This window comes from Acuticoccus yangtzensis (assembly GCF_001927245.1).
GTDB classification, from domain to species: Bacteria; Pseudomonadota; Alphaproteobacteria; order Rhizobiales; family Amorphaceae; genus Acuticoccus; species Acuticoccus yangtzensis.
The window spans coordinates 1-113,663 of sequence record NZ_MJUX01000011.1; the positions used below are offsets into that span (position 1 = coordinate 1).

A 113,663-nucleotide genomic window follows, 5' to 3' on the forward strand; every position below is an offset into this window, starting at 1 on the left:
ACATCACCGCCGACGCCGACCTCGGTCTGGAGGACGGCGCCCCCCTCGCCGTGTCCGCCGATGCCGACCTCGACCTCATCGACGGCCTCACCGGCGATGCGCCCATCTCCGCCGACGTGACCCTCGGTACGGTCGACGGCCTCGTCGACGCCACGCTCGATGCCGGCGACATCGGCACCGTCGACACCGGCACCGTGGACGCCGTGCTCGACGCGGCCGACCTCGGCATCGTCGACACCGGCACCGTGGATGCGGTCCTCGACGCGGCCGATCTCGACACTGCCGACCTCGGCATCGCGGACGCGGTGCTGAGCGCCGTCGATCTCGGTGGTGATGCACCGGCCGAGGGCGATGCCGACCTTGCCGTCGATCTCGGCGTGGACCTGCCGGGCGAGGATCTCATCGCCGACGCGGACGTCGTTCTCGATCCGGTCGAGGCCATCGTCGGTGACATCGACATCACCGCAGACGCCGACCTCGGTCTGGAGGACGGTGCCCCCCTCGCCGTGTCCGCTGACGCCGACCTCGACCTCATCGACGGCCTCACCGGCGACGCGCCGATCTCCGCCGACGTAACCCTCGGCACGGAGGACGGCCTCGTCGACGCCACCCTCGACGCCGGCGACCTCGGCACCGTGGATAGCGGCACCGTGGACGCGGTCCTCGACACGGCCGACCTCGGCACGATCGATGCCGGTACCGTGGACGCGGTCCTCGACGCGGCCGACACCGGCACCATCAATACCGGCACCGTGGATGCTGTTCTCGACACTGCCGACCTCGGCACCGTGGACGAGGTGCTGGGCGCCATCGATCTCGGCGGAGATGCACCGGCCGAGGGCGATGCCGACCTTGCCGTCGATCTCGGCGTGGACCTGCCGGGCGAGGATCTCATCGCCGATGCGGACGTCGTTCTCGATCCGGTCGAGGCCATCGTCGGCGACATCGACATCGCCGCCGACGCCAACCTCGGTCTGGAGGACGGTGCCCCCCTCGCCGTGTCCGCCGACGCCGACCTCGACCTCATCGACGGCCTCACCGGCGATGCGCCGATATCCGCCGAGGTGACCCTCGGCACGGAGGACGGTCTTGCTGACGCCACGCTCGACGCCGGTGACCTCGGCACCGTGGATAGCGGCACGGTGGACGCGGTCCTCGACGCCGCTGACCTCGGCACCGTCGATGCCGGGACCGTGGATGATGTGCTGGGCGCCGTCGAGCTCGGCGGTGATGCTCCGGCCGAAGGCGACAGCGACCTTGCCGTCGACCTCGGCGTGGATCTGCCGGGCGAGGACCTCGTCGCCGATGCGGACGTCGTTCTCGATCCGGTCGAGGCCATCGTGGGTGACATCGACATCGCCGCCGACGCCGACCTCGGTCTGGAGGACGGCGCCCCCCTCGCCGTGTCCGCCGATGCCGACCTCGACCTCATCGACGGCCTCACCGGCGATGAGCCCATCTCCGCCGACGTGACCCTCGGCACGGAGGACGGCCTCGCCGACGCCACGCTCGACGCCGGAGACCTCGGCACCGTGGATAGCGGCACGGTGGACGCGGTCCTCGACACGGCCGACCTCGGCATCGTCGACCCCGGCACCGTGGACGAGGTGTTGGGCGCCGTCGATCTCGGCGGTGATGCACCGGCCGAGGGCGATGCCGACCTCGCTGTCGATCTCGGCGTGGATCTGCCGGGCGAGGACCTCGTCGCCGACGCGGACGTCGTCCTCGACCCGGTCGAGGCCATCGTCGGTGACATCGACATCACCGCCGACGCCGACCTCGGCCTGGAGGACGGCGCCCCCCTCGCCGTGTCCGCCGATGCCGACCTCGACCTTCTCGACGGCCTCACCGGCGATGCGCCCATCTCCGCCGACGTGACCCTCGGCACGGTCGACGGTCTCGCCGACGCCACCGTCGACGCCGGAGACCTCGGCACCATCGACGGCGGCGCGGCGGATGCTGTTCTCGACACGGCCGACCTCGGCACCATCGACGCCGGGACCGTGGACGAGGTGTTGGGCGCCGTCGATCTCGGCGTGGACCTGCCGGGCGAGGACCTCGTCGCCGACGCGGACGTCGTTCTCGATCCGGTCGAGGCCATCGTCGGCGACATCGACATCACCGCCGACGCCGACCTCGGTCTGGAGGACGGCGCCCCCCTCGCCGTGTCCGCCGATGCCGACCTCGACCTCATCGACGGCCTCACCGGCGATGCGCCCATCTCCGCCGACGTGACCCTCGGCACGGTGGACGGCCTCGTCGACGCCACGCTCGACGCCGGAGACCTCGGCACCGTGGATAGCGGCACCGTGGACACGGTTCTCGACGCGGCTGACCTCGGCACCGTCGATGCCGGCACCGTGGACGCTGCCCTCGACGCGGCCGATCTTGCCACTGTCGATGCCGGCACCGTGGACGCCGTTCTCGACGCGGCCGACCTCGGCACCGTCGACACCGGCACCCTGGACGCGCTCCTCGATGCCGGTGACCTGGGCACCGTCGATGCCGGTACCGTGGACGAGGTGCTGGGCGCCGTCGATCTCGGTGGTGATGCACCGGCCGAGGGCGATGCCGACCTCGCCGTCGATCTCGGCGTGGATCTTCCGGGCGAGGATCTCATCGCCGACGCGGACGTCGTTCTCGATCCGGTCGAGGCGATCGTCGGCGACATCGACATCGCCGCCGACGTCGACCTCGGTCTGGAGGACGGTGCCCCCCTGGCCGTGTCCGCCGACGCCGACCTCGACCTCATCGACGGCCTCACCGGCGATGCGCCCATCTCCGCCGACGTGACCCTCGGCACAGAGGAGCCGGTCGCGGCGGACGACACCCTCGCCCTGTTCGACGCGCTCGACGCCGAACTGGAAACGGCAGTCAAGCCGGATACCGACCTCGGCGGTGACAGCACGATCGACCTCAGCCTCGGCACGGAGTCCATCGACGAAGCCATGTCGACACTGGACCTCCTGTCCGGCTCCCTCGACGACGCCGCCACGACCGCCGACTTCGACCTCTTCGACGCCGGGTTCGGCGATCTGGCGGTCGTCGCCAACGATCCGACCGCGTTCGACGGCAAGCTCGGAGGAGGGTTGGAGCTGTAATCGCTGAGAGATGAGCACCGCACTGCGTCGCCTCGTCCATCACATCGCGCGAGTTCGCCCTTTGGGCGAACTCGTCGCGTTGACGATGGCCCTCAACGTCCTCGGCCTGTGCGTGCCCATCGTGGCCTCACAGGTCTTCGGCCGCGTGCTGCCCAATCCGGGATCGGCGACGCTGTCGGTCCTGGCGCTCATCCTGGTCGCCTGCGGGGTCGCGGAGGCACTGCTGCGATACGCGCGCGCCGCCATCATGGCCCGCGCCGGCGCCAACTTCGCCGGCGCCACCACCCACCGCGTCCTCACGATGGTCCTCCTCGGCGAGCCGCCGCGCGGCGGAACCACCCCGGCCCAGAGCCTCGATTATCTGGCCGCGATCAGCCAATTGAAGGACCGCTATAACGGCCAGATCCTCGTCAGCATCGTCGAGCTTCTCTTCCTGCCGATGATGATCGCCGTCATCCTCACCATCTCCGTCACCGCGGGGGTGATGGTCAGCACCGCCTTGGTGATCTTCGCCGCGGTGACGCTGAGAGAAGCCCTCCAGATGAAGGGCGCCGCCCATGCGGCCAAGGCCATGAGCGAGGCGCGCTACGGCACCTTGTTCAGCCTGCTTTCGGCGATCCAGGCGATCAAGGCGCTCGGCATCGAGGACACCATGCTGCGCCGCTACGAGACGGTGCAGGGTGCGGTCACCGCCGCCAATCACAAGCTCGCCCTCGCGAGCGGACGGCTCATCACCTCCGGCCCCATCGCCAGCCAGGTGCTCGTGGCCCTCGTCCTCGCGTTCGGCGCGCTCTCGGTCGCCAACGGATCCATGACGATGGGCGGCGTGACGGCCATCGTCATCATCGCCAGCCGGCTGATGGCCCCGGTTCAGCGCGCCGTCTTCGTCTACGTGCAGATGCGCGATGTGGAAGCGGCGCGCGTCGCGGTGCAATCGGTGCTCGACCGACCGCTCATCGCCAATCCGGTCGAAGGGCGCTCAGCCCCCAACGAGGGCCGCGCCCAGGTCGACGACGTCACCGTGTCCCACAACGGGGTGGTGATGTTCGAGGGCGCCAACCTCACCATCTCGCCCGGCGAGGTGATCGCCTTGTCGGGCGCCGATCCCAAAGCCAACGCCGCGCTGATGCATGTGATTGCCGGCATCATCGCGCCGACGCGCGGCAGTGTCCGGCTCAACGGCCTCGCCCCGACCGAAGTGCCGCAGAGCGATCTCAACAGGTTCGTCGGCTATGTACCGCCCCACGGCAGCATGTTCCGCGGCACCATCCGCGACAACATCACCCGCTTCGGTGAAGTGACGTCAGACGCGGCGATGGAGGTCGCCGAGATCCTCGAGATCGACGACATTCTGAAGACGTTGCCCAACGGGCTCGACACGGAACTGATGGGCGGCGCCAACGAGACCATCGCCCCCGGCCTGGTGCAGCAGCTCGCCTTGGTGCGGGCGCTCGCCACGCGGCCCCGGCTCATCCTCTTCAACAATGCCGACCGCGGGCTCGACCAGGAGGGCTACGCCAAGCTCCACCGCTTCGTCGGCAAGATCCATGGGCAAGCCTCCTTTGTCATCCTGTCCGACGACGTGAACCTCCTCGGCTATGCCAACCGGAGATTTACGTTGACGCGGTCGGGACTGGTACGGACCGAGGGCTTCGAGATGCGCGAGCGCACCGCCTACAGAGACGTCAAACTGTGAGCGCGGCAGAGCGGCGGCCAGGTTCGCCGAGCCCTGCGACGGGCCCCCGTGGCGAGGCGACCGAACGCACCGCCTCCACCCGCACCGGCGCGCGCGCCCTTGCGCTTCGCGACGTCGCGGCGGAGCGCCAGTTGACGCTCCCATCCGCCGCTGCTGCGCAGCGTGTCGCATCTCCCGGCGCGGCGGTGGGTGCGACGAGCGCGACCTCATCCGGCGCGCCGAGACCGGCGGCGCCGCCGTCCGCACCGGCGCCATCACGCGCGGCAAGAACCGTGGCAAAACCTGTGGCGCACGCCGTGTCGCGGCGGGCCACCGGCGTATCCCAGAAGGCTCCGGCCGTCCTCAAGACGGAGCTCGCACGGCTCGAGGTGGCGATTGTCCGCCTGACCGGGGCGATCGACCATGCACGCGGCCAGGCCCGACCGGACGATGCCGCGCCCCACTCCGGCACGGGGTGCACCCGCCTCTACGCGGCGCTGTCGCTCGTCACCGGCATCGACCAGTCGGTGCGCAACCTCCTGTCCGCATTGCCGCCTACCGGGGACAACGCGCCTCTGACCGCGCAGAATGCCGCCCGCGCGATGGCTTATCTCGGCCTTGCCGTGCGGCGCGAGCCCAGCCGCGCCGCAGCGACCGCGCTCACCCGCGACGGCGAGTGGACGGGCGGGCCCAGTCTCTTCATCCCCGACGCATTGGGCGGCGAGCCCGTGGTCGTGTTCGCATGTCCGGACACCGGTCAGGGCCGGGTCATCGGCTTGTCGGGCCCCAGCCGTCTCCTCGTGCCGGGATCATCGCTGGGGCCAGGCACCCTGTGGTCCTTTCACCCCGCCGACGAGCATCGCCTCGACGCGAGCCAGCGCGCCCACACGGGCGCGTCCTGGTTCCGCGCGCTCCTGTCCGGGTTCGAGCAGGCCGGCCTCGCCCTTCTCCTGTGCTCGCTCGGCGTCGCGCTGGTGGCGCTGCTCATCCCGTTCTTCACCATCCAGACCTATGCGCAGGTGATCAGCCTCGGCTCGCCAGTGCCCATGCCGGGCTTCATCATCGGCATGCTGCTCGCAATCGCCATCGAGGCGGCGCTCCTGACACAGCGCAAGTCCATCGTCGCCTTTATCGCGGCGCGGGTGGACTACCTCATCGGCACCATGTCCTTCGAGCGACTGCTGAAGCTGCGCGCCTCCCTGTCGGAACGCTCAGCCGCCACCGACCAGGCGTCCCGTCTGCGCACAGTCGAGAACATCCGCGACTTCGCCACCGGCCCCGGCTTCGCGGCCATCATGGAAGCGCCGGCGAGCCTGTGCGCCGTCGCCGCCATCGCGGTGCTGGCGAGCTGGGTCGCCCTCGTCCCGGTCATTGCGATCCTGGCTCACATCAGCGTCTTCGCCCTGATGCGGCGGCAAGCGCGGATCCGCACCAGCATCGCCGCGGACGAATCCACGGAGATGCAGCGCATCACCATCGAGACCTTCGAGAAGCGCGATGTCATCCGCGAAGCCGGCCTGTCACACCAATGGTCCGAGCGCATGGTGAGCTGCGCGCGGCGGCAGCAGACCGCGCAAATGGGACTCCGCCTGATCGGCGCCAGAGCCGAAAGCCTCTCGACGCTGGTGCTGATCAGCGCCACCGCGCTGCTTCTCATCGGCGGAACGCGGGCGAGCTGGGCCGGATTGATCGGGCCCGGCGGCCTCCTCGCCATCATCATCCTCGGCCTGCGCGCGTTGACGCCGTTCCATACGCTTTGCCTCTCGGTCCTGCGGTTCGAGCAGCTCTCCAACGCGGTGAAGCAGCTCAACACGCTGATGGACCTTCCGACCGAGCGCGACCCGACGCGGATCTATACGGACCTGCGCGCCCCCAGCGGTGCGGTGACCTTCCTCAATGTCGGCTTCCGCGGCGGCGATACACGCCCCGTCTTCGTCGGCCTCGACCTCGACATCGCGCCGGGGGACAAGGTCGCCATCACCGGCGCGAACGGCACCGGCAAGACCACGATCCTGAAACTCGTCCTCGGCCTTTCCGACCTCGCCCTCGGCGCGCTGCGGATCGACGGCGTGGACCTGCGCCAGCTCGCGGCGAACGACCTGCGGCGCAAGATCGCCTACATCCCGCAGTCGCCGAAGCTGTTCCCCGGCACGGTGCGCGAGAACCTCCTCTTCGCGAGCCCCCTCGCCAGCGTCGAGCATCTCGCCCGCGTCGTTCAGGATTGCGAGATCGAAGAGCACCTCAGCACCATCTCGGGCGGGCTCGACGCGCCGTTGTCTGCGGTGGAGATCGAGGCGCTGCCGGCCGAGCTCGTCACCAAGATCGCCATCGGCCGCGCCCTGCTCGTCAATGCGCGCGTCATCCTGATCGACGAGGTGCCGAACGGGCTGCTGGACGGGCCGGTCGGCAACCTGGTGCGCAAGCTCATCGTCAATGGCGGCCGGATCTCGCCGGACGAAGCCGGGCCGATCGCCGCAGGTGAGCCGGCGCGCGGACGCGCCACCATCGTCTTCGTCTCCCACCGGTCCGACTTCTTGTCGCTCGCCCAGCGCGTCGTCGCGCTGCGCTACGGCAAGGTTCCCACCATCTCAACGCCCAAATCGCTGCTGGAGAGCAGAGCTTTATGACCGCCTCGGCCATCGATACCGTTCCCGTGGCCGGTCTCGACGAGACCGGCGGATCATCCCGCGCCGTCTCCACGGTCGACCTCGCCGCAGGCCGCAGCGGCACCGCCTTCGCGCTGACCCATCCCGTGCTGGTGGAGGAAACGGAGGCCGCGCGCTCGCTGCGCCACGTGGCGCTGTTCGTGGCCGCCTCCCTCGGCGCGCTCATCACCTGGGCGGCGATGGCGGAAATCCACGAGGTGTCGACCGCCAGCGGCATGATCGTGCCGTCCGGGTTCGAGCGCGTGGTGCAGCACTACGAAGGCGGCATCATCCGCGAGATCCTGGTTCGCGCAGGGGACCGCATTCAGGAAGGTCAGCCCCTCTTCCAGCTCGAAGACGGCGCCACGGGGGAAGACCTCGACGTCGCCGTGCGCCAGAAGGCCGACATCGACGCCCAGATCGAAGGGTTGACGGCGCTCACCACCAACCGCGATCCCGACTTCTCCGCGTTCGACGCCGAAACGGCGACACGCGCCGCCGACTATTATGGCAGCCGCAAGGACGCGAACACGAAGGAGCGCGGCCTGATCCAAAGCCAGATCGAGCAGGCTCGCGCCATCCTCTCCAGTTACGACGCGCAGCTCGGCGCACTGGCCGACGACAAGGCCTTCGCCGAAGAGAACTTCGCCCGGATCGAGGGTCTCGTCCAAAAGGGTTATGCCACCCGCTCGGTGCTCGCCGAACGCCGCAAAGCGGTGATCGACGCTGAAAACGCCATCCGCATCGCCATCGAGAAGAAAGCGGCCGCCGCCGAGCACCTGAAGGAGACCGAGCAGAACCTCGTCTCCTTCGACGCCCGCTTCCGCGCCGATCTGTCGACGCAGATCGTGGACTTGCGCTCGCAGCTCACCGCCATGACGGGCGATGTCAGCAAAAAGACGCGCCGCCAGCGCCGCCTCACGGTCACCTCACCCGTCAACGGCCTCGTCAAATCGCTCAACGTGACCACCATCGGCGGTGTCATTTCCCGCGGCGAACCGCTCGCCACGATCGTCCCGCTCGACGAGAAGCTGACCGCCGAGGCCGATGTTCCGGTGAGTGAAATCGGCTACTTGCGCGTCGGCCTGCCCGCCCATGTGAAGGTGTCGGCCTTCGACTTCACGCAGTTCGGCTGGATCGAGGGGACGGTGAGCGAAATCTCGCCCTCCTCCTTCGCCGACCAGGGCCGCGAGCCCTACTACAAGCTGCGCATCGACCTCGAAACGGATCACCTGCCCGGAACACCGTCGGCCCGCATCTCGCCCGGCATGGTGGTGGCCGCCGATATCATCACCGGCGAGCGGTCGGTCCTGTCCTACATCCTCAGCCCGGTCTCGCGCGCGATGAAGACCGCCTTCGCGGAGCGTTGATCCATGGATATGGCTGGAACGGCGGCAACTGCGAAGGCGAAAGTCCTACTGGTAGACGACGACCGCACCGCGCTCATGATGATGGAGGGCGTGCTCGATTCGCTCGGCTATGCGGTCACCACCGCGGGCAACGGCGCGGAAGCCTTTGCCCTCCTGCGCGAAACGCCAGGCGCAGCCGACATCGTCGTCACCGACCGGATGATGCCGGTGATGGACGGGCTCGGCCTGACCCGGCGGCTGAAGCGCGAGGCGTCGACGAAGGATATCCCCATCATCATCCTCACCGGCGCCAAGGACCCGGAGGACGTCAGCGCCGGGCTCGAGGCTGGGGCCTTCTACTACGTCACCAAGCCGCCCGCGGAAGCCTTGGTCGCTTCCGTGATGGCCTCGGCGCTGAAAGAGATCGGCCGGCAGCGCAAGGTGCGGTCGGACCTTTCGGGTCATCAGTCCGCCTTCCGCAACATGGAGGTCGTGCGGTTCCGCCTGAGCAAGCCCGACGAGGTGGAAGGCGTCGTCTCGATGATCGCCAGCATGCAGGAGGCCTCCGACAAAGCGATCCAAGGCATTTACGAGCTGATCCAGAACGGCATCGAGCACGGAGTCTTGCGGTTCGGCCTCGCCGCGAAGTCCAAGCATCTGGCCGACGGGACATGGGAACGGGCACTGGCCGAGCGGGCGCGCGATCCGGCCTACGCGAACGGTTTCGTCGAGGCGACGGGGATGCGCCGCGAGGATGGACTCTACATCAGCGTTCAGGACAACGGACCGGGGTTCAACTGGCGGCCCTTCCTGTCGACCGACCCGAGCCGGTCCAACGCCAACTGCGGCCGCGGCATCGCCCGCGCCGCCAACTTCGCCTTCGACCGTCTGTCCTACGATGCGACGGGAAACAAGGCGGTCGCGATCCTCCTCAACACGCCGAAAATCGTCTGGTAGCCGGGCAAGCACCCTTCGGATTGGAACGGCTGTATGCCGGCGAAACCTGGCGTCGCCGTTGCGCATCATGGGCGCCGACGTCGGCAGCAGCCGACTTCACGGGAGAGCTACGGTTCTGCGGTAGACGGTCATGCAGGTTCGAGGAACGATAAGAGAGGGGCAGCGTTTTCCGCTCCTCGTTGTCCGCCTTTCACCGCTGCAGGTCGGGGCCCCGAGTCCCGAAGCGCGAAATCGTTCCCGGCATCATGGACATGGCAGGGTTGCGCCTGGTTTTCAGGCAGCACCCTTTACGTGCACAACAAGCGCCATTAACGTAGTTTACAAGAGCCTTCACAAGGCTCTGCGATCAGCCTGATCGCCCTTTGTAGATCGCACGGGCCGGACAACGCGCCGCCACGGCCGCGCTGTCGAGCGCCATCCCGTCTGTGCCTGCCGCGTGGCACCTTTGCGCGGCGGATCACACCAGGAGCCGATGACCGGACCGCTTGCCTCCCTCCCCGTCATGCCGATCCCGCGCGGGACGTGCGGCGTTCGGGAGGGGTGCGGCTTCGGCGTTCATCATGCTCGCGCAGGCGGCCGCTCGGCCGCCGTTTGGCGCACGGTCCTGATCGCAGAGCCCGCAGACCGGGCTCATCCTCTGTAACCTGCTGCATGGCCGGCCTCGTCCGATGCGCGCACCGCGCAGCGGAGGGGGACGGCTGTGTCTCGACATGTCCAACTGCCGGAGACACTTGATGACACGTTCTTTGACCCGCCGCCTGAATGCGGGCCTCCTCGCCGCCACGGCCCTCGCCGCGGCCCCGATGACGGCCGCCCCGGCTTTCGCTCAGGAGACGGTCAAGGTCGGCTTCGTCTACTTCCTGTCGGGCGCGGGCGCGGCCTATGGCGACGGCGCGCGCAAGGCCGCCGAACTCCTCGTCGACGCGCTGAACGAAGGCGCGGTCCCGGCCCCCTACGACAAGGTCGGCATCAACGGCGTGCCGCTCGAGGCGATCTACGTCGACGAGGCGGGAAGTGTGCGCAACCAGATCGCCGAATATCGCCGCCTCGTCGAAGCCGAGGGCGTCGACATGGTACTGGGCTACACCTCCTCGTCCAACTGCAACGCGCTCGCCCCCATCGTGGAAGAGCTGCAGACGCTGACCAACTTCTTCCACTGCGGCAATCCGGGCCTGTTCGAGGAAGTCGATACCGAGCCCTTCTACGCCATCCGCTCCGCACCGATGGGGACGATGGATCAGGTCGGACTCGCCCGCTACATCGCCGAAACCCGGCCGGACGCGACCACCTTCTCCGGCGTGAACCAGGACTATTCGTGGGGGCAGGACAACTGGGCCGAATTCCAGGCGGCCATGTCCGCGCTGAAGCCTGACGCCGAATTCAAGAACGCGCTCTTCCCGCAGCTCGGCGCCGGTGACTACGGCTCGGAACTTTCCGCCCTCGCCTCGGACCCGGCCGACATCACCTACGTCTCGTTCTGGGGCGGCGATGCGGACGCGCTGATGCTGCAGGCCAACTCGCGTGGCCTCGGCATGTCCACCGACTTCGCCTTCACGCTCGGCACCGGCGTCATCAACGGGCTCGGCCAGAACACCATTGCCGGAACGATCGTCTCGGGGCGCGGGCCGAACTCCTATCTCGCCAAGGAGACCGAGCTCTCCACCTGGTTCGCCGACGTCTACCAGGAAGCCTATGGCGCCTACCCGCCGCTGTCGGCTCACGTCGCCGCGCAGGGTCTCATCGGCGTCAAGGCCGCCGCGGAGGCGACCGGCACAGAGGAGGGCACCTATCCCGAGACGGACGCCATCGTGAACGCGATGAAGGGCAGCACCTTCGAGACCTTCAACGGCTACCCGATCTCGATGAACCTGCACGACGGCAACCAGGGGACCTCGGCCATCGCCTACGGCACCTACACCGGCTGGGACTCCGAGACCGACATGCCGGTCATCGAGGACGTGCGCGTCTACGAGGCGGAATGCGTCAACCCGCCCGAGGGCGTGAAGGCGCTGGATTGGATCGAAGGGGGTTTTGACGGCGCCACCTGCTGAGGCCGGCGCACGCGGCGGCCGCCGTGCCGCCGCACCCGCCCGCCCCCCCGCATGACTGAGTGGCGCGGGCAATGAGACGGCGACCGGCGTAGCGCCGTGAGCGACTGCGCCGGAGACCCGCAACAACGACCGCAGAGACCGCGGGGACCCGCCGCGAAGGCAGGGCGCGACGGCCCGCCGCAAAGGCCCTGCGCGGATTGTCGTTCCGGGCCGCGCGCGGCCGAACCGCTCGCGGCCGGTGTTCGCACCGGCCACCGCGCCCCGCGATCTGCGGCCTCCTCCGTTGACCTGACGCTCGTCGCCGGTCGCATCCGGCCCGCTCGTTCCGCGTCCGCTCTCGCTCGCCGCCCCTCTCGCCCGGCCTCGACCCGCACCGTCCAGAGAACCGATGAACCAACTTCAGATCATTCTGATCGACGGCATCCAATATGCCGGCTGGCTCTTCCTCGTCAGCATCGGCCTCACCCTCGTCTTCGGGGTGCTGCGCCTTCTCAACATCGCCCACGGCGCCTTCTATGCGCTGGGCGCCTATGTGGCGGCCTACGCCATCGGCCTCGCCGCCCAGAACGGCTTCGGGACCGGGGTGCAGCTCCTCGCCGCCTTCCTCGGCGCCATCGCCGTCGGCGGGCTCATCGGCGTTCTGGTCGAGCGCACCATCCTGCGCCGGCTCTATGACCATCCCGAGGTCATCACCCTCTTCGCCACCTACGCGCTGTTCCTCATGATGGAGGACATCACCAAGCTCGTCTTCGGCGGACAGCCGCTCTACGCCTTCCAGCCGCGCAACGCCTTCGGCATGGCCCAGGTCGGCCCCCTCGCCTATCCGGTCTACGACCTCCTCACCGTGGTCGCGGCGGTTCTGGTCGCCGTCGCGGTCTGGGTGGTGCTCAACCGCACGCGCACCGGGCGCTGCGTCATCGCCGTCGTCAACGACCGCGAGATGGCCGCCTCCATGGGCGTCAACGTCACCGCCATCATGGTTGCCACCTTCGTCGCAGGCACCGCGCTCGGCGCCTTCGCAGGGGCCGTCACCGCGCCCAAGATCGCCGTGGCGCCGGGCATCGCCGTCGAGGTCGTGGTGCTCGCCTTCGCGGTCATCGTCATCGGCGGGCTCGGCTCCATCGGCGGGGCCGTGGTCGGCGCGCTGGTGGTCGGCATCGCCCGCGCGGCGGCGACCCACCTCGCGCCGGACTTCGCGGTCTTCGCCGTCTACGCGGTGATGGCGCTGGTGCTCGCCGTTCGCCCCTACGGGCTCTTCGCCCGCCCGCTCGCACGCAAGATCTGAGGACCGATATGCGACGTCTCGTCGATCCCACGATCATCGCCATCCTCGCCGGGGCGCTGGCGCTGACCTTCGCCCACGGCCTGATGCCGGGCTGGGTGATCTACATGCTCCAGCTCGCCCTCGCCGCGGCGCTCCCCGCGCTCGGATGCATGATCCTCCTGCGCTCCGGCCTCCTCACCTTCGGTCAGGGCCTCTTCTATTTCATCGGCGCCTATGGTGTGGCGCTGACGCAAAGGCACCTCGGCCTGACCGACGCCTTTGCCGGCCTCCTCCTCGGCGCCCTCGCCTCGGCGCTGGTGGCCACCATCGTCGGCACCTTCCTGGCGCGCTATCGCGGCATCTTCTTCGCGATGCTGACCCTCGCCTTGTCGATGGTGGTCTACGGCATCGCCATCAAGATGGACCTCTTCGGCCGCTCCGACGGGCTGAACGTCTCCCGCCTCACCTATCTCGGCGTGGTGCCCGGCCGCGAATGGGCGACGCCCGCCCTCTTCGTCTTCTGCATCTGGGTCTTCGCCGTCGCGGCGGTGATGACCCACCTCTACCTCACCTCCCGCTTCGGGCGGATGCTGTCGGCGATCCACGACAACGAGACGCGGGTGGAATATCTCGGCTGGTCCGTCGCCAAGGCGGTGCACGTGAGCTTCATCGTCGCCGCGGTGCTGGCGAGCCTGGGTGGAACGCTGGCCGCCGCAGCCGCGCGCTACGCCGACCCGAGCCTCGCCTTCTGGACCACCTCGGGCGAGTTCGTCTTCATCGTGCTCATCTCGGGCATCGGCAACGTGCTCTCGCCGCTCTTCGGCTCGGTCTTCTTGGAGGCGCTGCGGGCCTACGCCTCCACCCATTTCCCCGACGAGTGGCAGCTCGTCCTCGGCGCGGTGATGCTCGTCATCATCCTGTTCCTCCCCAAGGGGCTCGGCCACCTCTTCGTGCTCGCCAAGCGCGCCGTGGTGAGGCCCGTCGCGGGCAAAAGCCTGCCCGCCAACGCAAAGGAGCGGTCATGACGGTTCCCATCCTTGAGTGCCGCGGCATCGCCAAGTCCTTCGGCGGGTTCGCGGCGGCGAGCGGCATCGACCTTGCCGTCGAGGAAGGCGCCATGGTCGGCGTGATCGGCTCCAACGGCGCCGGCAAGACGACGCTGCTCAACATCGTCTCCGGCCACCTGAAGCCGAGCAAGGGCAAGGTCTTCTTCCGCGGCGAGGACGTGACGGGGATGCCATCCCGCCGCCTCGCCCGGCGGGGCATCGCGCGCTCCTTCCAGGTGCCGCAGCTTTTCGCCTCCGCCACCGCGCTGGACAACATGATGATGGCGCTCAGCCTCCTCGCCCGCCCGCGCGGCGAGATCCTGTCGCGCTTCGGCGACCGGGCGCTGGAGGCCGAGGCCCACGCCGCACTGGTGGAATACGGGATCGACGACACCGCGACGAGCCTCGTCTCCGAGCTGCCCCAGGGAACGCGCAAGCTTCTCGACATCGCCATGGCGACGGCCGCGGAGCCGAGCCTGGTGCTGCTCGACGAGCCGACCAGCGGCGTGTCCAACGAGGAGAAGAACGAGGTGATGGAGCGTCTGGCGGCCCGCTTCCGGGCGCACGGCACCACCGTAGTGTTCATCGAGCACGACATGGACATCGTCGAGCGCTACGCCACGCGCGTGGTCGCGCTGACCGACGGCACGGTGATCGCCGACGGCACACCGCAGGAGGTGTTCGCCCACGATCAGGTCGCGCGGGTGATCATCGGCGCCCCGGTGCCCGGCCGTGTGACCGAGGGCGCGTCAGGGGGCGCGTCAGGGGGCGCGATGACGGCATCCGGGGGCGCGGCCGGCTCCCCGCCCTCGCCGGGCAGCGCGGCGAATGAACCATCACCAACGCGCGCGGCCGGTGCGCCCGCCGCACAGCCTGTGTCCGGGGGCGGCGACGCTCTGACGCCGTCGCCAGGGCGCGCGGTGAACGCAAACGCGTCCGGGGGGGCTTCCTGATGCTGGTGCTGGACAACGTGTCAGTCTCCATCGCCGGGGCGGACATTCTGCGCGGTGTATCGCTGGAGGTTCCGGCGAACGCCTTCGTGGGCCTCGTCGGCCGCAACGGGGCGGGCAAGACGACGCTGATGCGCGCGGCGATGAACCTCGTCCCGGCCAGCGGCGGGCGCATCACCGTCGCCGGTGAGGACACGACGCGGGCGGCGCCGCACATCCACGCGCGCCAGGGCGTCGGCTACATGCCCGAGGACCGGCGCCTGGTGGCGGACTGGACGGTGGACGACAATGTGCGCCTCCCCGCCTGGGCCGCGCGCACGGCGGACGCCGAGGCACGTGTGGCGCGGATCTACGATCTTGTGCCGGAGGTGGCGCGGGTGCGCGGCCAACGAGCGATGCAGCTTTCCGGCGGTCAACAGAAGCTTGTGGCGCTGGCCCGGGCCTTCGTTGCGGGGACGCGGCTGATGATCCTCGACGAGCCGTTTGAGGGTGTCGCCCCGGCGTTGGTGCAGCGGCTCGTCGAGATCCTGTCGACGCTACGAGAGGAAAGCGACCACAGCGTTCTGATCTCGGAATCCGACGCGCTCTACAGCCCGCCGCTGGTGGACCGAACGTATACGATCGAACGCGGCCGGGTGTCGGCGGCGTGACGGGCGGGGCGGGCGCCGGGGGTGCCCGCCTGTCCGCGGCGGAACGGCGGCACTATCCGTCGCGTCTGTGGGCCGCTCAATGCTTCTCGAAGCTGTACGCGGATGCAAGCTGGTTCTCTGCGGAGCTGGCAACCCAGCGATTGCGCAATGTCTCCAAATTTTTGACGCGCTCGCTCAGACCCAGCAGTTTCGCGTCGACCTCGATCATCAACTCATCGATGAGTTGCTCGATCTGGCGGCGTGCAGCGATCATGCGCTCTGCCTGCTCGCCAGGCTGGGGGATCCTTCGTCCCAAAGCGCGCGCCTCATCCAGCCATTCCACGATCGCCATGCGAAGGTCGGTGACGGCCTCCGCCTCGGTCGCCCCGTCGCCGCGGCATCCGACCAAGTCGGGCGCTATCGCAGTGAAGCCCCCTCCGTCCTCATCGTTCAAGGGAAGGATGACAATCGGATAGGATTGGTTCGTCACGGCTATTCCTTTCCCATCGCGTAGTTGATATGCGCGCGGCATAGTCCGCAGAAGTCACGGATATAGGGCGGTTTGATCGGCTTCCTGGCTGGAACGACCAGAAGCCCGTCAACATGCTCGCTCGACACCTTGTAATGACTCCCTGATGTAGGGGGAGAGAACCTAAGCCCCAAACCGCGTGCAACCCGGCCGATATCATCAATCGTCCAGTCTGCCCGGGGATTGCTTTCCATCGCCTCAAGTGCCTTGAGGGCTCTTTTTCTCAACGGCGGCAATGGTTCTTCATCGCTCGGCTCGCCAAGATCGGTCGCGGGCACATCGCCTCCATCAGCCGTCGAAGTCCGACGACAGCACCCTTACGGAGATGTAAGCAAGGAGCAAGCGGTATGGACACGCGCACGTTTAAGGAACCTGCGTCGCCGTCTCATCACGGTCAAAATTGTGCGAATTATAGTGAGGCTGGGTGCCGCTAATGCATTGAGCCCTAACACCACCACTTCACTTTGGGAAAACGGTGGTAGCGGAGGAGGGACTCGAACCCCCGACACGCGGATTATGATTCCGCTGCTCTAACCAACTGAGCTACTCCGCCGACGCCCGGGCTAAATCGCCTCAGACGGGCCGAAAGTCAAGCGCCCGGGCGGGGAAAATTACGCCGTCCGGCGGAAGTTCAACAGCGTGATCAGACCCACCGGCGGCAGCTCCTCGCGGCTCTCCAGAACGAGGCCGGGCGTCTCCATCACACCGTCGATCGGCATCGACGGGTTCCAGCCCAGACGCTTCGCAAACGGCGTCAGAACGCGGTCCGTCACCTGCCAGGGGCCTTTATCTGCCTCGAAGTGGCTGGCGATCATCACGATGCCGCCCGGCTTCACCACACGCGCGAACTCGCGCATCACCTGCGCCGCATCCGGCACGGCGGTGATGGTGAACATGCACACCACGCCATCGAACGAGGCGTCGGCGAAGGCGAGATTCATGAGGTCCATCTCCAGGATGGCCTCGACGTTCTTCAGCCCCGCGTCCACACGGCCTCGGGCGATCTTCAGCATGTCGTGCGACAGGTCCACGCCGACGAGATCGACGTTGTCGCCGTAGAGCGGCAGCGCGGAGCCGGAGCCGACCCCCGCCTCGAGGAAGCGGCCGCCGATCGCATTCACGCGCTTGGCGGCGATCTTGCGCGCCGGCACGGTTGGCGTGGCGATGAATTCGTAGATCGGCGCCCAGCGCGCATACGCCGTCTTGACGTCGCGGCCCTCGACGGAGCGGTTGGTGGAGGTCGTCATCCGTGTCCTGATCGTCTTGTGTCCGCCCCGTCACGGGCCCGCGGACACGGGGGTCTGATTTCGGCCGCCGCAGACGACGGCCCCGTTTCACGCGCCCGCCGGCACATCTTCTCCGCGGCGGCCGGCGCCTCTCGAAGGCCGCCAGCCAGCGCCTGCATATGCGCCCGCCAGCGCCTTCCTATGCGCCCGCGAGCGCCCTCGCGTCACGCACCCGCAGGCACCGTCTGTCCTGCCTCGGCAGGCGCGGCGCCCGCCTCGGCCCGTGTGCGGCAGATGAAGCCGCCGCCGAGGATTTCGGCCCGCGGCGCATCGGAGGCGTAGAGCACGCACGCCTGGCCCGGCGCCACACCCTCTTCACCATCGGCGAGTTCCACAACGAGCCCCTCCACCGTCCGGCGCACCAGCCCCGGACGGGGCGGACGCGTCGAGCGTACGCGGGCGTAGATGGGCACCTCGTCGCCGAGGTCCATGGGGTCGCCCAACCAATTGGTGTCACGCAGAGTGATGGCGCGGGTCTTCAGCGCCTCGCGCGGGCCGACGATGATCTCGTTCGCCTCGGCGTCGATCCGCACCACGAAGAGCGGTTCGCCCACGGCGATGTTGAGGCCGCGCCGCTGGCCCACCGTGTAGCCGATCACGCCGGCGTGGGTGCCCAGCACGCGGCCGTCGATATGGCGGATCGCGCCCTCTGAGGTCGCGTCCGGCCGCATCGCCGCGACGATGCGCGAATAGGACCCGTTGGGGACGAAGCAGATGTCCTGGCTGTCCGGCTTGTCGGCGACGACGAGGCCCATCTCGGACGCAAGCTCGCGCACACGGTCCTTCGGCATGTCGCCGAGGGGGAAGCGCACATAGTCGAGCTGCTCGGCCGTGGTGGCGAAGAGGAAGTAGCTCTGGTCGCGCTGGGCGTCGAACGGGCGGAACAGGCGGCGCCGGCCGCGCTCCACCCGGCTCGCCACATAATGCCCGGTCGCCAGCGCCGAGGCGCCCAGCGTCTGCGCCGCGGCCAGAAGGTCGGTGAACTTGACCGTCTGATTGCAGGCGATGCAGGGGACCGGCGTCTCGCCGCGCGCATAGGCGTCGGCGAAGGCGGCGATCACGCCCTCCTGAAACCGGCTCTCATAGTCGAGCACATAATGGGCGATGCCGATGCGCTCGGCGACGACGCGCGCATCGTGAATGTCGGACCCCGCGCAGCACGCCCCCTTCTTCTGGGTGGCGGCGCCATGGTCGTAGAGTTGGAGCGTCATCCCGACGACGTCGAATCCTTCACGCGCGAGAAGTCCCGCGACAACGGACGAATCGACTCCGCCCGACATCGCGACGACCACGCGGTGGTCCTCGGGTCGGCCGGGAAGGCCCAGTGAATTGGTCGATACGGACGAATGCATCACGACCGTTAGCTAATAACAAACCGCTCTGAGGGCAACGTGTCTGCAACGCGGCAGGCCGCGCCGCCACATTAGCTTCGCGTTAATCTGAGTCGCGGCTTATCGTGAGAACAAGAAGTTGGGCGTATGTCGAGGCGTCATGTCTGAGTATCCACAGCCGCGTTACCGTTATGTCATCGGCCCCGATGGCACCCCCCTCACCTTGGCGGACCTTCCCCCCAAGGACACCAAGCGCTGGGTGATCCGCCGCAAGGCCGAGGTCGTCGCGGCGGTCCGCGGCGGCCTGTTGTCCATGGACGAGGCGTGCGAGCGCTACACCCTGACGGTCGAGGAATTCCTGTCATGGAATGCGCTGATCGACCGTCACGGTCTGGCCGGCTTGCGGGCCACCAAGGTGCAGCAATACCGCGCCTGAGCGCGTGACACATGGGCCGGACCTCACGGGCTGGCCGAACAAAGGAGGGCCGGATCGCGGCCCTTTTTTGTGCCTGCCTCTATGCGCCGGAAACGGACGCGCCCGTCAGGCGGAAATCTCCACCGTCTCAAGGGCGCGCACGGTCGTCCCGTCCCGGCCGATACCGCGGCGCGTCAGGTGAACGCTGCGCTGGTCGGTGTCGATGTCGATCATCGCCCACGCCCCCGGCGGATGGTGCGATCCGTCCGACGACGCGGACGGCACACCCACCACGGCGGCCCGGCCGCGTGGCGTCTCGATATGGGTCAGAGACGGCTTGTGGGTGTGGCCGTGAAGCACCAGGTCGGCACATCCCGCAGCCAGCACCTCGCGCACCGCCTTCACGTCCGTGAGGCCGCGTCGTCCGGACGCCAGATCGCTGTCCGGCGGATGATGGATCATCACCACCTTGAAGGCGTCGTCGTGCCGGTCGAGCAGCGCGGCGAGACTGCCGAGCTGCGCCTCCCCCACCCGCCCGCAGGCCATCAAAGGCGGCGTTGCCACGGCGGTCGAGACGCCGATGAGCGCCACCGCCCCAAGCCGCCGCGCGAACGGAAACTGGCCGCCCGGAATGTAGGGCCCGTAAGCCTGCACCGCCCGCCCCGCCGCGCCCGGCACATAGGCGTCGTGATTGCCCAGAATGACGCTGACCCGCTGCGGCGGCCCCAGCCGGTCCAGCCACGCCCGCGCCGCCTGCACCTCCGCATCGGTCGCGACGTTCACGAGATCGCCGGTCACGCAATAATGGCTGGGATTTTGGGCGCGCATGTCGGCAAGCAGCCGCTCGAGCACGTCTTGGCCGAGCGCGGCCTTGCGGTTTTTTACCCAGTTCGCGTACCCGAAGGCCCGCTTGGACAGGAGCTCCCCCACACTCGGCTTCGGAAAGGGGCTGAGGTGCGGATCGGACAGGTGAGCCAGTCTTATGCGCATGATCGTCCTTGCACGGCGCCTCGCGACGCCGCACCCATGCCGTGATCGACGCGGCCCCACCGCGACCCCGTCCGTTTGGTGAACTTTCTGCCCCGGGGGGTGACTTGGGCGGATCGGCTTATAAATTCATTCTTATTCATTGATCGATTCGGATATTTTTTGCTGGGAACTGGGGGACAATTTGGGTCTTTCTCGTGCGCTGCGGTGGCGTGTCGCCGCCCTGATCAAACCGCCTGTGAGCCTTGGTGTTCGACTTATCGTTCGCGATCCGGCTGACAATATCCTGCTGGTCCGGCACACTTATACAGGCGGCTGGCACATTCCGGGCGGCGGAGTCGACGTGGGCGAAACCGCCGCCGAAGCCGCCGTGCGCGAATGCCGTGAGGAAACAGGATACCAGGTCGACGCCCCGCTATCCCTCGTCGGCGTTCACTTCAATCGCAGCTACTCGAACCGCGACCACGTGGTGACCTTCACCGCTCACGTGAGCGATCACCTGAGCGAGGCGGCGCTGCGCCCCCAGGCCATCGAGATCGCCGAGGTGATCACGGCGCCGATCAACGACCTGCCGGAGGGGACGACCGAGCCCACCCGCCGCCGTCTCGCCGAGGCCTACGAGGGGGTTCCGTCGCGCACCGACTGGTAGGCACGCGCGGTATGGCTGATCAGCCACCGGCTGGACACACCCGCGATACGACATCAAGCCAGGGAAGATCGGAAGAGGTGGAGGCGACGGCCGGAATCGAACCGGCGTACACGGATTTGCAGTCCGCTGCGTAACCACTCCGCCACGTCGCCTCAGGACGGCAGCACACCGGCTGCCGCTGAGGGGTCGCATACGCCAAAGCCGCGCGAACCACAAGCCTGACGTCGATTTGAATTAGCCCATGCACCCTTGGTCCACAAGCTGCCGCAAACGAGGAGCAGCGTCGATGCAGGACCTCTGACAGGGCTTTGAGTTCACCTTTAAAGTGCTTTTCCCCACACGTGGCGCGCGCTACCTCTCGGCGAGCCGGGTTCTAGCGGCACGCGGCCACAATTCTCGACGAGGGTCACAACCATGACCGATCTGGTCTCCGCCGAGGCCCGCCTCAGCCCGACGATCCGCGAAGATTGGCAGACCGGCTCGGTGATCGACGTGACGGTCTCCGTCACCCGCCCCATCAACGGCTGGCAGGTGGACGTGGACGCCGGGGGAACGATCGTGAATATCTGGAATGCCGTCGTCGTCTCGCGCGAGGGGACGCATTACCGCCTGGCCGCGGCGGACTACAACGAGCAGATCCGCGCCGGCACCAGCATCGAGTTCGGCATGCAGATCGACGGGAGCGGCGATTTCCGCCTGCTCGGCGCCGAGATGAACCTCGCCGCGGACGTCGCAGAGGCCACCGCGACGGATACGCAAGGCCCGGTGACGGCGGACGGCATTCCCCTCCCCCCCGTGTCCGACGGGCCGATCCCGACGCCGGGCGCCGTGCCCCCGCGCGCCGACCAGGCCAGCCCCGCACAGCCCGCCGGATCGCCGACGCCGCAGCCCGCCCCCGCTGCCCCCGCGCAGGACGGCGGCGGCGGCCCCGCCTTCACCCTTTCGGTGTCGTCCCCCACCGTGGTCGAGCCGCAGGGACCGGCCATCGACCTCGAGGCCTTCCCGCCCGGCCCGTTCTCCGCCGACGGTGCCCACATCGTCGATTCCACCGGCGCACGGGCCGAGATCAACGGCATCAACTGGTTCGGCTTCGAGACCGAGATCGCCGTGGCGCACGGCCTGTGGGCGCGCAACTGGCGCGACATGATGGACGACATGAAGTCGCTCGGCTTCAACACCATCCGCATCCCCTTCTCGGGCGATTTCGTGGCGACAGGCGGCGCCAACGTGTCCGGCGTCGACCTCGGCTTCAACCCCGACCTCGCCGGCCTGACGGGGATGGAGATCCTCGACCGCATCGTCGACTACGCCGACACCATCGGGCTGAAGATCCTGCTCGACTATCACCGAGGCAAACCGGGCGGCGGGCCGAACGACAACGGCCTATGGTACGGCGACGGACGCACCGAGGCCGACGTCATCCGCGAGTGGCAGACGATGGCGGCCCGCTACGGCGACAAGCCCGCGGTGATCGGCGCGGACCTGATGAACGAGCCGCACATGGCCACCTGGGGCGACGGCTCGGCGACCGACTGGGGCGCCGCCGCAGGCCGCATCGGTAACGCCGTGCTTCAGGCCGCGCCGGACTGGCTGATCGTCGTCGAAGGCGTCTCCGTCTACGAGGGCGACCCCTATTGGTGGGGCGGCAACCTGCAGGGCGTGGCCGATCACCCGGTGCGCCTCGCCGACCCGTCCAAGCTCGTCTACTCGATCCACGACTATCCGCCGTCGGTCTTCAACCAGCCCTGGTTCAGCGACGGGCGCAGCCTTCCCGAGGTCTGGGACAAGAACTGGGGCTACATCGTCAAAGAGGGGATCGCGCCGGTTCTCGTCGGCGAGTGGGGCAGCTTCCTCGCCACCGCAGCCGACCGCGCCTGGGCCGGTGAGCTCGCGGACTATATGCGCGACCTCGGGACGCCCTGGTTCTGGTGGTCGCTCAACCCCAACTCCGGCGACACCGGCGGCCTCTTCGCCGATGATTGGACCACCGTGCGCCCGGAGGTGCTCACCGTCCTCGATCCCTTTCTGGACGAGACGCGGCCCGCCATCGCCCTCGACGCCTCCGCCTCGTCCACCGACGCGACCTTCGTGGTCTCGCTGGATGCGCCGGCGCAAAGCGACATCCTGATCAAATATGCCACGACCGACGGGACCGCCGAGGCGGGCAAGGACTATGTCCCCGTCGCCGGCAGCGTCATCTTCACCGCCGGTACAATGGACGCCACCATCAACGTGCCGATCCTGCCCGACGTCGATCCCGAGGGCGACGAGTTCTTCTACCTGGTTCTCGGCGCAGGCAGTGGCTCGCAGGCGTCCGGCACCGCCGTGATCACCGAGGACGGCGCCGCCGGTGACCGCACCGCCAGTCGCAGGCCGGCTCTTCCGACGCTGGATGTCGCAGGCACCGTCTTCGCCGAGGGCGCCGACCATGCCCAGTTCCGCATCGTCCTCTCCGCCCCGACCGACCGCGACATCGACTTCGACTTCCGCATTCGGGCCGAGGACGGGTCCTATGCGCCGGGTTCGGCCGTGATCCCGGCCGGCAGCCGCGAGGCGATCCTGGAGGTGCCGGTGGACGCAGAGACGGGCCGCCGCTTCACCCTGGAGCTGACCGCCGCCGACGGCGCCGCCATCCGCGACGGGCAGGCGACCGCGCGCATGGCCGATCCGGGGCCGGTCGCCACCGCCTCAGGCGCATCGCCCACGGCCGAGACGCAGCTCACCATCGACCTGATCCTCGAGAAGGACTGGGGCAGCGGCGCGCTCTTCAACGTCATCCTGAAGAACATCTCCGACCAGCCCGTCAGCGCCTGGTCGCTCGCCATGGATCTGCCCTTCGACATCGCCGAAATCTGGGACGCGGGCGTGGTCTCGGACGTCGGTGACCGCGTGACGCTGCAGAACGAGGCGTGGAACGGCACCATCGCGCCCGGCGAGGCGATCCATTTCGGGTTCATCTCCACGGCCGGCGAAATCCTGCTGAACCAGATCATTTCCGGAGCCGACTTCGCGCTGGTTGTTCAATAATCGCGCAATATCTGATGAACGGATAGGCGCACCATGCGTTGTGTGGGGACGGCGGGCAGCGGCCCGCCGAAGACCATCCCATGACCACAGGCCGGGACCCCGAACCGGGACCCGCCGGCCGCTGGTCCGAACGCTTGGAGCGCTCGATGAACACGACCAATACGATCATCACCATCATCATCGTGGCCTTGATCGCGGCCGGAGGCGCCTACACCCTCGGCTACTTCGACGAGACGCCGATGGAGCAGTCCGGCGAGGCGATCGACAACGCCGCCGACAATGCGGCGGATGCTGCGGACGATGCCGCCGACGCGGCCGGTGACGCCGCCGATGCGGCCGCCGACGCCGTCCAGCCGGCCAACTGAGGCCGCACGGTAGCGCGCAGGTGCACCCCTTTGAGGCGCCGAACGATTTCGTCGCGCGGCGCCGATCTCCGTGGTAGCTTTGGCGCCATGAACGGAATGAAAAGCGTCTGTGTCTATTGCGGGTCTGCCACGGGGCACGACCCGCGCTTCGCCGCCGCGGCGGACGAGCTCGGGACCGCCCTCGCGCGCGCCTCGATCACCCTCGTCTATGGCGGTGGTTCACTCGGCCTGATGGGACGGATCGCCCATAAGGTGCTTCAGGAAGGCGGCCATGTGGTCGGCATCATCCCGCGCTTCCTGCACGACCGGGAAGTGATGCTGACCGAGGTGAGCGAGCTCATCATCACCGAGGACATGCACGAGCGCAAACGCCTCATGTTCGAGCGCGCGGACGGGTTCGTCGCTCTTCCCGGCGGCATCGGCACGCTGGAAGAGGTCGTCGAGATGATGACCTGGTCGCAGCTCGGGCGGCACGAAAAGCCCATCGTTCTCGCCAATGTGGCGGACTTTTGGGCTCCGCTCAACGCGCTCATCACCCACATGCTGGATGCCGGCTTCATCCGCCCCGGCTGGGACGTCTCCTACGACGTGGCGGACGAGATCGCCGACGTGGTGCCCATCCTCATCGAGCGGCAGAGGGCGCTGGCGGCGGAGCGCACCCCCCAGGAGGCGATGCTCCGCCGGCTCTGAAGCGCCCGAGAAACGGTCGGCGAGCAGCGGACGACCCGGCCGTGTCAGCCGAACGATCCTGATCGGCCGGCAGGCCGTGTCAGCCGAACGACCATGTGGTCGTCGGCGCGCCGTCCGGCCCTTTGCCGTCCTTCAGGACGATGCCTTCGGCGGCGAGCTGATCGCGGATGGCGTCAGCGCGGGTGAAATCCTTCGCGGCGCGCGCGGCGAGGCGTTCGGCCAGCAGCGCATCGACGTCGAGGGACAGGCCCGCCGCCTTCTGCGCCTCGTCGCGCTCCTCCCGCGCCCGCACACGCCCAAGGTCGATGCCCATGAGCGCCGCACTGGCGGCAAGGCCGGGCGCAGAGGTGCGCGCCATTTCGCCCAGCCGCGCGATGGCGAGAGGCGTGTTCAGATCGTCCGCCAGAGCCGCCACCACCGCGGCATCCGGCTCGCCCTCGGCGCTCTGCGCACCGGTCCATGCACGCAGCATCGCCCGCGCCTCGTCCAGCCGCCGCGCGGTCCAGTCGATCGGCTGGCGGTACTGCGTCATCAGCATCGCGAGGCGCAGCGTGTCACCGTCCGCACCGCTCAAAGCCTCGCGGATGGTGATGAAGTTGCCCTCGGATTTCGCCATCTTGCGCCCCTCCACCTGGAGGAAGCCGTTGTGCATCCACACCGTCGCCATCTCGTCGTGGCCGAAGGCACAGCACGTTTGCGCGCGCTCGTTCTCGTGGTGCGGAAAGGCGAGGTCGATGCCGCCGCCGTGGATGTCGAACGCCTCGCCGAGATAGCGATGCGCCATCGCCGAACACTCGATGTGCCATCCCGGACGCCCCGGCACGGCGATCCCGGCGGGGCTCTCCCACCCCGGCTCGCCCTCCGCCGAGGGCTTCCACAACACGAAGTCCATCGCGTCGCGCTTATAGGGCGCGATGTCGACCCGCGCGCCCGCCAGCATCTCGTCCAGCGACCGCTTGGAAAGCTGGCCGTACCCCGCGAAGGAGCCGACCGAGAAGAGGACGTGCCCGTCCGCCACATAGGCGTGGCCGCGCTTTACCAGCGCCTCGATCAGCCTCTTCATCTCGCCGATATTGTCGGTCGCGCGCGGCTCCACGGTGGGCGGCAGGCACCCCACCGCCTCGATGTCGGCGTGGAAGTCGGCCAGCGTCGCTTCCGTCAGGTCGCGGATGGAGATGCCCCGCTCCGCCGCACGGGCGTTGATCTTGTCGTCCACGTCGGTCACGTTGCGCACATAGGTGACCGCGTCCTCGCCGTAAGCGGACCGCAACAGCCTGAACAGCACGTCGAACACCAGGATCGGCCGCAGATTTCCGATATGGGCGAAGTCGTAAACGGTGGGCCCGCAGACGTAGAGCCGCACGTTGTCAGCCTCCCGCGGGACGAAGGGGGCTTTGCGGCGCGAACGTGTGTCGTAGAGGGCAATCTCGATCATGCCGCCGGGTATCCCGCCGGCGGACCTTTCGCAAGCACCGGGATTAACGGAGCCGCTAAAATCCGACGCCAAATCCGTGCGCATGCCTATATTGAAGGTGTTGGGATTGCAGCACCCGCCATTCGCGCGTACACCCGAATCAACGCTCTACACGCTCTGCATGCACGAGTGAGATTGAGTAATTCTAAGTTGAAGGGGTGAGGCCGATGGGGAAGACGGTCGGCGCCATGGCGGCGCTCTTCGTTCTGACTGTGATGATCGTGGGCCCGGTGTTTCTGGCCGTCAGCAACGCGCAGTCCCATCTATCGACCAGCCGCTGCGTGGTCGGCGATATCGGATGCGATGTCGTCGAGCACGACGCCTTTCCGGGCTGATGAAGCGTAAGCCCCGTGTCTCGGGGCCGTGGATCGGCCCCGAACGCGACACCGGGCAGACAGCTTAGCGCCGGGCGATGATCCACACCGCGTGGATGATGCCGGGGATATAGCCAAGCAACGTCAGAAGAATGTTGAGCCAAAATTGAAGGCCCAGGCCGACCTGGAGAAAAACACCCAGGGGCGGCAGCAAAATCGAAAGAAGTACGCGGACGACGTCCATGATTGCTCTCCTGTCAGTCTCTGGCAGAAGAACGATCCAGTCGCGAAAAAGTTCGATGCGAACGCGCTCCTTGCGCATATCTGGTGCAATCGAAATGCATTGCACCATGAACGGCGAGCCGGATTACCGGCCATGACACGTGCCGCGGGGCGCTGCGCGGGCGGCAGGCGCTAGGCGCATGGCGGGGCGCTAGGCGGGAGGCGGGGCGCTCCGCGTGGTTCACGCGCAGCAGCTCAGTGAGCCGCCGAGCCTCCCGGGGGGCCGCGTCCGCGTTGACGCATCCCCCGCCGCAGCCACCTGGCCGAGCGGGCTCGATGCCCTGCCCTTCAGCCGAACCCCAATAGCGCGACCCCGCCCAGACGGGGCCGCCCGCCTCAGCGGACGGGGCGGATCATCCGGACGTCCAAGTCGCGGATCTTCTTGCGCAGCGTGTTGCGGTTGACGCCCAGAAGCTCCGCCGCCTTGATCTGATTGCCGCGCGTAGCCGCCAGGGCCGCCGACACCAGCGGATATTCCACATCGCGCATGATGCGGTGATAGAGCCCCGGCGGCGGCAGCGATGCACCGAACTCGGCGAAATAATCGTTCAGGTGCCGCTCCACCGACTCCTGCAGCGTTTCCGCCTGGGCCGGACCGCCCGCCCCCGCCGGCTGCGGCGCCGCCGACTGGTCGTCCAGCTCATGCTCGATGTGGGCGCGCGTGATCACGTCTTCCGGATAGAGCGCCGCGAGGCGGCGGACGAGATTTTCCAACTCGCGCACGTTGCCCGACCAGCGGTGCGCCTGAAGCGCGGCCACCGCGTCATGGTCCAGCCGTTTCGCCGGCAGCCCCTCCGCCTCGCACTGGGTGAAGAAGTGGCGCGTCAGATCGGCGATGTCCTCCTTGCGCTCGCGCAAAGGCGGCAGGCGCAGCGGAACCACGTTGAGACGGAAATAAAGGTCCTCGCGGAACAGGCCCTGGCTGATCCACTGGCGCAGGTCGCGGTTGGTGGCCGCCACAATGCGCACGTTGGTGCGGATCGGCGCCCGCCCGCCGACGGTGGTATATTCCCCCTCCTGCAGCACGCGCAGGAGACGGGTCTGCGCCTCCATCGGCATGTCGCCGATCTCGTCGAGGAAGAGCGTTCCGCCCTCGGCTTGCTCGAACCGGCCGGCGTGGCGGCTGGTGGCGCCGGTGAAGGCGCCCTTCTCGTAACCGAACAGCTCCGCCTCGATCAGCTCTTTGGGGATCGCGGCCATGTTGATCGCCACGAACGGCCCCTTACGGCGCTTGCCGTAGTCGTGAAGCGCGCGGGCGACAAGCTCCTTGCCGGTGCCGGATTCGCCGTGGATGAGAACCGTGAGGTCGGTCTGCATCAGCCTTGCGAGGACGCGGTAGATGTCCTGCATCGCGGCGGAGCGGCCGACCAGCGGCATCGGCTCGCCGTCGGACTGGTGCACCCGCTCGGCCGGGCGTCCGCGCGGCTCGTTGAGGGCGCGGCCGACGACGTTGATCAGCTCCTTCAGGTCGAAGGGCTTCGGCAGATATTCGTAAGCGCCGCGCTCGGACGCGCGGATCGCCGTCATGAAGGTGTTCTGGGCCGAGATCACCACCACCGGAAGATCGGGCCGCCGCTTCTTCACGCGCGGCAGAAGCTCGAAGGCGTTCTCGTCCGGCATGATGACGTCGGTGATGACGAGATCGCCATCGCCCTGGTCGATCCAGTTCCACAAGGTGGCAGCGTTCGACGTGCAACGGACATCATACCCGGCTCGTGACAGAGCTTGGTTGAGAACGGTGCGGATCGCCCCGTCGTCATCGGCGACCAGGATCGTACCACTCATCAGTCTTGTCTCTCACTTCCTTCAAAGGCGGGCATCAGGATGCGCACCGTTGTCCCGGCATTGGAGTCGATTTCGATCACGCCGCCATGGTCGCCGACGATCTTGGCGACGAGCGCAAGGCCAAGGCCCGTGCCGTTCGTCTTGGTGGTCACGAACGGCTCGAAGAGATGCGGGACGAGGTCTTCCGGCACGCCCGGCCCGTTGTCCTTCACGCAAAATTCCAGCGGCAACGAGACCTTGTGCGGCGAGCCTGGCGCGGCGACGCGCATGCCCGGCCGGAAGGCGGTCGTCAGCGTGATGATACCGCCGTCCTGATCGGACAGCGCCTCGGCCGCATTCTTCACGAGGTTGAGGAAGACCTGGATGAGCTGGTCGTGGTTGGCGTGGACCGGCGGCAGCGACGGGTCGTACGCCTTGCGGATCTCCAGCCGGCTCGCGAAGCCGGACGAGGCGAGGCGCTCCACATGGTCGAGCACGGTGTGAATGTTGACCGGCTCGCGCTTCACCGGGCGCGCGTCGCCGAACACTTCCATGCGGTCGACGAGCTTCACCACCCGGTCCGTCTCGGACATGATGAGCCGGGCCAGCGCCCGGTCGTCCTCGGCCAGCGACGGCTCGATGAGCTGCGCCGCACCGCGGATGCCGGAGAGCGGGTTGCGGATCTCGTGCGCCAGCATCGCGGCGAGGCCGGTGACGGAGCGGGCGGCGGCGCGCGAGGTCAGCGCCCGGTCGATCTTGTCGGCCATGGACGGGCGGTCGAGGGTCAGCACCACCATCTGCGGGTCTTCCGGCAGCGGCAGGGCGTGGATGTCCACCACCTGCCCCTGGCCGAGGCGCGGCGAGGAGAGGTCGACGCGATATTCCACCAGCCCCGCCCCCGCCTGCCGCACCTTGGCCGGCAACGACAGAAGCGGGCTGCCGAACGGCACGAACCGGTCCAGCGGCTTCTTCTGCAGGTGCGCCAGCGAGGCGCCGAAGAAGGCCTCGGCGGCGTCGTTGGCGGAAACGATCTCGTCGTCCGGCCCCAGCACCACGATGGCGTGGGGCAGCGCATTCAGGATGGCCGCGGGGGTGATGCGGCGGGCGGCGGCGGTCATGCCGCGGCCTTCAGGTCGGCAGCGTCGCCCGCGAGGCCGTCCGCCGCGGCGAAGAGGTGGTCGATGGCGAGGAGCGCCATGGCTGGATCCTCCGCGGTGAGTGCGGCTCTGCGCAATGTGGTCGGGGCGATGACGTGGTCCGCATAGGCCGCGGTGTGCTTGCGCATCAGGCGCAGGCCGATCTCGGCCCCGGCGTGGGAGAGGAGCATCTCTGCATGCTCGCGGGCGAGTGCGCCGATGGCGGCCGGGGTGGCGGGCACCGCGGGACGGGGCCGCCCGGCAAGGTCGGCGGCGACGACACCGGCGAGCCACGGTGCGCCGAGCGCGGCGCGGCCGATCATCACCGCGTCGGCCCCGCTCGCCGCCAGCGCGGCGCGGGCGGTGCCGGTGTCGACGATGTCGCCGTTGGCCGTCAGCGGCACGGTGACGGCATCGCGCGTGGCGCGGATCGCCGCCCAGTCCGCGGTGCCGCTATAGCGCTGGCAGCGGGTGCGCCCGTGGACGGTGATCGCGGCGGCGCCAGCGTCCACCGCGCGTCGGGCGAGTTCGGGCGCATTGAGGGTGGCGCGGTCGAAGCCGAGACGCATCTTCACGGTGACGGGCACCCTCACCGCGGCCACGGTGGCTGCGACGAGGCCGGCCGCGTGCACAGGGTCGCGCATCAGCGCCGAGCCCGCCCAGCCGCCGACGACCCGCTTGGCGGGACAGCCCATGTTGATGTCGATGATGTCGGCGCCCGCGGCCTCGGCGATCTTCGCGGCCTCGGCGAGGTCACCCGGACGGCATCCGGCGAGCTGGACGCAGTGGACCGCGAGGCCGGCCCCTTCGAGCTTCAGCCGCGTCTCCGCTTCGGCGGCGACGAGGCGGTCGCTCGCCACCATTTCGCTGACGACGAGTCCCGCGCCAAAGCGCGCGGCCAATTGGCGGAACGGCCAATCGCTGACGCCCGACATCGGCGCCAGGATCGCACGTCCGGAAAGTTCGACATTGCCTACGGCAATCTCATGCATGTTCAGCGGGGCACCTCTAAGGCCTATTGGTGCTCATCTTTTGACCATGACACCAAAGTTGGCAAGAGCGTGTTGAGCCCTTGAGGGGAAAACCTGTTTCGTGGGCAGTGCGCAAAGGACCGGCAGACCATGCGAAAAGCGGGCACGATAGGTTGCGGCTCCTATGCCCGCAAAGGCGGCGGAGCGCCAGAGCCGCACCCGCATATCCCTGTCCCGCGCGCAATCCGTGCGCCTTGCCGCTGTGCGTCCGACCGGGCGAACGTGGTGCGGCGGAGCACGGCGGCGAACGCCGTGGCGCCTGCCCGCCCGGCGGGCTAAGACGGCCGCATGATCGCCTTTTCGCACCCACCCGAGCCTGACCGATGACCTTGATCGACGCCATCATCGTCGCCGCCGGACGCGGCACCCGGCTCGGCGGACCGCTGCCGAAGCAGTTTCTCCGCCTCGGCCCGCGAACCGTCCTCGCCCGCTCCGCCGACGCCTTCCTGGCCCACCCGGCGATCCGCAACGTCGTCATCGTCATCGCCGAAGGGGATGAGGAGCGCGTGGCGGACGCGCTCGCCGACAGGCCGCGCACCGTCACCCTCGTCACCGGCGGCGACACGCGCCAGGCCTCGGTTGCGGCCGGCCTCGGAGCCCTCGCCGGGGATGACGCGCCGCACGCCGTTATGGTCCACGACGCGGCGCGCCCCTTCGTCTCCGCCGCGCTGATAGGCCGCGTGGCTGACGCTCTTGAGACCGCCGACGCTGTGATCCCCGCCATCCCCGTCGCCGACACGCTGAAGCGGGTCGACGGCACCCGCGTCACGGCGACGGTGGACCGCACCGGCCTCGTCCAGGCGCAGACGCCGCAGGGCTTCCGCCTCGCCCCCCTCGCCGCGGCCCACTCCGCCGGGGTCAGCGGCTCCGGGGTCAGCGGCGCCACCGACGATGCCAGCCTGATCGAAGCCATGGGAGGCCATGTGACCACCGTCGACGGCGAACGCGCCAACGCCAAGATCACCACCGCGGACGACCTCGCCGAGGCGCGCGCGGCCCTTCCCCGCGTTCCCGCCGTCGGCCAGGGCTTCGACGTCCACCGCCTGGTGCCGGGCGGGCCGATCATCATCGGCGGCCTCACCATCGACTTTCCCGAGCGGCTGGACGGTCATTCGGACGCCGACGTCGCCCTCCACGCCATCACCGATGCGTTGTTCGGTGCGCTGGCGGACGGCGACATCGGCAGCCACTTCCCGCCCAGCGACCCGCAATGGAAGGGCGCGGCGTCCGACCGGTTCCTCGCCTTCGCTGCCGACCGGGCGCGCGCCGCCGGGGCCGAGATCGCCCACATCGACCTCACCATCATGTGCGAGCGCCCCAAGATCGGCCCGCACCGCGAGGCGATGCGCGAGAGGATCGCCGCCATCGTCGGCATTCCCGTCGCCCGCGTGGCGGTGAAGGCCACCACCACCGAAAGGCTCGGCTTCACCGGGCGCGGCGAGGGCATCGCGGCCTCCGCCACCGCCACCATATTGAGGAGCATGGCATGATCGACGACGACGTGAGAGCCCGCGCCGAGGCGACCCTCACCGCGGCGCGCGAGGCCGGGGTGATGATCGTCACCTGCGAATCCTGCACCGGCGGCATGATCGGCGGCGCACTCACCGCCATCGCCGGCTCGTCGGACGTGGTGGACGGCGGCTACATCACCTACAGCAACGCGGCCAAGGTCCGCCTCGGCGTCCCCGCCGCGCTGATCGAGGCCCATGGCGCCGTCAGCGAGGAGGTGGCGCGGGCGATGGCGGAGGCGGCGCGTCAGGCCGCGGGCGCCGCGCCCGGCCTCGTCTCCGTCGCCGTCACGGGCGTCGCGGGGCCGGGCGGGGGCACGGCCGCCAAACCTGTCGGCCTCGTCCACTTCGCCGCAGCCGCCGCGGGCGCGACCGTCCACCGCGAAGCCCGCTTCGGCGACATCGGCCGCGACGAGGTGCGCAAGGCGACGATCCTCGAAGCCCTCTCATTGCTCGACGGTCTGCTCGAGCCCGAATGAGGCCGTTGCCGGGGCCGCCGCACCCCTCCTGGCGACGGTAACGCGCCGATGACAATTCGTTGATCGCAGCAGGCCGACCCTTCGCCTGGAGCGGGGATCCAACCGCCCCGCATGGCGTTGGAATGCCAAATGGAGTTCGCCGTGAACTGGCCCCTTTTCGCCGTCTTCGTTCTCGTCACCCTGGCCGCGGCCGCAACAGGTGCAATCTTCCGCCCCGGCTCGTGGTACGCGGCCCTGCGCAAACCGCGCTGGACCCCGCCCAACCTGCTCTTTCCCATCGCCTGGTGCGTGCTTTACGCCACCATCGCGGTATCGGCCTACCTCTTCACGGTCGCCGCCGCGCCAGGCGAACGCGCGTTGCCGCTCGCCGCGTGGGGTCTCCAACTCGCCCTCAACGCGCTCTGGTCGCCGCTCTTCTTCAAGCTGCACCGGATGGACTGGGCGCTCGCCGACATCGCCCTTCTGGTCCTCGCCATCCTCGCCACGATCGTTCTCTTCGCCCCGGTTTCCGCCGTTGCTGCTGCACTCCTCGTGCCCTACCTCGTGTGGGTCAGCTTTGCTTCGGCCCTGAACTACACTATCTTAATACTCAACAGAGGGCGCCCCGTCCCGGATCGGACTGGAGGCGCCTCGGCCCCACGGCCAACGGTGGAGTGATCCATGAACATGAATGCAATTGTTTTCTTCGAGATCTTGCTCATTGCCGGCAGCCTTCTCACCTTTGCCGCGTGCGAATGGCGCGACATGCGCAAAGCCCCCGCGCGGATGCCGGAGGATCGCGCGCAAAAGGGCCCTGATCACTTGAGCGGCAGCGGCAATTGGCTCGATTGACAGCCGACTTAGATTTGATCCATTCCAGATCGCCATGAGCGCGACTGGCAGTTCCCTTTCCCACCGCGTCGACGCGGCCATCAGGCGGCATCTCGATGGAAGGTGCAGCCCTCCGCGGCTCGGCACTGCCCTGACGTCCGCCCTCTTCCCCGGCGGGGCGCGGGTGCGCCCTCGCTTCGCACTCGGCATCGCGATGGCGTGCGGGGACGACCGCCCTCGGGTGTCCGATGCCGCCGCCGCCGCGGTGGAATTCCTTCACACCGCCTCCCTGGTGCACGACGATCTGCCGTGCTTCGACGATGCCCCGTTGAGGCGCGGTGCTCCGGCCATCCACGTCGCCCACGGGGAAGCGCTCGCGGTGTTGACGGGGGATGCGCTCATCGTCCTCTCCTTCCAGGCCTTGTCGGACGTTGCGGACGCGGCGGGCGAGCGTCTGCCCTTTTTGTTGGCGACGCTCGCCGCGGCGGCGGGAACGCCCTCCGGCCTCGTCGCCGGTCAGGCACTGGAAAGCGAGCCGCTCTGCGATGTCGCCGCCTACCACGCGGCGAAGACGGGCGCGCTGTTCGAGGCCGCCGCGGTCATGGGGGCGACCGCCGCGGGTGCCGATGCCGCGCCCTGGCGTCCCGTCGGCGCGCGGCTCGGCGCGGCCTATCAGGTGGCCGACGACCTGCACGACGCGCTGCGCCTCGGCGGCGGCGGCAAACCGACCGGGCAGGACGACGCCCACGACCGCCCCTCGGCGGTGAAGCGCCACGGCATCGACGGCGCGGTCCGCGTGCTCAAGGACCACATTTCCGGTGCCACCGACGCTATACCGTGCGGGCCGATGGCCGACGCGCTGCGCACCCTCGTGCGCGAGCAGACGGCCCGCTTCCTTCCCGAAAGCCTCGCCACCCGCTTCGGAATCGACGCCACCGCCTGAGCCGCCTGGCCACTCCCGGCCGCATCCGTCGCGCGGCGCACCGCACCGCCGGTTGCGGCAGCCGCCCGGCGCCGGACACCGCTCCCGCCTGTGGAAAGATGGTGTTAACCGAACCGGACCGACCGTGCCGTGGCGGCCACAATCGCCGCGAATCACCTCTCGATCCGGCCCCTTAGGCGAAGGGCGACACCCCAAGGATCAATTTCCACGGTAAAATGGTCGCAAGCTCGTTCGGCCTCACCGAATGCTTTGTGAAGGACCCGCGTCGGCATGTCTTGTTTCCGTCACTCTGAGCGCCCTCAGGCGGTGTCCGAAGGGTCCGCGCCTCCCTCTCCCGCAGCGCCGGTGCGGCCCCGTGTCTCCACTGCGGGCGTCAGTCGCCGCGCCTTCCTCGCCGGGTCCGCTGCCCTCACGGTTGCCGGCTGCCAGACCGGCCCCGTTGTCCAGACCGCGACCGTGGTCTCCGGCCCCGCGCCGATCGATCCCTCCTACCGCGCCCTCTACGGCCCTTTGACCAACGAGCGCTACGCCCTCCCCGCCGTCGACATCACGCAGTTCGACCCGGTCTATCTGCGGCGCGAGGTGCGCAATCCCACCGGCGAGGCACCCGGCACCATCGTCGTCGATACCACCAACAAGTTCCTCTATTTCACGCTGCCGGAGGGTCAGGCGATGCGCTACGGCGTCGGGCTCGGCCGCTCAGGCTTCGGCTGGGACGGCGAGGCCATCATCCGCCTGAAGCGCGAATGGCCGACCTGGACCCCGCCGGCCGAGATGATCGAGCGCGATCCGAAGCTCGAGGAATATCGCGAAGGGATGCCCCCCGGCCCCGCCAATCCGCTGGGCGCCCGCGCGCTCTACCTCTTCCAGGGCGGACAGGACACGCTCTACCGCCTGCACGGTACCGCCGAGGCCTATTCCATCGGCCGCAACGTGTCGTCGGGCTGCGTGCGCCTCCTCAATCACGACATCATCGACCTCTACAGCCGCACGCCGCTGAAGACCCGCGTGATCGTCCGCCCGGCCGCGATCTACTAACCGCCCTCGCCGCACGCCGCCGGGCGGGGGGCGCAGGCGCCATGGAAGTTCACCGCCGTCTGTCTTATGGGACACGATCAATAAGAACGGCGGGAGGCTCCATGACCACTCACTACCGGCTCGCTCACACTCGGGTCACTCACACCGACGCGCACCGCACCCCGGCCGGGGTGACCCGATGAGCGTCGTCGTCGTCGACCCCGCGGCGCTGGACCGCTTCGTCCGCGCTGCCCTCGATGCCGCGGGTGCGGACGCCGCCACCACCGACGCCGTCGCCCGCGCGCTGATGCACGCCTCGCGCATCGGCGTCGACAGCCACGGCGTGCGGCTGCTGGAACACTACATCAGCGTCATGGAGGGCGGGCGCGTCAACAAGGCGCCGAACCTGACCTTCGTGGCCGAACTCGGCGCCATCGCCACGCTGGACGCCGACAACGCCCACGGGGCCCGCGCCACCTACGCCGCCATGGACAAGGCCGTCGCCATGGCCGAAACGTCCGGCATCGGCGCCGTGTCGATCCGCAATTCGTCGCATTTCGGGGCCGCGGGCGCATTCGCCATCGCCGCCGCCGAAAAGGGGATGATCGGCTTCGCCACCTGCAATTCGGACGCGTTCGTGCGCCTTCACGACGGCGCCTTCCGCTTCCACGGCACCAACCCGCTCGCCTTCGCCGCGCCGGCGGACGACCGTCCGTGGCTGTTCGACATGGCGACCAGCGCGATCCCCTTCAACCGCGTCCAGCTCTACCGCAGTCTCGGCGTCGAGGTGCCGGAGGGAACCGGCTCCGACGCCGCCGGGATCGACACGCGCGACGCCAACCTCGTCGAGATGCTGGCCCCTCTGGGCGCGGCCTTCGGCTTCAAGGGCGCCGGCCTCGCGGGGGTCGCCGAGATCTTCAGCGCCGTCCTCTCCGGCATGGGGCTGAGCTTCGAGCTGGCACCGATGGGCGGGCCGGACAAAGCCACCCCGCGCGGCCTCGGCGCCTTCGTGCTCGCGTTGCGCCCCGATGCATTCGTCGCGCGCGAGGTGTTCGCGGACGGCATGCGGCGTTATCTCACCGCCCTGCGCGGCTCCGCCCCGCGCGAGGGCGGCAAGGTGATGGCCCCCGGCGACCGCGAATGGGCCGTGGCCGCCGAGCGTGCCGACGGCATCCCCCTCGACCCCGTCACCGTGGAAGGTTTCGGCCGCCTCGCCGAACGCTACGGCCTCCCCTCTCTGGACGGCCTCTAAGACAAGGGCGCCGCTGGGCGGGTGATACGGATGCGGCCAAAGCGCCGCGGATCCTGAACACCGCTGTAAAGAAACAGTGCGCTGAGTTTGACGGCGCGCTGCCAACTGTGCCACCGGATCGGGCTTGCCGCGGCGATTTGCACCCGCTGCGGCAGCGCAGAGGCGGGCAGCCAGACCGGCGACCGCCTCTACGAATGATTGAAAGTCGCCGGCCGGCCCCTAATGTCGGTTTGGAATGATGTGTATGAGGGCCCCGGTGCGTCCGCTACTTCAGACGGTGAACCTGCCGAAAGACCTGCGCGCCCTTCCCGAACGGGACCTGCGCCAGCTTGCCGACGAACTGCGCGACGAACTGATCGAAACCGTCTCGCAGACCGGCGGCCATCTCGGCTCCGCCCTCGGCGTCGTCGAGCTGACGGTGGCGCTGCACTACGTGTTCGACACCCCGCGAGACACGCTGATCTGGGACGTCGGCCACCAGTGCTACCCGCACAAGATGCTGACGGGCCGGCGCGACCGGATGCCGACCTTGCGCCAGGCGGGCGGCCTCTCCGGCTTCACCAAGCGCGACGAGAGCATCTACGACCCCTTCGGCGCGGCCCACTCCTCCACCTCCATCTCCGCCGGCCTCGGCTTCGCGACGGCGGCCGAGATTTTGGGACAGGATCGCGAGACCATCGCGGTGATCGGCGACGGGTCGATGTCCGCCGGCATGGCCTATGAGGCGATGAACAATGCCGGTGCGCAGGACGCGCGGCTGATCGTCGTCCTCAACGACAACGACATGTCGATCGCCCCGCCGGTCGGCGCCATGAGCGCCTATCTCGCCCGCCTCGCCAGCGGCGAACCTTATGTGACGATGCGTGAGGCGCTGAAGGGTCTCGTCAAGCGCCTGCCCCGCTTCGTCGAGCGCGGCGCCGCGCGGGCGGAGGAGTTCGCCAAGGGCCTCGCCATGGGCGGCACCCTGTTCGAGGAACTCGGCTTCTACTATGTCGGCCCGATCGACGGTCACAATCTCGACCATCTCCTGCCCGTCCTCGCCAACGTGCGCGATGCGGACAACAAGCCCGTCCTCGTCCACGTCGTCACGCAGAAGGGCAAGGGCTATCCGCCGGCCGAGAACAGCGCCGACAAGTATCACGGCGTCGGCAAGTTCGATGTCGTCACAGGCAAGCAGGACAAGGCCAAGCCCAACGCCCCCGCCTACACCAAGGTGTTCGGCAACGCTCTGATTGCCGAGGCGCAGGCGGACGAGCGCATCGTCGGCATCACCGCCGCGATGCCGTCCGGCACCGGGATCGACCTCTTCGAGCGCGTCTTCCCCGAACGCACCTTCGATGTCGGGATCGCCGAGCAGCACGCAGTCACCTTCGCGGCGGGGCTGGCGGCGGGCGGGTGCAAGCCCTTCGCCGCCATCTACTCCACCTTCCTGCAGCGCGGCTACGATCAGGTGGTGCACGACGTCGCCATCCAGAAGCTGCCGGTGCGATTCGCCATCGACCGCGCGGGCTTCGTTGGTGCGGACGGGTCCACCCACGCAGGCGCCTTCGACATCGCCTACCTCTCGTGCCTTCCCGGCATGGTGGTGATGGCCGCCGGCGACGAGGCCGAGCTCGTCCACATGGTCGCCACCGCCGCCGCCTATGACGACGGGCCGATCGCCTTCCGCTATCCGCGCGGCGAAGGCGTAGGGATCGAGCTTCCCGAACGCGGCACCCCGCTCGAAATCGGCAAGGGCCGCGTCGTACGCGAAGGAAGCACCATCGCCATCCTGTCGCTGGGTGGACGTCTCGCCCCGTCGCTGCTGGCGGCCGAGGAGCTGTCCGCCAAGGGCCTCTCCACCACCGTCGCCGACGCGCGCTTCGCCAAGCCGCTCGACCGCGATCTGATCCTGCGCCTGGCGCGCGAGCACGAGGTGTTGATCACCGTGGAGGAAGGCGCGGTCGGCGGCTTCGGCAGCCACGTTCTCACCCTGCTCGCCCGCGAAGGCGCACTCGACACCGGCTGCAAGGTGCGCCCGCTGACGATGCCCGACGCGTTCATCGACCAGGACAAGCCGGACGCGATGTACGCCGCCGCCGGGCTCGACGCGGCCGGCATCGTACGCACGGCGCTTCAGGCGCTCGGCGCCGGCAGCCTCGCGAACCGCGCATGACCGCCCCGTCGATCTCCCTCGTCCACGACGCGAAGGCCGAAGTCGGCGAAGGCGCCGTGTGGGACGCCGAAGCCGGGCACCTCGTCTGGGTCGACATCGACGGCGGACGCATCCACCGCTTCGACCCCGCGAGCGGCCCGCTGGAGCCGGTGGAGATCGGCGAGCGCCTCGGCTGCCTCGCCTTGTGCAGCGGCAGCAACATCCTGCTCGCCGCTCAGTCCGGCCTTTATGATCTCGACCTCAGCACCGGTGCGCGCACCCTCTTCGCCGAGCCGGAAGCGCACCTTCCCGACAACCGCTTCAACGACGGCACCACCGACCGGCAGGGCCGCTGGTGGGTCGGCTCGATGTCGCTGCTGCCCGCGCCGCCCCCCGCCGACGGGACCTTCTACCGCGTCGACGCCGACAGGAAGGTCACCCCGGTGATCGACGGCATCATCTGCACCAACGGCCTCGCCTTCTCGCCGGACGGGCGGACGATGTATTTCTCCGACTCCAACCCCGCCGTGCGCACCATCTGGGCCGCCGACTACGATGTCGACGAAGGTGTGCCCACCAACCGCCGCCTCTTCTTCGACACCCGCAGCGTGCCCGGCCGTCCCGACGGCGCCACCGTGGACGCCGACGGCTGCTACTGGATGGCCGGTGTCGGCGGCTGGCAGCTCCTGCGCCTCACTCCGGCGGGCGAGATCGACATGGTGATCGACATGCCGATCGAGCGGCCCAGCAAGCCGGAGTTCGGCGGCCCCGGCCTCACCGACCTCTACGTCACCTCGATCGGCATCAACCAGTCGCCCGGCACGGTGCAGCCCCACGCAGGCGGCCTCTTCGTGGTGACGGGCCTTCCCGCCCCCGGCCTCATCCCCGCCCGCTTCCCCGGCTGAGGCCGGCCGAAGCGCCGTGCCAACTGGCCGAGCGTCGCACAAATTGGCCGAGCGTCGCGCAAACCGGTTGAGCGTCGCGCCCACCGGCCAAGCGTCGCGCCACCGCGGACCGTCCAGCCGACCGGCGCCCAGCGCCACCCTCAGAGTTGAATGCGCGGTTCCGGCGCGGGCTTCACCATGAGCGGGATCCCGGCGACCATCTTGATCACAGTCGTCGCCGCGCGGGCCATCGCCTGGTTCAGCATTCCCTGCTCGTCGCGGAAGGCACGGCCGAGCGGGGTTGCGGGAACGATCCCCTCGCCCACTTCGTTCGCCACCGCGATCACCGGCCGCTCACGCACCTCCAGCGCCTCCAGGAGCCGCGCGCGGCCAGCGGCGATATCATGCTCGCCCAGCATCAGATTGGTCAGCCACAACGTCAGACAGTCGATGAGGAGGATGCCCTCCCCCGGCACGGCGGCGGCAAGGTCAAGCGGCACCTCCAGCGTCCGCCAATGGTCAGGCCGACGGGATTGGTGGAGGGTGATGCGCGCTTCCATCTCCGCATCGCGTGGCGCACCGGCCGTTGCGGCATAGGTGACGGGCTTGCCCGCCCGCTCTGCGATCTCCTCGGCATAGCGCGATTTCCCCGATCGGGCCCCGCCGATGACGAGTATGAATTCAGGCTTGTGGATGACGCGTCCCCCTGTTGCATCCCCGAACGGGCGTTGCTATACCCCCGTCACGCGAGCGCGTCATTCCCCGGTAGCTCAGCGGTAGAGCAACCGGCTGTTAACCGGTTGGTCGCTGGTTCGAATCCGGCCCGGGGAGCCACTCGCATGGCTGCTGTTTTGATGCAGCACCTGTGGTCTTCGCGCAAAACCTCACCCATTCAGTTCTGACCAAGACGTGGGTCTCTCTGACCGCGCCGTGTCGTGCGGTGCCAAATCGGCGCGACGGTCATGCATGTGCCCGTCGCATTCGGGCGTTTGCGCCAGCGCGTTTCGCGAACTGTTGCCGTCGGCGTGTCAGCGCCGCGCTCGGATGAGCTGTCCCTCTCTTCGTCGCAAAGCACGATCCACGCCCCATGTCCCGCTGCGGACCGCCAGCCCGGTCCTGGACCCCGGTGCACGCATAACAGCGCGAGCCATCCCGCGACGGGATCGAGGCACTCCGGGCAGCGCCGCCAGGTCGAACGAAGCCCAAACCTGCGGGGCGGCATCGATTCGCGGGCCGCACCGGCGCTACCGCGCACAGCACTGGCGGCGATGTTGTCGGTCCGCGCCGCCAGCCGTGCACGAAGGTGGCCGGTTCAGGCGGGCGCGGAGCGGCGCGATGCCGCCGTCAGGATCACCGGAACCATGTCGTCCAGATCGGCGCAGGGCACCGCTCCCGCCGCGCGGATCTCGTCGGTCAGATCCACCGGCAGGCTTGAGTTCGACGCGTCGGGGATGCCGTTCAGCTTGCCGCCGATCATCACCGGGCAGTCCATGCCGCGCGCTGCCAGCGCCGCCATCACTTCGCGAACATAGGAAAGGCCGACGCCGTTGTAGGTGCTGATCGCGACGATGTCGGCCGCCGCCGCACGGGCCGCTTCCACCAGCGCCTCGGGATCCACCGCCACGCCGCCGTCCACCGTGCCGATCCCCGCCTGCTCCAGCGCGCGGCGGACCAGATAGGCGCCATGTTCATGCACGTCGGTCGTCCCGACGATGACGGTGACAGCGCGCCCCGCGACGGCGTCCGGCGCCACCCCCGCGCTGGCCTCCGGCGCCACCCCCGCAGCGAGCGCAGGGGCCTGGCGGACCGCCCAGTCGCGCGCCATGCGGTCGAGTTCTTCGGCCCACTCTGCGGGAACCAGCGGGCGCGCCGCATCGCCTGCCGCCGCGGCGCCGAACCAGGCTTCCATGCGCTTCGGCCCGGCGCGGCGGATCGCTAACATCAGCGCCGCCGGATCGGCCGTGTCCACCCCCCGCTCGGCCAGCCCCGCCAATGCGCGCGCGGCGAACGCCTTCCCGCCCGCCACCAGCGTGTCCGCCAAAGCCTCGATCGCCGCCGCGTCCACCGCTGCGACGTGGTCGGCCGCATGCGCCACCAGCCGGTCGGCGAAAAGCTGCGCGTCCAGAATTTCGTCGACATCCGGGATGCGCACGTTCTCGGTCACCGGCACAGGGTTGATGGCATGGCCGGAGGGGCGGCGCATCAGCGCCACGATGTCGGCGAGGAGATAACTCGCGAGGCTGGCATAATTGGCCGCCGGCTCGGCGCGGTAGGCGACCGTGTTGCCGAAGATCATCGTCCCCGGCGTGTCTGTCAGCCGCGCCACCGCGGCCTGAAAGGCGGCACGGCTGAGCGGGTGCGAGAAGTGATGGCCGAAGCAGAAGGAGGCCTTCGCGCCGATCAGATCCTCGACGATATGTTTCTCGACGATCACCATGCCGACGGCGGACGCCATGTCCATGAAGAGGCCGGCGAACCCGTCGTCGAGGTTGGAGTGGACCAGGATTTCGGCGTCCTGCGCGGCGATCAGCCCGAGAGCGATCACCGTCGCTTCGGTGGTGGCGACGTCGTCGTCCCAATGCGGCAGGCGGAAGGTGAAATATTGACCCAGATTGCCGATGGCGGTGGCGCCCGCGGCAATCGCGGCGCGCACGTTCTCGACCGCGCCCGGCAGGCCCAGCATGAAGTCGCCGAAATGGGGCGCCGCGGGCGCCGCGTTGGTGATGCGGGCGAAATCCTCCGGCCCGGCGAGGACGATGCCGGTGCCTCTGGTCGCCGCCGCACGGCGCTCCTGCGGATAGCCCATCGTCCAGTCCAGCGTGACGCCGAAACGGTCGATCCGTGCGCCGCGGCGGGCGACCTTGTCGGCAAGGTCCGCCATCGCCCCCACCGTGCGCTCCACGCTGCGAAAGCCGATGTGGGCGTGGCGCATGATCCGCCCCTCCCGCGCCGTCCGCCGCTTGTAGGCGGCCTCGGAGGGAACGCCCTCCGCGTCCAGAAAGAGACAGCGGCCCAACCGCCAGTCCCGCGCCATCGCCCGCCCCTCGGCGAGGAGGTCCGCTCCGGGACGCAGCGCCGGAGCGGTGAGCGTCGGCACGGCGGGCGAGGCGGCGCCAAGGGACATGCGACGAGGCACCAGGCCGCGGCCGGTCAGAGCGCGCCGGGGTCGCGCTGATCGTCCGGCTGTGCGCCGAACACCGTCGCCCGCTCGATCTCCAGCACGTTGTCCGGCCGGGGGAAGTTGCTCGGCACCCGGTCACCCTGCGAGCGCGGCCGGCCGATCAGGCGGAAAAAATCCTCCAGCCCGTTCGGCAGGATCAACCACATCCACCTGAGGTCGGTCGATCCGTCATTGATGAACATGTGCCTCACGCCCATCGGCAGGAAGATCGTAGTGCCGGGCTCCATCGGATGCGCCGCACCGTCGATCACCGCGCGGCCGGTCCCTTCGATGACGAAGATCGCCTCCTCGTTCTCCTCGTGCGTATGTTCGCGCACATAGCCGCCCGGCGCGACGTTCTGCGTGCCCATCGCGAACGGGGACTTCATGCCGACGATGTGCGGTGCCAGCGCCACGTCGATGTAGCCGTTGGCCGGCACGGGCTGCCAGTAGCTCTCACGCTCCCGCGGGCCCGAGACGTGGACCCCGATCTCGGCGGCCTTACGTTTGACGTCCATGATCGATCTCCGGCCCGACTGGTCGCAAAGTGCAGGTTTGGAGGGTGGACAGCGCCGGCGCTCCGGTCAACGCCCGGCGGCAGCGTCGCCGCCTTTGCCAACCGATCCGCTCGCCCCCGCCGGCGCACCGCTCATCCATTCCTTCTGCGGCTTCAGGCGGATGTCCATGAGGAGGTTGCGCAATGAGTGTCGCGTGCGTTCACTGCGGAGCGTCGGCCGTGAGGGCGCCGGCTGGCCTCGGCCACGGTGACGTCGGTCACCGCTCCCATAGCTCCGGCGGGGGAAGGCCAGGCGGCGTTGCTGCCCTTCACCGCCGCCCGATCGAACGAGTGCAGACACGTGAATACCGACGAACCGAGCCTCCGATTTGCCCAACCTCGCCCAGCACCCGAGCGTTACGGCGTGCGCCATGGCGCCTGCTGCGCCCGCCACGGCGCTTCATCGCGTCGGCGGCGCGCCTCCCGTCGTGCGTGCCCTGCCCGTCCGGATTGTCGCCCATGATGCTGGGTGTGATCGGCGTCGGCCATCTCGCGACCGCCGTCCTGCGCGGCCTCATGCGCTCGGGCGTGGAGCCGGAAAGCGTCATCCTCTCGCCCCGCGGGCACGGGAAGGCGCTCGCCGCGGCCCACGGCTTCAGCCTCGCCGCCGACAATGCGGAGGTCGTCCGGCGGGCCGGCACGATCCTCCTCGCCGTGCGTCCGGCTGACGCTGCCACGGTGACCGCGTCGCTCGAGCTCGGTGCGCACCACACCCTCGTGTCGGCCTGCGCGGGGGTCACGGTCGCCACGCTCGCAGGTGCGGCCCCTGCGGCCCGTATCGTGCGCATCATGCCGGTTACGGCGGCGGCTTACGGCGCCAGTCCGACGCTTCTTTACCCACACGATGGCGCGGTGGCGGACTGGCTCGCCCAGCTCGGCCCCGTCATTCCCATCGGCTCGGAAGAGGAGTTCGAGGTCGCCACCGTCAGCGCGGCGGTCTACGGCTGGGCGCAGGCGCTGATCGGTGCGGGCGCGGACTGGTCGGCCCGCCACGGCCTTCCCGCCGAGGTCGCACGCCAGCTCGCCGCGGCCACGTTCACCGCCGCGGGCCGCATGCTGGCCGAGGATCCGGCCCCGGCGGACGAGCTCATCCGCTCACTCGCCACACCCGGCGGCATCACCGAGGCGGGGCTCGATCATCTCACCGCGAACGGTGCCTTCACCGCCTGGGACGGCGCCTGCGACGTGGTGTTGAAGAGGCTGCGCGGCTGATCCGCCGGGCGTCTCACGCGCAACCGCCGAGCTGGCGCATCCACGTCCGGCGCCCTGTGCCCCTTCACGGGCGATAGAGGACTTCGGTGCCGCCATGCGCCGATCAGACGGTTTCGCCGCGGGGCGGTGCAGCGCCCGGCCCGTCCGTCACCCAGCGCGCCGTGGCGGGCGGGATCATTGCAGCGGCGAAAAATCCGTCGGCAGCAGGATGCGCGAGTGTTGCTCGGCGAGGAGGCCGTCGACGCGCTTCAGATAGGCCTGCCAGTCGGGGTCGGCCATCATCCTGCGGCGGCGCGCCATGCGGTCGTCAAGGCCCTCGTAGCCCCACAGGGCGACGACGTGGTTCAGCGTACCGATCTCGGACGTGAAGTAGCACACGAACGTGCCGAGGTGCTTCTTCTGGATCGCGAGGCCGTGGTTCTTGTAGGCGTCGACGAACTCGGCCAGCTTGCCCGGCTTGATGTGATAGTCGCGTTCTTCGTAGATCATCGGTCGGCTCCGGGTGGGGGCGCGGCGGGGCGCCGGGCCATCTAACGACCCGGCGCGATGCGTGTCCATTTGTGCCGAGCGATCGCCCCGGCTCAGCCGATGAAGCGCGGCATCACGAGCCGCGGCAGCGCCAGGATCGCATCCGGGAACAGGATGATGAAGAGAAGCACCGCGATCATCGCCGACAGGATGATGGCGACGTCCTTCAGAGCCTGCACCATGCGGATCTCGCCGATGGCGGCGGCAATCAAGAGGCACAGCCCGTAAGGCGGGGTGACGAGCCCGAACGCCAGCGACACCACGCCGATGATGGCGAAGTGGATCGGATGCATGCCGACCTCCTGCGCCACTGGAAAAAGCACGGTGCCGAGGATGATGATGGCCGGAATCGCGTCGATGAACATGCCGACGATGAGGAAGGCGAGCGCGATGAGGATGCCGGTCTCGGTCAGGCCGGCGCCCCAGCTCGCCATCTCGGTGACGAGGGCTTGGGGGATCTTGAAGTAGGCGAGGATCCACCCGAAGGCCGAGGCGGTGCCGATGCAAAAGAGCGAGATGGCGGCAAATCTGGCCGAATCGTAGAGCACCACCGGCAGGCGGCGCGGGGTGATCGTGCGGTAGACGAGCATGCCCAGCACCAGCGAATAAAGGACCGCGATCACCGACGCCTCGGTGGGCGTGAAGAGCCCGCCGACGATGCCGCCGATGATGATGGCCGGTGTCGCGAGCGGCAGCAGCGCGGCGCCGAGCGCGCGGACGAACTCCCCGCCTGTGGCGCGCGGATAGACCGGGTAGCCGCGGCGTATGGCGTAGATGTAGACGATGCCCATCATCGACGCGGCGATGAGGAGGCCCGGCAGGATGCCGGCCAGGAACAGCCCGCCGATCGACACCGACATCAGCCCGCCCCACACCACCATGAGGATCGACGGCGGGATGACCACGCCCATCACCGACGAGCAGGCGGTGACGGCGACGGCGAAGCTGGAATCGTAGCCCTCCTTCTTCATCTGCGGGATGAGGAGCGAGCCGATGCCCGCCGCGTCCGCCGTCGACGAGCCGGAGATGCCCGCGAACAGCATGGAGACGAGCACGTTGATGTGGCCGAGCCCGCCCGGCAGATGGCCGACGGTGACGCGCGACAGGTCAACCAGGCGCTGGGTGATGCCGGCCGAGTTCATGAGGTTGGCGGCGAGCAGGAAGAACGGCACCGCGAGGAGCACGAACGAGTTGTAGGACCGGAACATCTGGTCGAACAGCAGGCTCGGCGTCAGCCGGTCGGAGATGAAGAAGACTGGAACGCACGCGAGCCCCAGCGCGAAGGCCACCGGTACGCGCACGATGACGAGCGCGATGAAGGTGCCGAAGAGGATGAGGGCGACTTCAGCGGGGGACATCGGGTCGCTCCAGGGTCGTGCGCTGCGCGGCGGCAGGATCAGGGTCGGTGGGGTCGGCGGGGGCCGGGTCGGTGCTGAGAGGATCGGGCGCGTCGTGCAGGGGGACGTGCTCGACGGCGCCGAGGTCGCCGGAGCGGCGCAGCGGATCGTAGGGCGGCAGCGGCACCGGCCCCAGGCGCACATAGTGGACGTCGCGGGCGATCTTCTCGGCCAGGAAGACGAACCAGAGCGCCCCTGCGAGCGGCCAAGCGATGTAGATCGTCACCATCGGCAGCTCGGCGATTTCGGAGGTCTGCATCAGGCCCTGGTTCACGAAGGGGCGGCCGTACCAGAGGAAGGCGAGGGCCAGCACCATCATGGCGAGGTGGCGCACCAGCTTGGAGAGGCCGAGAGCGCGGGCCGTCTGCGGCACGGGAAGAAGGTCGACGTCGAAATGCGTGTCGTCGCGCACGGCGATCATGGAGCCGACCATGATAAGCCAGACGAAGCAGAAACGCGCCAGCTCCTCGGTCCAGATGTAACGCGGGACGAGGCCTGTATAGCGGGACAGAACCTGCATCGTGACCGGCACGATGAGGGCGGCGATCAGGAGCGTGATGAGGATCCTGAGCGCCCAGTAGAGGATGTCGAGAAGTCTGGTCATGGCTGGGCGAGGCAAGCTGAGGCGGCGTAAGACGCGAGCGCGCGAAGACGGGCGGCCGGGTCAGGGCCGCCCGCTCCCCGTCAGCGCGGCCTCACTGGATGGCGTTGATCTTCTCGAGCGTCTCGGTCGCGCCGAGTTCTTCGGCGTAGGCGCGCTTCACCGGCTCGGCGAGTTCCAGGAGCTTCTCGCGCTCGGTGAACTCGTACGTGGTGAGGAGGCCTTTTTCCTCCATGGCGGCGAGCTTCTCGGAATCCTGCGTGGATTCGATCTCGCGGCCATATTTGCCGGCCTCGGCGCCCGCCTCGCGCACGCAGGCCTGAAGGTCCTCGGGCAAGCGGCGCATGGTCTTGGCCGAGAAGGCGATCGGCCGCACGGTGATGGCGTGCTGCGTCTTGGAGATGTGCGGGCCAACCTCGTAGAACTTCATCTGCTCGATGCCGGCAGCCTCGTTCTCGGCCGCGTCGATCACGCCGGTCTGGATGGCGTTGTAGACCTCGTCATAGGCGATGACGGAGGGAGCGGCGTTCACCGCGTCGAAGATGCGGGTCTGGATCGGCGCGCCCATGACGCGCATGGGAAGGCCCTTGAGGTCTTCCATCGTGCGAACCGGACGGTTGACGATGAGATTGCGCGTGCCACCGCCCGCGTAGCCGATCAGCTCCACGTCGGCGCGCTGCAGGACGTCCTCGGCGATGGGGTCGAGGCCGCCTTGCTCCAACACGTGGTTCCAGTGGGCGATGTCCCGGAACAAGAAGGGCATGTCCATCAACGGCGCCTTCTTGGAGTAGGTGGACATGTGGCTGGGCGAGACGATGGCGTAGTCCACCGAAACGCCTTGGGACATGAAGTTGAAGTAGTCCTTTTCCAGGCCCAGCTCGGAATTCTTGTGCAGGACGAAACTCACGTCGCCGCTGTAGCAAGCGTCGACGAGCTCTTCGAATTTCACCAGCGCTTTGGTGAAGGCGTGCTCGTCGCCGAACTGGGACGCGCCGTGCAGCTCGATCGCATCCTGTGCCTGGGCGGCACCGGCGGGGGCCATGATCAGGCCGAGCGCCATCGCAGCGATAAATCGCTTCATACTATTCCCTCCCTAGGTCCCGATCTTTGCCGGGGTTTATCCGCCCTTGTTGAGCGTGTGCCGCATACTATGCGTTGCATTCGGGCACGGGGGAAGGGACATTTGGGTGAAATGACTTGATCGCGGACGGCCTCTTGCCCTAACCGCCCACGAATACAACGAGATTTACTTTATTGTTTCGTACGGGCGGCGCCGGTTCGTGCCGCCGTCCGATCCGGGCACGTACGCGGCACCCTCCCCGCTGCGACACCGCCACGAATCATGCGCCCTTCCCGTCGCCCGGCTGCTGGCCGTATCCCGTGAAGGCGGCGAGCGCGTCGGCCATCTCGCCATCCGTCAGAAGCGGCGGCTCGCGCCCGGTGGAGAGGCAGAGGACGTAAAGCCGCGCCATCTCCTCGACAGTCGCGGCAAGGGCCACCGCCTCGGCCAAGGTCGCATGTCCGGCGATCACGCCGTGATGGGCGAGAAGACACGCGCGCGACACCGCCATTGCCTTGGTCACATGGTCCGCCAGGGCGCGGCTGCCGAAAGTGGCGTAGGGCGCGCACGGGATGTGCGACACGCCCGCCGCCGCCACCATATAGTGCAGCGGCGGGATGTCCTTCTCCATCACCGCGATGGCGGTGGCGTGACTGGAATGGGTGTGGACCACGGCGTTGATGTCCGGCCGGTGGGACAGAACGTTATGGTGGAATTGCCATTCGCTGGACGGCCTGATGGACCCGTCGTAGCGGCCGTCCAACCCCATCAGGACGATCTCCTCGGGCGCGAGGCGGTCGTAAGGGATGCCGGTCGGCGTGATCAGGTAGCCCTCGCCGACCCGCATGCTGACATTGCCCGACGTACCGCGGATGAGGTCGGCCGCGACCATCGCGCGGCACTGGCGGATGATGTCGTAGCGCTCGGTCAGATAGTCCATCGTCACTGTTTCCGCAGTCAGTCCGTTCGTCAGGTCGAGGGGCGGGACGGCCGGAGATCGCCCTCTCCCGGCGGCAGCCCGAGCGCCGCGGGCCAGCGTCGGCCACCCGTCGCCCCCCGCACCCGTGCGGCGGCATCGGGGTCGATACCGCCGTCAGCTCATCATAACCCTAAAACGACCATGGCTGTCGCGCGCCGGCCGGTCGAGACGCGCGCGCCGCGGGCGATCAGCCGAGGCGGGTGATGCGCTCGGCGAGAAGCGAGAGGACGGCCGGGGCCTCCACCTCGTCCACGAGGTTGACGAGCGGCCGCGTCGACGCCGGGTCCATGTCCACGATGGACTGCGCATCCGTGGGGCCGGGCCGATAGTCGACCGCGATGCGCCGCGCCGTGCGGCCGAAGAGGCCGGGGGCCAGAAGATCGGCGATGACGCAGGGGTCGTGGATCGCAAGGTCCCTCTGCGCATAGGCCCGAAGCATGGCGGCCGCCGCAAGCGCCACGTGTCCGCCACCCGCCTCCAGCGCGGCCAGAAGCTCATCCGTCACCACCACACGGCGGGTGAGGTTGAGGTCGAAAAGGTCGATGGCGGCCCCGCTGGAGAGGACGATCTCCGCCGCCACGGCGTCGTGCATGAAGTTGAACTCGGCGACGGGCGTGATGTTGCCCGGCACCCCCACCGCGCCGCCCATGATGGCGAGCCGCTTCAACCGCCCCGCGAGAGCTGGCACTTTGGCGAAGGCCAGCGCCACGTTGGTCAGCGGACCGATGGCCGCGAGCGTCACCGTGCCGGGCGGCTCTGCCATCACGATGTCCGCGATCGCGTCGGCCGCATGCGCCTCGCCCGCGCTCGCGGCGAAGGGCAGAACCTCATAGCCGCCGAGCCCGTCGTCCCCATGGGCGAACGAGAAGCGGACGTTGCGCGGCAGAAGGCCCCGAGCGGCGCCGCGAAACACCGGCACGTCGGCCCGACCGGCGAGGGCGAGCAGGCCGAGGGCATTGTGCGTGACGCTGTCCAGCGAGCGGTTGCCGGCGACCGTGGTCACGGCTCTGACGTCCAACTCCGGCGATCCGAGGGCGAGAAGGATCGCGATGGCGTCGTCGACACCGGGGTCACAGTCGATGATGAGGGGCGCGCCGGCCATGGGGATCTCGTTCGTATTCGCTCAACGGTGAGGGCGGGGCCCTTCCCGGTCTCAGGCCAGCGCCTCTCGCACCGCTTCCAGTGCGGCGCGCCGTGCCGTCGCAGGGCCGGGCCCCCGCATATAGTGCCGCTCCGGGCGATAAGGATGGCGCACGTGGGCCAGAAGTGCCCGCGCTCGTACGCGCAGATGCTCGGCATAACGGCCGGCGAACGGTGTGGTGGTCAGGAAGGCGGACATCTAAGCAGCCATTTCTGGATTGCGTGAACTTTCCCGAAAGATGGTCGGCCCCGCGCACCGCGCCGTGTCGGCCATCACAGGCCGCGCGTTTGCTCGCCTGCCGATGGTGAACGTCACCCTCCGGCCGCCGATCCAGACCCCGACCGTATGGCCGCCTTGCGTTTATCACCCGCACGCACCGCCGCGAGGCGCCTCGGCCTCCGGGTGCGGCAACCTCACCAATGACGAGGGCGCGCAGTCGCCGGAACCGGCGTTGAGGCAAGTGCGGAACAACGCAGTTCCCGCTAGGGGCACCGGACCCACTTGGGCCGCGTAGGCGGACGAGCCGCCGGAGATGTGCGGCGAAATTGGGACTGGAAAAAATGACGTTTCCATGCATTCTCTCCCGAAACGCGGGAAGAACGCAGCGACAGTTGAACCCATGGACCTCGGACACGCCATCATCGGAGCCTTCGGACTCGTCCTGTCCGGCGACCCCGACTTGACCGAGATCATCGGCCTGTCCCTCAGCGTCACCCTCTCGGCGGTCATCGCCGCATGCGTCATCGGACTGCCTCTCGGGGCCGCCGTCGGCGCCTTCCGCTTCCCCGGACGGACGGTCTGCGCCGTCATCCTCAACGCGTTCATGGGGCTGCCGCCGGTCGTCGTCGGCCTCGTCGTCTATCTGATGCTGTCCGCATCCGGCCCGCTCGGCGTCCTCGGCCTCCTCTATACGCCCACCGCCATGGTGATCGCGCAGACGATCCTCGTCACCCCCATCGTCGCCGCCCTAACCCGCCAGGTGGTGGAGGACCTGAACGCTGAATATGCCGAGCAGTTCGCCTCCCTCGGCGTCTCCCCCCTCGCCCGCGCCGGCGCGCTTTTGTGGGACGGGCGCTACAGCCTGCTCACCGTGGCGCTCGCCGGGTTCGGCCGCGCCATCGCCGAGGTGGGCGCCGTCATCATCGTCGGCGGCAACATCAACCACGTCACCCGCGTGATGACGACGACGATCGCGCTCGAAACCTCCAAGGGCAACCTCGAGCTGGCTTTGGCGCTCGGCGTCGTGCTCCTCACCATCGCCCTCATCGTCAACGCCATGGTGATGGCGGTGCGCGCCCTCGCCGCGCGGGCGGCCTACGCATGAGCGCGCCCGGTCCCGCACCGCGCCGCGCCACCGCGCCGGGCGGCAGCGTCATCCCGCTGGCGGCGCCGCTGATGGAAGCGTCCGGCCTCACCTACAGCGTGCGCGGCCGCCGCCTGGTGGACGATGCGCGCCTCGTCATCCGCGAGGGGCGGCGCACCGTCATCCTCGGCCCCAACGGCGCCGGCAAGAGCCTCGTCCTCAGGCTGATGCACGGCCTGATCACGCCCACCGCCGGGCGGGTCGACTGGCGCGGCGCCCCGCTGGACAAGGCCGCCCGCCGCGCCCAGGCGATGGTGTTTCAGCGCCCCGTCCTCCTGCGCCGCTCGGTGCGGGCGAACCTCGCCTTCGCGCTTGCCGTGCGCGGCGTGGCGCGGGCCGCCCGCCGCCCCGCCATCGCCACCGCGCTTGAGCGCGCGCGCCTGACCCATCTTCAGAGCCAGCCTGCCCGCGTCCTCTCCGGCGGCGAGCAGCAGCGCCTCGCCCTCGCCCGCGCGCTGATGACCGGCCCCGAACTCCTCTTCCTCGACGAGCCGACCGCGAGCCTCGACCCCGCCTCGACCCTCGCCATCGAAACGCTGATCGAAGAGGCGTCGGCGGCTGGCGTCACCGTCGTCCTCGTCACCCACGACCGCGGCCAGGCCGAGCGGCTGGCCGACGACGTCGTCTTCCTGCAGTCCGGCCGCGTGGCCGAGCACGGCCCGGCGAGCCGCCTTCTGTCGGCGCCCGCGTCGGAGCCGCTGCGTGCCTGGCTCTCCGGCCGCCTCTACGTCGAGGCGGAAAAATCATCACGAATCGACATTTAAGGGAGGGTCTCATGATCCGTCGTCACTTCATGGCGCTCGCTGCCGCGGGTGCCCTCGCCCTCGGCTTGGCCGGAACCGCCGTCACCGCGCAGGCCGAAGACTTCATCGTCGTCCAGTCCACCACGTCGACGCAGAATTCAGGCCTCTTCGACCATATCCTGCCGATCTTCACCGAGAAGACCGGCATCGAGGTGCGGGTCGTCGCCGTCGGAACGGGCCAGGCGATCAAGAACGCCGCGAACGGCGACGGTGACGTCCTCTTCGTCCACGCCAAGCCGGCGGAAGAGAAATTCGTGGCCGACGGCGACGGCGTGGAGCGCTTCGACGTGATGTACAACGATTTCGTCATCGTCGGCCCGCCCGCCGACCCGGCCGGGGTCGCGGGGTCCAGCGACGTGGTGGACGCGCTCGGCAAGATCGCCGAGGCCGAAGCGCCTTTCGCCTCGCGCGGCGACGATTCGGGCACCCACAAGGCCGAGCTGGCGCTCTGGAAAGAGGCCGGGGTGGACGTCTCCAGCGCGTCCGGCGGCTGGTACCGCGAGACCGGCTCCGGCATGGGCGCCACGCTGAACACAGGCACGGCGATGGGCGCCTACATCATGACCGACCGCGCCACCTGGATCTCGTTCGGCAACAAGGGCGACTATCAGATCGCCGTCGAAGGCGACCCGAAAATGTTCAACCAGTACGGCATCATGCTGGTGAACCCGGAGAAGCACCCGAACGTGAAGGCGGACCTCGGCCAGACCTTCGTCGACTGGGTGATCTCGCCGGAGGGCCAGGAGGCGATCGCCGCCTACAAGGTGGACGGCCAGGCGCTCTTCTTCCCCAACGCTCAGGCGGACTGAGCCTTCAGGGGGCGCGGCGCGTCACGGCGACAGCCAGCGGACCGCGGTGATGGTCGAGACGTCATAGCCCCCCATCGCCGCGGCCTTGGCGGCGAAGTCGGGCGTGCGCAGGAAGTTCAACAGCGCCTGCACCGGCGGGGTGAAGAAGGCCCGCCGGTCGATGAGGAGGTCGCACTCCTCCTCCACCAGCGGCACGAACCCGAGCCGGAATTGCCGCGCCACCGCCTCAAGCCCCAGTGCCGCATCCGCGTCCCCGGCATAGACGGCGGCGGCCGCGTCGGTCTCGGTCCGCGCCAGCGTCGAGAGGGCGGCGATCGTGCCGGCGACACCTGCATCCGCGGCGAGACGGTCGAACAGGGCGCGGGCGCCGGACCCAGGCTGACGCAGCACCACGCGGCGCCCGGCGAGGTCGGCGATCGACGTGATCCCCTCGCCCGGCTTCGGGGCCTCCGCCGACACGATCAGCCCCTGGGTGCGCCGCGCGAAGGCGATCAGCACCGCCCCCACAGGTGCGCGGGCGGTCACCGTGGCGACGTTGAAGCCGCCCTCATTTTCCGGGATGTGAAGCACCGACAGCGCCGCCTCGCCGCGCATGAACCGGTCCAGCCCGTCGCCGCTGCCGTCCAGCAGCGCGGCGAGGCCGGAGCGCGATTCACGCATCGCCCATTCCAGCAGAGGATCGTGAGACCCGGCGACGACGGCCGGACGCGGTGCGGCGGCGCTGGCGGGCGCGACGGGCGCCGCGCCGCTGATCCACGCTGTGAGCTCGTCCTTGGGGAACAGCAGCTTGCCGGTCAGGCGGCGGTGCGGGATCTCCCCGGCCGCGGCGAGGTCATAGACCTTGCGTTCCTTCACCCGCAGGAGGTCGGCCACCTCCTTCGTCGTCAGAAAGGCGGGTTCACCGGCAGGATCCACGCGTCATCTCACTCCACAGCCCCGCGCGGGGGCAAGTGAGGCGGAGCTTAAAAGCAGCGAGGCGCCGGGGCCAGCCCCCGGCGCACACGCGGGGCTCGTTCAGCCGGGCGGCGCGTCAGTCAAGGCGGACGGAGGATGCGGATGTGCGGTCCGCGGTCGTCCACGGGACGACCTCGCTGTGCAGCGTATAGTAGGCACCGACGGCAATGGCGGCGATGGTGACGAACGACAGAAGCATGGCACGCATGTGGCTCACTCCGTATGGGTGCGCAGGAATTCGATGAGGTCGGTGCGGTCGCCATCACTGACGATCCGCTGCATGGGCATGTTGGACCCCGGCACATAGTGCTCGGGGCCGAGGTCGAAGAGCGCGCTCAGCGTTTCGCCGGTCCAGACGATGTCGCTGCCCGCCAGCATATCCGAATAGGGGTAGCCAGGCACCGTTCCCGCCCGCCGGCCGAACAGCCCGGCGAAGGTGGGACCCGCCTTGCGGCCGCCGTCGCCGGTCAAGGTGTGGCAGACGCTGCATTTGCGCTGAAACTGCCGCTCGCCATTGTCCATCATCGCCGGGTCGCGGTGGAAGGTGCGCTCGGCGGTGCCGATGGCGGGGGCGGCAAGGCCGGTGCGCGGGATGATCGTGGCGCTGTCGTCGATCCCGCCCGCGATCAGCGTCTCGTTGCCGGCGAAGGCGAGCGCCCAGATGGGGCCGCGCTCGGCGACCTTCATGTCCGCCTCGGTCGTCCAGTCGGCGGTGGAGACGGTCATCACGTGCCCCTCCCCGTCGCCGATGGCGAGGTGGGCGCGGTCCGGCGAGAGGGCGAGAGCGAGGATCGGCCGCCGCCCCGCCGTGAGGTCGGCGATGACAGCGCCGTCGCCGAGCGACACGATGCGGGTGCCGCCGTCGACAGCGCCATAGGCAGCCCACCCCGCAGCGGGGTCGACGGCGATCTGGTTGATGGCGAAGCCGTGGCGGGCGAGGACGCGTGTCTCGGCCGCGGCGGCGACGGACCAGACGCGCAAGGTGCCGTCGGCCGAGGCGCTGAGGAGCGTGTCGTCGTCCGCGAAGACGAGCGCGTTGACCGCGCCGCCGTGGCCTTCCAGCCAACCCGCGCGGGTGCCGTCCGGCCGCCAGAGGCCGATGGCGCCGTCCCACCCCGCCGAAGCGACCAGGGTGGCGGACGGGGACACCGCGACGTCGGCAACGGCGCCTTTGTGGCCCTCCAGCCGGTGGAGCGGAGTACCGGCGGTAAGATCCCAGATGATCAACGCGAAGTCGTCACCCGCCGAAACGGCACGGCCCCGGCCGAGCGGCGTCACCGACTTGACCGCCGCCTTGTGGCCGACGAGCCAGCGCGGCGTACCGGGGACGAGAGGCCCTACGCCGGCGTTTTCAGCGGCGACGTTACCGAGAGTCCAGAGGCCGACGGAATTGTCGAATGAGGCGCTGAGCGCTACCGGGCCGATGCCGGGCACATCGCCCACGGCGAGGTCCATGACTGGCCCGCCGTGACCGGTCAACCGGCCGGATTCTGCCGGAGTGACGGCGGCAGGCTGCACCGAGGTCGGCGCCCCGGCGATGACCGGCTGGGACAACGCCGGGGAGAGAGCGCCGGCCAGCATGGCCGCTGCGCCCAATGCCGCGATAGCGCGGTGTCGCATCGTGAACGCCTTGTGAGCGCGGCCGCTCAATCCGCCGGGGCGATGGCTCACTCCGCCGGGGCGACGGCGCCGCCGCCAGCCCCGCCGCGCTTGGCCGCCTTTGCGGCAGCCTTCTTCTCGCGCCGGGCCACCCACAGGTCGTGGTGCTCCTTGGCCCAATTGTAATCGACCTTGCCGTCGCCCATCGCGTCGAAAGCGCCTTCCATGCCGATGGAGCCGATGTAGATGTGCGCCAGGATCATCGCCATCATCAGGAACGCTACGATGAGGTGCCAGATTTGCGCAAACTGCATCTCCTCCTGCGGGGCGAGCTCCACCGGCAGAGAGAACCCGAAGAGGCCCGGAAGGCCGGTCGATTCGATGATGGAGAACGTCTTCGCGAACAGCGGCAGCTCGAACGGGAAGAGCAGCGACAGGCCGGAGAGCGAGACCGAGAAGCCGAGCAGGATGGTGCCCCAGAAGATCACCTTCTGCCCCGCGTTGAACTTCTCCGAATGGGGATGGCCCTTGCCGACGATGCCGCCGCCCATCTTGAACCACTGCCAGTCCCGCGGGCTGGGGATGTTGTGCCAGACCCAGAAGAAGAACACCAAGACGAGCGCCACCATGAAGGCCCACGACACGTTGTCGTGCACCCATTTGGTTGCGACCGCACCGGCCGAGTAGGCATCGTGCCCCATGACGTCGATGAGATAATTGCGGCCGAAGAGCAGGAAGAGGCCCGTCAGCGCCAAGAGAACGAATGACCCGGCGAGCAGCCAGTGGGCGAACCGCTCGATGAAGGTGAACCGCAGGATGGTGCGGCCCGACTTGCCGGCGGCGATGCGGATGCGGCCGCGGATGAGGAAGAAAACCGCCAGAAGAGCGATTACGCCGAGGAGGAAGTAGCCGCCATAGGTGCGGATCGGACCCTCGCGCCAGTTCAGCCAGTCCATGCCGCCGGTCTGGATCAGAACGCGGCTGACGGGATTGGGCGCGCTGGTCTTCACGTCCTCGGTGCCGAGGCGGATGGCGCGGTAGGTCTCGCGATTGTTGACACCGTCCGCGATCTGGCCGGCGATCACACCGGCAGAGTTTCCGTCGACCGTGGGGGTCGCCGTCGTGGAGGTGGAGACGTTGGGGTCCGTCGCTTCGCCACGCTGGCGGGCGAGGATCTTTTGCAGCGCCGCATCGGCCGGGGCGCTGGAGGTTCCGAGGCCGCCTGCACCCGGGCTGAGGCTGGCGCCGGATTCCAGACCCGGCTGGGCGGCATCCTGGGCGACCGCCGGGTGAACGGCAACGAGCGCAATCAGTGCCAGAACGGCTGCGAGCCAGCGCATGGGCGTTTCCCTCGTCCTAAAATTTATCCGTCACCGCGCTCCTCCAGCAGGGGGGCGCGGCGTCGTCGATGGGGCGGGAATGTCCCCGCCCGCACCATTGATCGGCGGACGGATCACCGTCCGCCGAACCGCCGTCAGTTCGCCTGCGTGTCGCCGTAGGCGGTGCCCCAGCCCCAGGCGCCGGAGCCGAAGCCGCGGGCCACCACGCGCTCGCGGTAGATGTCGGCGACATCGTCACCGTCGCCGGCCAGCAGCGCCTTGGTGGAGCACATCTCCGCGCACAGCGGCAGCTTGCCCTCGGCGATGCGGTTGCGGCCATATTTCGCGAACTCGGCGACGGAGTTGTTCTCCTCCGGCCCGCCCGAGCAGAAGGTGCACTTGTCCATCTTTCCGCGGGAGCCGAAGTTGCCGGCCTGCGGATACTGCGGCGCGCCGAACGGGCAGGCATAGAAGCAGTAGCCGCAGCCGATGCACAGGTCCTTGGAGTGCAGCACGATGCCATCGGCGGTCTGGTAGAAGCAGTCCGTCGGGCAGACCGCCATGCAGGGCGCGTCCGAGCAGTGCATGCAGGCGACCGAGATCGACCGCTCGCCCGCCACGCCGTCGTTGATCGTCACGACGCGGCGGCGGTTGATGCCCCACGGCACCTCGTGCTCGTTCTTACAGGCGGTGACGCAGGCGTTGCACTCGATGCAGCGTTCGGAGTCACACAGGAATTTAGCGCGTGCCATCTCGGTTTCCCCTTACGCCGCCCAGATCTTGCAGAGCGTTGCTTTGGTTTCTTGCATCATCGTGACGCTGTCGTAGCCGTAGGTCTGTGCCGTGTTGGTGGATTCACCCAGCACATAGGGGTCGGCCCCCGCAGGATACTTCGAGCGCAGGTCCTCGCCCTGGTAGTAGCCGCCGAAGTGGAAGGGCATGAAGGCAACGCCCTCGCCCACCCGCTCGGTGACCATCGCCTTGACGCGGATCTTGCCGCCTTCCGGCCCTTCGACCCAGACCATCCCGCCGTCGCGCACGCCGGCATTGTTCGCCTCGCGCGGGTTCAGCTCGATGAACATCTCCTGCTGCAGCTCGGCCAGCCACGGGTTGGAGCGGGTCTCGTCGCCGCCGCCCTCGTATTCGACCAGGCGGCCGGAGGTGAGGATGATCGGATAGTCGGACGAGAAGTCCTTCTCCTGGATCGAGGCGTAGAGCGTCGGAACGCGCCAGAACTTCTTGTCGGCGTAGGTCGGATAATCGGCAACGAGGTCGCGGCGGGAGGAGTAGAGCGGCTCGCGGTGCAGCGGAACCGGGTCCGGGAAGGTCCACACCACGGCGCGCGCCTTGGCGTTGCCGTAGGGGGCGCAGCCGTGGGCGATCGCCACGCGCTGAATGCCGCCCGAGAGGTCGGTCTTCCAATTCACGCCGCCGACCTTCTCGTTGTAGTCGGACGGGCGGTCGCCCTGGAATTCCACCTCGCCCACCTCGTGGACGTTGGTTTCCGGCCGCGCCTCGGCATAGCCGGACACGTACTCGATCATGCCGCGCTCGTAGGCGTTGAGGTCCTTGTCCCAGCCGAGCTCGATGAGCATCGCCATAGTGAACTCGGGATAGCCGTCCGTCAGCTCGGAATCCTTGGTGTAGGACCCCTCGGCGAGGAGGTTCTCGCCGTTGCGCTCCACGCCGTAGCGCGCACGGAAGGGCAGACCGCCCTCGGCCACGCTGAGCGAGGTGTCGTAGAGGTTGGCCGAACCCGGATGCTTCATCTCGGGCGTTCCCCAGCACGGCCAGGGCATGCCGTAAAAGTCACCATCGCACGGGCCGCCGACTGCGCGCAGCGTGGTGCGGTCGAAGGTCTGCTGGTTCTCCATGTGGAGCTTCATGCGCTCGGGCGACTGGCCGGTATAGCCGATCGTCCACATGCCGCGGTTGAACTCGCGGGTGAGGTCTTCAATCAGAGGCTCGTCGCCGTTCACCTCGATGTTGCGGAACATGCGGTCGGAGAAGCCGAACTTGTCCGCGAAGAGCTTCATGATCGTGTGGTCGGGAAGGCTCTCGAACAGCGGCTCCACCACCTTCTCGCGCCACTGGAGCGAGCGGTTGGACGCGGTCACCGAGCCGTAGGTCTCGAACTGCGTCGCGGCCGGGAGCAGATAGACCCCGTCGGTGCGGTCGTGCAGGATCGCCGACACGGTCGGATAGGGGTCGATGACGACGAGAAGGTCGAGCTTCTCCATCGCCTCTTTGATGTCCGGCATGCGGGTCTGCGAGTTGGAGGCGTGCCCCCAGAAGACCATGGCGCGGGTATTGTCCGGCTGGTCGATGTTCTCTTTGGCTTCCAGGACGCCATCGAACCAGCGGCTGACGGTGATGCCGGTTTCGTTGATCATCATGCGATCGGCACCGTCCTTGCCGGCGCCGGGCATGACCGCGAAGCGGCTGCGCAGCCAATCGAGGTCTTCTTCCCAAACGCGCGCCCAGTGGGCCCAGGATCCGTCGGTCAGGCCGTAGTAGCCGGGCAGCGTGTCGGCGAGGACGCCGAGATCGGTCGCGCCCTGCACGTTGTCGTGGCCGCGGAAGATGTTAGTGCCGCCGCCGGTCACGCCCATGTTGCCAAGCGCGAGCTGGAGGACGCAGTAGGCGCGGGTGTTGTTGTTGCCGTTGGTGTGCTGCGTGCCGCCCATGCACCAGATGAGCGTGCCGGGCTTGTGGGTCGCCAGCGTCTCGGCGACGCGCTTCAGCTGCGTGCCGGGCACCCCGGTGACCCGCTCGGTCTCTTCGGGCGTCCACTTGGCGACTTCGTCACGGATCTGGTCCATGCCCCAGACGCGCTGGCGGATGAACTCCTTGTCTTCCCACTCGTTGTCGAAGATGTGCCACAGGATGCCCCAGACGAGGGCGACATCCGACCCCGGACGGAAGCGCACATATTCGTCGGCATGGGCGGCGGTGCGGGTGAAGCGCGGGTCGCAGACGATGAGCGGTGCGCCGTTCTCCTTGCCCTTCAGGACGTGCATCATCGACACGGGGTGCGCCTCGGCAGGGTTACCGCCGATGATGAAGATCGCCTTCGACTTGTGAATGTCGTTGTAGGAGTTCGTCATCGCGCCATAGCCCCACGTATTCGCGACGCCCGCGACGGTGGTGGAGTGGCAGATGCGCGCCTGATGATCGATGTTGTTCGTGCCCCAATAGGCGGCGAACTTGCGCATCAGGTAGGCTTGCTCGTTGGAATGCTTGGCCGAGCCGAGCCAGTAGACCGAGTCCGGCCCCGACTCTTCACGGATCTTCAGCATCTGGTCGCCGATCTCGTTGATCGCGTCGCCCCAGGAGATCCGCTGCCAGGTGCCGCCGACCATCTTCATCGGGTACTTCAGGCGGCGTTCGCCGTGGGCGTGCTCGCGGACCGAGGCGCCCTTGGCGCAGTGGGAGCCGAGGTTGAACGGCGAATCCCAACCCGGCTCCTGGCCGGTCCACACGCCTTCCTGCACCTCGGCGATGACCGTGCAGCCGACCGAGCAGTGGGTGCAGACGGACTTCTTGATGGTGGTCGGTGCGGCGGGGTCGATGATCGTTTCGGCGGCCTTCGCCGTCCGCCCCGGCTTCAACGCACTGAAAGCGGCGAGCCCACCGACGGCGAGCCCGGACCCGCGCAAGAAGGTGCGGCGGTCGACCGTGTGACGTGCAGCGGCCGAAAAGATCGCACCGCCGCGGGGGGCGCGCGGCGCCCCGTTGGATGTCTTCCTCAGCATCTCAATCCCCCTCGCGCCGCTGGCGCCCGCTTCTTTCTGCCAGACCTGTCATGCGGCGTCCGGCGGGCCGCTCAATTGATGGACGGCCGGTCAGAACCGGGCCGAATCCAGGTATTTCTTGACGTGGTCGGTCTTGCGCAGACCGGTCGTCTCAGGCGCCTCGGCCGCCTCGGCGGGGGCAACGGCACCGACCGCGGTCGCGGCCGCCGCCATCGGCGCGCCGAGCCCGACGAGCTTCAGAGCGTCGCGCCGGGTAGCACCGCTGCCGGCCGCGCGGGCCTTGTTCGTGACGGTGGTCATTGCGTGGTCCTCCCCGCTGTCATTGTTCCGGACGAAGCCGACGCCATGCGGAAGGCTTCGATTTCGATGTCCATGAAGGCGCGCCCCAGCGTCCCGATGGGAGCGTAGAGGCGCGAGCCCGCGGCCCCCTCGAGGTCGGCGAAGAAGTGGCCGGCCCAGGTGGCGATGTGGGTGTTGAAGAAGGCGTCCTGGTCGGCGACCGACAGGGCGGACGCATAATCGCCGCGGATCAACCCGGCCATCATCTCGCACAGGCTCGCGATGTGGTCCTCGGGGTCCTTGGTCTCCGCCGCGCGGGCGATGCCGAGCTGGCGCATGTGGCCACGCAGCACGGCGAGCGGCTTCTCGTTCAGGAATCCGGTCAGATAATAGCTGGCGAACGGGACCAATTCACCGCGCCCGAGGCCAATGAAGAGGGCATCATATTCGCGGGAAGCCTCGCCCGGCGTGGTCTCCGCCGCGACCCGCGCAAGGGCGGTCACCGCCTTGCCGATCGCCGAATCGTCACCGCTCAAGCCTTTCAGACCGGCGAGGGTATCGCGATCCGGCGCGCGGGACAGGAGAGTCGCGAGAAGGGTGTAAACATCGGCCCGCACGAGATCCTCAGCGGGGACGGCGGTGCGTCCCTGCGGCTGCGCCTGTCGGCGCGCAATGTCGGAAACGTGCTCCTCAACCATTTTTGAGAATTCTTTTACTTAGGCACCTGACTTGGAATAAGTCCTAGTCGCGATCCAAGGCCGTGGCAAGATCGTGGCACGGGGCCGCCGCCCTGCCCCACAGAGGAGACCGCGCGGCAGAGTGCGGATCAGCCACCCGTGGAAAATCGCATCCGCCGGGGCCGCGCGACGGGACCGGCGGGCGCCTCGTCGCTCTCCGCCACGGGGTCGGCGGACGATGATACCGCGCTCTTCAGTGAAAAATCGGCCTCTTTTTCAGTGCGTTGACTTCCAATTTGGTCGATCAAGCCGGGTTTAGGGAGCGATGGAGCAACGGGCGCATCCGGCCCGGTAGCAAGCGCCGCGGCAGCGTGGTCCGGCTGGCCGGCCGGGCGGCATTCCATCCGACCATCGTCGCATTCCTGCGACACCGCGCCACTCTGCGGGCCCGCGGCCGTGACGGTGTCCGACGCCCCCGCCGCGCCTTGCATTGCGGCCGTCTCCTCGCTGGGCCGCGCGTCCGGCTCGCCGCCTGCACCATGTTGCGCGTCGCCCTCCGCCTCCCCCGTCAGCTTGCGGAATCCGCGGCCGATCGCATAGGCGGTCTTCACCGCGGCCCCCTCCACGGCGGCGACGCTATAGTCGTCATCGTAGTCGTTCAGCCCGTCCAGGTTGGCGAAGACGGGGTTGCTGCGCCAGAGCGCGCGCATGGCCCGGCGGCGCAGGAATTTGGGCACCGCAGGATCCATGAAGCGCTTCAGGTCGCCGCCGGGGCCGACGGTGTCGGGATCCGGCAGATCGAGCCGCTCCAGCAGCTCCGTCTCGGTCTCCTCACCCTCCGCGGTCTCAGCCTCCCCCCTCTCGATCGCCGAGGGCGCGGCCTCAATCTCGACCGGCGCGCCTGCAACCGGCGTCTGGGCTGTGGCAGGCCCGGGCGCCGTGTCCGCCTCCAGGCCGCGCTTGCGCCGCGACCAGCGTTCCAGAACGCTGCTCATTCACCCTCTCCGGGCTCTCGCTCGCCATCCCGCACGGGCAGCGCCCTGTCGCCCTGGCGCCGCGTCTTCTGCTCGGCCGGGGCGCGGTAGACGTCGGCCATCTGGCGGATCCTGCTGTCGCCGATGCCGTCCTCGACCCGGTCGACCCGCACCTTGTCGCGCCGGCGCTTCACGAACGGCTCCTCGACGAAATGCGTGGTCACGAACCCTTCCACGAAGGCATGAAGGCCGTCAGGCATGGCCACCGGCTCCACCTCGTCTTCGCCGCTGTCGGCAAAATCCTGCGCCTCGTAGGCGGAGGCGGTGACGCGGAAAAGGGTAGGCCTGTCGCCCGGCTGCGGCCCCCTTCGGGCGATCACGAAGACGGCCGGCGGCGTCATCGCCAGCGACACGGCATAGCCTTCCGCGTCGGCGCGGTGGAGCTCCAGCGTAGCGGTCGCTGCATGAAATTCGGCTGTGCCGTCGGCCTCTTCGCGCAGAGGGCGCCAATCGGCAGCAGCAGCGCCGGGAATGAGAGCGACCGCGCGGTAGGACCACTTGGCCCAGCGCGTGGCGCCCGGCGCACGGCGCACCACGATGCCGACCGGAAGGCTCACCCGGCGCGGTGCCGACGCCTCGTCCTGAACGGCACCGTCACCCGCCCGCTCCGCACCTGCCGCCTCCTCACTCACGCCTCTGGCCTCCAGACCTACATTGTTCCAAGCTAGAAATAGACATTAGAGGATGCCAAAGAAACCAGTCCGTCCGCTCGCCCGTGCGGACCTCATCATTGTCGGTCCGCGCGGCTGCCCGGTGCGGACCACCCTCTCAGTTCGTCCGCGGCCCGCGGATCCTGGCGTTTGGAGTCGAAGATGCCCGTCGATCAGCTGCTTTTGTGTACCTGTGCGGCGAGCCAATCGGTCGACGCGGCGAGCGCCGGTGCGGCCGCAGGCGCGGGTGCGACCACCGTCTGCTCGCGCCTGTGTACCGCCGAAATCGGCGTGGCCGAGGCCGCGCTGGGCGCTGGAACGACCTTGATTGCATGCGGCCAACAGGCGCAGCAGTTCGCCGATCTCGCCGAAAGCCTGGGCGCGGCGGACCGGCTGACCACGACCGACATCCGCGACCGCGCGGGATGGACCGGCGGCAGCGTCACCCCCGGCGAGGCGCATGCCAAACAGGCCGCGCTGCTGGCCGCTGCGATGCGCCCCGCACCCGCCGCCCCGGCCGTCACCGTGCAGTCGGAGGGCGTGTGCCTCGTCATCGGCGGCGCGGCGGCGCTGGACGCCGCGGCCCAACTCGCGGACACCCTCGCCGTCACCGCGATCCTCACCGAGCGGCCCGATGGTCTCACCCCCGCCGAAACCTTCGACATCGCCGCCGGGCGCGTCGCCCGCCTGTCCGGCACCCTCGGCCGGTTCGAGGTGGTGGTGGATGGCTACGCCCCCGCCGACCCGGCCGGACGCGGCGAACTCGCCTTCGCCGCCCCCGTGAACGGCGCACGGTCCGCGTGCGACATCGTCGTCGACCTCACCGGCGGCCCCGCCTTCGTCACCGCGCCGCACAAGCGCGACGGCTACGTGAAGGCGGACCCCAAATCGCCCGCCGACGTCGCCCGCGCGGTGCGCGAGGCCGCGGACCTGATCGGCACCTTCGAGAAGCCGCTCTACGTGCGCTTCGACGCCAGCCTGTGCGCCCACTCGCGCGCCGGACAGCCCGGCTGCTCGCGCTGCCTCGACCTTTGCCCCACCGGCGCCATCACCCCCGCCGGAGACACTGTGGCGATCGACCCGATGATCTGCGCCGGCTGCGGCGCCTGCTCGGCCGTCTGCCCGACCGGCGCCGCGTCCTACGACGCACCGCCCCCGACCGCGCTGTTCGCCGAACTCTCCACGCTGGCCTCCGCCTACCGCAAGGCCGGTGGCACCGCCCCGCGCGTCCTCTTCCACGACGAGACCTTCGGCGCGGAGATGATCGCCCTCTCCGCCCGCTTCGGACGCGGCCTTCCCGCCGACGTCATCCCCGTCGCGGTGGCCAACGTGGAGCTCGTCGGCCACGCCGAGATCATGGCCGCGCTCGGCACAGGTTTCGCGGCGGCGTTCATCCTGGAAGGGCCGCGGACCGACGGCGAGAGCGTCGCGCGCGAGGTCGCCTTCGCCGCGGCGATCCTGGCCGGAACCGGCGCGGCCGATGCCGTCACCCGCATCACCGCCATCGCCCCGGCCGAGCCGGACGCTTTGGAAGAGGCGCTGTGGCGGGACGCACCCGCCCCCTTCGCCGCCTCGCCGATCCTGCCGCTGGGCGGCCGGCGTGAGGTCACCCGCCTCGCCGCAACGGCGCTGTCGGGCGGAGCCGTCCCCGCGCCGATCCCGCTGCCGGAGCGCGCCCCCTACGGCGCCGTCGTGCTGGACACCGACGCGTGCACCCTGTGCCTCGCTTGCGTGTCGCTCTGCCCGTCCGGCGCGCTGGCGGACAACCCGGACCGGCCGCAGGTGCGCTTCCAGGAGGCGGCGTGCGTGCAGTGCGGCATCTGCGAGGCAGCCTGCCCGGAGGACGCCATCACCCTCGCCCCGCAGCTCGACCTTGCCCCCGCCGCCCTCTCCCACCGCGTCCTCAACGAGGAGGAGCCGTTCGAGTGCATCTCCTGCGGCAAGCCCTTCGGCGTGCGCTCCACCATCGAGCGGATCGTGGAGAAGCTGGCGGGCAAGCACTGGATGTACACCCAGTCCGACAATGTGCGGCTGATCCAGATGTGCGATGACTGCCGCATCAATGCGCAGTATCACGCGCAGACGTCGCCGCTCAGGATGGGCGAGAGGCCGCGCGTGCGCACTACGGCCGACGACATCGCCGACAAGAGCAAGCTGAACTGACACGACCCGCAACGGGAGAGACCGATGACCGACACCACCCCCGACGCCTTCAACATGAGCCTGCGCAAGTTCCTCAAGACCGTCGGCGTGACGTCGCAGCGGGAGATCGAAGAGGCGGTGCGGGCGGCGCGCGAGAATGGCACCCTGCCCGCCGGCCCGGTGACCGCCAAGGTGACGCTGACCGTGGAGGGGCTCGGCCTCGACCACACGGTGAGCGGAACCATCGACGTGCCGACCGCCGACTGAACCGGCCTCTTGACCCACGGAAACGTCCGACATGATTGACGAGGCCGCCGTCCGCGAGGCCCTCTCCACCGTGATCGATCCCGGCAGCGGGGTCGACATCATCACCGCCGACCAGGTGAAGGCGCTGACCATCCGCGGCAGCACGGTCAGCTTCATTCTGGAAGTCGACGCCGCGCGGGGCGCCGCGATGGAGCCGCTGCGCGCCGCCGCCGAGCGTGCCGCCGCCGCCCTCCCCGGCGTCACCGGTGTCAGCGCGATCATGACGGCCCACGTCGTCGAAGGCGCGCCGCGCACGATGCCGCGCGCCGATCGCCCGGCCCCGCCCGCGCCTCACGCTCACGGGCACAGTCACAGTCACAGTCACGGCCACGCGCACCCGCCTGCGAAACCCGCCGCGCCCGCGAAACCGAAGAACCCGGCCGGGGTGAAGCGCGTCATCGCCGTCGCGTCCGGCAAGGGCGGGGTGGGCAAATCCACCGTGGCCGCCAACCTCGCCGTGGCGCTGGCGGCACGCGGCCAGAAGGTCGGCCTGCTCGACGCCGACGTCTACGGCCCCAGCCAACCGCGCATGCTGGGCGTCTCCGGCCGCCCCTCCAGCCCGGACGGGCGCATCATCCTGCCCCACCGCAACCATGGCGTGACGCTGATGTCGCTCGGCCTGATGGTGGGCGAGGACGAGGCCATCGTCTGGCGCGGCCCGATGCTGATGGGCGCCCTGCAGCAGATGCTGGGCCAAGTCCAATGGGGCCGGCTGGACGTCCTCATCGTCGACCTGCCGCCCGGCACCGGCGACGTGCAGATGACGCTGTGCCAGAACGCCGACGTCGCAGGCGCGGTGGTGGTCTCCACCCCGCAGGACATCGCCCTGATCGACGCGCGCAAGGGCATCGACATGTTCAACCGCATGGGGACGCCCATCCTCGGCATCGTCGAGAACATGTCGGCCTTCGTGTGCGACGGGTGCGGCAAGGTGCACCATCCGTTCGGCCACGGCGGGGCGCGGGCGGAGGCCGAGAAGCTCGGCGTTCCCTTCCTGGGCGAGATCCCGCTGGACCTTGCCATCCGCGTCGCCGGCGACGGTGGCGCGCCGATCGTCGTCCTGAAGCCGGAGAGCCCGGAGGCCGCCGCCTTTTTCGCCATCGCCGACGCGCTGATCGCCGCCGACGTCCCGGCATGAGGGCCGCGGCCTTGATGAGAATCGCGGCCTCGATCACACCGCCCGGCAGCGCGGCGTCCCCTCGCGGCATCGTCCCCCGCCGCGCGGCCGCCCGCGCTGTTGTCCGCCGCGCGGGTGCGCGCCCGTTGGTCCTGGGCCGCCGGGTTCTGGCCGACTCGGCCCCCGGCCCTATCCCGCCGCGGCCGACGAGGCGGGCGTGATGGACGCCGCCGCCCCCCTCTTCCCGCCGCTCATCACTGGCGCCCAGGTCGACATCGACCCGTTCGCCGCCGCCGTCGACCTTGCCCGCGAGGGAACGCCCGGCGGCACGCTCACCTTCCGCGACAAGGACGGCACATTGTCAGCGGCGATCGTGCTGACCCCGGAACTCCCGCTACGCCAAGCGATGGGCGTCGTTCTGGCGCTGCAGGTCGCGGTGGTGGACGCGCTGGGCGCCTCCGGTCCGCCGGAACTGGCGGTCGAGGTCCACTGGCCGGATCGCATGACACTGAACGGAGCGGGCGGCCCTGTGTGGCGCTTCGCCGCCAGCACGACCGATCCCGACGATGAACCGCTCTGGCTGATCGGCGCGGTGGACCTCCCGTGCGCCCCCGTCAGCGACAACCCCGGCGACACGCCCGGCCGCACCACCCTGGCCGACGAGGGCTATTGGCCGATCGACACCACGGCGCTCCTGGAAAGCCTGTCGCGGCACATGCTGGTGTGGATCAACCGCTTCGTGGACGAGGGCCTTGCCCCCGTCGCCGCCACATGGTGCGCCAAGTGCCCGGACATCGGCGGCCCCATCACCGCGCCTGTCGCTGGCCGCATGCTGGGCCTCGACGAGACCGGCGGCCTCCTCGTCAGCCGTGACGGACGCACCGAGGCGCTGCCGCTCACCCGTGCTCTCACCCCGCCCGACGCGCTTCGATGAGGCCCCGATGAAATACCTCGCCCGTATCATCCGCCTGGACGAGAGCGACCTCAACGTGTTCGAGCACCCGGCCGAACCCGGCGAATGGGCGATCTCCGGCGCCTTCGCCTTCTCCAACTGGAGCGAGGCCGACCTCACCGGCAAACGCCGCCAGGCCTTCGCCCACGGCTGGCTGAGCCTCGAGAGTTTCGGCCGCGCCTCCGTCGTCGCGGTGGCCCCGGTGACCGACCTCGAATGGGAGACGCTGGCCGCCGCACTCGCCGACCACTTCGTCGCTCACTACGGCGCGCCCGGCCGCGCGGCGGCGATGCCCGTGGCGCTGGAGGAACTCGGCCACGCCGAGGCGCTGTGCAGCGACTACGAGCCGAACACGCTGCTTCTTGTCGAGCGCACCTTGGAGGAGGTCGGCGTGCGCGAGCGGTTCCGCGCGGTCAAACCCGTGGCGGCGCCGCTCGAGAGCTTCGCCGTCCACGGCGAGTAGGCGCGCCCGCGTCGGGCCCCGCTTCCCTCGCGGCGCAGGGAGGCGTACCACCTGCGGCCGAACGGCAAGACGGAAGGACGCGGCGTGAACGAAGGGACGATCCTGATCGTCGGCGCGGGACAGGGCGGCTACCAGGCCGCGGCCAGCCTGCGCCAGGAGGGCTTTGACGGCGCCATCACCCTCGTCGGCGACGAGCCGGGCCTGCCCTATCAGCGCCCGCCCCTCTCCAAAGCCTACATGAAGAGCGGCGACGCTGAAGAGCTGGAGCTGCGCCCCCGCGCATTCTACGACGAGAACCGCATCACGCTGCGGGCCTCGACCCGCGTCGCCGCCATCGACCGCGTGGCACGGCAAGTGACGACCGAGGCGGGCGAGGCGATCGCCTACGACCACCTCATCCTGGCGACGGGGACGCGCAATCTGCGCCCGCCCATCGGCGGCCTGGAACACACGGTGGACTTGCGCACGCTCGCCCACGCGGCGGAGCTGCGGCAGAGGCTGGCCCGGCCGCGGCGCATCGCGGTGATCGGCGGCGGCTTCATCGGCCTGGAGTTCGCCGCCGTGGCGCGCGCGGCGGGGCACGAGGTGACGGTGGCCGAGGCCGCGCCGCGCCTGATGAGCCGCGTCCTGTCGCCGGACATGTCGCACCGCTTTCGGGAGATGCACGAGGCGATGGGAACGGGGATCAGCCTCGGCACCGCGGTGCGGCAGGTGATGCCGGAGGGGATCATCCTGGCGAGCGGGGCGACGGTGCCCGCCGACCTGATCCTGCTGGCGACCGGCGTCAGGCCCAACGTGGAGCTGGCCGAGGCCGCCGGGCTCGCCGTCTCCAACGGCATTCTGGTGGACGCGCAGCTTGCCACCGCCGATCCGGCGATCTCCGCGCTCGGCGACTGCGCGGTGTTCCCGGACCCGCGCACCGGGCGCCCGGTGCGGCTGGAAAGCGTGCAGGCGGCGGTGGACCATGCGCGCGCCATCGCCAAGCGGCTGGTGAAGGGCGTTGCCGACCCCTACGCGGCGGTTCCCTGGTTCTGGTCCGATCAAGCGGACTGGAAGCTGCAGATCGCCGGACTGGCGACGCCGGACGACGCCGCCGTCGTGCGCGAGGACGGCGCGGTGCTGCGGTTCGACGGCGACACGCTGACGGCGGTCGAAACCATCAACGACGCGCGCACCCACATGCAGGCCCGCCGCCTGATGGCCGGCGAGACCCCGCTGACCCGCCCCGCTCTGGAGGCGGAGGGCTGGGACCTCGGCGCACTGATGAAGGCGCGCCGCTGATCCCCTCGGGCCGCCGCATCGCGAGATTGACCCGAGGGTTTGCGGATCGTGCCGACGCCGTCCGTCCTCGTCCGGGGCTTACGCGGAACGGGACGACCCATCGCGGCGCGGCGCGCTCGCCTCGGCATCATCGGCGAAGACCGGCCGCACCGCCGCCAGGAGCCGCGCCGAACTCGATTGCCATGATGAAAGTCAGCGGCGGATGATCGCCCGGAGTCCGCTTATTTCGGTATAAGTTTGCAAAGGTTTGGGGCAAATAAGACTCGCCGACGCCGCGGCAACCCGGCCGATCAGCCTGGGTTATGCAACCCATTGAAACTTTCGCGCGCGCTGTAAACGCGCTACCAGAACCCAACGCCCAGACCCGTCCGGAGCCTTCGCGCATGTTTCCGAAACCCGTCCCGCAGCTCACGCCCAACACCTACGCGTACGAATCGCAGCCGATGGTGAAGCCCACCGGCTTCCGCGAATACGACGCGCGCTGGCTGTTCGGCAAAGAGCTGAACCTCATGGGCGTTCAAGCCCTCGGCATGGGGATCGGCACCATCCTCGGCGAGATGGGCAAGCCGCGCGAGATCGTCACCGGTCACGATTTCCGCTCCTACTCCGCCTCCATCAAGATCGCGCTGATCCAGGGCCTGATGGCGGCCGGCTGCAAGGTCTACGACATCGGCCTCGCGGTGACGCCGATGGCCTATTTCGCCCAGTTCGCGCTCGACGTTCCGGCGGTCGCCATGGTCACCGCCTCCCACAACGAGAACGGCTGGACGGGCGTCAAGATGGGCGCCGACCGTCCGCGCACCTTCGGGCCGGACGAGATGGGCCGCCTGAAGGAGATCGTCCTCTCGGCCGCGTTCGACCTTCCCGGCGGCGGCTCCTACGAGTTCGTGCCGGACTTCCCGAAGACCTACATCGACGACATCACCAAGGGCCGGCAGATCAAGCGCAAGCTCAAAGTGGTGGCGGCGTGCGGCAACGGCACCGCTGGCGCCTTCGCGCCCCAGGTGCTGGAGAAGCTCGGCGTCGAGGTGGTCCCGCTGGACACCGAGCTCGACTTCACCTTCCCGCGCTACAACCCGAACCCCGAAGACCTCGAGATGCTGCACGCCATCGCCCACGCGGTGAAGGAGCACGGCGCGGACGTCGGCTTCGGCTTCGATGGTGACGGCGACCGCTGCGGCGTCATCACCGAGACGGGCGACGAGATCTATGCCGACATCATCGGCGTGATGCTGGCGCGCGACCTCTCCAAGCTGAAGAAGGGCTCGCAGTTCGTCGTCGACGTGAAGTCGACCGGCCTTTTCATGACCGACCCGGTGCTGAAAGAGAACGAGGCCAAGACCGACTATTTCAAGACCGGCCACAGCTACATCAAGCGCCGCGTCAACGAGCTGGGCGCCGTCGCCGGCTTCGAGAAGTCGGGCCACTTCTTCTTCAACGAGCCGATCGGCCGAGGCTATGACGACGGTCTGATCTCCGCCATCGCGATCCTCGAAATGCTGGACCGCAACCCGGACAAGTCGATGTCGGAGCTGCGGGCCGAGCTGCAGAAGACCTGGCAGACGCCGACCATGAGCCCGCACTGTGACGACGAGACCAAGTACGGCGTCGTCGACAAGGTGGTGAAGCGGTTCCAGGACATGCACGCCGCGGGCGAGACGGTGGCCGGGCAGAAGATCGCCGACCTCATCACCGTGAACGGTGTGCGCGTGGTGGCCGAGGACGGCACGTGGGGCCTGGTGCGCGCCTCCTCCAACAAGCCGGAACTGGTGGTCGTGGTGGAGAGCCCGACCAGTGAGGAGAACATGCGCGCGATGTTCAAGGCCGTCGACGGCGTGCTGCGCGAGAACCCGGAAGTCGGCGCCTACAACCAGTCGATCTGACCCGGCCGCCACCCCAGTGACGACCCGCGCCCCCGGCCCTCCGCCGGGGGCGTTTTCGTTCCGGCGGCCCAGTGTCGCGGCCGATCCCTCGGGTTTGCGAGGGCCCGTCCACCAACGGTTTACCACATCGCCTTAAACACCCTCGTCAATCGCGCAGGATGCGCAACGTTAACCCGTCGACAACGCGAGCCAGTGAGGTTCGTGCGTGATGGAACCGGCGGACGAGGGTCGCAAGGACATGGCAAACGGGGCTGACATCCAACGGGTGCGCCGCAATGGACGACCGCAACGCGCGGAAGTCTTCAGCGAGCTGTCCATGGTTGCCGCTCTTCTTGTGGCCGCGGTGGTGATTGCCATCGTCGCGGCTGGAGGCCCGGTGCTCAACATGCTATCAGCGTTCGGATGGACCTCCTGACCTTCCTCACCTGAAGTCTTTGCCATGATCGTCGGTCGACACGAAGCGGAGCGGCCGGCGCCGGTTCACTCCGTCCCCAAAGCCAAAGCCCAGGATTTCCTGGCCCGCCTCGCGCCTGAACACGCCGCCTTCGCCAAGGCCAACGGGTTTGACGGCGCCGCCGGCCAGACTCTCGCCCTCCCCGACGGTGCAGGACGGCTCGCCATGGTGCTCCTCGGCACCGGGGACGAGAGCGACCCCTTCGCCGCCGCCGCCCTCACCAAATATCGCGATGCCACCTTCGCGCTGGGCGAGAACTGGCGCGATCCGACCGCGGCCACCCTCGCCTTCCTCCTCGGCCTCTACCGCTACGACAGCTACAAGGCGGTGCCGGAGAAGACGGCCAAGCTGGTCGCCCCCGAAGGCGTCGACACGGTGGACGTGCGCCGCATCGCCAAAGCCGTGGGGCTGACGCGCGACCTCGTGAACACCCCCGCCAACGACCTCGGCCCGGCCGAGCTCGCCGACGCGGCCCAGGCGCTCGCCCGCGAATACGGCGCGGTGGTGGAGATCACCGACGGAGAGGATCTGGAAACCGGCTTCCCGATGATCGCCGCCGTGGGCGCGGCTTCGCACCGTCCTCCCCTCCTGGTCGATCTCACCTGGGGCGACGAGACGGCGCCGAAGGTGACCCTCGTCGGCAAGGGCGTCGTGTTCGACACCGGCGGGCTCGACATCAAGCCGGCCTCGGCCATGCTCCTGATGAAGAAGGACATGGGCGGCGCGGCGCAGGCGCTGGGCCTTGCCCAGATGATCATGGACGCCGAGCTTCCGGTGCGCCTGCGCGTCCTCATCGGCGCGGCGGAGAATGCGATCGGCGGCTGTGCCTTCCGCCCCGGCGACGTCTTGCGCTCGCGAAAAGGGCTGACGGTGGAGATCGGCAACACCGACGCGGAGGGCCGCCTGGTGCTGGCCGACGCGCTGGCGCTGGCCGACGACGAGGCTCCCGAAATCCTGATCGACTTCGCCACCCTCACCGGCGCCGCCCGCGTGGCGCTGGGGCCGGACCTGCCGGCGATGTTCACCCACGACGACGGCGTGGCGCAGGAGATCGCGGTGTCGGGCGAGGACGTGCACGATCCGGTGTGGCGCCTGCCGCTGTGGCCGCGTTACGACAAGTGGCTGAAGTCCGACATCGCCGACGTCAACCACATCTCCTCGCAGGCCTTCGCGGGGTCGATCACGGCGGCACTGTTCCTGAACCGCTTCGTGGAGAAGGCGCAGGCCCACGTCCACTTCGACCTCTACGCCTGGAACAACGAGCCGCGTCCCGGCCGTCCCAAGGGCGGCGAGGCGCAGGCGATCCGCGCGCTCTATCACTGGCTCTCGGTCAGGTACGGCGCGTGAGCGACGCGGCGCCGGGCCTTCCCCGGCTCGACGCGCGTCGCAACGCCGTCCGCCCCGACCTCGCCGACGCCGCGCTGAAGGGCCACGCCGAGGCCACCCGCTTCGTGACGCCTGAGCGCGCCGGCATCGCCGTCCCGCTGGTGGCGCTGCGGCGGCGGCCGGAACCGGGCGCGCCGGTCGACACCGAGCTTCTCCACGGCGAGCCGGTCGACGTTTTCGACACCGCCGACGGCTGGGCGTGGGTGCAGAGCCGCGTGGACCGCTATGTCGGCTACGTGGAGGCCACCGCCCTCGCCGCGCCGGACGTTCCCGCAGGGATGGCGCCGCACCGCATCTCCGTGCCGCTGGCGCTGGTGTTCCCCGAACCGTCGATCAAGGTCACGCCGGTGACGCGGCTTCCGATGGGCGCCGTCGTGCCCGCCTCCGACCTCGAAAAGCACGGCTCGGAGCGGTTCCACAGAACGCCGCTCGGCTACATCCTGACCCAGCATCTGACCCTGGCCGACCGTGCGGCGCCGGACTGGGTGGCGGTTGCGGAATCCTTCGTCGGCACGCCCTATCTGTGGGGCGGCAAGTCGTGGCTGGGGATCGACTGCTCGGGCCTCGTCCAGTTGGCGCTGCAGATGGCGGGGCGTGAGGCGCCGCGTGACAGCGACATGCAGGCCGCCGAGCTCGGCACGCTGCTCCCCCACGACCCGCTGCCCGACCTTGCCCGCGGCGACCTCGTGTTCTGGAAGGGCCATGTCGGCATGATGCTGGACGGCACGCGGCTGTTGCACGCCAACGGCTACCATCACCGCACCGCGGTCGAGCCGCTGGCCGAGACGATCGCGCGGCTGAGCGCGCTCGGCCTGTTGCCGACCGCCTACCGCCGCCTCTCCGCCGCCTGAAGCCACGGCGCTGACCCCGCCTCTGCGGTTGCGCCCTGCCACCGGCTTACTTAAGCCGTGGGGCCATTGGCGGACACCGCCTTCCTGTAATTCCGCGCCGGCCGGGTGACGCCGGCGCCTGCAACGAGGCCGCGATGAGCGAAACGCCCCACGTCGACATCACGCAAGAGGGCGTGGTCGCCATGGCCACCCTGGTGAACCCGGAGCGGCGCAACGCCATCTCGGCCGGCATGTGGCGCGAGATCGAGGATTTCGCCCTCTCCGTCACCGCCGACCCGGACGTGCGCGTGGTGATCTTCCGCGGCTACGGCGAGGTCTTCTCCGGCGGGGCGGACATCTCGGGCTTCGAGGACGACCGTTCGGACGCGGCCGAGGCGCGGGTCTATGACGAGCAGCTGGAGCGGGCGTGCCGTGCGGTGGAGGCGATCCGCCAGCCGACGGTGGCGCGGCTGGAAGGCCCGGTGGTGGGCGCGGGCTCGGCGCTGGCGCTGTCGTGTGACATCCGCGTCGCCACAGAGGACGCCTTCTTCATGGTGCCGGCGGCGCGCCTCGGGCTCGGCTACGATCCGCGGGGGATTGCCCGTCTGGTCCGGGTGTGCGGCGAGTCGATGGCGCGGTGGATGATGCTGACGGCGGGTCGTCTTCCGGTGCAGCGGGCCTTCGTGATGGGCGCGGTGCACGAGATCCTGTCCGACGACGAGATCGACGTGGCGTTGGAGCGGCTGGTGATCCGCCTGGCCGAGAATGCCCCGCTCAGTCTGGCGGCGGCGAAGGTGGCGATCCGCGCGGGGGCGGAGGGGGCGGACCCGGCGTTGATGGAAGAGGCGTGGCGCCTGGTCGACGCGGCCGATGCCAGCGACGACTATGCGGAAGGCCGCGCCGCGTTTGCCGAGAAACGGCACCCTCAGTTCGAGGGGCGTTAGAACCGGGCGGGTTCTAGAGGCAACGCGGCGCGACCGTCCTTTTTGCCATTAGCGTCCGGCCCGGCGGGCGGCGGCACGCTCGCGCACGATCAGCGCGGCGTTGTCGGCGAGCGGCAGGGACATGCCGTAGTCGATGTCGGCGCGGGTGATGCCGATGTCGTCGAGGATGTGCTGCTCGAGGTTAGCGAGACGGGCGAAGGCGGCCCGGCGGCGGCGCAGGGCATAGCCGCGGGAGATCTTGGATGCGAGGGTTCCGAAGAAGGAGCCGCTGCGGGACCCGGCGACGACGCCGGTGTCGATTGTCGAATCGGTAGACATAGAAGCCTCATTTATGAGCGTGATTGACGGCCAGATGGGCACGCCCCGCCGGCCAGTCGAACGACTAATTTTGATGCCCTGCACCACGAAAACTGAACGTCAGCGCGGTGCCGGAAGAGTGTCCATGCGCCGCCATGTGGCGCGAAGTTAGGCAGCGCGACCCCGCTTCAGCACCGGCACCGAAAACTGCCGCACAGCCGCGGCTTACGGCGGGTTTTCGGCGTGGCGGAAAGCGTTCACGGCGGAGAGTTGGGGTTCGCTGTCGTGCGTGTCCGGTCGCATGGCGAGCCTGTGCGGGGCTGTCGCGGCGAGGCATGCACCGATGTGCAGGGCAGACCCGCACGAAACGCAGGCAATCAACCGCGTAGTATCCAGCGGTTACACAGGCGGATAATAGCTGCACCCCGCACGCCAGAGTGACGCGAATCGCCCCCCACTCGGCGGTCCCGCCACCTGCGTCACAGCAGAGCGGTCCCCTCGCGTCTGTTCCCTGGAGCCGGCCGTCGCGCAAATTCTGGGGCCGGGCCGTGGTGCGCCGTCAAGGAGCCGCAGGCCGGCTTTAGCCGCTTGTCCTTGATGGCGTGCCGCGGCTCGGCCACGGGATGCAGCGTGATGGCCGGTTCCGGTGAACAGACGCGGGCTGTTCCTTGGTGAGTGCCCGAGCCCCGCGGCGCTTCCCCCGGCCGGGGCTCCGCGAAGTCACTCGGCCCAGCGTCATCCGGACCCAGGGTAGGCCGGGCCCGGTCAGGCGGTCTCGGCAACCAGCGCCTCGGCATCCGCAGGTGCGGCGACGGCATTCAGAGAGACGCGGATGTCGTGGAAGGCGGCGCCGCCATAGGGTGCGACGGCGTCGGCGCCGGTGAGGACGTTGATCCCCTCCCCGTCCATGAAGGCGCCGTTGCGGTGCAGGCCCTCGACGATGAGGGTGCCGCGCGCGACGGCGGACGTCACACGGGCGGCAACGCGGACGGAGCCGCGGGAGTTGGACAGCCGTACCACGGCGCCGTCGGCGACACCGGCCGCGGCCGCGTCATCGGTATGAACCATCACCACCGGCTCACCTTCCTTGGCGATGGATGACGGGGTGTCGTTGAAGGTGGAGTTGAGGAAGGAGCGCGCCGGAGCCGTCACCAGGCGGAAGGGCTCGGTTTCGGTCGCCTTCTCGATCACGTCCCACTGGTCGGGGAAGAGCGGCATCTCGCCGTGCGGCCCCATCGGCCCGTTGTTGGGATGGGGGATCTCTGTCCAGGCCGGGCTGAAGCGGAACTTGCCGTCCGGATAGGCGAACCCATCCACATAGTGCGCCTCGGCGAAGGGGGGCACGATGTCGACGAAACCGTCACGGTCGAGCGCTTCGAGGTCGTAGCCGGAGGCGGCCATCATCCACTCGATATGCTCGCGGGCGGTCATATCGAAGCCCGGATGCTCGGCACCCACCCGCCGCGCGATCTCGGACTGCACAAAGTGGTTCTCGCGGCATTCGCCCGGCGGGTCGACCAGCTTGGGGCCGGCCATCAGGTGGGTGTGGCCGCCGCCTTTGTAGATGTCGTCGTGCTCGGTGAACATGGTCGCGGGGAGCACGATGTCGGCCATCCGCGCGGTCTCGGTCATCATCTGCTCGTGGACGACGGTGAAGAGGTCCTCGCGCGAGAAGCCTCGGCGCACGAGGGTCTGCTCGGGCGCCACCACCATGGGGTTGGTGTTCTGGATCAACATGGCGCCGACGGCGGGACCGCCCTGCAGCGCCTCGACATCGCCGGTGAGGACGCGGCCGATCTGCGACTGGTCGAGCCGCCGGGTGGTGGGGTCCAGCGCGTCCGTCCCCTCGATCATCGACTTGTCGAGCTTGTAGATTCCGCCGTTGATGTGGAAGGCGCCGCCGCCCTCGTGCGCCCACAGGCCGAGCACTGTTGCGATGCTGGTGGCGGCGTGCATCGCCACCGTGCCGTTGCGCTGGCGGGTGAAGCCGTAGCCGAGGCGCAGGAAGGTGCGCCGGTTGGTTCCGACGAGGCGCGCGAACTCCTCGATCGCCTCGACGGTGAGGCCGGTGATGGCGGCGGCCCACTGCGGCGTGCGGGTGGCAAGGTGCGCCTCAAGCCCCGCCGGATCGTCGGCATGGCGGGCCATGAAATCGCGGTCGGCATAGCCGTCGCGGAAGGCGACGTGCATGACGGCGCAGGCGAGCGCTGCGTCGGTGCCCGGGCGCAGGACGAGGCCCATGTCGGCCTGGCGCACGGTGTCGTTCTCGTAGACGTCGATCGCCACGACCTTGGTGCCGCGTGCTTTGCGGGCGGCCATGGCGTGGGTCATCACGTTGACCTGGGTGGAGACGGCGTTGGTGCCCCAGATGACGATGACATCGGAGGCGGAGCGCATCTCGCGCGGGTCTGGCCCCATCAGGCGGCCGGTGCCGGCGACGAAGCCGGCATAGGACATGGCGGTGCAGATGGTGTCGTACTGCCGCGAATAGCGCTTGGTGTGGCGCAGGCGCTGAAGCCCGTCGCGCTGCACCTGGCCCATGGTGCCGGCATAGTGGTAGGGCCACACGCCCTCGGCGCCGAGCGCCGCCTCGGTGGCGAGGAATTTCTCGGCGATGATGTCGAGCGCATCGTCCCAGGTGACGGGCTTGAAGTCACCCGTCCCTTTGGGGCCGGTGCGCATCAGAGGCACCGTGAGGCGGTCCTTGTGGTGGGACCGTTCGGCGTAGCGGGCGACCTTCGCGCAGATCACGCCGGCGGTGTAGGTGTTGGCGGCGGATCCGCGGATGCGGCCGATCTTGCCGTCCGCCACCTCGACCTCGAGCGCGCAGGTCGACGGGCAGTCGTGCGGGCAGGTGGAGCGCAGGCGGACAGTGGCGTTCATGGGGGCACCTTCGGATCAGACGGCGCCAGGGTAGTCATTCGCGTAGCCTCTGCAAGCGGCGCAATCGCATACGCCCCGCGCGCCGCCGGCACACGTCGGGCGGGATGAACCGCCCGCGCGGCCATGGCCTTACATCGGGTAGGACAGCACCACGCTGGCGGCGTTCTCGGCGTCTTCGTTGACGTCGACCTTCACGTTCTCGAACACGGGTTCGCCGAGGGAGTCGCCGGAAAGGCCCCATGCCTCGCTGGGCCCGTGCTCGCCGACCTCGAAGGTGCCGTCGCCATTCTGATCGTGCACCACCGCGACGGCGTAGGAGCCGGGCGCGACGCCTTCGACCACCGCGGACACGGTTTCCGCGTCGGCCGGGACGATGAGGCTGTAGGTGCCGGCCTGGCCGAGAAATTCGTCCTCCGTCTGCAGCGCGATGAGGATGTCACCGACGCCGGGCTGAATGCCGGAGATGGTGACGGTCACTTCGGCCGCCTTCGCGGCGCTGGCGGCGGACCCTGCGGTGAAGGCGATGGCCGCAGCCGCGTAAAACAGGCTTCTCTTCATGACGCTCCCCAATGATGCTTGGAGGATAAATGCGTCGTCGGGGCAAAAAGTCCCAGATGCGGTGACGACGATGCTCCCCCGGCGCGCGGCTCAGGCGGCAGCGCCCCGGCGCAGCGCCGCGCCGAGGAGGCGTGACAGGAGTCCCCGGCGGCGTGGCCCCTCGCCCAGGCTGCCGGTCCCGTCGGCACAAAGCTCAGGCTTCACGCACAATGTGTCCGCCTCGATCAGCGCGCCTGCGGGGATCAGAACGGCCATGGGAACGCCCGGAATCAGCCACTCGGCGGCGAGGCGAACGAGGACGTCGCCACCGGAGGTCGCCAGAAGCTCGCCGTCGCGCAGCGGTAACCCTTCGACGATGTGGCGCCTGACGCCCTCCGCGGCGAGGCGCCACGCCTCGTCCTCGGTGCCCCTCGCGGTGGGGGCGACGGCTAGCTCGAAGCCGGTGAGCGGAAGAAGACCCTTCGTCATCATCCCAACGGTGCCGAGCAGGCCGCTATTTTGCGGATGGTACGGCGCGTATTGGACCAGGATCTCGTGCGGCACCTCGTCGGCGGCGAAGGCGGCGAGCACGGTGACTACCATGTCGGGCGGCAGAAAGGCGTCGTTCGGCAGGGTATGGAGGGCGAGCACGTCACCCGCCACCTCGGCAATGGCGGCGGTGAGCGCGAAGCCGACCTTCATGGAAAGCAGTGCGGCAAGCTCGCTGGCATCGCGCGGTGTGATGGCGATCGACACGATGGAGGCGTGCGCACCCAGCGCGGCGGACGGCTCCCAGACACGCAACGGGGCAAGGCCGTCGACGGGGACATCGAACCGCTCCCCGCGCTGGGCGAGGCGCACTTTGGTGCCGCCGACCGTCATGTGCATGGTCGTCTCGCCCGACAGGGTCGTGGCGTTGCGGAAGAGAAGCTCGCGCCCGACGACGTCCAGCACATCGGCCCACGGCAGCGCGGTGTCGTCGGAGCGCAGAACCGTAAAGTGCTGGATCATGCCATTCATCGCTTATCTCCCGGCGGTCTCGTTCGTGGCTGGAGATTGCGCGCGGCCGATTACCGGCGGTTCAAACCAATCGGTAAAGGAGCGATGCGGAGGATGGGCAAAATTGCCACGACCAAGACTTTCCGCAGCGTGATGGAGAGTTGTCCTGGGGCAAGGCGATGGGCTAGGCCTTGCAGCGAGACATCCAACGACAGGCCGTTCGTGACCCGCCTTCCCACATCCATCGACGAGACCGAAGCGCTGCTGGCGGAGGCCGACTATATTGCCGACCGCTCGCTGGCGACCGTCCTTTTCCTGGCGCTGCGCATGGGGCGCCCCTTGTTTCTGGAGGGTGAGGCCGGCGTCGGCAAGACCGAGATCGCCAAGGTCCTGGCTGCCGCGCTGGGCCGCAAGCTGATCCGCCTGCAGTGCTATGAGGGGCTGGACCAGGCCGCCGCGCTCTATGAGTGGAACTATGCCGCGCAGATGATCGCCATCCGCCAGGCCGAAGCCCATGTGGGTGACGGTTCGGGTGTGGACGGCATCTTCGCCGAGCGCTTCCTCATCCGCCGCCCGCTACTGGAGGCGCTCGAAACGCCGCCGGAGGGGGCGCCGATCCTGCTGATCGACGAGCTGGACCGCGCCGACGAGGCGTTCGAGGCCTTCCTGCTCGAGATCCTGTCGGACTTCCAGGTGACGATCCCGGAGCTCGGCACCGTGAAGGCGGCCGAGGCGCCGATCGTCATCGTGACCACCAACCGCACGCGCGAGATCCACGACGCGCTGAAGCGGCGGTGTCTTTACCACTGGGTGGACTATCCCTCGCTGGCGCGCGAGCGGGAGATCGTCAAGCGCAAGGTGCCGGGCGCGGGGGAGCGGCTCTCCGACGAGGTCGTCGGCTTCGTGCAGCGCCTCAGGGCGGGCGATCTCTTCAAGCCGCCGGGCGTGGCCGAGACGCTGGACTGGGCCCAGGCGCTGGCCGAGCTGGACCAGCTCGTGCTGGAACCTGGCGTCGCCGGAGACACGCTGGGCGTTCTGCTGAAGTATCAGGACGATATCGCCAAGGTGCGCGGGTCGGAGGTGCAGCGGCTGATCGAGGAGATGCGCACCCAGTCGGCCGGCAACGCCACGCTCTGAGGCGCCGCGCCGAGAGGCCGGCACGATAGGCCGCCGCGAAAAACCCGCGCCAACATACCTACGCCAACGTATTCGCGCCAACTTACCCGCGCCAACGTACCCGCATGGGGGACCTCATGCGGGTACGCCGGTGGGGTCGGCCCGTGCCGGGGCCGTGTGCGCGGGGGTCACTGCGGTTGTCCGGGGCGCCGCGCCATCCCGGACCCGCCCTGCACCGGCCGCGAAACGGCCGGAACCTTTGCGTTCCTGTCGAGGGGCGTGCGGTCAGCCGATGAAGAACCAGTCGGCGGACCCGTTCATGCCGCCGGCGCCGTCGAGGGTCAGGAAGCCGTCGCCGGTGTCGAAGACCAGATTGCCGCGCATGTCCTGCAGCCGGTCCGCGGCCTGTGAGGCGGTCATGTCGAGGTCGGAAATGTCGATCCGGTCGCCCTCGCGCGGGTTGAAGTCGGTGACGTTGTCACGCCCCTTCGCGGCGGCGACGAACAGGTCCGCGCCGCTGCCACCCTCGTAAACGTCACGGCCGCGGCCGCCGTTCAGCGTGTCGTTGCCCGTACCGCCGGCCAGGTTGTCGTTGCCCGCGCCGCCGAGCAGCAGATCGTTGCCGCCGTCGCCGAAGAGCCAGTCCTTGCCGCGCTGGCCGAGCAGGCGGTCGGCCCCGTTGCCGCCGGCCACGTTGTCGTTGCCGCCGCCGGCCATCAACACGTCGTTGCCGCCGAGGCCGCGCAAGTCGTCGTTGCCCCCGCCGCCATTCAGGCGGTCGTTCGCCTCGCGGCCGATGAGCAGGTCGTTGCCGGAAAATCCGAGCAGGATCGACACGCCGTTGACGCCGACGAGCGTGTCCCCGCCGCCGGTGCCCTTGGCGACGACGGCGCCGTTGCTCTCGTTGAAGGTCGTGGTCACACCGTCGAAGGCGTCGGCCTCGCCATAGAGGAAGCGCAGCGCCATGCGGTCCAGCGGCTGGTAGCTGACCTTGGATTCGCCGGTCCAATTGTAGCTCATCACCGTGTTGCCGGTGTTGTCCGCGGCGTATGGAAGCTGCGTATCGCCCTGGTGCGGGTGCTTCAGCCCCAGGGCGTGGCCGAGCTCGTGCAGCATGACCTGGAAGCCCTGCCCGCCCGGCTCCAGCACACCGCCGAGATATTCGCTGATGACGATGCCGCCGACGGTGTTGGCGTTCGCCTCGCTCACCTGCGGCACGCGGCCGGAGGACGCGCCGGTTCCGTTCGTGTTGTACTCGAACGTGACCATCGGGTCGGCGGTGTTCGGCACTTCGACGAAGCGCACGCCGGTGACGGTTTCGGCGTAGGCGACGACCTCGCGCGCGGCGTCGATCAGATTGTCGTCGGCGACCGCGCGCTTGACGTTGGCGTTACGCTCCGGCGCAAAACCGTATGTTACGATCACCGGCGCACCGGGTTCGGTCATCGCGTTGAAGCGGGAGGGCGGCCGTTCGTCGATGAGGGCATGCCAGTCGGCACTGCCCGCGAACGACGCGGTCGCGGCTTCGTAATCGGACACGGGTCCGGGATCCGGAGCGGCCATGACACGGCCCCGGTTGAGTTCACAGATGGCACACATTACACTTCCCCATCCACACACACAGACGAGGGTGGCCGTTTCCGACGGCGCCGGTACGCAACTTTATCCCCACCGCGAGATGACAAGCGGTGACGCGGTCTTTACATGCGACTGGTTAGGTCCCCACAGGCGTACGCATGCAAACCGTCATCATAGTCATCCATCTCATGATCGTGATCGCACTTATTGCGGTCATCCTCATCCAGCGGTCGGAAGGCGGCGCGCTCGGCATCGGCGGCGGTGGCGGAGGCGCTATGTTCTCCGCTCGCGGCAGCGCCAACTTGTTGACGCGCACCACGACCATCCTCGCAGTCATATTCTTCCTCACCTCGCTTGCGCTGGGCTTGATCGCCAAACAGCAGGCTGGTGCACCGTCGATCCTGGACTTCGGGCAGGAGAGCGCACCGGCGGCGGGGGCGGCGCTTCCGGCGGCTCCGGCCGGCGAGGGTAGCTTGCTCGACCAGCTCAACACCGAGTTCGGCGGCGCGCCCGAGGCCCCGACCGATGGCGGCCCGGCGACGGCTCCTGCGGCTCCGGCCGCGCCCTCCGGACCGGCAACGCCCGCCGCGCCGGACGGCAACTAAGGCGCGCGGACGCACCCGGCGCGGCGCGCGGCTCCGGCTGCGGGCCGGGCCTCGGCCCCTCCCCTCCGGCGGGCCCGGCGTTCCGACGATCGGCTGCCCGACAATCGGCCGCCCCACGATCGGCCGCCCGAGGATGATCCCGGCGCGTGACGCCTCGCGCGCCTCTCCGACCATCGATGCCACTCGCGATGCGCGGTGCCGGCCTTGCCGGCGCCGCGCTCTGCGTTTCGCGGCCACGCCACAGGCGGGTGCCGCCGGATCGGCACGGCGCGCCTCCTGTGCAGCGCTCCCGGCCGGACTGCGGTAGCCGGACCACGATGGGCGGACTGCCGTAGCCGGACCGGGGCGACCTACGGTCAGCCCGGCGGTCGCGGCATGGCACAGGGCCGCCTTTCGCCTATCCCGCCGATGTGGCTTGGGTTATGACGCTGACGATCATGGGTGGGAAGGATCGCGCCGAGCTGGCAGCAGCGTGGCGGATTTGCCGCAGCATCGCCTTCGCAGGCTGTGGGCAAGACCGTTCGCGGCACGGCGTCGCTTGGTCGATCCGAGGACCCCGCCTATCAACGCGGTCTTCTCACTCCAACGGCGGCGCCATGAAACTCGTTGCAGGCAACTCCAACCGTGCTCTGGCAGAGGCGATCTCCAGCTACCTCGACCTCCCGCTGACGGAGACCGCCGTCCGGCGCTTCGCCGACCAGGAAGTGTTCGTCGAGATCCGCGAGAATGTCCGCGGCGAGGACGTGTTCGTCATCCAGTCGACGAGCTATCCGGCCAACGACAACCTGATGGAACTCCTCATCATCATCGACGCTCTGGTGCGCGCCTCGGCGCGGCGCATCACCGCGGTGGTGCCCTATTTCGGCTACGCCCGTCAGGACCGCAAAACCGGCGGCCGCACGCCGATCTCGGCCAAGCTGGTGGCGAACATCATCACTCGCGCCGGCGCCGACCGCGTTCTGACCGTCGACCTGCACGCCGGGCAGATCCAGGGCTTCTTCGACATCCCGACCGACAACCTCTACATCGCCCCGGTGATGAGCCGCGACATCAAGGAGCGTTACGCGCTCGAGAACCTGATGGTCGTGTCGCCCGACGTCGGCGGTGTGGTGCGTGCGCGCGAGCTCGCCAAGCGGATCGACGCCCCGCTCGCCATCGTCGACAAGCGGCGCGAGCGGCCGGGCGAGTCGGAGGTGATGAACATCATCGGCGACGTGAAGGGGCGCGACTGCCTCTTGTTCGACGATATCGTCGATTCCGGCGGCACCTTGTGCAACGCGGCGGACGCGCTCTTGGCGAACGGCGCCAACCGGGTGTCCGCCTACATCACCCACGGCGTGTTGTCCGGCGGTGCTGTGGCGCGGATCGAAGCGTCGCGGCTGGACGAACTCGTCATCACCGACTCCATCGCGGTGACGGAGCCGATCGCCCAGGCGGACAAGTTGCGGGTGGTGTCGATCGCGCCGCTCATCGGCGAGGCGATCTCGCGAACGGCGCTGGAAAAGTCGGTGTCGAGCCTCTTCGACTGAGGCCCCCTGCCCGTTCGGCTCGGGTCCTGCGCTGCGGCGCGGACCGGCGATCGGGCAATTCTCCTAGACGGAGCGAACCGCGGCGTTCAGGCCGCGGCGGTGCGGGCGGACGCGGCTTGAAGCGTGTCGCTGGCGGCGCCGAGCGCCTCGAAGAAACCGTCGATGTCGCCGAGTTCCTCTTCCAGCTTAGAGCGCCGGCCGTTGAGGTCCTCGATGGTGGTGGTGAGGTTGCGGCGGCGCTCGCGGGCGGCGCGGGCGACCGTCGAGTAGGCGAAGTTCGCAGGATCGGCGACGCCGGAGCGGCGCTCCTCGCCCTCGATCTGCTTGCCGAGCTCGACGCGGATCACCTCGAGGTCGGCGATCATGCGTTCATATTGGGCGAGCTGGCGACGCAGCGCGGCCGCCTGAAATTCCTTCGCCTGGATGGTGCTTTCGCGTGGCTTCATGTGGTTCGGCCCCCCTCGTCCTGAGCAGGGTCCAACCTACTGGCGGCGTTTTTCGATTTCGTTCGCCCTTCCGGTCGAAACGCGGATGCCTCGTTAACCAACGAGAGGGAAAGCCTGCGACGGCCTTCAGCGAACACGCAGCACCGCATCGGCTTTCTTTTCCATCAATTTACCCTCTTGCGATGCCGCCGGCCGCCACGGATCCCGAAAAGGGCCGCTCCTCGGGGATTCGCTCTCGGCCGCCGCGTGCCCTTTTATTCGCTTATGGTTACGGCTTCGTCGCCAAAGCGGGACGGTTTGTGTCTTTCGGGACTCCGGCACCGCAACATTTTGCCGGCCGGTGCGGCAGGATTCGCCCGGAAGCCGCGGCATCATGCTGAATCGGCGATGAATTTTTCCCGCCTCGGTGGGCAGGCGCGGCAACATCACATTTGCATGTGTTAAGGACCGCGTTGCATAGGTGCCACACCACGCAAATGTGGAAATGCGCGGGATAACTGGGATTTCACCGGAAAACTGGTGCGTTTCCTAACGGGCCCGGCGCTGGAATTAAGCAATCATTTACCGGATCCGCTCATGGTCGATGCATGTCCGGCCGCACACGCAAAAGTCTTTGGACAACAGCGATGCGGCGCGCCGGACGATGCACCGTTTTGGTACCAAGGATTCGGGACTGAATCGGCGTTCCGCTCCGGGTGATCTTGCCCGAACCATAAATTCAGACCCGCTTTCCCGGCGGATCGCATGAGGGGACTTGCATGCGCGTTCTATTGATCGAGGATGACAGCGCCACCGCTCAGTCCATCGAGCTCATGCTGAACTCCGAGCGGTTCAACGTCTACACGACGAACCTCGGTGAAGAAGGCATCGATCTCGGGAAGCTCTACGACTACGACATCATTCTTCTCGACATCAATTTGCCGGACATGTCCGGTTACGAGGTGCTGCGGACGCTGCGGGTCTCCAAGATCGACACACCGATCCTGATCCTGTCCGGCCTCGGCAACATCGAGGACAAGGTGCGGGGCCTGGGCTTCGGCGCGGACGATTATCTCACCAAGCCGTTCCACAAGGACGAGCTGGTGGCGCGCATCAACGCCATCGTGCGGCGCTCCAAGGGCCATGCCGAATCGGTCATCCGCACCGGCGAGCTGGCGGTGAACCTCGACACCAAGACCGTCGACGTCGACGGGCAGCGGGTTCACCTGACCGGCAAGGAGTACCAGATGCTGGAGCTCCTCTCCCTGCGCAAAGGCACGACGCTGACCAAGGAGATGTTCCTCAACCATCTCTATGGCGGCATGGACGAGCCGGAGCTGAAGATCATCGACGTCTTCATCTGCAAGCTGCGCAAGAAGCTTTCGGCGGCGACGGGCGGTCGCAATTATATCGAGACGGTGTGGGGCCGGGGCTACGTGCTGCGCGAGCCGGAGCCCGAGCAGCACCGCGAATCGGCCTGACCGCCGGGCGCCCCGTGCCCGGAACCGCTGCAACGAAAAACGCCTCGACCCAGATCGCTGGGCCGAGGCGTTTTCGTGTTCGCTTCGTGAGAGGGCCTAGCGCGTCAGGCCAGGACGGTGCGCAGGACCATGGACGCGCCGTCGGACGTGACGTCGATGCGCAGGCCGCCGCTCGCCGCCAGCATCTCGATCATCTTGGCCTGCGTGGCGCGCGGGTCGGTGATCTCGCCGCCTCCGGTGAGGATGTCGAGGAAGGGCGGGCTGCGCAGCGTGTCGCCCGCGGCGGTGACGACGACGCCCTCCCCCTCGGCGGCGATGGTGACCGTGCCGCCGCGCGGGACCGCGCCGAGGGCGAAGGTGGCGAGCAGCATGGCGAGCTTGACGGGGATGCGCGGTGCGGCGGGGCCGGACCACGTCCAGTCCATGCTGGCCCGTTCGCCCTTGAAGAGCTCGCCGGTGAGGCGGCCTGCCTCGGCCGGGTCCAGCATCTCCGCGCCGCCGGCCGCGCCATAGGCCATACGCGCATATTGCAGCTTGGCGCTCGCCTGATGGGCGCTTTTCTTGATGAGGTCCATGGCCATCTCGGCCATGGATTCGTCCTCGGCCATCAGCTCCAGCCCGTTCTGGATCGCACCGACCGGACCCACGATGTCGTGGCACAGGCGCGAGGCCATCAGGCTCGCAAGGTCGAGTTCGCTTTGCATCATGCTCCCCGTGGCGCCGGCCGGGTGCCGCGCCTCACTTTCATCACCGGCGGGCCTCATTATCGGCCGCCCTCGAAAAACCCTAGCCGTAACGAACGAAGGTGTCCCATGCTGCGCCACGTTGTCCCCGTCGCCGCGCTGATGGCGATGCTGCTGGCCGCGCCCGGCAGCGTTCCGATCGCACACGCTCAAACCGCGACCGCGCAGGCCGCCGGCGCCCCCGCGAGCCGCTCGCAACAGGTTCAGCCGGTCGTAACCTATTCAGCGCCCGAACTCGTCGCGGCGGGCACGGAGTTCTTCGGCGAGACGTCGGGAGAGCTCGCCCAGCTCATCCAGGTGATCTTCTCAAAGTTCGGCCAGCCCAACGGCTACATCCTGGGCGAGGAGGCCTCCGGCGCCCTGATCGGCGGCGTGCGCTATGGCGAGGGTGTCTTGAACACCACTCAGCTCGGCCGTCACAAGCTCTTCTGGCAGGGCCCGTCGATCGGCTGGGACTTCGGCGGCTCGGGCAGCCGGGTGATGATGCTGGTCTACAATCTCCCCGACGCATCGCGGATCATGGGCCGGTTCGGCGGCGTCGAGGGGTCGGCCTATGCGATCGGCGGGCTGGCGATGACGGTGCTGGTGGCGGGGGACGTGATCGTCGTTCCGGTGCGCACGGGGGTCGGAGCGCGGCTCGGCATCAACGTGGGCTATTTGAAGTTCACGCCGCAGCCGACGTGGAACCCGTTCTGACGGCTCGGCCACGCGTGCCCGACCGGCAGGATTGTGTCGGGTTTCACGCCGGCCGTTCACGCTGGCCGTGACAGACTTTGCTGCCGGAGAGTATGAGAGGGCGCTGCCGCGCAGTGGACGCGCACGCTCAATAGAAGGTGGTTCAGTTGTTTGAAGACCTTACCCTTCCGATCGCAGCTTTCGGAGTGGTCCTCGCATTCATCGTGCTCGCGATCGTGACCACGGCGCTGTCGAAGAGGCCGCGGCGCGAGGTGGTGGATGCGGCCACGGTGCAGGCCGAGAAGGACGTGATGCGCGCCAACCACGCGGTGGAGGTGGCGGCGTTGGAGAGGCGGCTCGCGGCGGCCCAGGGGCGCGGCCTTGAAGGCGGCGACACGGCGCTGAAGATCGCCGAGGCCAAGAAGGAGGCGGACGGTCTGCGGCGTGAGATGGAGCGGCTGAAGCAGGACGCGCTGACGCAGCAGAACGCCCTGAAGACGCTGACCGAGGAGCGTGACGCTCTGGCCCGCAAGGCCGCGGCGGCGAGTGACAAGGCGGCCGAGCGTGAGCGGGCGCTCTCCGCGCGCGAGGCTGAGCACGAGGCCGCCCTCGCCGCGCTGCGGGCCGAGCGTGACAAGGCGCAGGCCGAAGCGCGCGAGCGGGCCGAGACGATCAAGGCGCTGCGCGAGGAGGTGGCGACGGTGTCCAACCGCCTGGTGCGGCCGGACGGTCCTGCGACGGAGGCGCCCAAGCCGACGAGTGCGGGCGAGATGGCCGCGGCTGTGGCCGCCAAGGGCGTGGCCGAGCGCGAGGCGAAGGGGCTGCGCGAAGAACGCAACCAGCTTCGCGCGCGCATCGAGGCGGCCGAGGAGCAGACCCGCACCGCCAACGCCGAATTGTCGCGCCTGTCCTACGAGATGGAGCAGTTGCGGTCGGCCGCCACGGCGCATGAGCGGCGCGAAAGCGAGGCGCGGGCGAAGGTGGAGCAGCGTGAGGCGATGCTGGAGCTTCGCCAGCAGCGCATCTACGAGTTGGAAGGCCAGGTGCGCACGCTGAACGGCGAGTTGCGGGAGGCGTCCGGCGGCAAGGGCACGGCGATGTCGGCTCTGGAATCGCGGCTCGATGTCGTGACCACGGAGAAGGCCGCGCTGTTGGCCGAACTGGAAGCGATGCGGCAGACGATGGCGGCCTCCGCGGAAGGGTCCGACGAGGGTGCCGCTGCGGCCGCGCTGGCGGAGAAGGACGAGGCGTTGAAGGCGCAGCTCGACGCGCTGAAGGCCGAGAACGAAACGTTGCGGGCGGCGTCGCAGGACGCGGCCGCGCTCAGCGAGGCGGAGGTGGCGGCGCTGCGCCGCGAGCTTCACGACCTGGCGCAAAAGTTCATCGACATGTCGGCACCGCCGGAAGCTACAAAGTCTCCGGAGGAGATGACGCTCGCCGAGCGGATCCGCGCCTTCAAGGCGGCCCGCGCGGCCGCAAGCTGAGCGGACCGCCGGCGGCGGCGCCCCCGCGCGGAGCGCTTCCCTGTTGATAAGTCCGCGCGCCGAAGGCACGGCGCGGCGGTCGACGCGGCGGCTGATCGCGCCGCGTCCCGAGGGGCCGCTCGCGGCGCATTCCCCTGCCCGGCGCGCGCCATCGCTCGCCGATGCGCCTGAAATTCCAGTGTTTTGGCGGGAGATGGTGGGCGGTGACGGATTCGAACCGCCGACCTACTGGGTGTAAACCAGCCGCTCTAACCAGCTGAGCTAACCGCCCCTGAAGGGTTGAATAGCGCGGCGCTTTCGATCTGGAAAGGTCGGGAAGAAAGTCGCTTGACACAACCGGCCGGGGGCCGTAATTCCCCTCTCCACGGGCCGACGGTCACCACCGCGGCCCACCCGGTTGGGGGTGTAGCTCAGTTGGTTAGAGCGCCGGCCTGTCACGCCGGAGGTCGCGGGTTCGAGCCCCGTCACTCTCGCCATGGCACCCCGCCAGTCTAGAACCTCCCCCACGATCCGATCCTTCCTCGAAGATCCTCTCGGTCCGATAGTCACCGTGACGACGAGTGTTGCGCGCTTCACCGCATCGTGCATCATTTCGAGCGGCGTCCATTTCGACGCACCGGCTTTCGCGCATGGATCAGATCGAAATGACTTCAGCGTCCCGCCCTTTTTCGGGCCTTGCCCGCGCCGTTCTGTTCGCCGCGGCCGCCCTCGCCGCATCCGGCGCCTTCACAGCGGCCCACGCCGTCGACGTGACGACCTCGGCCGGCAAGGCGGTCATGGTCGCAAACTTCCACGGCTGGACGTCGCAGTGCCGCACCCGGCCGATCGAGGTGGCGATCACGCGCCAGCCGAAGAACGGCACCGTCAGCATCACCAAGTCGACGGCGACGATCGAGCGAGCGTTCCGGGGCAATGCCGGCACCTGCGCCGGCACGACGGTGGGAAGCCAGCGCGTCGTCTACACGCCGAAGGCCGGGTTTCGCGGCAGCGACGCCTTCAGCCTGTCCACCGGCAATCCGGGGCAGGTGCGCAAGGTGGGGCACCGCTTCAACATCACCGTGCGCTGAGCCTCCGTTCCGGTCTTTGCCTGCGTCACCATGACGTTGGCGGTGTGTCCAACCCCGATGATCGACGCGCAAATGAGCGCGGAGAGTTGCGGCGCTGCGCGGTTTGAGTCATTCCAAGGACCGCCATACATGGAATGAGGCGGCTGGGCGGCATCTGCGCGCCCGGCTCTGCCGCGAAGGGGTACGGATGGAAGACCTCCTCACCAGCTATCTCCCGGTCATCATCTTTGCCGGGATCGCCTGCGTCATCGGACTTGCGCTGCTCGTGGTGCCGTTCATCGTCGCCTACAAGTCGCCCGATCGCGAGAAGCTGTCCGCCTACGAGTGCGGCTTCAATGCGTTCGACGATGCGCGCATGAAGTTCGACGTGCGCTTCTACCTGGTTGCGATCCTGTTCATTATCTTCGACCTGGAAGTCGCTTTCCTGTTCCCCTGGGTGTTGTCGTTCGACCACATCGGCTGGTTCGGGTTCGGCTCGGTGATGGTGTTCCTCACCATCCTCACCATCGGCTTCGTGTATGAGTGGAAAAAGGGAGCCCTCGAATGGAATTGACGCAGGACAAGCCGCTCCTGGCGACATCGGCGATGGGCGGGGCCAACCAGCCGGACGACGCCTTCTTCCGCAACGTGTCGGACGAGCTGGCCGACAAAGGCTTCGTCGTCACCTCGACCGAGGCGCTGATCCAGTGGGCGCGCACCGGCTCCTTGATGTGGATGACCTTCGGCCTCGCCTGCTGCGCGGTCGAGATGATGCAGATGTCGATGCCGCGTTACGACGTGGAGCGGTTCGGCGTCGCCCCGCGCGCCTCGCCCCGCCAGTCGGACGTGATGATCGTCGCCGGCACGCTGACGAACAAGATGGCGCCGGCCCTGCGCAAGGTCTATGACCAGATGCCGGAGCCGCGCTACGTCATCTCCATGGGCTCGTGCGCCAACGGCGGCGGCTACTACCATTATTCCTATTCCGTGGTGCGCGGCTGCGACCGTGTGGTTCCGGTGGACGTCTATGTTCCCGGCTGCCCGCCGACCGCCGAGGCGCTGCTCTACGGTATCCTCCTGTTGCAGCGGAAGATCCGCCGCACCGGCACCATCGAACGCTGATTGCGCGGAGCACGCCCGTCATGGCCTTCCAACCCGACATCGGCGCCCTCGACGACCTCGCCGAGATGGTCCGCAACTTCTCGCCCGTCGGCGTGATCGACAGCGTGATCGCCTACGAGCAGCTCACGATGACCGTCACCCGTGAGGCGATCGTCGACATCGTGCGCTTCCTGCGGGACGATCCGCGTGCGGCCTTCGTCAACCTCGTCGACATCTGCGGTGTGGACTGGCCGGCGCGGCCGGAGCGGTTCGAGGTGGTCTACCACTTCCTCTCGCCGGTTCAGAACCAGCGCATCCGCCTGAAGGTGACGACCGACGAGCGCACGCCCGTCCCCTCCCTCTCCGGCCTCTTCCCGGCGGCGGACTGGTACGAGCGCGAGGCCTACGACCTCTACGGCATCCTCTTCACCGACCACCCGGACCTGCGCCGCCTTCTGACCGACTACGGCTTCGACGGGCATCCGCTGCGCAAAGACTTCCCGCTGACCGGCTTCGTCGAGGTGCGCTACGACGACGAGGCCAAGCGCGTCGTCTACGAACCCGTCAGGCTCGCCCAGCAGTTCCGCGACTTCGACTTCCTGTCGCCGTGGGAAGGCACCGAGTACGAGCTGCCCGGCGACGAAAAGGCAAAGGTGAACTGATGGCCCGCACGGGACGCTGCCTTTGCGGCGGCATCGAAGTCACCGCCGAGCTGAAGGCCGAGGACATGGGCGCGTGCCACTGCACCATGTGCCGCAAGTGGTCGGGCGGGCCGTTCATGGAGGTGGAGACCGGCGCGCTGACCTTCACCAAGGGCGAGCCGACGGTCTACGCCTCCTCGGAGTGGGCGGAGCGGCTGTTCTGCCCGACCTGCGGCACGCATATCTGCTACCGCACCAAGGACGGCGCCTTCCACGCCACCAACGCCGCGCTGTTCGACGAGGCTCCCACCGGCACCCTGGCGATGGAAGTCTTCATCGACCAGAAGCCGGACTCCTACGCCTTCGCCGGCGAGCGCAAGACGATGACGGCGGCCGAGGTCATGGCCGCTTTCGCGGGGAACGGCTGACATGACGTCCGTTATCCGCCTCAACTCGAACGCTGCCGCGCCGCGCGCGGTGTCCGCAGGGACCGCATAAGATGGCCGAGCAATCCGTTCGCAATTTCAACATCAACTTCGGCCCGCAGCACCCGGCCGCGCACGGCGTTCTGCGCCTCGTGCTGGAGCTCGACGGTGAGATCGTCACCCGTGTCGACCCACATATCGGCCTCCTCCACCGCGGCACCGAGAAGCTGATCGAGCACAAGACCTACCTCCAGGCGACGCCGTACTTCGACCGTCTGGACTACGTCGCGCCGATGAACCAGGAGCACGCCTTCGTGCTCGCCGCCGAGAAGCTGCTCGGCGTCGAGGTGCCGAAGCGCGCCCAGCTCATCCGCGTCCTGTTCTGCGAGATCGGCCGCATCCTGTCGCATCTCCTCAACGTCACCACGCAGGCGATGGACGTCGGCGCCCTCACCCCGCCGCTGTGGGGCTTCGAGGAGCGCGAGAAGCTGATGATGTTCTATGAGCGCGCCTGCGGGGCGCGTCTCCACGCCAACTATTTCCGCGTCGGCGGCGTCCACCAGGACCTTCCGCCTGCGTTGATCGACGACATCGAAGCCTTCTGCGACCCGTTCCTGAAGGTGGTGGACGATCTCGACCGGCTGATCACCGGCAACCGCATCTTCCGCCAGCGCAACGCCGACATCGGCGTCGTGACGCTCGAGGAGTGCTGGGCCTGGGGCTTCTCGGGCGTGATGGTGCGCGGCTCGGGCGCGGCGTGGGACCTGCGCAAATCGCAGCCCTACGAGTGCTACGAGGAGATGGAATTCGACATCCCCATCGGCAAGAACGGGGACTGCTTCGACCGTTATCTCATCCGCATGGAAGAGATGCGCCAGTCGGTCCGGATCATGCGCCAGGCGATCGACAAGCTGCGCGTCACCACGGGCCCGCACATGACGACCGACGGTAAGGTGGCGACACCCCCGCGGCGCGAGATGAAGCGCTCGATGGAAGCGCTCATCCACCACTTCAAGCTCTACACCGAGGGCTTCCACGTTCCGGAGGGCGAGATCTACGCCGCCGTCGAGGCGCCGAAGGGCGAGTTCGGCGTCTACCTGGTCTCGGACGGCACCAACAAACCCTACCGCTGCAAGATCAAGGCCCCCGGCTTTGCCCACCTGCAGGCGATGGACACCATGTGCGAAGGGCACATGCTGGCCGACGTCGCCGCCATTTTGGGCTCGCTCGACATCGTGTTCGGCGAGGTGGACCGGTAAGCGATGCAGCAATCCGTCGACCCGTCCAAGCGCCGCCTCACCGTCGAGGAATTCCTCAGCGCCTATGAAGGCGCCGAGGGGCGTTACGAGCTGGTCGACGGCAATGTGGTGAAGATGCCGGCGGAGACCGCGACGCACGTTCGCATCAAAACCCGGATCTTGCGCCAGCTCGACGACGCGATCCGCGCCGGCGGCCTGCCGGTTGAGGCCTTCGCCGACGGGATCAGCCTGCGCGTCGGCCCTCGCAGCCTGCGCGAGCCTGATGCGACGGTCGGCGCGGACATGGCCGTCGACGGCGACGACATGATCCTCGAGCGGCCGTTGATCGCCGTCGAGGTGGTGTCGCCCTCCTCCGGGCGGACCGACAAGGTCACCAAGGCGGTCGAGTATTTCCGGGTCTCCACCCTCGTGCACTATCTCGTCGTCGACCCTGCGACGCGGGTGATGACCCATCACCACCGCAGCGGCGACGACATCACCTTGACCGAACATACCGGCGGCACCGTCACCCTCGACCCGCCGGGGATCATCGTCGACATCGACGCCCTGTGGCAGGTGATCCGGTGACGATGCCGCGAACCCCGTCCGGGGACTTCCATTCCCGTGTCTGCCTGCTAGGAACAGACACGCCCGCCGACTTTCGGAGCTGACCCATGGCCGTAAGGCGCCTTGCCGAACAACAGCCGCCCTCGTTCGAGTTTACGCCGGAAAACCTCGCGTGGGCCGAAGCCAAGATCAAGGACTACCCCGAAGGTCGTCAGGCGAGCGCGGTCATCCCGATCCTGTGGAAGGCGCAGGAGCAGCACAACGGCTGGCTGCCCGAGCCGGCCATCCGCCTCGTCGCCGACATGCTGGACATGCCCTATATCCGCGTGTTCGAGGTCGCGACCTTCTACACCATGTTCCAGCTTCAGCCGGTCGGTACGGTGGCGCACATCAACGTGTGCGGCACGACGCCGTGCATGCTGCGCGGGTCCGAAGACCTCATCAAGATCTGCAAGCGGCGCATCGCCGACCACCCGTTCGAGCTGTCCGAGGACGGCCGCTTCTCCTGGGAAGAGGTGGAGTGTGCGGGCGCCTGCGTGAACGCGCCGATGGTGCAGATCGGCGCCGAGACCTTCGAGGATCTCACCAAGGAAAGCTTCAACAAGCTGCTCGACACGCTGGCCGCGGGGCTGACGCCGACGCCGGGTCCCCAATCCGGCCGCAAGGGGTCCGAGCCCATCACCGGCCTCACCTCGTTGACCGAGGTGAAGCATCGCGAGCCCGCCCCGGCCGCCGAGGCTCCGGGCGATGCCGCACCGGACAGTGACGTCGACCCCACATCCCCCGCCGCTGCCGGCCAGAATATCGGCCGGCCCGATGGTGACAACCGCGTCGAGGTCGAGGCCACGCGGTCCGAAGGCGGCAGCGCATCGGACACGGTCGAGACGACCTCGGGCGGCGTCAGCAGCGAGGAAGCCGACCGTGCCGCCCCCGGCGGCGAGGCGGCCGAAACCCCGGTGACCGCGGCCGAGGCGGAGATCACCCCCTCGCTGGACGGCGCCCCCACCACCGTGGACGAGCCCGCCACCGGCGCCGAGCCTGCTGCCGACGCTGAGGCCGCGCCAGCCGCCGAGGCCGAGCCGGCCGCAGAGGCGGAGCCGGCCGCAGAGGCGGAGGCCGCGCCTGAAGCAGAGCCGGAGGCCCCCGCGCCCGCCATGCCGCCCGCGCCGGACCAGGCCGCCGCAGGTCGCGCGGACGAAGTCGGCGTCCGCCCCCGCGCGGTCTCCAAGGACGAGGTGGAGCCGGACCAGCTCCAGCGCATCGCCGGCGTCGGCCCGGTGATCGAGAAGACGTTGCGCGGCCTCGGGGTCTTCACCTTCGCGCAGATCGCCGAATGGACCCCGGAGAACAAGGAGTGGGTCAACGCCTACCTGTCGTTCAAGGGTCGCATCGACCGCGAACGCTGGGTCGAGCAGGCCCAGGACTTCATTGCCAAAACGTAACGGCGTGACCGGCTTCGTTTCCGGGACGACCCGCCTCAAGGCCCAGTTGGAGCTTTCGTCATGCTGAGCGATCAGGACCGTATCTTCACCAATCTCTACGGTTTCGAGGACTGGACCCTCGAAGGCGCCCGCAAGCGTGGCCAATGGTCCGAGACGAAATCCTTCATCGACCAGGGCCGCGACTGGATCATAGAGCAGCTCAAGGGCTCGGGCCTGCGCGGGCGCGGCGGAGCGGGCTTCCCGTCCGGCCTCAAGATGAGCTTCATGCCCAAGCGGGCCGAGGGTGACGACAAGCCCCACTACCTCGTCGTCAACGCCGATGAATCCGAGCCCGGCACCTGCAAGGACCGCGAGATCCTGCGCAACGACCCGCAGCTCCTCATCGAAGGCTGCCTGCTCGCCTGCCGGGCGATGGATTCGCACCACTGCTACATCTACGTGCGCGGCGAATATATCGCCGAGCGGCGCCATCTGGAGGCCGCCGTCGCGCAGGCCTACGAGGCGAAGCTGATCGGCAAGGACAACGTCCACGGCTGGCCGTGCGACATCGCCGTCCACCACGGCGCAGGCGCCTACATCTGCGGCGAAGAGACCGCGCTGCTGGAAAGCCTGGAAGGCAAGAAGGGCATGCCGCGCCTGAAGCCGCCCTTCCCGGCCAACATGGGCCTCTACGGCGCGCCGACCACGGTCCACAACGTCGAGACCATCGCCGTGGTGCCCGAGATCCTGCGCCGCGGGGCCACCTGGTTCGCCGATCTCGGCCGCCCGAACAACACCGGCACCAAGCTCTTCTGCATCTCCGGCCACGTGGAAAACCCGTGCACCGTGGAAGAGGAGATGGGCATCACCTTCCGCGAGCTGGTGGAGAAGCACTGCGGCGGCGTGCGTGGCGGGTGGGACAACCTCCTCGCCGTCATCCCCGGCGGATCGTCCGTGCCGCTCATCCCGCACTGGGAGTGCGACGAGCTGAACATGGACTTCGACACGCTGCGCGATAAGAAGTCCGGCCTCGGCACGGCGGCCGTCATCGTCATGGACAAGTCCACTGACATCGTGAACGCCATCACCCGCCTCTCCTACTTCTACCGCCACGAGTCGTGCGGCCAGTGCACCCCCTGCCGCGAGGGCACCGGGTGGATGTGGCGCGTGATGAAGCGCATGGTGGAAGGCAAGGCCGAGATGCGCGAGATCGACCAGCTCCTCGACGTGACGAAGCGCGTGGAAGGCCACACCATCTGTGCGCTGGGCGATGCGGCCGCGTGGCCGATCCAGGGTCTCATCCGCCATTTCCGGCCGGAGATGGAGCGCCGCATTCAGGCCTATCAGGCAACGCACGCCACCAAGACGGCGACCCACGCCCCGGCGATCGCCGCCGAATAATCCGCCACGGCGCACCCGCGCCGAACGGCCCTGTTCCCGCAAAACGGCGGCGCATCCCGGTGTGCCGCCGTTTTTGCGTTCCGCGCCTGCGCCACGTCCCTGCCGTGCGTGCCCCCTCCGACGCCGTCCTGTCCGCTGGCGCTGTCGGCCCGCACGGGAACCACCATCCCGCCCGCCACAGCATGGGCCGCGTCGCGGGGTGTCCGCCACAGCGGTCACGGTCCACGCGGCCCGCACCCTATGCGCGATGCCGCCCAGGGACCTGAGCGCGCGCGCAACGGGGCGCCGCCAGTGCTATGACCAGGTCAATGAATTATGGGCGGAAACGATGAGTGACAACACGCAAGCGGTCCCGGTGGAGGCGCGCAGGGTCGAAACGGTCGCGGTGATCGGCACCGGGGTGATCGGCGCGAGCTGGGCGAGCAACTTCCTCGCGGCGGGGCTGACAGTGCGGGCCACCGACCCTGCGGACGGCGCCGAGAACAGGCTGCGCGCCGCCATCGCCGCGCACTGGCCGGCGCTCTGCGAAATCGGCCTGGCGGACGGCGCGGATCCCGCCCGCCTCACCTTCCACGCGACCGCCGAAGAGGCCGCCGATGGGGCCGACTTCGTGCAGGAGAACGGTCCCGAGCGGGCCGACATGAAGCGCACCCTCTTCGCCGCGCTGGACGAGGCCGCGCCCGACCACGCGATTCTGGCCACCAGCACCTCCACCATCATGGTGAGCGAGTTTCAGGACGCCTGCGCCAAGGGGCCGGAGCGGGTGGTGCTCGGCCATCCGTTCAACCCGCCGCACCTCATCCCGCTGGTGGAGGTCGGCGGCGGCAAGGCCACCGCACCGGACGCCGTGGCGCGGGCGATCGCCTTCTACCGCGCCATCGGCAAGCACCCGATCCACCTGAAGCGTGAGGCGCGCGGCCATGTGTCCAACCGCCTGCAGATCGCGCTCTGGAAGGAGGCGTTCCACATCGTCCAATCGGGCATTGCGAGCGTCGAGGATGTGGATGCGGCGATCGCCCACGGGCCGGGCCTCCGCTGGGCGCTGCTGGGGCCGTTTCTGAACATCCATCTGTCAGGCGGGGCGGGCGGCATTCGCGGGCTGCTGGAGGGGCCGCTGGGCGCTGCGACGACCGGCATGTTCCCCGAGCTCGAAACGCCCACGGTCGACGCCGCGCTGATCGACGCGCTCGCCGCCGGGGTCGACGAGGAGCTCGCCACCCGCGACACCGCCGCGATGATGGAGGCGCGCAACCGCCTTCTCATCCGGCTCGTGCGCGACAAGAAGGCCGCAACGGACCTGCCCTGATCCCCTGCCGCGCGCTCCCCGCCTCGCGACTTGGTCAGCGGGGCTGGCGGGCGCGAGCGCATGCGCGGCGCGAAGCGGTCAGGATGCGGCGGCGTGGCCGGTCGGAAGCTGCACCGCCTTCGCCGCCCGCACCGCGACGGCGACAGCGCGCGGGCAGCGGCACCGGGCCGCGCGGCGCAGGCGACCGGCACGGGGAGGAAAGCACCCACCGGCAAAACGCCAAGCGGGGGCGCGTCCGGTGGGACACGCCCCCGCTTGGCCCCCGCGTGTCGCAAGGGTGGCAAATAAAGTCGGCCGCGGCGAAACGCTGCCGCGGCCAAGTCGCTCCCACGGGGACGGGTCAGCGCTGACGAGACGCTGGAGGTGTGGGAGAATTCGTGCGCTCACCGGGCCCGCCGGACAGGTCCGCGGGTCCGGCAGAGGCCGTCATCCGCAGGTCGGCGTGTCGCGGCCCGGACGGCCCATCGCGTCGAACTTGTCCTTCGGCATGCCCAGCGTCTGGTTCACGCCGTCCACCTTCTTCACCACCTCGGTGGCAAGGCTGCCGTCGTCCTTCTCCACCACCTCGATGACGAAGTTCGAGCCGATCGCCTGGCGGTTCTCGTCCAGCGTGATCTTGCCGTTGGGTGCGTCCAGCTCGATGCTGGAGAGGCAGGCACGGAACTCGGGGTCGCCGCCGCCCAGTTTGCCGTCCACCTCGTCGAGGCAGGTCAGCGCGGCGGTGGTGGCGTTATAGTAGTTCGTGGCGAGCAAGGAGGGGCTGGCGAACCGCTCCTCGGGCGGATAGGCGTCCTGGTAGGCCTTCACGTATTCCTGCCACTTCGGGTCGTCCCAGGTGTCGGCCTGGCCGGAGGACGCCGGGGTGCCGATGAGGGCCTGCTTGGCCGAGCCCTTGGAGTTCAGCACCGTGCCGTCCACCATGATGGTGCCGCCGATGAGGTTCGCCTCGCCGCCTGCCTGCTGATACTGGGTGAGGAAGTTGACCGCATCGCCGCCGCCGAGGCCGAGATAGATCGCGTCCACGTCGTCAGGCAGCGCGGCGATCACCGAGGCGAAGTCCTTGGTACCGAGCGGCACCCAGAAGCGCTCGACGATCTCGCCCCCCGCATCGCAGAATTCCTTCGCGAAGCCGAGGAAGTTGGTGTGGCTGAAGGAATAGTCCTCGGCGACCGAGGCGACGTATTTCCAGCCCTTCTCGTTCGCCACGTAGGAGCCGAGGCCGACGCCCCACTGCGCCCCGTCCATGTTGAAGCGGAAGTAGTTCTCCGACGGATTGACGTAGGTGGTCTCCTGCGCGCCTGACGCCGCGTCGATGATCGTCACGTCGGGATAATTCTTGGCGAGATCGCGCACGGCGATGCCCTCGGAGCCGGACAGCGGGCCGATGACGAAGTCGACCTCGTCCTGCTCGATCAGCTTGCGTACGGCGCGCACGGCGGAATCGGGGCTGGCGTCCGTCGGGGCGAGGACATATTCGATCGGCCGGCCGGCGGCTTCCTCGTTGTGCTGCTTCAGGGCGAGCTTGAAGCCGCGCATCCCGTCCTCACCCAGCACGGTGTAGGTGCCTTCCAGCACCGCGGTGACACCGATCTTGATGGGGTCCTGCGCCATCGCCGCGCCGGATGCCAGGATTGCCGAAACGGCGACGGTCGTCATGAGCGTTCGCATCGAAAATCACTCCCTGTCATTTATTGGGCCGCTCGGCTCGGCTGGCGACCTGGCGATCAGACTGCGACCAGGCGTTGCAGGTCGTCATCCCTCGCAGTCTCAAAAACAGCAAAGCGGAACCATCCAAACCTGTTTTGCCGGGACGCACGTTTCGACGCTTGCCAAAGCACTGAACCGCGGACTATGCGACTCCGGAGCGAACGGGCGGGGGACCTGTTGGAAATCTTGAAGGTTCTCGGCGACCCGGTGCTGCCGGTCTACGCCATCATCGCCATCGGCTACTTGCTGGGCCGGCGGCGCATCGTCTCGGTGCCCGAGGCGCGCAGCCTCAACCGATTGGCGTTGACGCTGTTTCTGCCTCTCCTCATCTTCGGCCTCATCAACAACACCCCCATCACCGCGTTCGACCCCGTGCCGGTGCTGGCCTATCTGGGCGCCGAGCTCGTCCTCTTCGCGGCCGGCATCGTGGTCCTGCGCAAGATGTTCGGGCTCGGGCCGGGGGAGTCGGCGCTCGTCAGCTTCTCGGGCGTGTTCAGCAACACGGTGATGCTGGTGCTGCCGATTTCCGTGCTGCTCTATCCGCCGGATCAGCTCCTCCCCATCACCGCGGTAGTGATGCTGGATTCCACGCTGACCTTCGCCGGCATCATCATGGCGCTGCAGATCATCCGCCTCGGCCATGTGACGCCGCTGGGGGTGCTGACGATGGTGGCGCGCTCGCCGCTCCTGATCGCCATCAGCCTCGGCATCGCGTTCAACCTCCTGGGGGTGACGATCCCCCACCCGGTCGTCACCTTCATCGAGTTCAATGGGCGGGCGGCCCCGGCGCTCGCACTCTTCGCGCTCGGCGTCGTGCTGTCGCAGACGAAGATCACGCTGGAGATGCCGGTCGTCATCTTCACCATCGTCAAGTGCGCGGTGTTTCCGCTGACGGTGTGGGCCGGGCTGGCGCTGCTGGCGCCGGCCTCGCCGGGTGCGCCGCTCTTCGTTCTCGCCTCGGCGGGGCCTGCGGGCGCGATGGCGTTCAGCCTCGCCCTCCTCTACGACGTGAAGACCGACAAGATCACGCAGATCATCCTCGTGACCAACGTCCTGTCGCTCCTCAGCCTGTCGCTGCTGGCCTGAACGCTCGGCTGGGCACGGCGGCCGGGCGCGGCGGGCGGGCGCGGGCGCTTCAGCCGAGCGCGTCCAGCACCGCGGCGGTGGTGGTGACGGCCGACACGTTCTGCAGCGCATAGTCGATCGACGCGCGGTGCCAGTCGGCGTTCATCGTCGCGCAGGCGTCCTCGGGCACGATCATGAGGTAGCCCTTGTCGGCGCCGGTGCGGGCGGTGTGCTCCACGCTCATGTTGGTCCAGGCGCCGCAGGAGATCAGCGTGTCGCGCCCCTCCGCCTTCAGGATCGTTTCCAGCCGCGTGCCCTCCCACGCGCTCATCCGGCATTTCTCGACGATGTAGTCGCCCGGCCGCGCCTCCAGCCCCTCCACGGGCGCCGCGCCCCACGAGCCGCGCACCAGGGCGTTTTCCGACACCAGCCCCTCGAACAGCGGCGCGTTCATGGTGACGCCGACCGCCCCCTCCTCGACGATGAACCACACGAAGATGACGGGCACGCCCAGCGCCCGGCAGCGCTCGGCGAGGCGGGCGGCGTTTTCGATCGCGCGCTGCTCGCGGCAGTGGGCGGGCGCGCCGGAGGCGGCGAAGGCGCCGCCCTCGCTGATCGCGTCGTTCTGCATGTCCTGGATGATCAAGGCGCAGCGGGCGGGGTCCAGAGCGCCGGCCCCCGCTTCGGCGGGCGCGGGGCGGTCCACGCGCTCCGGGCGGGTGCGCATGAACGGCTCGCTCCGGGGGCCGACCTTCACGGGGAGCGTGTAGAGCGAGGTCGACGCGGTGACGTAGAGCGTGCGCCAGTCCGGCCCGCCCCAGTGGAAGTTGGCCGTGTTCTCCGGGATCGCCACGCGGCCGATGTGCCGCCCGTCCGGCGCATAGACCCAGATGCCCCCCGGCGCAGTGACCCAGACGTTGCCGTTGAAGTCGCACTTCATCCCGTCCGGCACGCCGGGCTTCAACGAGTCCTTGATGCCGGACGCGAACATGCGGCCGCGTGACAGCCGCCCGTCAGCACCGACGTCGAACACGCGGATGTTGGTCTGCTCGGTATCGTTCACGTAAAGCCGCGACTCGTCGGGCGAGAAACACAGCCCGTTGGGCATCGTGAACAGCGTGCGGTCGACGAGGAGTTCCGGCTCTGCCATCCCCGGCTTAACGCGGTAGACGCCTTGGAAGCCCAGTTCGCGCGGACGCTCGACCCCGAAGCCCGCCATGCGCCCGTACCAGGGATCGGTGAAGTAGATCCAGCCGGAGGCGGACACGATCACGTCGTTAGGGCTGTTCAGCTCGCGCCCCTCGAAGTGGGAGGCGAGAACGGTGCGCGTACCGTCGGCGGAGATGCGCACCAGCGACGATGTCGCGTGCTCGCAGACGATGAGCGCCAGGTCCGCGTCGAAGGTCTGGCCGTTGCCCTTGTTGGTGCCGCGCTTCACCTCGGTAATCGACCCGCCGGACGCACGGCGGCGCACGTCGCCCGGAATGTCCGAAAAGAGCAGGTAACCATCCGGGTGCCAGACGGGGCCCTCGGTGAACTGGAAGCCCGAGCCGACCTGGCGGACCGGGGCGTGCTCGTCGACGAGGGCGCGGAAGGCGGGGGTCAGCGCGTCGTGGGCCATCGCCGCCGCCTCAGGCCGGGAACCATTGGCGCTGCGGCACGCTCTCGCGCACCGGCCCCGGCACCGCCATGTCCAGCCGCCCGGCGATCTGCCCGCCCTCCACCTTCGCCGGCTTGTCGTGCACCGGCAGAAGGAACTTCGAGCCGGACAGCAGCTTCTTGATCGCCGCCTTCTCCTGCCGCTTCGTGGTGGAGTGGTTGCCGGTCACGCGCGGCTCGTTGGCGTTGATCTCCATGTAGGGCCGCACGACCTGGTCGTTGATGTCGTAGATCACGTCGCCGCAGATGGTGGCGCGCCCCTCCGCGGTCTCGACGTGGATGTTCATCGATCCCTCCGTGTGCGCGCCCGCCCAGTCGAGCGTCACGCCGGGGATCAGCTCCACCTCGCCGGTCAGCTCCGTGTCCTCGAACCTCAGCGCGCCCGGCGTGTGCAGCCGCTCGATCAGGTGCTGGATGTCGGGCTTGGGATATTGCGGGTGCATCAGCCCGGAGACGGAGTGTTCCAGCTCGCGCCGGTTGACCACCACCGTGGTGGACATCGGAAAGTGGTCGTCCTTGCCCGCGTGGTCGATGTGAAGGTGGGTGTGGCAGAGGTAGCGGATGTCGCCGGGCTTCAGACCGTGGCGGGCGAGCTGGTTCTCCACCTGGTGCTCGTGAAAGGACAGGCCGCGCATGCCCAGCGTTTCCATGATCGCGTTGTCGCGAAAGCCGGTGTCGACCAGCACCGGATAGGTGCCGCCGAGGATGAGGAAGCCGTAGGTGTAGACGCGCCGGGTCTGACCGCAGCCGCGCCCGAGGACCAGGAAGGACGACTCCACCTCGATATCGCCATAGTCGAGCACTTTGATTTCGAGCGCCATCCGCCTCCCCCTTCATCCGCCGGGGTCGCGCGCCCCGTTGATGGGAAGGCTAACAAGGCACCAGAAGGCCCGCACCGGCGCGGGGAGCAAAATCAGACGACAGGGTAAGGGTCCGGTGGCCGCGGCGGACTGGGGCGCCGCGGCGGCGTCGTGGCGCCGGTCAGAGGGTGAGGTCGTCCAAGAAGGTGGCGGCGAGACCGGGGTCGGCGTCGCCGGGGTTCGTCCATTCCGGGGTGTGGGCCGCATCCTCGCCGAAGGTGCCGCGCTTCAGCGTGATGTTGGAGAGGCTGTGCGCGCCGGGGAGCCGGTCCATGGCGCTCTCGTTCCAATCGGCGTCGACGATCACGCCGCCCTGCTGCGCGCCGCCGTCCCCGCCGCCCGTGCCGTCGCCGAAGAGCGCGCCACCGCCGTCGAACCATCGTCCCGTCATCACCGAACCCTCCGATCGATGACGCAGAAGTTAGATGCGATAGACGCGCTCGGCCGTGACGCGGAACACGTTCGCGCGTTCGTCTTCGGAGAGCGCCTCCGCGGCGTCGGTGAATGCGCCGATGAGGCTCTTATAGTCGCACCACAGCTTCTCGATCGGGAAGTTGGAGCCGTAGAGGCAGCGCTCGGCGCCGAACAGCTCCACCGTTTCGAGGAGCGCCCAGCGCACGTTCTCCGGATCGTTGCGGCGGATGAAGGTGCCGAAGCCGGACACCTTGGAGACGACGTTGGGCCGCTCCGCCAGCCGGCCTATCTCGCGCTTCCAGAACGACTTGCCCTGCGCGGACGGGTCCTCCGGCATCCCCGCGTGCTGCAGCACGAAGGTCACGTCCGGCGCCGCGTCCACCAGCTTCAGCGCCGCCTCCACCTGGTGCGCGAAGATCTGCAGCTCGAACAGGAAGCCGTAGCGCGAAAGGTGCTGCACGTTGGCGATCAGCCGGTCCGACCCCACCACGTCCGGCCCGCTGGCGAAGCGGTAGAGCGGGTTGGTGTGGTGGTGCATCTGGTGGCGCACGCCGCGCATCAAAGGATAGGCGGAGAGGCGTTCCAGGTCGCGCTGCGCATCGTCCTGCAGCATGTTGACGTAGCCGGTGATGGCGTGTGGCCAGCCCGCCTCGCCTGCGACGCGCGAGACCCAGGCGACCTCGTCCTCGAACCAGTTGGGCGACCAGTTGGCCTGAACATAGACCGACTTCTCGACCCCCGTCCCGGCGATGTCGGCGAGATATTCGGCGATGAGATAGTCGCGCTTGACCGCATCATAGGGGCCGAAGATGCGCGGCACGGTCGGCCCCAGGAGCCACGGCAGGTCGGCCCGCCGCCAGATGTGGTGATGCGCGTCGATGATCCTCATGCCGCCCTCGATAGGTCCAGAATTTGCGCCGCGATCCGGCTGGGGGACGAGCCGTCGCCCAGGTGCGCCAGCATCGGGCGGATCGCCATCAGCGCCGCGGTGCGCGGCTCGTAGTTAGGGTCGGCCGCGAGCGGGGTCAGCCACATCACCGCCCAGGCGAGGCGGGACAGCCGCTCCATGGCGCCGATGAGCACGTCCGGCTCGCCGCGCTCCAGCCCGTCCGACAGCACCACCACGGCGGCCCCGCGCGCGAAGCCGGCGAAGCGCGGAACGGCGAGGAAGGCGGCCAGCGCGTGGCCGAGGCGGGTGCCGCCGTCCCAGTCGGCGACGGCGGCGGAGGTTGCGGCCAGCGCGGCCGCCTGGTTGCGGCGATGCATGGGCCGGGTGATGCGGGTGAGGCGCGTGCCGAGGGTGAAGATTTCCGCCCTCTCGGCGCTGCGGGCCAGCGTGTGGGCGAAGCGGAGCGCCGCGTCGGTCTGCGCCGCCATGGATCCGGACACGTCGATCAAGAGGAGCACGCGGCGTTGGCGGGTGCGGCGCTTCAGGCGCGGCAGGCGGACCACTTCACCGTCGCGCCGCACGGCATCGCGCAGTGCGCGGCGCATGTCCGGCCGGCCGCCGCGGCGGCTGGGGGCGAGGCGGCGGGAAGTGCGGCGCGGCAGGCGACCCGGCGCGGCGCGGCGGAAGCGGCGCAGCGCCTCGGCTTCGGAAAGGTCGGCGAAGGCGCGGCCGGTCAGCACCTCGGCGCCGGTGGCCTCGCCGCCCGCCTCGGTCATCTCTTCGGGCTCCACCAGCTCGGGCGGGCCGTCGTCTGGCTCGGTGACCTCCGGTTCCTCGTCGGAGGTGGTGGCGGCGGCAAGTGTCTGGCCCAGGAAGTGAGCCCGGTAGAGAGCGTCGAACTCCGCGCGGCGGTCCGGCGGCGGGGCCAGTGTGGCGACGGCGGCGGCGTGGATGTCGGCCATGCAGCGGGGTCCGAGAAGGCCCACGGCGGCGACGAAGGACTGCGTCTGCTCCGGCGCGACGGGGAAGCCGTGCCGCCTCAGCCGCGCGGCGAAGGTGACGAAGGGGCGCGCGCCGTCCGGCAGCCGCTCGGCCTCAGCCACGCCGCCCCCTCCCCGCGCCCGTCGTCGCGCCATCGCCGTTCGCGCGGCTCCTCACGCGACGGTCCCTCACGCGACCGCCTCGGCGATCATCCCGTCCAGCCGGCCCGACAGGAAGGCGAGGTCGTCCTGGTCCTTCAGCGCGACGCCGATGGCGCGGCGGAAGGCGGCGGGCCACGGATTGCCCTGCGCGTGCAACAATGTGGCGGCCTCCGCCCATTCCACCGTCTCGGCGATGCCGGGCGCCTTCGCCAGCGGCTCGGCCCGCAGCGCGGTGACGGCGGCCACCACACGGTGCGCCGTGTCCCGCGCCACGGTGGAGGCGCGCATCATCACGATGTCCGCCTCGCGCGCGGCGTCCGGATAGTCGATCCAGTGGTAGATGCAGCGGCGGCGCAGCGCCTCGTGCAGCTCACGCGTGCGGTTGGAGGTGAGGATCACCACCGGCGGCTCTGTCGCCCGCACGGTCCCCCGCTCGGGGATGGAGATGGTGAAATCGGACAGGAATTCGAGCAGGAAGGCCTCGAACTCGTGGTCGGCGCGGTCGATCTCGTCGATCAGGAGCACCGTGTCGCGCGGGTGGCGCAGCGCCTCCAGCATCGGACGGGAGATGAGGTAGTCGTCGGCGTAGATGTTCACGTAGGCATCGCCCGCCTGGCGGATGGCGAGCATCTGGCGCGGGTAGTTCCACTCATAGAGTGCGGCAGCCGAATCGATGCCCTCGTAGCATTGCAGGCGCAGAAGTTCTCGCCCCAGGATGGAGGCGACGGCCTTCGCGGCCTCGGTCTTGCCGACACCGGGCGCGCCTTCCAAGAGCAGCGGCTTGCCGAGCGCCAGCGCCAGATAGGCCGCGGTCGCGAGGTCGTCCCCGGCGAGATATTGCGCGTCCCGCAGCGCGTCGGCGAGCCGGTCCGGCGTGTCGATCCCGGCGATGGAGCGGTTGACGGCCATCAGCGCGCCCTGAACCTCGTGCCCCTGCACACGCCCGCGGCTCCGCCCATGCGCCTGCGCGCGCCTGTCACGCCCGCAGCGGTCTCAGGCGTGCCGATCGCCCCCGCCCCGGTCACACCAGAACGCCGCGCCGTTCGGCTCCGCTGCGGCCGCCCGCCAGCGCCGCACCGCGTCCGCGCGGCCGGGCGCCGCCGTTCTCGCGCAGGCCGCGCAGGATCTTCTCCGGCGTGATTGGGAGATCCGTCACGCGCACGCCCACCGCGTCGAACACCGCGTTGGCGGCGGCGGGAAGCAGCGGGTTGGCGCACATCTCGCCCGGCCCCTTGCCGCCGAATGGGCCGTCAGGCGCCGGCCGCTCCAGCACCGCCACGTTGTGCGGGGCGATGTCGCCCGGCCCCGGCATCAGGTAGTGGTTGAAGTCGGTCGGCAGATGGTCGCGCTCGGGATAGCGCGGCTCGGTCGTCTCCCACAGCGCGTGGGACAGCCCCATCCACGCCCCGCCGATGAGCTGCTGCTCCACCAGCTTCGGGTTCAGCGCACGGCCGAGCTCGTAGGACGAATTCACCTCGATCACGCGTACGTCGCCGGTCTCGTCGCACACCTCGATGTCGAGGATCACCGCAGCGTGGGCGAAGCAGGAGACCGGCGTCATCTCGCCCGTCTCCGCGCTCACCTCGCTGAGCGGGATGAGGAAGATGCCGCGCCCGGACACGGTCTTGCCGTGCTTGAACTGGGCCGCCGCGCTCGCCTCGGCGGTGGTGATCGACCGCGACGGGGCGCCTGCGACGTGGATGTTGCCCTTCCCATCGGTCACGAGGTCGGCGGCGTTGACCTCCAGTTCCTCGGCGGCGGCCTCCATCATCACCGCCCGCGCCTCGCGCGCGGCCTGGATGACGGCGTTGCCCACGCGGTGCGTCCCGCGCGAGGCGAACGAGCCCATGCAGTGGGGTCCGGTGTCGCTATCGGCGGTGTCGACGTAGACGTCCTCCACCGGAACGCCCAGCGTTTCGGCGGCGATCTGCCGGGTGACGGACTTCATCCCCTGGCCGAGGTCGATGGAGGACAGCGCCACCATGAACTTGCCGTCCGGGTTGGAGTGGACGAGCGCCTGGGACGGGTCGCCGCCCAGGTTCATGCCGATCGGATAATTGATCGAGGCAAAGCCGCGCCCTTTATGGATCGCCACAGCGCCGTCCTCCGGTTGACCAGAGCGTCAGATTGCGGCCTCACGGCGCGGGGCGCATTGCCGTCGGTCTGTTTGATCGGGGTGCGGCGACGCGTCCCGGCGGCCGGCCGGTCGCGCGGGGGTCAGGGCATCGGCTCGGTGGTCAGCTCCGGGTCGGGGGCGATGCCGTAGCGCCGGGCGGCGAGGCGACGCTCCAGCGCGCGCCGCCTCTCGCGGTGCACCACGTAGAGGCCGGAGGCGAGGATGATCGCGGTGCCGAGCCAGGTGAGCGCATCCGGAAACTCGCCGAAGACGAGGTAGCCGATGGCCGTGGCGCCGACGATCTCCAGGTACTGGAACGAGGCGAGCATACTGGCCTCCGCGAGGCGCAGCGCCACCGTCATCATCAGTTGCACCCCCGTCGCGCCGAGGCCGACGGCGAGGAGCAGCAGCCACTCGACGCCCTGAGGGGTCCTGAACTGGAGGATCTCGGCGCCGAGCACTCCACCCACCAGCAACAGCAGCGACAGGGAGATGGAGCCGAACACGCCCGCCATCGCCTGGATGCGCATGGCGTCCACACGGCCCGACAGGCTGCGCAGGATCGTCATGGCGAGGGCGAAGAGCGTGGCGGCGACGAGCGGCATCAACGCCGCCCAGCCGAACGCCGCGAAATTGGGTCGGATGACGATGAGCGCGCCGACGAGCCCGACGAGCACGGCCAGGCTGCGGTGCCACCCCACCTTCTCGCCCAGGAAGATGACGCTGAAGATGGTGAGGATCAACGGCTCGGCGAAGAAGATGGCCACGGCGTTGGCGAGCGGCAGGCTCTGCAGGCCCCAGAACATGAAGCCGCCGCAGGTGGCGAGGCAGACCCCGCACAGGGCGATGCGGCCGAGATAGAGCCTCACCTCGGGCGTGACGATGGCGCGGCCCATAAGCGTCAGCGCGGTGACGAGGATGCCCGTCTGGATGAGGTTGCGGAACAGCCCCACCTCGAACGGGGAGATGGTGGCGACGAGCAGCTTACCGCATGCGTCGATGGCCGGGATGATCAACATGGCCGTGCAGAACAGGGCCATGCCCTGGCCTGAACGGTCGTCGCTTTGCTCGGTCGTTGTCGCCACGCCTCGGCATGCCCTTTCGCTACCTCCTGCGGAGGCCTGAGATGGATGCGAAACGCGGTCCGCGCCGCGGCGCCGTCCCATCGGGTCCGGCGTCCGGTGCGGGGCTGCGCTCCGGTCGCGGCGAAGCGGGGGCGGTCCCGGCCGGCGCCGATGGACGGCCGGCATAGGGGTCGGACCATTGCGGCTCGGCCCGCGCAGGTTCGGCACGTGTCGGCTCGACACGAGTCGGTTGGGGCGCGCGCGGCGGCTCGGCCCGCGGCCGGGGTGACGGCTGGCCGGACGGCGTGCCAGAGCCGGAACGGCCCTGCGCGCCGCTTCCCGCAGCCTCGCCGCGCGGCCGATCCCCCTGCGCATAGGAGCCGGACTCGTAGCCCGACACGCGGCCATGCTCGTCCAGCGCCGTGAAAGCCGGCATCTCGCCCCGCGCCCCGCCGCCGCCCGTCAAGGACGACGCCGCGCGTGCCTCCGCCGACAGCGGCCAACCCGCCTTCTCCGCAGCGACCTGGCAACACTCGACGAGCGCGGTGTTCTTGGCAAGCCGCCGGTGCGCTTTCATGTCCCCGTCGCGATAGGCATTCTTGATACGCATCTCGATCGGGTCGAGGCCCAGTTCGTCCGCCACCACGTCCATGTGGCTCTCGATCGCGAAGTCGACGCCGGTCACGCCGAAGCCGCGCATCGCGGTCGCCGGCGTGCGGTTGGTGAACACGCAATAGACGTCGGCATAGACGTTGGGGATCGTATAAGGCCCCGGCAGATGGCCGACGCCCTTGATGATCGCGTAGGAGGACAGGCGCGTGTAAGCGCCGGCGTCGAAATAGCCGACGAACTTGCGGGCGACGAGCGTGCCGTCGTTCATCACGCCGTCGGTGATGTACCAGCGTTCGGCGCCGCGCGGGGCGCCCACCTGCATCTCCTCCTCGCGGTCGAACATCGCCTTGCAGGGGCGCCCGGTGAGGACGGTGCCCAGGATCGCCAGCGGCTCGTGAATGGAATCGACCTTGCCGCCGAAGCCGCCGCCCACCGTGCCGCCGATGAGATGCAGCCGCGCCGACGAGATGTCGAGGAGCTTGGCTGCCGTGCCGAGCGAGAAGAACAGCGCCTGCGTCGAGGTGTAGCAGACGTAGCGGTCGTTGGTCTCGGGCGCGGCGATGGCGCCACACGTCTCGATCGGCGCCTGCTCGATGGGGCTCATCTGGTAGCGCCCCTCGATCACCCTGTCGGCTTGGCGAAAGCCCGCCTCCACGTCGCCGTAGCGCAGCTTCTGGTGGTCGTATTTGCCGTGGTAGACGAACTTGTTGGCGGGATAGGCGGGGTTCACGGCCACAGCACCCGGCTTCACCGCCTCCTCCACGTCGAGCACGTGGGGCAGCACCTCGTAGTCCACACGCACCTTGGCGACGGCCTCGCGGGCGATGCGCTCCGTGTCGGCGACGATGGCGGCGACGGGCTCGCCACGATAGCGCACTTCGGCGCCTTCGGGGGTCAGCATCGGCTCATCGTCGAGGCCGAAATCCATCAGCGAGAGCAAAGTGTTGAGGTTGTGCGGTACGTCGCGGGCGAGGATCACGCGGCGCACGCCGGGGACGCGTTCGGCCTCCGACACATCGATCCGCCGGACGCGGGCGTGGTGATGGGGCGAGCGCACGCAGCGGATGTGGCAGAGGCCGTCGAACAGGTGATCGTCGTAGAAGGGGGATCGGCCGGTGACGTGGCCCAGCATGTCCTGACGCTGCGTCGGCTTGCCGATCTCGTTCAGGTTGTCGTCGCGCTCGTCGGCGAAGTACTCCTTGCGGAACTCGATGGGCATGGTCCTACCTCCGTCCCGCCTGGGCGCTGCCGCCGCCGGACGCGGCCTGAAGCACGGCGTTGATGATCGCCTCGTAGCCGGTGCAGCGGCACAGATTGCCGGAGATGGCCTCCACCACCTCGTCGCGGCTGGGGCGCGGGTTGCGGGCGAGGAGCGCGGTGGCGGACATCAGCATGCCGTCGGTGCAATAGCCGCACTGGGCGGCGAAGTTGTCCATGAAGGCCTTCTGCAGCGGCGACAGGCGGCCCCCGCCCTGCCCCGCCGCCAGCCCCGCGACGGTGTCGATCCGCCGTCCGTCGACGGTCTCGGCAAGGGTGATGCAGGCGAGCTGCGGTGCGCCGTCGACGAGAACGGTGCAGGCGCCGCAGGTGCCCTGACCACAGCCATATTTGGGCGTCAGATCGCCGGCGGTGCGGCGCAGCATGTCGAGGAGGTTCTGCCCGTCGTCGACGAAGACGGCGCGCTCGTCGCCGTTGTGGGTGAAGGCGATGGGGGTCTTGGCCATCAGCGGGACTCCAGAAGGCGCTTCAGGTGGACGCCGGCCACCTCGCGGCGATACCAGGCGCTGGCGAGGGCGTCGTCCAGCGGGCTCAGCCCCTCGGCGGCGGCTCTGGCGGCGGCGGCGATGGCGGACGGGTCGGACGCGCGGCCCGCGAGCGCCCTCTCGGCGGCGACGGCACGCACCGGATGCGGACCCATGCCGTTGAAGACGATGCGCGTTTCGCCGGACCCGCCGCGCGGCAAGAGCGCCGCGATGGACATCAGCGCTGCCCCCTTGGGCCGCACCCGCGTGACCTTGGCGAAGCGGAAGTCGCCGGACGGGCGCGGGAAGGCGACGGCGGCGACCAGCGCGCGCGGCGCCCCGCGCACAAGCTCCTCCACCGGCAAGCGCCGCCCCTCCGCCGTCTCGGCCACCGCCCCAAGCGCGACGAGGGCGGCCGCCATCTCGCCATAAGGGCGCGGGGCGAAGAGGTTGCCGGCGACGGTCGCGACCGTGCGCACCTGCGGCCCGCCGACGGCCCGCGCCACGGGGGCGAGGAAGGCAAGGTCGCGGTGGGCGGCGATCTCGCCCATCGTCACCCCGCCGCCGAGGCGGATCTCGCTTCCTACGGACACCGCGCGGTAGGCGGGATCGGTGATGCGGATCAGCCTGTTGAACGAGACGTCACCCTCGTTCACGTCACGCATGACGATGGTGCCGCCGGAATAGATGCGCGCGGCGCGGTCGCTCTCGAAGGCGCGCGCGGCCTCGGAGAGCGTGCGGAATGTTGAGACGGCAACTGGCATCGAACGCCCTCCCGGCGCAGCGCTTAACGCGCCTGTCTTTCGCCGAGGACCGCGCGGACCGCGTTCATCCCGGCATAGTAGATGTCGTTGGTGACCATGGCTTTCAGCTCGGCCTCGCGCCCCTTCGGCGTGTCGAAGCGCGATTCCCAGTGCCAGAAGGTCATGTCGCCGTCCGTCACCGGCAGAAGGCGGCAATGGGCGACGTAGTTGAAGAGCGGCACCGGCGTGTCGAGCAGGCAATAACTCATCGTCATATCGAGATCGTCGAGCGCCAGGAGCTGTTCGCGCAGCTCCGCCCCGTCGGCGAGGTGGAAGCGGCGCACGCCCCCCACCTTGTCCGTCGGCGCGCCGCGTTCCATCACCGAGTCGGCCACCGCCGGGTGCCAGCGGTCGTGACCGTTGAAGTCGCGCACGATCTCCCACACCGCCTCGGCCGGCGCGTCTATGATGGTGGATGTCACGATCTTCACCATCAGCGCGCCGTGGCGGCGACAGGCGTGGCGAAGGCCGCACGGGCGCCGAT

General features: G+C 69.0%; 107 protein-coding genes and 5 tRNA genes. 59 read left to right on the top strand and 53 right to left on the bottom strand.

The genetic code is table 11. The features are described 5' to 3' along the window. From BIX52_RS23315 to BIX52_RS20035, 10 genes are all read left to right on the top strand, one after another. On the top strand, positions 1-3,101 hold a 3,101-nt coding region (locus BIX52_RS23315), incomplete at its 5' end, for a beta strand repeat-containing protein (protein ID WP_075222885.1). 10 nt (positions 3,102-3,111) lie between these two features. Next, positions 3,112-4,797 (top strand): ABC transporter transmembrane domain-containing protein, encoded by a 1,686-nt coding sequence (locus BIX52_RS19995; protein ID WP_083660583.1) that lies wholly within the window; start codon positions 3,112-3,114, stop codon positions 4,795-4,797. 272 nt (positions 4,798-5,069) lie between these two features. Next, positions 5,070-7,403: an ATP-binding cassette domain-containing protein gene (locus tag BIX52_RS20000; protein WP_139312824.1), complete on the top strand. Its 2,334-nt coding sequence runs from the start codon at positions 5,070-5,072 to the stop codon at positions 7,401-7,403. Continuing rightward, positions 7,400-8,791: an HlyD family type I secretion periplasmic adaptor subunit gene (locus tag BIX52_RS20005; RefSeq protein ID WP_075222888.1), complete on the top strand. Its 1,392-nt coding sequence runs from the start codon at positions 7,400-7,402 to the stop codon at positions 8,789-8,791. The genes BIX52_RS20000 and BIX52_RS20005 overlap by 4 nt, the downstream gene beginning before the upstream one ends. A 3-nt stretch (positions 8,792-8,794) precedes the next feature. Beyond that, positions 8,795-9,727, top strand: a complete 933-nt coding sequence (locus BIX52_RS20010) for an ATP-binding response regulator (RefSeq protein WP_075222889.1) — start codon at positions 8,795-8,797, stop codon at positions 9,725-9,727. 734 nt (positions 9,728-10,461) lie between these two features. Further along, a complete protein-coding gene (locus tag BIX52_RS20015) occupies positions 10,462-11,778 on the top strand; it encodes an ABC transporter substrate-binding protein (protein ID WP_157956285.1) in 1,317 nt (438 codons plus the stop codon). A 388-nt stretch (positions 11,779-12,166) separates the two neighbouring features. After that, positions 12,167-13,063, top strand: a complete 897-nt coding sequence (locus BIX52_RS20020) for a branched-chain amino acid ABC transporter permease (RefSeq protein WP_075222891.1) — start codon at positions 12,167-12,169, stop codon at positions 13,061-13,063. An 8-nt stretch (positions 13,064-13,071) separates the two neighbouring features. After that, the gene (locus BIX52_RS20025) at positions 13,072-14,067 is read left to right on the top strand and encodes a branched-chain amino acid ABC transporter permease (RefSeq protein WP_075222892.1); all 996 of its coding nucleotides are present in this window, start codon (positions 13,072-13,074) and stop codon (positions 14,065-14,067) included. Next, positions 14,064-15,041 (top strand): ABC transporter ATP-binding protein, encoded by a 978-nt coding sequence (locus BIX52_RS20030; RefSeq protein WP_075222893.1) that lies wholly within the window; start codon positions 14,064-14,066, stop codon positions 15,039-15,041. Before BIX52_RS20025 ends, BIX52_RS20030 begins: the two co-directional genes overlap by 4 nt. Next, positions 15,041-15,688 carry an ABC transporter ATP-binding protein gene (locus BIX52_RS20035; RefSeq protein ID WP_075222894.1) on the top strand — a complete coding sequence of 216 codons (648 nt, stop codon included), beginning with the start codon at positions 15,041-15,043 and terminating at the stop codon, positions 15,686-15,688. The genes BIX52_RS20030 and BIX52_RS20035 overlap by 1 nt, the downstream gene beginning before the upstream one ends. Positions 15,689-15,764: 76 nt before the next feature. Here BIX52_RS20035 and BIX52_RS20040 read toward each other — a convergent pair whose 3' ends face one another. The 5 genes from BIX52_RS20040 to mnmA form a co-directional block, all read right to left on the bottom strand. Next, positions 15,765-16,157, bottom strand: coding sequence for a type II toxin-antitoxin system HicB family antitoxin (locus BIX52_RS20040; RefSeq protein WP_075222895.1), 393 nt, complete (start codon positions 16,155-16,157; stop codon positions 15,765-15,767). A 2-nt stretch (positions 16,158-16,159) separates the two neighbouring features. After that, positions 16,160-16,474 carry a hypothetical protein gene (locus BIX52_RS23040; RefSeq protein WP_205647865.1) on the bottom strand — a complete coding sequence of 105 codons (315 nt, stop codon included), beginning with the start codon at positions 16,472-16,474 and terminating at the stop codon, positions 16,160-16,162. 198 nt (positions 16,475-16,672) lie between these two features. Continuing rightward, a tRNA-Met gene (locus BIX52_RS20050) sits at positions 16,673-16,749 on the bottom strand. 58 nt (positions 16,750-16,807) lie between these two features. Continuing rightward, complete coding sequence (locus BIX52_RS20055; protein WP_075222897.1) at positions 16,808-17,443, bottom strand: class I SAM-dependent methyltransferase; 636 nt, start codon at positions 17,441-17,443, stop codon at positions 16,808-16,810. 203 nt (positions 17,444-17,646) lie between these two features. Continuing rightward, a complete protein-coding gene (mnmA, locus tag BIX52_RS20060; protein WP_075222898.1) occupies positions 17,647-18,834 on the bottom strand; it encodes a tRNA 2-thiouridine(34) synthase MnmA in 1,188 nt (395 codons plus the stop codon). A gap of 139 nt (positions 18,835-18,973) precedes the next feature. Between mnmA and sciP the strand changes: the two genes are divergently transcribed. After that, positions 18,974-19,249: a CtrA inhibitor SciP gene (gene sciP / locus BIX52_RS20065; protein WP_075222899.1), complete on the top strand. Its 276-nt coding sequence runs from the start codon at positions 18,974-18,976 to the stop codon at positions 19,247-19,249. A 105-nt stretch (positions 19,250-19,354) separates the two neighbouring features. Here the strand turns inward: sciP and BIX52_RS20070 are convergent, their stop codons facing one another. Continuing rightward, positions 19,355-20,218 carry a metallophosphoesterase family protein gene (locus BIX52_RS20070; protein ID WP_075222900.1) on the bottom strand — a complete coding sequence of 288 codons (864 nt, stop codon included), beginning with the start codon at positions 20,216-20,218 and terminating at the stop codon, positions 19,355-19,357. A gap of 139 nt (positions 20,219-20,357) precedes the next feature. Between BIX52_RS20070 and BIX52_RS20075 the strand changes: the two genes are divergently transcribed. Continuing rightward, the gene (locus BIX52_RS20075) at positions 20,358-20,864 is read left to right on the top strand and encodes an NUDIX domain-containing protein (RefSeq protein WP_245803247.1); all 507 of its coding nucleotides are present in this window, start codon (positions 20,358-20,360) and stop codon (positions 20,862-20,864) included. 78 nt (positions 20,865-20,942) lie between these two features. Here BIX52_RS20075 and BIX52_RS20080 read toward each other — a convergent pair. Beyond that, positions 20,943-21,016 (bottom strand) — tRNA-Cys (locus tag BIX52_RS20080). Positions 21,017-21,278: 262 nt separating this feature from the next. Here BIX52_RS20080 and BIX52_RS20085 point away from each other — a divergent pair. From BIX52_RS20085 to BIX52_RS20095, 3 genes are all read left to right on the top strand, one after another. Then, complete coding sequence (locus BIX52_RS20085) at positions 21,279-23,891, top strand: cellulase family glycosylhydrolase (protein ID WP_075222902.1); 2,613 nt, start codon at positions 21,279-21,281, stop codon at positions 23,889-23,891. Positions 23,892-24,037: 146 nt separating this feature from the next. After that, positions 24,038-24,256: a hypothetical protein gene (locus BIX52_RS20090; protein WP_108676638.1), complete on the top strand. Its 219-nt coding sequence runs from the start codon at positions 24,038-24,040 to the stop codon at positions 24,254-24,256. Between the two features lie 87 nt (positions 24,257-24,343). Then, positions 24,344-24,946, top strand: a complete 603-nt coding sequence (locus BIX52_RS20095) for an LOG family protein (RefSeq protein ID WP_075222904.1) — start codon at positions 24,344-24,346, stop codon at positions 24,944-24,946. A 79-nt stretch (positions 24,947-25,025) separates the two neighbouring features. Here BIX52_RS20095 and cysS read toward each other — a convergent pair whose 3' ends face one another. Beyond that, complete coding sequence (gene cysS, locus BIX52_RS20100) at positions 25,026-26,381, bottom strand: cysteine--tRNA ligase (RefSeq protein ID WP_075222905.1); 1,356 nt, start codon at positions 26,379-26,381, stop codon at positions 25,026-25,028. A gap of 206 nt (positions 26,382-26,587) precedes the next feature. Between cysS and BIX52_RS23320 the strand changes: the two genes are divergently transcribed. Continuing rightward, the gene (locus BIX52_RS23320; protein WP_157956284.1) at positions 26,588-26,755 is read left to right on the top strand and encodes a hypothetical protein; all 168 of its coding nucleotides are present in this window, start codon (positions 26,588-26,590) and stop codon (positions 26,753-26,755) included. A 64-nt stretch (positions 26,756-26,819) separates the two neighbouring features. Here BIX52_RS23320 and BIX52_RS20105 read toward each other — a convergent pair whose 3' ends face one another. The 4 genes from BIX52_RS20105 to dusB form a co-directional block, all read right to left on the bottom strand. Then, the gene (locus tag BIX52_RS20105; RefSeq protein ID WP_075222906.1) at positions 26,820-26,978 is read right to left on the bottom strand and encodes a YqaE/Pmp3 family membrane protein; all 159 of its coding nucleotides are present in this window, start codon (positions 26,976-26,978) and stop codon (positions 26,820-26,822) included. 374 nt (positions 26,979-27,352) lie between these two features. Continuing rightward, a complete protein-coding gene (gene ntrC / locus BIX52_RS20110; RefSeq protein WP_075222907.1) occupies positions 27,353-28,804 on the bottom strand; it encodes a nitrogen regulation protein NR(I) in 1,452 nt (483 codons plus the stop codon). After that, positions 28,801-29,898 carry a two-component system sensor histidine kinase NtrB gene (locus BIX52_RS20115; protein ID WP_075222908.1) on the bottom strand — a complete coding sequence of 366 codons (1,098 nt, stop codon included), beginning with the start codon at positions 29,896-29,898 and terminating at the stop codon, positions 28,801-28,803. Before BIX52_RS20115 ends, ntrC begins: the two co-directional genes overlap by 4 nt. Then, a complete protein-coding gene (gene dusB / locus BIX52_RS20120) occupies positions 29,895-30,908 on the bottom strand; it encodes a tRNA dihydrouridine synthase DusB (protein WP_075222909.1) in 1,014 nt (337 codons plus the stop codon). Before dusB ends, BIX52_RS20115 begins: the two co-directional genes overlap by 4 nt. A 362-nt stretch (positions 30,909-31,270) precedes the next feature. On the opposite strand from dusB, the gene BIX52_RS20125 reads away from it, so the two are divergent. From BIX52_RS20125 to BIX52_RS20160, 9 genes are all read left to right on the top strand, one after another. Continuing rightward, the gene (locus tag BIX52_RS20125; RefSeq protein WP_075222910.1) at positions 31,271-32,437 is read left to right on the top strand and encodes a bifunctional 2-C-methyl-D-erythritol 4-phosphate cytidylyltransferase/2-C-methyl-D-erythritol 2,4-cyclodiphosphate synthase; all 1,167 of its coding nucleotides are present in this window, start codon (positions 31,271-31,273) and stop codon (positions 32,435-32,437) included. Beyond that, positions 32,434-32,934 (top strand): CinA family protein, encoded by a 501-nt coding sequence (locus tag BIX52_RS20130; RefSeq protein WP_075222911.1) that lies wholly within the window; start codon positions 32,434-32,436, stop codon positions 32,932-32,934. Before BIX52_RS20125 ends, BIX52_RS20130 begins: the two co-directional genes overlap by 4 nt. Before the next feature lie 141 nt (positions 32,935-33,075). After that, positions 33,076-33,591, top strand: coding sequence for a TspO/MBR family protein (locus BIX52_RS20135; RefSeq protein WP_342743857.1), 516 nt, complete (start codon positions 33,076-33,078; stop codon positions 33,589-33,591). Positions 33,592-33,594: 3 nt separating this feature from the next. Then, positions 33,595-33,765, top strand: coding sequence for a hypothetical protein (locus BIX52_RS23325; protein WP_157956283.1), 171 nt, complete (start codon positions 33,595-33,597; stop codon positions 33,763-33,765). A gap of 34 nt (positions 33,766-33,799) precedes the next feature. After that, positions 33,800-34,687: a polyprenyl synthetase family protein gene (locus tag BIX52_RS20140; protein WP_075222912.1), complete on the top strand. Its 888-nt coding sequence runs from the start codon at positions 33,800-33,802 to the stop codon at positions 34,685-34,687. 345 nt (positions 34,688-35,032) lie between these two features. Further along, positions 35,033-35,725 carry a L,D-transpeptidase gene (locus tag BIX52_RS20145; RefSeq protein WP_075222913.1) on the top strand — a complete coding sequence of 231 codons (693 nt, stop codon included), beginning with the start codon at positions 35,033-35,035 and terminating at the stop codon, positions 35,723-35,725. A 178-nt stretch (positions 35,726-35,903) separates the two neighbouring features. Further along, on the top strand, positions 35,904-36,956 hold the full coding sequence (locus BIX52_RS20150; RefSeq protein WP_075222914.1) for an Ldh family oxidoreductase: 1,053 nt from the start codon (positions 35,904-35,906) through the stop codon (positions 36,954-36,956). A gap of 244 nt (positions 36,957-37,200) precedes the next feature. Then, positions 37,201-39,111 carry a 1-deoxy-D-xylulose-5-phosphate synthase gene (gene dxs / locus BIX52_RS20155; protein ID WP_075222915.1) on the top strand — a complete coding sequence of 637 codons (1,911 nt, stop codon included), beginning with the start codon at positions 37,201-37,203 and terminating at the stop codon, positions 39,109-39,111. Continuing rightward, positions 39,108-39,995 carry an SMP-30/gluconolactonase/LRE family protein gene (locus tag BIX52_RS20160; RefSeq protein WP_075222916.1) on the top strand — a complete coding sequence of 296 codons (888 nt, stop codon included), beginning with the start codon at positions 39,108-39,110 and terminating at the stop codon, positions 39,993-39,995. Before dxs ends, BIX52_RS20160 begins: the two co-directional genes overlap by 4 nt. Positions 39,996-40,135: 140 nt before the next feature. Here BIX52_RS20160 and cobU read toward each other — a convergent pair whose 3' ends face one another. Then, positions 40,136-40,669: a bifunctional adenosylcobinamide kinase/adenosylcobinamide-phosphate guanylyltransferase gene (cobU, locus tag BIX52_RS20165; protein WP_075222917.1), complete on the bottom strand. Its 534-nt coding sequence runs from the start codon at positions 40,667-40,669 to the stop codon at positions 40,136-40,138. A 64-nt stretch (positions 40,670-40,733) separates the two neighbouring features. Here cobU and BIX52_RS20170 point away from each other — a divergent pair. After that, positions 40,734-40,808, top strand: a tRNA-Asn gene (locus BIX52_RS20170). A 478-nt stretch (positions 40,809-41,286) separates the two neighbouring features. Here BIX52_RS20170 and BIX52_RS20175 read toward each other — a convergent pair. Together BIX52_RS20175 and BIX52_RS20180 are read right to left on the bottom strand one after the other, a co-directional pair. Further along, positions 41,287-43,098, bottom strand: coding sequence for a cobalamin-dependent protein (locus tag BIX52_RS20175; protein WP_075222918.1), 1,812 nt, complete (start codon positions 43,096-43,098; stop codon positions 41,287-41,289). A gap of 26 nt (positions 43,099-43,124) precedes the next feature. Continuing rightward, positions 43,125-43,652 (bottom strand): cupin domain-containing protein, encoded by a 528-nt coding sequence (locus BIX52_RS20180; RefSeq protein WP_075222919.1) that lies wholly within the window; start codon positions 43,650-43,652, stop codon positions 43,125-43,127. Between the two features lie 497 nt (positions 43,653-44,149). Here BIX52_RS20180 and BIX52_RS20185 point away from each other — a divergent pair, with 497 nt between their 5' ends. After that, a complete protein-coding gene (locus BIX52_RS20185) occupies positions 44,150-44,902 on the top strand; it encodes a pyrroline-5-carboxylate reductase family protein (RefSeq protein WP_075222920.1) in 753 nt (250 codons plus the stop codon). A 174-nt stretch (positions 44,903-45,076) separates the two neighbouring features. Here BIX52_RS20185 and BIX52_RS20190 read toward each other — a convergent pair whose 3' ends face one another. The 7 genes from BIX52_RS20190 to BIX52_RS23045 form a co-directional block, all read right to left on the bottom strand. After that, on the bottom strand, positions 45,077-45,391 hold the full coding sequence (locus BIX52_RS20190; protein ID WP_075222921.1) for an NIPSNAP family protein: 315 nt from the start codon (positions 45,389-45,391) through the stop codon (positions 45,077-45,079). Between the two features lie 92 nt (positions 45,392-45,483). Beyond that, the gene (locus tag BIX52_RS20195; RefSeq protein ID WP_075222922.1) at positions 45,484-46,788 is read right to left on the bottom strand and encodes a TRAP transporter large permease; all 1,305 of its coding nucleotides are present in this window, start codon (positions 46,786-46,788) and stop codon (positions 45,484-45,486) included. Next, positions 46,775-47,431, bottom strand: coding sequence for a TRAP transporter small permease (locus BIX52_RS20200; protein ID WP_075222923.1), 657 nt, complete (start codon positions 47,429-47,431; stop codon positions 46,775-46,777). Before BIX52_RS20200 ends, BIX52_RS20195 begins: the two co-directional genes overlap by 14 nt. Positions 47,432-47,522: 91 nt before the next feature. Further along, positions 47,523-48,509 carry a TRAP transporter substrate-binding protein gene (locus BIX52_RS20205; protein ID WP_075222924.1) on the bottom strand — a complete coding sequence of 329 codons (987 nt, stop codon included), beginning with the start codon at positions 48,507-48,509 and terminating at the stop codon, positions 47,523-47,525. A gap of 259 nt (positions 48,510-48,768) precedes the next feature. Continuing rightward, a complete protein-coding gene (locus tag BIX52_RS20210) occupies positions 48,769-49,428 on the bottom strand; it encodes a class II aldolase/adducin family protein (RefSeq protein ID WP_075222925.1) in 660 nt (219 codons plus the stop codon). 226 nt (positions 49,429-49,654) lie between these two features. After that, the gene (locus BIX52_RS20215; protein WP_075222926.1) at positions 49,655-50,569 is read right to left on the bottom strand and encodes a nucleoside hydrolase; all 915 of its coding nucleotides are present in this window, start codon (positions 50,567-50,569) and stop codon (positions 49,655-49,657) included. 51 nt (positions 50,570-50,620) lie between these two features. Beyond that, positions 50,621-50,806 carry a hypothetical protein gene (locus BIX52_RS23045; protein WP_108676635.1) on the bottom strand — a complete coding sequence of 62 codons (186 nt, stop codon included), beginning with the start codon at positions 50,804-50,806 and terminating at the stop codon, positions 50,621-50,623. A 421-nt stretch (positions 50,807-51,227) separates the two neighbouring features. Between BIX52_RS23045 and BIX52_RS20220 the strand changes: the two genes are divergently transcribed. The 3 genes from BIX52_RS20220 to BIX52_RS20230 are packed head-to-tail and all read left to right on the top strand — an operon-like array spanning position 51,228 to position 53,583. Next, positions 51,228-51,932 (top strand): ABC transporter permease, encoded by a 705-nt coding sequence (locus BIX52_RS20220; RefSeq protein WP_075222927.1) that lies wholly within the window; start codon positions 51,228-51,230, stop codon positions 51,930-51,932. After that, complete coding sequence (locus BIX52_RS20225) at positions 51,929-52,735, top strand: ATP-binding cassette domain-containing protein (protein ID WP_075222928.1); 807 nt, start codon at positions 51,929-51,931, stop codon at positions 52,733-52,735. The genes BIX52_RS20220 and BIX52_RS20225 overlap by 4 nt, the downstream gene beginning before the upstream one ends. Positions 52,736-52,746: 11 nt before the next feature. After that, a complete protein-coding gene (locus tag BIX52_RS20230; protein WP_075222929.1) occupies positions 52,747-53,583 on the top strand; it encodes an ABC transporter substrate-binding protein in 837 nt (278 codons plus the stop codon). Between the two features lie 21 nt (positions 53,584-53,604). Here the strand turns inward: BIX52_RS20230 and BIX52_RS20235 are convergent, their stop codons facing one another. The 10 genes from BIX52_RS20235 to BIX52_RS20275 form a co-directional block, all read right to left on the bottom strand. Further along, positions 53,605-54,498: a helix-turn-helix transcriptional regulator gene (locus tag BIX52_RS20235; RefSeq protein WP_075222930.1), complete on the bottom strand. Its 894-nt coding sequence runs from the start codon at positions 54,496-54,498 to the stop codon at positions 53,605-53,607. Positions 54,499-54,613: 115 nt separating this feature from the next. Next, on the bottom strand, positions 54,614-54,745 hold the full coding sequence (locus tag BIX52_RS23985) for a hypothetical protein (protein ID WP_281249213.1): 132 nt from the start codon (positions 54,743-54,745) through the stop codon (positions 54,614-54,616). A gap of 5 nt (positions 54,746-54,750) precedes the next feature. Continuing rightward, positions 54,751-56,157 (bottom strand): c-type cytochrome, encoded by a 1,407-nt coding sequence (locus tag BIX52_RS20240; protein WP_139312825.1) that lies wholly within the window; start codon positions 56,155-56,157, stop codon positions 54,751-54,753. 47 nt (positions 56,158-56,204) lie between these two features. Then, positions 56,205-57,476: a formate dehydrogenase subunit gamma gene (locus tag BIX52_RS20245; protein WP_075222931.1), complete on the bottom strand. Its 1,272-nt coding sequence runs from the start codon at positions 57,474-57,476 to the stop codon at positions 56,205-56,207. 134 nt (positions 57,477-57,610) lie between these two features. Beyond that, complete coding sequence (gene fdh3B, locus BIX52_RS20250; protein ID WP_075222932.1) at positions 57,611-58,207, bottom strand: formate dehydrogenase FDH3 subunit beta; 597 nt, start codon at positions 58,205-58,207, stop codon at positions 57,611-57,613. 12 nt (positions 58,208-58,219) lie between these two features. Next, positions 58,220-61,210, bottom strand: a complete 2,991-nt coding sequence (locus tag BIX52_RS20255; RefSeq protein WP_075222933.1) for a formate dehydrogenase subunit alpha — start codon at positions 61,208-61,210, stop codon at positions 58,220-58,222. Positions 61,211-61,300: 90 nt separating this feature from the next. Beyond that, positions 61,301-61,510: a hypothetical protein gene (locus tag BIX52_RS20260; RefSeq protein ID WP_075222934.1), complete on the bottom strand. Its 210-nt coding sequence runs from the start codon at positions 61,508-61,510 to the stop codon at positions 61,301-61,303. Further along, a complete protein-coding gene (locus BIX52_RS20265) occupies positions 61,507-62,106 on the bottom strand; it encodes a TorD/DmsD family molecular chaperone (protein WP_245803248.1) in 600 nt (199 codons plus the stop codon). Before BIX52_RS20265 ends, BIX52_RS20260 begins: the two co-directional genes overlap by 4 nt. Positions 62,107-62,315: 209 nt before the next feature. Further along, complete coding sequence (locus BIX52_RS20270; protein ID WP_075222936.1) at positions 62,316-63,161, bottom strand: DUF3306 domain-containing protein; 846 nt, start codon at positions 63,159-63,161, stop codon at positions 62,316-62,318. After that, positions 63,158-63,832, bottom strand: a complete 675-nt coding sequence (locus BIX52_RS20275; protein ID WP_245803249.1) for a DUF3305 domain-containing protein — start codon at positions 63,830-63,832, stop codon at positions 63,158-63,160. The genes BIX52_RS20270 and BIX52_RS20275 overlap by 4 nt, the downstream gene beginning before the upstream one ends. A gap of 180 nt (positions 63,833-64,012) precedes the next feature. Between BIX52_RS20275 and BIX52_RS20280 the strand changes: the two genes are divergently transcribed. The 11 genes from BIX52_RS20280 (at position 64,013) to BIX52_RS20325 (ending at position 75,608) form a co-directional block, all read left to right on the top strand. Continuing rightward, on the top strand, positions 64,013-66,013 hold the full coding sequence (locus tag BIX52_RS20280; RefSeq protein ID WP_075222990.1) for a 4Fe-4S binding protein: 2,001 nt from the start codon (positions 64,013-64,015) through the stop codon (positions 66,011-66,013). A gap of 24 nt (positions 66,014-66,037) precedes the next feature. Beyond that, complete coding sequence (locus tag BIX52_RS20285) at positions 66,038-66,259, top strand: DUF6494 family protein (protein WP_075222937.1); 222 nt, start codon at positions 66,038-66,040, stop codon at positions 66,257-66,259. A 31-nt stretch (positions 66,260-66,290) separates the two neighbouring features. Next, positions 66,291-67,436, top strand: a complete 1,146-nt coding sequence (locus tag BIX52_RS20290; protein ID WP_075222938.1) for an Mrp/NBP35 family ATP-binding protein — start codon at positions 66,291-66,293, stop codon at positions 67,434-67,436. 199 nt (positions 67,437-67,635) lie between these two features. Next, on the top strand, positions 67,636-68,349 hold the full coding sequence (locus BIX52_RS20295) for a biotin/lipoate--protein ligase family protein (RefSeq protein WP_075222939.1): 714 nt from the start codon (positions 67,636-67,638) through the stop codon (positions 68,347-68,349). Positions 68,350-68,356: 7 nt separating this feature from the next. Further along, positions 68,357-68,830, top strand: a complete 474-nt coding sequence (locus BIX52_RS20300) for a DUF6505 family protein (protein ID WP_075222940.1) — start codon at positions 68,357-68,359, stop codon at positions 68,828-68,830. An 84-nt stretch (positions 68,831-68,914) separates the two neighbouring features. Then, the gene (locus BIX52_RS20305; protein WP_075222941.1) at positions 68,915-70,111 is read left to right on the top strand and encodes an NAD(P)/FAD-dependent oxidoreductase; all 1,197 of its coding nucleotides are present in this window, start codon (positions 68,915-68,917) and stop codon (positions 70,109-70,111) included. A gap of 383 nt (positions 70,112-70,494) precedes the next feature. Beyond that, positions 70,495-71,994 carry a phosphomannomutase/phosphoglucomutase gene (locus BIX52_RS20310; RefSeq protein ID WP_075222942.1) on the top strand — a complete coding sequence of 500 codons (1,500 nt, stop codon included), beginning with the start codon at positions 70,495-70,497 and terminating at the stop codon, positions 71,992-71,994. 208 nt (positions 71,995-72,202) lie between these two features. After that, positions 72,203-72,409, top strand: coding sequence for a hypothetical protein (locus BIX52_RS23050; protein WP_139312827.1), 207 nt, complete (start codon positions 72,203-72,205; stop codon positions 72,407-72,409). Between the two features lie 24 nt (positions 72,410-72,433). Continuing rightward, positions 72,434-73,795 carry a leucyl aminopeptidase family protein gene (locus tag BIX52_RS20315; protein WP_075222943.1) on the top strand — a complete coding sequence of 454 codons (1,362 nt, stop codon included), beginning with the start codon at positions 72,434-72,436 and terminating at the stop codon, positions 73,793-73,795. Continuing rightward, complete coding sequence (locus BIX52_RS20320; RefSeq protein ID WP_075222944.1) at positions 73,792-74,685, top strand: C40 family peptidase; 894 nt, start codon at positions 73,792-73,794, stop codon at positions 74,683-74,685. The genes BIX52_RS20315 and BIX52_RS20320 overlap by 4 nt, the downstream gene beginning before the upstream one ends. A gap of 134 nt (positions 74,686-74,819) precedes the next feature. After that, positions 74,820-75,608 carry an enoyl-CoA hydratase/isomerase family protein gene (locus tag BIX52_RS20325; RefSeq protein ID WP_075222945.1) on the top strand — a complete coding sequence of 263 codons (789 nt, stop codon included), beginning with the start codon at positions 74,820-74,822 and terminating at the stop codon, positions 75,606-75,608. Between the two features lie 48 nt (positions 75,609-75,656). On the opposite strand, the gene BIX52_RS20330 is transcribed toward BIX52_RS20325, so the two are convergent. The 4 genes from BIX52_RS20330 to BIX52_RS20345 all read right to left on the bottom strand — a co-directional run bounded on the left by BIX52_RS20330 (position 75,657) and on the right by BIX52_RS20345 (position 80,336). After that, entirely contained in the window at positions 75,657-75,926 is a 270-nt protein-coding gene (locus BIX52_RS20330) for a YjiS-like domain-containing protein (protein ID WP_075222946.1), read from the bottom strand. A gap of 744 nt (positions 75,927-76,670) precedes the next feature. Then, positions 76,671-78,788: a molybdopterin-dependent oxidoreductase gene (locus tag BIX52_RS20335; protein ID WP_075222947.1), complete on the bottom strand. Its 2,118-nt coding sequence runs from the start codon at positions 78,786-78,788 to the stop codon at positions 76,671-76,673. Between the two features lie 129 nt (positions 78,789-78,917). Beyond that, positions 78,918-79,346 (bottom strand): DUF2141 domain-containing protein, encoded by a 429-nt coding sequence (locus tag BIX52_RS20340; RefSeq protein ID WP_075222948.1) that lies wholly within the window; start codon positions 79,344-79,346, stop codon positions 78,918-78,920. Positions 79,347-79,436: 90 nt separating this feature from the next. Beyond that, positions 79,437-80,336 carry a hypothetical protein gene (locus BIX52_RS20345; protein ID WP_075222949.1) on the bottom strand — a complete coding sequence of 300 codons (900 nt, stop codon included), beginning with the start codon at positions 80,334-80,336 and terminating at the stop codon, positions 79,437-79,439. Positions 80,337-80,546: 210 nt separating this feature from the next. On the opposite strand from BIX52_RS20345, the gene BIX52_RS20350 reads away from it, so the two are divergent. Next, positions 80,547-81,461, top strand: coding sequence for an AAA family ATPase (locus BIX52_RS20350; RefSeq protein WP_075222950.1), 915 nt, complete (start codon positions 80,547-80,549; stop codon positions 81,459-81,461). A 264-nt stretch (positions 81,462-81,725) separates the two neighbouring features. On the opposite strand, the gene BIX52_RS20355 is transcribed toward BIX52_RS20350, so the two are convergent. Continuing rightward, positions 81,726-82,979, bottom strand: coding sequence for a reprolysin-like metallopeptidase (locus tag BIX52_RS20355; RefSeq protein ID WP_075222951.1), 1,254 nt, complete (start codon positions 82,977-82,979; stop codon positions 81,726-81,728). Positions 82,980-83,176: 197 nt separating this feature from the next. Here BIX52_RS20355 and secG point away from each other — a divergent pair, with 197 nt between their 5' ends. Both secG and BIX52_RS20365 read left to right on the top strand, forming a co-directional pair. Further along, positions 83,177-83,623, top strand: coding sequence for a preprotein translocase subunit SecG (secG, locus tag BIX52_RS20360; protein WP_075222952.1), 447 nt, complete (start codon positions 83,177-83,179; stop codon positions 83,621-83,623). Positions 83,624-84,219: 596 nt separating this feature from the next. Beyond that, on the top strand, positions 84,220-85,152 hold the full coding sequence (locus tag BIX52_RS20365; RefSeq protein ID WP_075222953.1) for a ribose-phosphate pyrophosphokinase: 933 nt from the start codon (positions 84,220-84,222) through the stop codon (positions 85,150-85,152). Between the two features lie 86 nt (positions 85,153-85,238). Here the strand turns inward: BIX52_RS20365 and BIX52_RS20370 are convergent, their stop codons facing one another. After that, positions 85,239-85,598, bottom strand: coding sequence for a hypothetical protein (locus tag BIX52_RS20370; protein WP_075222954.1), 360 nt, complete (start codon positions 85,596-85,598; stop codon positions 85,239-85,241). 758 nt (positions 85,599-86,356) lie between these two features. On the opposite strand from BIX52_RS20370, the gene ctrA reads away from it, so the two are divergent. After that, positions 86,357-87,058, top strand: coding sequence for a response regulator transcription factor CtrA (gene ctrA / locus BIX52_RS20375; RefSeq protein ID WP_075222955.1), 702 nt, complete (start codon positions 86,357-86,359; stop codon positions 87,056-87,058). Positions 87,059-87,162: 104 nt separating this feature from the next. On the opposite strand, the gene BIX52_RS20380 is transcribed toward ctrA, so the two are convergent. Continuing rightward, positions 87,163-87,765: a histidine phosphotransferase family protein gene (locus BIX52_RS20380; RefSeq protein ID WP_075222956.1), complete on the bottom strand. Its 603-nt coding sequence runs from the start codon at positions 87,763-87,765 to the stop codon at positions 87,163-87,165. 105 nt (positions 87,766-87,870) lie between these two features. Here BIX52_RS20380 and BIX52_RS20385 point away from each other — a divergent pair, with 105 nt between their 5' ends. Continuing rightward, entirely contained in the window at positions 87,871-88,497 is a 627-nt protein-coding gene (locus BIX52_RS20385) for a DUF1134 domain-containing protein (RefSeq protein WP_245803250.1), read from the top strand. Positions 88,498-88,643: 146 nt separating this feature from the next. Further along, entirely contained in the window at positions 88,644-89,960 is a 1,317-nt protein-coding gene (locus BIX52_RS20390; RefSeq protein WP_139312828.1) for a coiled-coil domain-containing protein, read from the top strand. 194 nt (positions 89,961-90,154) lie between these two features. On the opposite strand, the gene BIX52_RS20395 is transcribed toward BIX52_RS20390, so the two are convergent. After that, positions 90,155-90,231: transfer RNA gene (locus BIX52_RS20395), tRNA-Val, on the bottom strand. Between the two features lie 128 nt (positions 90,232-90,359). On the opposite strand from BIX52_RS20395, the gene BIX52_RS20400 reads away from it, so the two are divergent. The 11 genes from BIX52_RS20400 to BIX52_RS20450 all read left to right on the top strand — a co-directional run bounded on the left by BIX52_RS20400 (position 90,360) and on the right by BIX52_RS20450 (position 99,106). After that, positions 90,360-90,436: transfer RNA gene (locus BIX52_RS20400), tRNA-Asp, on the top strand. A 168-nt stretch (positions 90,437-90,604) separates the two neighbouring features. Next, positions 90,605-91,027: a hypothetical protein gene (locus tag BIX52_RS20405; RefSeq protein WP_139312829.1), complete on the top strand. Its 423-nt coding sequence runs from the start codon at positions 90,605-90,607 to the stop codon at positions 91,025-91,027. 187 nt (positions 91,028-91,214) lie between these two features. Further along, positions 91,215-91,580: an NADH-quinone oxidoreductase subunit A gene (locus tag BIX52_RS20410; protein WP_075222959.1), complete on the top strand. Its 366-nt coding sequence runs from the start codon at positions 91,215-91,217 to the stop codon at positions 91,578-91,580. Continuing rightward, positions 91,571-92,128 (top strand): NuoB/complex I 20 kDa subunit family protein, encoded by a 558-nt coding sequence (locus tag BIX52_RS20415; protein WP_075222960.1) that lies wholly within the window; start codon positions 91,571-91,573, stop codon positions 92,126-92,128. The genes BIX52_RS20410 and BIX52_RS20415 overlap by 10 nt, the downstream gene beginning before the upstream one ends. A gap of 20 nt (positions 92,129-92,148) precedes the next feature. Continuing rightward, positions 92,149-92,769, top strand: coding sequence for an NADH-quinone oxidoreductase subunit C (locus BIX52_RS20420; protein ID WP_075222961.1), 621 nt, complete (start codon positions 92,149-92,151; stop codon positions 92,767-92,769). Then, the gene (locus BIX52_RS20425; protein WP_075222962.1) at positions 92,769-93,176 is read left to right on the top strand and encodes a GFA family protein; all 408 of its coding nucleotides are present in this window, start codon (positions 92,769-92,771) and stop codon (positions 93,174-93,176) included. Before BIX52_RS20420 ends, BIX52_RS20425 begins: the two co-directional genes overlap by 1 nt. 71 nt (positions 93,177-93,247) lie before the next feature. Next, complete coding sequence (locus tag BIX52_RS20430) at positions 93,248-94,432, top strand: NADH-quinone oxidoreductase subunit D (RefSeq protein WP_075222963.1); 1,185 nt, start codon at positions 93,248-93,250, stop codon at positions 94,430-94,432. A 3-nt stretch (positions 94,433-94,435) separates the two neighbouring features. Next, positions 94,436-94,999: a Uma2 family endonuclease gene (locus BIX52_RS20435; RefSeq protein WP_075222964.1), complete on the top strand. Its 564-nt coding sequence runs from the start codon at positions 94,436-94,438 to the stop codon at positions 94,997-94,999. An 86-nt stretch (positions 95,000-95,085) separates the two neighbouring features. Further along, positions 95,086-96,420: an NADH-quinone oxidoreductase subunit NuoE gene (gene nuoE / locus BIX52_RS23535; RefSeq protein WP_075222965.1), complete on the top strand. Its 1,335-nt coding sequence runs from the start codon at positions 95,086-95,088 to the stop codon at positions 96,418-96,420. Positions 96,421-96,480: 60 nt separating this feature from the next. Then, entirely contained in the window at positions 96,481-97,800 is a 1,320-nt protein-coding gene (nuoF, locus tag BIX52_RS20445) for an NADH-quinone oxidoreductase subunit NuoF (protein ID WP_075222966.1), read from the top strand. A gap of 328 nt (positions 97,801-98,128) precedes the next feature. Then, on the top strand, positions 98,129-99,106 hold the full coding sequence (locus BIX52_RS20450; RefSeq protein WP_075222967.1) for a 3-hydroxyacyl-CoA dehydrogenase NAD-binding domain-containing protein: 978 nt from the start codon (positions 98,129-98,131) through the stop codon (positions 99,104-99,106). 426 nt (positions 99,107-99,532) lie between these two features. Here BIX52_RS20450 and BIX52_RS20455 read toward each other — a convergent pair whose 3' ends face one another. After that, positions 99,533-100,774, bottom strand: coding sequence for an ABC transporter substrate-binding protein (locus BIX52_RS20455; RefSeq protein ID WP_075222968.1), 1,242 nt, complete (start codon positions 100,772-100,774; stop codon positions 99,533-99,535). 216 nt (positions 100,775-100,990) lie between these two features. Between BIX52_RS20455 and BIX52_RS20460 the strand changes: the two genes are divergently transcribed. Further along, positions 100,991-101,899: an AEC family transporter gene (locus BIX52_RS20460; protein WP_157956282.1), complete on the top strand. Its 909-nt coding sequence runs from the start codon at positions 100,991-100,993 to the stop codon at positions 101,897-101,899. A 49-nt stretch (positions 101,900-101,948) separates the two neighbouring features. On the opposite strand, the gene BIX52_RS20465 is transcribed toward BIX52_RS20460, so the two are convergent. The 12 genes from BIX52_RS20465 to BIX52_RS20520 form a co-directional block, all read right to left on the bottom strand. Then, a complete protein-coding gene (locus BIX52_RS20465; protein WP_075222969.1) occupies positions 101,949-103,499 on the bottom strand; it encodes an isochorismatase family protein in 1,551 nt (516 codons plus the stop codon). Positions 103,500-103,509: 10 nt separating this feature from the next. Beyond that, the gene (locus BIX52_RS20470) at positions 103,510-104,358 is read right to left on the bottom strand and encodes an N-acyl homoserine lactonase family protein (RefSeq protein WP_075222970.1); all 849 of its coding nucleotides are present in this window, start codon (positions 104,356-104,358) and stop codon (positions 103,510-103,512) included. Between the two features lie 160 nt (positions 104,359-104,518). Next, positions 104,519-104,788 carry a hypothetical protein gene (locus BIX52_RS20475; protein WP_075222971.1) on the bottom strand — a complete coding sequence of 90 codons (270 nt, stop codon included), beginning with the start codon at positions 104,786-104,788 and terminating at the stop codon, positions 104,519-104,521. A gap of 30 nt (positions 104,789-104,818) precedes the next feature. Next, entirely contained in the window at positions 104,819-105,700 is an 882-nt protein-coding gene (locus BIX52_RS20480) for an amidohydrolase family protein (RefSeq protein WP_075222972.1), read from the bottom strand. After that, entirely contained in the window at positions 105,697-106,803 is a 1,107-nt protein-coding gene (locus BIX52_RS20485) for a vWA domain-containing protein (protein WP_075222973.1), read from the bottom strand. The genes BIX52_RS20480 and BIX52_RS20485 overlap by 4 nt, the downstream gene beginning before the upstream one ends. Before the next feature lie 66 nt (positions 106,804-106,869). Then, positions 106,870-107,751, bottom strand: a complete 882-nt coding sequence (locus BIX52_RS20490) for an AAA family ATPase (RefSeq protein WP_075222993.1) — start codon at positions 107,749-107,751, stop codon at positions 106,870-106,872. 112 nt (positions 107,752-107,863) lie between these two features. Continuing rightward, positions 107,864-108,937, bottom strand: a complete 1,074-nt coding sequence (locus BIX52_RS20495) for a xanthine dehydrogenase family protein molybdopterin-binding subunit (RefSeq protein ID WP_075222974.1) — start codon at positions 108,935-108,937, stop codon at positions 107,864-107,866. A 122-nt stretch (positions 108,938-109,059) separates the two neighbouring features. Then, positions 109,060-110,043: a DMT family transporter gene (locus BIX52_RS20500; RefSeq protein WP_170126440.1), complete on the bottom strand. Its 984-nt coding sequence runs from the start codon at positions 110,041-110,043 to the stop codon at positions 109,060-109,062. A gap of 19 nt (positions 110,044-110,062) precedes the next feature. Next, positions 110,063-111,853, bottom strand: coding sequence for a xanthine dehydrogenase family protein molybdopterin-binding subunit (locus tag BIX52_RS20505; RefSeq protein WP_083660601.1), 1,791 nt, complete (start codon positions 111,851-111,853; stop codon positions 110,063-110,065). Positions 111,854-111,857: 4 nt separating this feature from the next. Continuing rightward, positions 111,858-112,358, bottom strand: coding sequence for a (2Fe-2S)-binding protein (locus BIX52_RS20510; RefSeq protein ID WP_075222976.1), 501 nt, complete (start codon positions 112,356-112,358; stop codon positions 111,858-111,860). Further along, on the bottom strand, positions 112,358-113,140 hold the full coding sequence (locus tag BIX52_RS20515) for an FAD binding domain-containing protein (RefSeq protein WP_075222977.1): 783 nt from the start codon (positions 113,138-113,140) through the stop codon (positions 112,358-112,360). Before BIX52_RS20515 ends, BIX52_RS20510 begins: the two co-directional genes overlap by 1 nt. Before the next feature lie 23 nt (positions 113,141-113,163). After that, positions 113,164-113,613 carry an SRPBCC family protein gene (locus tag BIX52_RS20520; RefSeq protein ID WP_075222978.1) on the bottom strand — a complete coding sequence of 150 codons (450 nt, stop codon included), beginning with the start codon at positions 113,611-113,613 and terminating at the stop codon, positions 113,164-113,166. Between the last annotated feature and the right edge of the window lie 50 nt (positions 113,614-113,663).

Coding starts and splice junctions, on each gene's coding strand:
- BIX52_RS20405 (WP_139312829.1), top strand. CDS start 90,605: ATGACTTCAGCGTCCCGCCCTTTTTCGGGCCTTGCCCGCGCCGTTCTG.
- BIX52_RS20455 (WP_075222968.1), bottom strand. CDS start 100,774: ATGCGAACGCTCATGACGACCGTCGCCGTTTCGGCAATCCTGGCATCC.
- BIX52_RS20475 (WP_075222971.1), bottom strand. CDS start 104,788: ATGACGGGACGATGGTTCGACGGCGGTGGCGCGCTCTTCGGCGACGGC.
- BIX52_RS20055 (WP_075222897.1), bottom strand. CDS start 17,443: ATGACGACCTCCACCAACCGCTCCGTCGAGGGCCGCGACGTCAAGACG.
- dxs (WP_075222915.1), top strand. CDS start 37,201: ATGAGGGCCCCGGTGCGTCCGCTACTTCAGACGGTGAACCTGCCGAAA.
- BIX52_RS20365 (WP_075222953.1), top strand. CDS start 84,220: ATGAAACTCGTTGCAGGCAACTCCAACCGTGCTCTGGCAGAGGCGATC.
- BIX52_RS20415 (WP_075222960.1), top strand. CDS start 91,571: ATGGAATTGACGCAGGACAAGCCGCTCCTGGCGACATCGGCGATGGGC.
- BIX52_RS20340 (WP_075222948.1), bottom strand. CDS start 79,346: ATGAAGAGAAGCCTGTTTTACGCGGCTGCGGCCATCGCCTTCACCGCA.
- BIX52_RS20240 (WP_139312825.1), bottom strand. CDS start 56,157: ATGCGACACCGCGCTATCGCGGCATTGGGCGCAGCGGCCATGCTGGCC.
- BIX52_RS20215 (WP_075222926.1), bottom strand. CDS start 50,569: ATGGCCGGCGCGCCCCTCATCATCGACTGTGACCCCGGTGTCGACGAC.
- BIX52_RS20385 (WP_245803250.1), top strand. CDS start 87,871: ATGCTGCGCCACGTTGTCCCCGTCGCCGCGCTGATGGCGATGCTGCTG.
- BIX52_RS20290 (WP_075222938.1), top strand. CDS start 66,291: ATGATTGACGAGGCCGCCGTCCGCGAGGCCCTCTCCACCGTGATCGAT.
- BIX52_RS20420 (WP_075222961.1), top strand. CDS start 92,149: ATGGCCTTCCAACCCGACATCGGCGCCCTCGACGACCTCGCCGAGATG.
- BIX52_RS20140 (WP_075222912.1), top strand. CDS start 33,800: ATGAGCGCGACTGGCAGTTCCCTTTCCCACCGCGTCGACGCGGCCATC.
- BIX52_RS20325 (WP_075222945.1), top strand. CDS start 74,820: ATGAGCGAAACGCCCCACGTCGACATCACGCAAGAGGGCGTGGTCGCC.
- BIX52_RS20345 (WP_075222949.1), bottom strand. CDS start 80,336: ATGATCCAGCACTTTACGGTTCTGCGCTCCGACGACACCGCGCTGCCG.
- BIX52_RS20030 (WP_075222893.1), top strand. CDS start 14,064: ATGACGGTTCCCATCCTTGAGTGCCGCGGCATCGCCAAGTCCTTCGGC.
- BIX52_RS20380 (WP_075222956.1), bottom strand. CDS start 87,765: ATGATGCAAAGCGAACTCGACCTTGCGAGCCTGATGGCCTCGCGCCTG.
- BIX52_RS20470 (WP_075222970.1), bottom strand. CDS start 104,358: ATGGCGCTCGAAATCAAAGTGCTCGACTATGGCGATATCGAGGTGGAG.
- BIX52_RS20225 (WP_075222928.1), top strand. CDS start 51,929: ATGAGCGCGCCCGGTCCCGCACCGCGCCGCGCCACCGCGCCGGGCGGC.
- BIX52_RS20260 (WP_075222934.1), bottom strand. CDS start 61,510: ATGACCACCGTCACGAACAAGGCCCGCGCGGCCGGCAGCGGTGCTACC.
- BIX52_RS20090 (WP_108676638.1), top strand. CDS start 24,038: ATGAACACGACCAATACGATCATCACCATCATCATCGTGGCCTTGATC.
- BIX52_RS20025 (WP_075222892.1), top strand. CDS start 13,072: ATGCGACGTCTCGTCGATCCCACGATCATCGCCATCCTCGCCGGGGCG.
- BIX52_RS20285 (WP_075222937.1), top strand. CDS start 66,038: ATGACCGACACCACCCCCGACGCCTTCAACATGAGCCTGCGCAAGTTC.
- BIX52_RS20190 (WP_075222921.1), bottom strand. CDS start 45,391: ATGATCTACGAAGAACGCGACTATCACATCAAGCCGGGCAAGCTGGCC.
- BIX52_RS19995 (WP_083660583.1), top strand. CDS start 3,112: ATGAGCACCGCACTGCGTCGCCTCGTCCATCACATCGCGCGAGTTCGC.
- BIX52_RS20160 (WP_075222916.1), top strand. CDS start 39,108: ATGACCGCCCCGTCGATCTCCCTCGTCCACGACGCGAAGGCCGAAGTC.
- BIX52_RS20035 (WP_075222894.1), top strand. CDS start 15,041: ATGCTGGTGCTGGACAACGTGTCAGTCTCCATCGCCGGGGCGGACATT.
- BIX52_RS20230 (WP_075222929.1), top strand. CDS start 52,747: ATGATCCGTCGTCACTTCATGGCGCTCGCTGCCGCGGGTGCCCTCGCC.
- BIX52_RS20180 (WP_075222919.1), bottom strand. CDS start 43,652: ATGGACGTCAAACGTAAGGCCGCCGAGATCGGGGTCCACGTCTCGGGC.
- BIX52_RS20335 (WP_075222947.1), bottom strand. CDS start 78,788: ATGAACGCCACTGTCCGCCTGCGCTCCACCTGCCCGCACGACTGCCCG.
- BIX52_RS20245 (WP_075222931.1), bottom strand. CDS start 57,476: ATGCGCTGGCTCGCAGCCGTTCTGGCACTGATTGCGCTCGTTGCCGTT.
- BIX52_RS20130 (WP_075222911.1), top strand. CDS start 32,434: ATGATCGACGACGACGTGAGAGCCCGCGCCGAGGCGACCCTCACCGCG.
- BIX52_RS20255 (WP_075222933.1), bottom strand. CDS start 61,210: ATGCTGAGGAAGACATCCAACGGGGCGCCGCGCGCCCCCCGCGGCGGT.
- fdh3B (WP_075222932.1), bottom strand. CDS start 58,207: ATGGCACGCGCTAAATTCCTGTGTGACTCCGAACGCTGCATCGAGTGC.
- BIX52_RS20020 (WP_075222891.1), top strand. CDS start 12,167: ATGAACCAACTTCAGATCATTCTGATCGACGGCATCCAATATGCCGGC.
- BIX52_RS20505 (WP_083660601.1), bottom strand. CDS start 111,853: ATGCCCATCGAGTTCCGCAAGGAGTACTTCGCCGACGAGCGCGACGAC.
- BIX52_RS20315 (WP_075222943.1), top strand. CDS start 72,434: ATGATCGTCGGTCGACACGAAGCGGAGCGGCCGGCGCCGGTTCACTCC.
- BIX52_RS20195 (WP_075222922.1), bottom strand. CDS start 46,788: ATGTCCCCCGCTGAAGTCGCCCTCATCCTCTTCGGCACCTTCATCGCG.
- BIX52_RS20270 (WP_075222936.1), bottom strand. CDS start 63,161: ATGAGCAGCGTTCTGGAACGCTGGTCGCGGCGCAAGCGCGGCCTGGAG.
- BIX52_RS20085 (WP_075222902.1), top strand. CDS start 21,279: ATGACCGATCTGGTCTCCGCCGAGGCCCGCCTCAGCCCGACGATCCGC.
- BIX52_RS20185 (WP_075222920.1), top strand. CDS start 44,150: ATGATGCTGGGTGTGATCGGCGTCGGCCATCTCGCGACCGCCGTCCTG.
- BIX52_RS20010 (WP_075222889.1), top strand. CDS start 8,795: ATGGATATGGCTGGAACGGCGGCAACTGCGAAGGCGAAAGTCCTACTG.
- BIX52_RS20515 (WP_075222977.1), bottom strand. CDS start 113,140: ATGCCAGTTGCCGTCTCAACATTCCGCACGCTCTCCGAGGCCGCGCGC.
- BIX52_RS20150 (WP_075222914.1), top strand. CDS start 35,904: ATGAGCGTCGTCGTCGTCGACCCCGCGGCGCTGGACCGCTTCGTCCGC.
- BIX52_RS20520 (WP_075222978.1), bottom strand. CDS start 113,613: ATGGTGAAGATCGTGACATCCACCATCATAGACGCGCCGGCCGAGGCG.
- BIX52_RS20175 (WP_075222918.1), bottom strand. CDS start 43,098: ATGTCCCTTGGCGCCGCCTCGCCCGCCGTGCCGACGCTCACCGCTCCG.
- BIX52_RS20450 (WP_075222967.1), top strand. CDS start 98,129: ATGAGTGACAACACGCAAGCGGTCCCGGTGGAGGCGCGCAGGGTCGAA.
- mnmA (WP_075222898.1), bottom strand. CDS start 18,834: ATGCATTCGTCCGTATCGACCAATTCACTGGGCCTTCCCGGCCGACCC.
- BIX52_RS20465 (WP_075222969.1), bottom strand. CDS start 103,499: ATGGCCCACGACGCGCTGACCCCCGCCTTCCGCGCCCTCGTCGACGAG.
- BIX52_RS20200 (WP_075222923.1), bottom strand. CDS start 47,431: ATGACCAGACTTCTCGACATCCTCTACTGGGCGCTCAGGATCCTCATC.
- BIX52_RS20220 (WP_075222927.1), top strand. CDS start 51,228: ATGGACCTCGGACACGCCATCATCGGAGCCTTCGGACTCGTCCTGTCC.
- BIX52_RS20210 (WP_075222925.1), bottom strand. CDS start 49,428: ATGGACTATCTGACCGAGCGCTACGACATCATCCGCCAGTGCCGCGCG.
- BIX52_RS20280 (WP_075222990.1), top strand. CDS start 64,013: ATGCCCGTCGATCAGCTGCTTTTGTGTACCTGTGCGGCGAGCCAATCG.
- BIX52_RS20310 (WP_075222942.1), top strand. CDS start 70,495: ATGTTTCCGAAACCCGTCCCGCAGCTCACGCCCAACACCTACGCGTAC.
- nuoF (WP_075222966.1), top strand. CDS start 96,481: ATGCTGAGCGATCAGGACCGTATCTTCACCAATCTCTACGGTTTCGAG.
- cysS (WP_075222905.1), bottom strand. CDS start 26,381: ATGATCGAGATTGCCCTCTACGACACACGTTCGCGCCGCAAAGCCCCC.
- BIX52_RS23045 (WP_108676635.1), bottom strand. CDS start 50,806: ATGTCCGCCTTCCTGACCACCACACCGTTCGCCGGCCGTTATGCCGAG.
- nuoE (WP_075222965.1), top strand. CDS start 95,086: ATGGCCGTAAGGCGCCTTGCCGAACAACAGCCGCCCTCGTTCGAGTTT.
- BIX52_RS23985 (WP_281249213.1), bottom strand. CDS start 54,745: ATGCGTGCCATGCTTCTGTCGTTCGTCACCATCGCCGCCATTGCCGTC.
- sciP (WP_075222899.1), top strand. CDS start 18,974: ATGTCTGAGTATCCACAGCCGCGTTACCGTTATGTCATCGGCCCCGAT.
- BIX52_RS23050 (WP_139312827.1), top strand. CDS start 72,203: ATGGAACCGGCGGACGAGGGTCGCAAGGACATGGCAAACGGGGCTGAC.
- BIX52_RS20005 (WP_075222888.1), top strand. CDS start 7,400: ATGACCGCCTCGGCCATCGATACCGTTCCCGTGGCCGGTCTCGACGAG.
- BIX52_RS23320 (WP_157956284.1), top strand. CDS start 26,588: ATGGGGAAGACGGTCGGCGCCATGGCGGCGCTCTTCGTTCTGACTGTG.
- BIX52_RS20430 (WP_075222963.1), top strand. CDS start 93,248: ATGGCCGAGCAATCCGTTCGCAATTTCAACATCAACTTCGGCCCGCAG.
- BIX52_RS20070 (WP_075222900.1), bottom strand. CDS start 20,218: ATGCGCATAAGACTGGCTCACCTGTCCGATCCGCACCTCAGCCCCTTT.
- BIX52_RS20115 (WP_075222908.1), bottom strand. CDS start 29,898: ATGACCGCCGCCGCCCGCCGCATCACCCCCGCGGCCATCCTGAATGCG.
- BIX52_RS20095 (WP_075222904.1), top strand. CDS start 24,344: ATGAACGGAATGAAAAGCGTCTGTGTCTATTGCGGGTCTGCCACGGGG.
- BIX52_RS23325 (WP_157956283.1), top strand. CDS start 33,595: ATGAACATGAATGCAATTGTTTTCTTCGAGATCTTGCTCATTGCCGGC.
- BIX52_RS20510 (WP_075222976.1), bottom strand. CDS start 112,358: ATGGCCAAGACCCCCATCGCCTTCACCCACAACGGCGACGAGCGCGCC.
- dusB (WP_075222909.1), bottom strand. CDS start 30,908: ATGCATGAGATTGCCGTAGGCAATGTCGAACTTTCCGGACGTGCGATC.
- BIX52_RS20105 (WP_075222906.1), bottom strand. CDS start 26,978: ATGGACGTCGTCCGCGTACTTCTTTCGATTTTGCTGCCGCCCCTGGGT.
- BIX52_RS20015 (WP_157956285.1), top strand. CDS start 10,462: ATGACACGTTCTTTGACCCGCCGCCTGAATGCGGGCCTCCTCGCCGCC.
- BIX52_RS20330 (WP_075222946.1), bottom strand. CDS start 75,926: ATGTCTACCGATTCGACAATCGACACCGGCGTCGTCGCCGGGTCCCGC.
- secG (WP_075222952.1), top strand. CDS start 83,177: ATGCAAACCGTCATCATAGTCATCCATCTCATGATCGTGATCGCACTT.
- BIX52_RS20300 (WP_075222940.1), top strand. CDS start 68,357: ATGAAATACCTCGCCCGTATCATCCGCCTGGACGAGAGCGACCTCAAC.
- BIX52_RS20295 (WP_075222939.1), top strand. CDS start 67,636: ATGGACGCCGCCGCCCCCCTCTTCCCGCCGCTCATCACTGGCGCCCAG.
- BIX52_RS20435 (WP_075222964.1), top strand. CDS start 94,436: ATGCAGCAATCCGTCGACCCGTCCAAGCGCCGCCTCACCGTCGAGGAA.
- BIX52_RS20205 (WP_075222924.1), bottom strand. CDS start 48,509: ATGAAGCGATTTATCGCTGCGATGGCGCTCGGCCTGATCATGGCCCCC.
- BIX52_RS20125 (WP_075222910.1), top strand. CDS start 31,271: ATGACCTTGATCGACGCCATCATCGTCGCCGCCGGACGCGGCACCCGG.
- BIX52_RS20480 (WP_075222972.1), bottom strand. CDS start 105,700: ATGAGGATCATCGACGCGCATCACCACATCTGGCGGCGGGCCGACCTG.
- BIX52_RS20370 (WP_075222954.1), bottom strand. CDS start 85,598: ATGAAGCCACGCGAAAGCACCATCCAGGCGAAGGAATTTCAGGCGGCC.
- BIX52_RS20425 (WP_075222962.1), top strand. CDS start 92,769: ATGGCCCGCACGGGACGCTGCCTTTGCGGCGGCATCGAAGTCACCGCC.
- BIX52_RS20490 (WP_075222993.1), bottom strand. CDS start 107,751: ATGGCCGTCAACCGCTCCATCGCCGGGATCGACACGCCGGACCGGCTC.
- ctrA (WP_075222955.1), top strand. CDS start 86,357: ATGCGCGTTCTATTGATCGAGGATGACAGCGCCACCGCTCAGTCCATC.
- BIX52_RS20410 (WP_075222959.1), top strand. CDS start 91,215: ATGGAAGACCTCCTCACCAGCTATCTCCCGGTCATCATCTTTGCCGGG.